The 104,852-nt window shown below is 37.9% G+C and carries 98 protein-coding genes and 4 pseudogenes; 70 read left to right on the top strand and 32 right to left on the bottom strand.

What is annotated here, in order from left to right; translation table 11 throughout:
• Window positions 1–78: 78 nt before the first annotated feature.
• Both HX005_RS04145 and HX005_RS04140 read left to right on the top strand, forming a co-directional pair.
• A pseudogene (locus tag HX005_RS04145) lies at window positions 79–702 on the top strand (hypothetical protein); the annotation flags it as partial.
• 76 nt (window positions 703–778) lie between these two features.
• Window positions 779–1,174, top strand: coding sequence for a hypothetical protein (locus tag HX005_RS04140; RefSeq protein WP_286376385.1), 396 nt, complete (start codon window positions 779–781; stop codon window positions 1,172–1,174).
• A gap of 61 nt (window positions 1,175–1,235) precedes the next feature.
• On the opposite strand, the gene HX005_RS04135 is transcribed toward HX005_RS04140, so the two are convergent.
• From HX005_RS04135 to HX005_RS04125, 3 genes are all read right to left on the bottom strand, one after another.
• Window positions 1,236–4,841: an AAA family ATPase gene (locus tag HX005_RS04135; protein ID WP_286376384.1), complete on the bottom strand. Its 3,606-nt coding sequence runs from the start codon at window positions 4,839–4,841 to the stop codon at window positions 1,236–1,238.
• A gap of 9 nt (window positions 4,842–4,850) precedes the next feature.
• The gene (locus HX005_RS04130) at window positions 4,851–6,104 is read right to left on the bottom strand and encodes an exonuclease SbcCD subunit D (protein ID WP_286376383.1); all 1,254 of its coding nucleotides are present in this window, start codon (window positions 6,102–6,104) and stop codon (window positions 4,851–4,853) included.
• A 110-nt stretch (window positions 6,105–6,214) separates the two neighbouring features.
• Window positions 6,215–6,472 carry a hypothetical protein gene (locus tag HX005_RS04125; RefSeq protein ID WP_286376382.1) on the bottom strand — a complete coding sequence of 86 codons (258 nt, stop codon included), beginning with the start codon at window positions 6,470–6,472 and terminating at the stop codon, window positions 6,215–6,217.
• A gap of 135 nt (window positions 6,473–6,607) precedes the next feature.
• On the opposite strand from HX005_RS04125, the gene HX005_RS04120 reads away from it, so the two are divergent.
• On the top strand, window positions 6,608–7,240 hold the full coding sequence (locus HX005_RS04120) for a hypothetical protein (RefSeq protein WP_286376381.1): 633 nt from the start codon (window positions 6,608–6,610) through the stop codon (window positions 7,238–7,240).
• Window positions 7,241–7,384: a hypothetical protein gene (locus tag HX005_RS04115; RefSeq protein ID WP_286376380.1), complete on the top strand. Its 144-nt coding sequence runs from the start codon at window positions 7,241–7,243 to the stop codon at window positions 7,382–7,384.
• 6 nt (window positions 7,385–7,390) lie between these two features.
• Here HX005_RS04115 and HX005_RS04110 read toward each other — a convergent pair whose 3' ends face one another.
• From HX005_RS04110 to HX005_RS04070, 9 genes are all read right to left on the bottom strand, one after another.
• Window positions 7,391–7,960, bottom strand: a complete 570-nt coding sequence (locus HX005_RS04110; protein ID WP_286376379.1) for a hypothetical protein — start codon at window positions 7,958–7,960, stop codon at window positions 7,391–7,393.
• A 139-nt stretch (window positions 7,961–8,099) separates the two neighbouring features.
• Window positions 8,100–8,855, bottom strand: a complete 756-nt coding sequence (gene ntrR, locus HX005_RS04105; RefSeq protein WP_286376378.1) for an ADPR responsive transcriptional repressor NtrR — start codon at window positions 8,853–8,855, stop codon at window positions 8,100–8,102.
• Window positions 8,856–9,069: 214 nt separating this feature from the next.
• Window positions 9,070–10,566 (bottom strand): nicotinate phosphoribosyltransferase, encoded by a 1,497-nt coding sequence (locus HX005_RS04100; RefSeq protein ID WP_286376377.1) that lies wholly within the window; start codon window positions 10,564–10,566, stop codon window positions 9,070–9,072.
• Between the two features lie 2 nt (window positions 10,567–10,568).
• Window positions 10,569–11,474, bottom strand: coding sequence for a phosphoribosyltransferase family protein (locus tag HX005_RS04095; RefSeq protein WP_286376376.1), 906 nt, complete (start codon window positions 11,472–11,474; stop codon window positions 10,569–10,571).
• 535 nt (window positions 11,475–12,009) lie between these two features.
• On the bottom strand, window positions 12,010–12,807 hold the full coding sequence (locus HX005_RS04090; RefSeq protein ID WP_286376375.1) for a tetratricopeptide repeat protein: 798 nt from the start codon (window positions 12,805–12,807) through the stop codon (window positions 12,010–12,012).
• Between the two features lie 304 nt (window positions 12,808–13,111).
• Window positions 13,112–16,027 carry a DUF2135 domain-containing protein gene (locus HX005_RS04085; protein WP_286376374.1) on the bottom strand — a complete coding sequence of 972 codons (2,916 nt, stop codon included), beginning with the start codon at window positions 16,025–16,027 and terminating at the stop codon, window positions 13,112–13,114.
• Between the two features lie 224 nt (window positions 16,028–16,251).
• On the bottom strand, window positions 16,252–16,950 hold the full coding sequence (locus HX005_RS04080; RefSeq protein WP_286376373.1) for a DsbC family protein: 699 nt from the start codon (window positions 16,948–16,950) through the stop codon (window positions 16,252–16,254).
• 99 nt (window positions 16,951–17,049) lie between these two features.
• On the bottom strand, window positions 17,050–17,379 hold the full coding sequence (locus HX005_RS04075; RefSeq protein ID WP_286376372.1) for a low molecular weight protein tyrosine phosphatase family protein: 330 nt from the start codon (window positions 17,377–17,379) through the stop codon (window positions 17,050–17,052).
• Window positions 17,376–17,651 (bottom strand): hypothetical protein, encoded by a 276-nt coding sequence (locus HX005_RS04070; RefSeq protein WP_286376371.1) that lies wholly within the window; start codon window positions 17,649–17,651, stop codon window positions 17,376–17,378. The genes HX005_RS04075 and HX005_RS04070 overlap by 4 nt, the downstream gene beginning before the upstream one ends.
• A gap of 189 nt (window positions 17,652–17,840) precedes the next feature.
• On the opposite strand from HX005_RS04070, the gene HX005_RS04065 reads away from it, so the two are divergent.
• Both HX005_RS04065 and HX005_RS04060 read left to right on the top strand, forming a co-directional pair.
• Window positions 17,841–18,086, top strand: a complete 246-nt coding sequence (locus HX005_RS04065) for a hypothetical protein (RefSeq protein ID WP_174493227.1) — start codon at window positions 17,841–17,843, stop codon at window positions 18,084–18,086.
• A 259-nt stretch (window positions 18,087–18,345) separates the two neighbouring features.
• Window positions 18,346–19,521: a PQQ-dependent sugar dehydrogenase gene (locus tag HX005_RS04060; RefSeq protein ID WP_286376370.1), complete on the top strand. Its 1,176-nt coding sequence runs from the start codon at window positions 18,346–18,348 to the stop codon at window positions 19,519–19,521.
• Window positions 19,522–19,558: 37 nt separating this feature from the next.
• Here HX005_RS04060 and HX005_RS04055 read toward each other — a convergent pair whose 3' ends face one another.
• Both HX005_RS04055 and ygfZ read right to left on the bottom strand, forming a co-directional pair.
• Entirely contained in the window at window positions 19,559–20,551 is a 993-nt protein-coding gene (locus HX005_RS04055) for a hypothetical protein (RefSeq protein WP_286376369.1), read from the bottom strand.
• A gap of 79 nt (window positions 20,552–20,630) precedes the next feature.
• A complete protein-coding gene (gene ygfZ, locus HX005_RS04050; protein ID WP_286376368.1) occupies window positions 20,631–21,353 on the bottom strand; it encodes a CAF17-like 4Fe-4S cluster assembly/insertion protein YgfZ in 723 nt (240 codons plus the stop codon).
• Between the two features lie 237 nt (window positions 21,354–21,590).
• Between ygfZ and acnD the strand changes: the two genes are divergently transcribed.
• The 11 genes from acnD (at window position 21,591) to HX005_RS03995 (ending at window position 35,403) form a co-directional block, all read left to right on the top strand.
• Window positions 21,591–24,209 carry a Fe/S-dependent 2-methylisocitrate dehydratase AcnD gene (acnD, locus tag HX005_RS04045; RefSeq protein WP_286376367.1) on the top strand — a complete coding sequence of 873 codons (2,619 nt, stop codon included), beginning with the start codon at window positions 21,591–21,593 and terminating at the stop codon, window positions 24,207–24,209.
• A gap of 339 nt (window positions 24,210–24,548) precedes the next feature.
• Window positions 24,549–25,055, top strand: coding sequence for a DarT1-associated NADAR antitoxin family protein (locus HX005_RS04040; protein ID WP_286376366.1), 507 nt, complete (start codon window positions 24,549–24,551; stop codon window positions 25,053–25,055).
• 31 nt (window positions 25,056–25,086) lie between these two features.
• The gene (locus HX005_RS04035; RefSeq protein WP_286376365.1) at window positions 25,087–25,449 is read left to right on the top strand and encodes a hypothetical protein; all 363 of its coding nucleotides are present in this window, start codon (window positions 25,087–25,089) and stop codon (window positions 25,447–25,449) included.
• A gap of 231 nt (window positions 25,450–25,680) precedes the next feature.
• On the top strand, window positions 25,681–25,824 hold the full coding sequence (locus HX005_RS04030) for a zinc ribbon-containing protein (RefSeq protein ID WP_107008217.1): 144 nt from the start codon (window positions 25,681–25,683) through the stop codon (window positions 25,822–25,824).
• 109 nt (window positions 25,825–25,933) lie between these two features.
• Entirely contained in the window at window positions 25,934–26,515 is a 582-nt protein-coding gene (locus tag HX005_RS04025) for a DUF4126 domain-containing protein (RefSeq protein ID WP_286376364.1), read from the top strand.
• A gap of 173 nt (window positions 26,516–26,688) precedes the next feature.
• Window positions 26,689–27,132: a hypothetical protein gene (locus tag HX005_RS04020; protein WP_286376363.1), complete on the top strand. Its 444-nt coding sequence runs from the start codon at window positions 26,689–26,691 to the stop codon at window positions 27,130–27,132.
• Window positions 27,133–27,720: 588 nt separating this feature from the next.
• Window positions 27,721–29,067 carry an SWIM zinc finger family protein gene (locus HX005_RS04015; RefSeq protein ID WP_286376362.1) on the top strand — a complete coding sequence of 449 codons (1,347 nt, stop codon included), beginning with the start codon at window positions 27,721–27,723 and terminating at the stop codon, window positions 29,065–29,067.
• On the top strand, window positions 29,058–30,647 hold the full coding sequence (locus HX005_RS04010; protein WP_286376361.1) for a hypothetical protein: 1,590 nt from the start codon (window positions 29,058–29,060) through the stop codon (window positions 30,645–30,647). The genes HX005_RS04015 and HX005_RS04010 overlap by 10 nt, the downstream gene beginning before the upstream one ends.
• Before the next feature lie 39 nt (window positions 30,648–30,686).
• A complete protein-coding gene (locus HX005_RS04005; protein WP_107008212.1) occupies window positions 30,687–31,766 on the top strand; it encodes an ATP-binding protein in 1,080 nt (359 codons plus the stop codon).
• Window positions 31,767–31,787: 21 nt separating this feature from the next.
• On the top strand, window positions 31,788–34,262 hold the full coding sequence (locus HX005_RS04000) for a DUF5682 family protein (protein WP_286376360.1): 2,475 nt from the start codon (window positions 31,788–31,790) through the stop codon (window positions 34,260–34,262).
• Window positions 34,249–35,403 (top strand): VWA domain-containing protein, encoded by a 1,155-nt coding sequence (locus HX005_RS03995; RefSeq protein ID WP_107008210.1) that lies wholly within the window; start codon window positions 34,249–34,251, stop codon window positions 35,401–35,403. The genes HX005_RS04000 and HX005_RS03995 overlap by 14 nt, the downstream gene beginning before the upstream one ends.
• Before the next feature lie 53 nt (window positions 35,404–35,456).
• On the opposite strand, the gene HX005_RS03990 is transcribed toward HX005_RS03995, so the two are convergent.
• A complete protein-coding gene (locus tag HX005_RS03990) occupies window positions 35,457–35,942 on the bottom strand; it encodes a COG3650 family protein (protein WP_286376359.1) in 486 nt (161 codons plus the stop codon).
• A gap of 189 nt (window positions 35,943–36,131) precedes the next feature.
• On the opposite strand from HX005_RS03990, the gene HX005_RS03985 reads away from it, so the two are divergent.
• The 11 genes from HX005_RS03985 (at window position 36,132) to HX005_RS03935 (ending at window position 43,199) form a co-directional block, all read left to right on the top strand.
• The gene (locus HX005_RS03985) at window positions 36,132–36,485 is read left to right on the top strand and encodes a hypothetical protein (RefSeq protein WP_286376358.1); all 354 of its coding nucleotides are present in this window, start codon (window positions 36,132–36,134) and stop codon (window positions 36,483–36,485) included.
• Between the two features lie 126 nt (window positions 36,486–36,611).
• Window positions 36,612–37,451, top strand: coding sequence for a GGDEF domain-containing protein (locus tag HX005_RS03980; protein ID WP_107008207.1), 840 nt, complete (start codon window positions 36,612–36,614; stop codon window positions 37,449–37,451).
• A 91-nt stretch (window positions 37,452–37,542) separates the two neighbouring features.
• Window positions 37,543–38,208, top strand: coding sequence for an RluA family pseudouridine synthase (locus tag HX005_RS03975; protein WP_286376357.1), 666 nt, complete (start codon window positions 37,543–37,545; stop codon window positions 38,206–38,208).
• A 63-nt stretch (window positions 38,209–38,271) separates the two neighbouring features.
• On the top strand, window positions 38,272–38,628 hold the full coding sequence (locus tag HX005_RS03970; RefSeq protein WP_286376356.1) for a hypothetical protein: 357 nt from the start codon (window positions 38,272–38,274) through the stop codon (window positions 38,626–38,628).
• Window positions 38,629–38,789: 161 nt separating this feature from the next.
• Window positions 38,790–39,179 carry a ribonuclease E inhibitor RraB gene (locus tag HX005_RS03965; protein ID WP_107008204.1) on the top strand — a complete coding sequence of 130 codons (390 nt, stop codon included), beginning with the start codon at window positions 38,790–38,792 and terminating at the stop codon, window positions 39,177–39,179.
• Window positions 39,180–39,329: 150 nt separating this feature from the next.
• A complete protein-coding gene (locus HX005_RS03960; protein ID WP_286376355.1) occupies window positions 39,330–39,776 on the top strand; it encodes an SRPBCC domain-containing protein in 447 nt (148 codons plus the stop codon).
• A 151-nt stretch (window positions 39,777–39,927) separates the two neighbouring features.
• Entirely contained in the window at window positions 39,928–40,272 is a 345-nt protein-coding gene (locus HX005_RS03955) for a zinc ribbon domain-containing protein YjdM (RefSeq protein WP_107008202.1), read from the top strand.
• Window positions 40,273–40,324: 52 nt separating this feature from the next.
• On the top strand, window positions 40,325–40,918 hold the full coding sequence (locus HX005_RS03950) for a DUF2939 domain-containing protein (protein WP_286376354.1): 594 nt from the start codon (window positions 40,325–40,327) through the stop codon (window positions 40,916–40,918).
• A 149-nt stretch (window positions 40,919–41,067) separates the two neighbouring features.
• Entirely contained in the window at window positions 41,068–41,532 is a 465-nt protein-coding gene (locus HX005_RS03945; RefSeq protein WP_107008200.1) for a nuclear transport factor 2 family protein, read from the top strand.
• 134 nt (window positions 41,533–41,666) lie between these two features.
• The gene (locus tag HX005_RS03940) at window positions 41,667–42,071 is read left to right on the top strand and encodes an NUDIX hydrolase (protein WP_286376353.1); all 405 of its coding nucleotides are present in this window, start codon (window positions 41,667–41,669) and stop codon (window positions 42,069–42,071) included.
• 75 nt (window positions 42,072–42,146) lie between these two features.
• Window positions 42,147–43,199 (top strand): DUF1176 domain-containing protein, encoded by a 1,053-nt coding sequence (locus tag HX005_RS03935; protein WP_286376352.1) that lies wholly within the window; start codon window positions 42,147–42,149, stop codon window positions 43,197–43,199.
• Window positions 43,200–43,213: 14 nt separating this feature from the next.
• Here HX005_RS03935 and HX005_RS03930 read toward each other — a convergent pair whose 3' ends face one another.
• The 3 genes from HX005_RS03930 to HX005_RS03920 form a co-directional block, all read right to left on the bottom strand.
• The gene (locus HX005_RS03930) at window positions 43,214–44,149 is read right to left on the bottom strand and encodes a tRNA dihydrouridine synthase (protein ID WP_286376351.1); all 936 of its coding nucleotides are present in this window, start codon (window positions 44,147–44,149) and stop codon (window positions 43,214–43,216) included.
• 272 nt (window positions 44,150–44,421) lie between these two features.
• Complete coding sequence (locus tag HX005_RS03925) at window positions 44,422–44,601, bottom strand: hypothetical protein (RefSeq protein ID WP_286376350.1); 180 nt, start codon at window positions 44,599–44,601, stop codon at window positions 44,422–44,424.
• Window positions 44,602–44,744: 143 nt separating this feature from the next.
• Window positions 44,745–45,554 carry a cytochrome C assembly family protein gene (locus HX005_RS03920; protein ID WP_107008197.1) on the bottom strand — a complete coding sequence of 270 codons (810 nt, stop codon included), beginning with the start codon at window positions 45,552–45,554 and terminating at the stop codon, window positions 44,745–44,747.
• 144 nt (window positions 45,555–45,698) lie between these two features.
• Between HX005_RS03920 and ffh the strand changes: the two genes are divergently transcribed.
• A complete protein-coding gene (ffh, locus tag HX005_RS03915) occupies window positions 45,699–47,108 on the top strand; it encodes a signal recognition particle protein (RefSeq protein ID WP_107008196.1) in 1,410 nt (469 codons plus the stop codon).
• A gap of 118 nt (window positions 47,109–47,226) precedes the next feature.
• Window positions 47,227–47,787, top strand: a complete 561-nt coding sequence (locus HX005_RS03910; protein ID WP_286376349.1) for an RBBP9/YdeN family alpha/beta hydrolase — start codon at window positions 47,227–47,229, stop codon at window positions 47,785–47,787.
• A 93-nt stretch (window positions 47,788–47,880) separates the two neighbouring features.
• On the opposite strand, the gene HX005_RS03905 is transcribed toward HX005_RS03910, so the two are convergent.
• The 4 genes from HX005_RS03905 to HX005_RS03890 form a co-directional block, all read right to left on the bottom strand.
• Window positions 47,881–48,567: a toxin-antitoxin system YwqK family antitoxin gene (locus tag HX005_RS03905; protein ID WP_286376348.1), complete on the bottom strand. Its 687-nt coding sequence runs from the start codon at window positions 48,565–48,567 to the stop codon at window positions 47,881–47,883.
• A gap of 143 nt (window positions 48,568–48,710) precedes the next feature.
• The gene (locus HX005_RS03900; RefSeq protein ID WP_286376347.1) at window positions 48,711–49,427 is read right to left on the bottom strand and encodes a toxin-antitoxin system YwqK family antitoxin; all 717 of its coding nucleotides are present in this window, start codon (window positions 49,425–49,427) and stop codon (window positions 48,711–48,713) included.
• A gap of 338 nt (window positions 49,428–49,765) precedes the next feature.
• Window positions 49,766–50,506: a type III pantothenate kinase gene (locus HX005_RS03895; protein WP_286376346.1), complete on the bottom strand. Its 741-nt coding sequence runs from the start codon at window positions 50,504–50,506 to the stop codon at window positions 49,766–49,768.
• Complete coding sequence (locus tag HX005_RS03890) at window positions 50,503–51,267, bottom strand: biotin--[acetyl-CoA-carboxylase] ligase (RefSeq protein WP_286376345.1); 765 nt, start codon at window positions 51,265–51,267, stop codon at window positions 50,503–50,505. The genes HX005_RS03895 and HX005_RS03890 overlap by 4 nt, the downstream gene beginning before the upstream one ends.
• A gap of 30 nt (window positions 51,268–51,297) precedes the next feature.
• On the opposite strand from HX005_RS03890, the gene HX005_RS03885 reads away from it, so the two are divergent.
• The 8 genes and pseudogenes from HX005_RS03885 to ftn all read left to right on the top strand — a co-directional run bounded on the left by HX005_RS03885 (window position 51,298) and on the right by ftn (window position 63,457).
• On the top strand, window positions 51,298–52,107 hold the full coding sequence (locus tag HX005_RS03885; protein ID WP_286376344.1) for a sulfite exporter TauE/SafE family protein: 810 nt from the start codon (window positions 51,298–51,300) through the stop codon (window positions 52,105–52,107).
• Between the two features lie 317 nt (window positions 52,108–52,424).
• Window positions 52,425–53,120, top strand: a complete 696-nt coding sequence (locus tag HX005_RS03880) for a GntR family transcriptional regulator (protein WP_286376343.1) — start codon at window positions 52,425–52,427, stop codon at window positions 53,118–53,120.
• Window positions 53,121–53,147: 27 nt separating this feature from the next.
• Window positions 53,148–56,600, top strand: coding sequence for a chromosome segregation protein SMC (smc, locus tag HX005_RS03875; protein ID WP_286376342.1), 3,453 nt, complete (start codon window positions 53,148–53,150; stop codon window positions 56,598–56,600).
• A gap of 1 nt (window position 56,601) precedes the next feature.
• Window positions 56,602–56,818, top strand: a pseudogene (locus tag HX005_RS19675) (cell division protein ZipA C-terminal FtsZ-binding domain-containing protein); the annotation flags it as partial.
• Window positions 56,819–57,036: 218 nt separating this feature from the next.
• Window positions 57,037–57,588, top strand: a pseudogene (locus HX005_RS19670) (cell division protein ZipA C-terminal FtsZ-binding domain-containing protein); the annotation flags it as partial.
• 601 nt (window positions 57,589–58,189) lie between these two features.
• On the top strand, window positions 58,190–60,214 hold the full coding sequence (gene ligA / locus HX005_RS03865) for an NAD-dependent DNA ligase LigA (protein ID WP_286376340.1): 2,025 nt from the start codon (window positions 58,190–58,192) through the stop codon (window positions 60,212–60,214).
• Between the two features lie 220 nt (window positions 60,215–60,434).
• Window positions 60,435–62,624 (top strand): TonB-dependent receptor, encoded by a 2,190-nt coding sequence (locus HX005_RS03860; protein ID WP_286376339.1) that lies wholly within the window; start codon window positions 60,435–60,437, stop codon window positions 62,622–62,624.
• Between the two features lie 368 nt (window positions 62,625–62,992).
• Window positions 62,993–63,457, top strand: coding sequence for a heteropolymeric bacterioferritin subunit Ftn (gene ftn, locus HX005_RS03855; protein WP_286376338.1), 465 nt, complete (start codon window positions 62,993–62,995; stop codon window positions 63,455–63,457).
• A gap of 83 nt (window positions 63,458–63,540) precedes the next feature.
• Here the strand turns inward: ftn and HX005_RS03850 are convergent, their stop codons facing one another.
• Window positions 63,541–64,110 (bottom strand): peroxiredoxin, encoded by a 570-nt coding sequence (locus HX005_RS03850; protein WP_286376394.1) that lies wholly within the window; start codon window positions 64,108–64,110, stop codon window positions 63,541–63,543.
• A 136-nt stretch (window positions 64,111–64,246) separates the two neighbouring features.
• On the opposite strand from HX005_RS03850, the gene HX005_RS03845 reads away from it, so the two are divergent.
• The 8 genes from HX005_RS03845 (at window position 64,247) to HX005_RS03810 (ending at window position 70,634) form a co-directional block, all read left to right on the top strand.
• On the top strand, window positions 64,247–64,567 hold the full coding sequence (locus tag HX005_RS03845; RefSeq protein WP_286376337.1) for a DUF6176 family protein: 321 nt from the start codon (window positions 64,247–64,249) through the stop codon (window positions 64,565–64,567).
• Window positions 64,568–64,861: 294 nt separating this feature from the next.
• The gene (locus tag HX005_RS03840) at window positions 64,862–65,581 is read left to right on the top strand and encodes an alpha/beta hydrolase family protein (RefSeq protein ID WP_286376336.1); all 720 of its coding nucleotides are present in this window, start codon (window positions 64,862–64,864) and stop codon (window positions 65,579–65,581) included.
• Between the two features lie 102 nt (window positions 65,582–65,683).
• Window positions 65,684–67,000: an adenosylmethionine--8-amino-7-oxononanoate transaminase gene (gene bioA / locus HX005_RS03835; RefSeq protein WP_286376335.1), complete on the top strand. Its 1,317-nt coding sequence runs from the start codon at window positions 65,684–65,686 to the stop codon at window positions 66,998–67,000.
• Complete coding sequence (locus HX005_RS03830) at window positions 66,997–68,154, top strand: 8-amino-7-oxononanoate synthase (protein ID WP_286376334.1); 1,158 nt, start codon at window positions 66,997–66,999, stop codon at window positions 68,152–68,154. The genes bioA and HX005_RS03830 overlap by 4 nt, the downstream gene beginning before the upstream one ends.
• Before the next feature lie 10 nt (window positions 68,155–68,164).
• Entirely contained in the window at window positions 68,165–68,959 is a 795-nt protein-coding gene (gene bioC, locus HX005_RS03825; protein WP_286376333.1) for a malonyl-ACP O-methyltransferase BioC, read from the top strand.
• Between the two features lie 46 nt (window positions 68,960–69,005).
• The gene (locus HX005_RS03820) at window positions 69,006–69,494 is read left to right on the top strand and encodes a hypothetical protein (RefSeq protein WP_286376332.1); all 489 of its coding nucleotides are present in this window, start codon (window positions 69,006–69,008) and stop codon (window positions 69,492–69,494) included.
• A gap of 22 nt (window positions 69,495–69,516) precedes the next feature.
• Window positions 69,517–70,155 (top strand): dethiobiotin synthase, encoded by a 639-nt coding sequence (gene bioD / locus HX005_RS03815; protein ID WP_286376331.1) that lies wholly within the window; start codon window positions 69,517–69,519, stop codon window positions 70,153–70,155.
• Between the two features lie 26 nt (window positions 70,156–70,181).
• Window positions 70,182–70,634: a macro domain-containing protein gene (locus HX005_RS03810; RefSeq protein WP_286376330.1), complete on the top strand. Its 453-nt coding sequence runs from the start codon at window positions 70,182–70,184 to the stop codon at window positions 70,632–70,634.
• Window positions 70,635–70,881: 247 nt separating this feature from the next.
• Here HX005_RS03810 and rluB read toward each other — a convergent pair whose 3' ends face one another.
• From rluB to HX005_RS03795, 3 genes are read right to left on the bottom strand one after another with little or no spacing between them, the layout of a single operon-like run.
• The gene (gene rluB, locus HX005_RS03805) at window positions 70,882–71,940 is read right to left on the bottom strand and encodes a 23S rRNA pseudouridine(2605) synthase RluB (protein ID WP_286376329.1); all 1,059 of its coding nucleotides are present in this window, start codon (window positions 71,938–71,940) and stop codon (window positions 70,882–70,884) included.
• Between the two features lie 42 nt (window positions 71,941–71,982).
• On the bottom strand, window positions 71,983–72,573 hold the full coding sequence (scpB, locus tag HX005_RS03800) for an SMC-Scp complex subunit ScpB (protein ID WP_107009498.1): 591 nt from the start codon (window positions 72,571–72,573) through the stop codon (window positions 71,983–71,985).
• Window positions 72,570–73,361 (bottom strand): segregation and condensation protein A, encoded by a 792-nt coding sequence (locus HX005_RS03795; protein WP_286376328.1) that lies wholly within the window; start codon window positions 73,359–73,361, stop codon window positions 72,570–72,572. The genes scpB and HX005_RS03795 overlap by 4 nt, the downstream gene beginning before the upstream one ends.
• Window positions 73,362–73,671: 310 nt before the next feature.
• Here HX005_RS03795 and HX005_RS03790 point away from each other — a divergent pair, with 310 nt between their 5' ends.
• Window positions 73,672–74,388 carry a GNAT family N-acetyltransferase gene (locus HX005_RS03790; RefSeq protein ID WP_286376327.1) on the top strand — a complete coding sequence of 239 codons (717 nt, stop codon included), beginning with the start codon at window positions 73,672–73,674 and terminating at the stop codon, window positions 74,386–74,388.
• A gap of 307 nt (window positions 74,389–74,695) precedes the next feature.
• On the opposite strand, the gene HX005_RS03785 is transcribed toward HX005_RS03790, so the two are convergent.
• Entirely contained in the window at window positions 74,696–75,313 is a 618-nt protein-coding gene (locus tag HX005_RS03785) for an L-threonylcarbamoyladenylate synthase (protein ID WP_286376326.1), read from the bottom strand.
• An 82-nt stretch (window positions 75,314–75,395) separates the two neighbouring features.
• The gene (locus HX005_RS03780; RefSeq protein ID WP_286376325.1) at window positions 75,396–76,058 is read right to left on the bottom strand and encodes an elongation factor P hydroxylase; all 663 of its coding nucleotides are present in this window, start codon (window positions 76,056–76,058) and stop codon (window positions 75,396–75,398) included.
• 97 nt (window positions 76,059–76,155) lie between these two features.
• Between HX005_RS03780 and HX005_RS03775 the strand changes: the two genes are divergently transcribed.
• From HX005_RS03775 to lysM, 6 genes are all read left to right on the top strand, one after another.
• Window positions 76,156–76,719, top strand: coding sequence for a YceD family protein (locus tag HX005_RS03775; protein WP_107009493.1), 564 nt, complete (start codon window positions 76,156–76,158; stop codon window positions 76,717–76,719).
• Between the two features lie 75 nt (window positions 76,720–76,794).
• Window positions 76,795–76,980, top strand: a complete 186-nt coding sequence (gene rpmF / locus HX005_RS03770; protein ID WP_004723964.1) for a 50S ribosomal protein L32 — start codon at window positions 76,795–76,797, stop codon at window positions 76,978–76,980.
• 158 nt (window positions 76,981–77,138) lie between these two features.
• Complete coding sequence (gene fabD / locus HX005_RS03765; RefSeq protein ID WP_107009492.1) at window positions 77,139–78,125, top strand: ACP S-malonyltransferase; 987 nt, start codon at window positions 77,139–77,141, stop codon at window positions 78,123–78,125.
• Complete coding sequence (gene fabG / locus HX005_RS03760) at window positions 78,122–78,856, top strand: 3-oxoacyl-ACP reductase FabG (protein WP_107009491.1); 735 nt, start codon at window positions 78,122–78,124, stop codon at window positions 78,854–78,856. The genes fabD and fabG overlap by 4 nt, the downstream gene beginning before the upstream one ends.
• Window positions 78,857–78,941: 85 nt before the next feature.
• Window positions 78,942–79,178 (top strand): acyl carrier protein, encoded by a 237-nt coding sequence (gene acpP, locus HX005_RS03755; RefSeq protein WP_065994154.1) that lies wholly within the window; start codon window positions 78,942–78,944, stop codon window positions 79,176–79,178.
• 207 nt (window positions 79,179–79,385) lie between these two features.
• Window positions 79,386–79,868, top strand: coding sequence for a peptidoglycan-binding protein LysM (gene lysM / locus HX005_RS03750; protein ID WP_286376324.1), 483 nt, complete (start codon window positions 79,386–79,388; stop codon window positions 79,866–79,868).
• A gap of 93 nt (window positions 79,869–79,961) precedes the next feature.
• Here lysM and HX005_RS03745 read toward each other — a convergent pair whose 3' ends face one another.
• The 3 genes from HX005_RS03745 to HX005_RS03735 all read right to left on the bottom strand — a co-directional run bounded on the left by HX005_RS03745 (window position 79,962) and on the right by HX005_RS03735 (window position 84,516).
• A complete protein-coding gene (locus HX005_RS03745; RefSeq protein WP_286376323.1) occupies window positions 79,962–81,245 on the bottom strand; it encodes a ribonucleotide-diphosphate reductase subunit beta in 1,284 nt (427 codons plus the stop codon).
• Window positions 81,246–81,387: 142 nt separating this feature from the next.
• Complete coding sequence (locus HX005_RS03740) at window positions 81,388–81,519, bottom strand: preprotein translocase subunit YajC (RefSeq protein ID WP_107009488.1); 132 nt, start codon at window positions 81,517–81,519, stop codon at window positions 81,388–81,390.
• A gap of 132 nt (window positions 81,520–81,651) precedes the next feature.
• On the bottom strand, window positions 81,652–84,516 hold the full coding sequence (locus tag HX005_RS03735) for a ribonucleoside-diphosphate reductase subunit alpha (RefSeq protein ID WP_286376322.1): 2,865 nt from the start codon (window positions 84,514–84,516) through the stop codon (window positions 81,652–81,654).
• Between the two features lie 555 nt (window positions 84,517–85,071).
• Here HX005_RS03735 and bfmR point away from each other — a divergent pair.
• Window positions 85,072–85,788, top strand: coding sequence for a response regulator transcription factor BfmR (gene bfmR, locus HX005_RS03730; RefSeq protein WP_035267251.1), 717 nt, complete (start codon window positions 85,072–85,074; stop codon window positions 85,786–85,788).
• Window positions 85,789–85,834: 46 nt separating this feature from the next.
• The gene (gene bfmS, locus HX005_RS03725; protein WP_286376321.1) at window positions 85,835–87,460 is read left to right on the top strand and encodes a sensor histidine kinase BfmS; all 1,626 of its coding nucleotides are present in this window, start codon (window positions 85,835–85,837) and stop codon (window positions 87,458–87,460) included.
• A gap of 65 nt (window positions 87,461–87,525) precedes the next feature.
• On the opposite strand, the gene HX005_RS03720 is transcribed toward bfmS, so the two are convergent.
• The gene (locus HX005_RS03720; protein ID WP_286376320.1) at window positions 87,526–87,882 is read right to left on the bottom strand and encodes a hypothetical protein; all 357 of its coding nucleotides are present in this window, start codon (window positions 87,880–87,882) and stop codon (window positions 87,526–87,528) included.
• A 735-nt stretch (window positions 87,883–88,617) separates the two neighbouring features.
• On the opposite strand from HX005_RS03720, the gene ndhC reads away from it, so the two are divergent.
• From ndhC to HX005_RS03645, 15 genes and pseudogenes are all read left to right on the top strand, one after another.
• A complete protein-coding gene (ndhC, locus tag HX005_RS03715; protein ID WP_107009483.1) occupies window positions 88,618–89,166 on the top strand; it encodes an NADH-quinone oxidoreductase subunit A in 549 nt (182 codons plus the stop codon).
• A 7-nt stretch (window positions 89,167–89,173) separates the two neighbouring features.
• Window positions 89,174–89,851, top strand: coding sequence for a NuoB/complex I 20 kDa subunit family protein (locus tag HX005_RS03710; RefSeq protein WP_004827935.1), 678 nt, complete (start codon window positions 89,174–89,176; stop codon window positions 89,849–89,851).
• Window positions 89,852–89,937: 86 nt separating this feature from the next.
• Window positions 89,938–91,725 carry an NADH-quinone oxidoreductase subunit C/D gene (nuoC, locus tag HX005_RS03705; protein ID WP_286376319.1) on the top strand — a complete coding sequence of 596 codons (1,788 nt, stop codon included), beginning with the start codon at window positions 89,938–89,940 and terminating at the stop codon, window positions 91,723–91,725.
• A gap of 14 nt (window positions 91,726–91,739) precedes the next feature.
• A complete protein-coding gene (gene nuoE / locus HX005_RS03700) occupies window positions 91,740–92,249 on the top strand; it encodes an NADH-quinone oxidoreductase subunit NuoE (protein ID WP_286376318.1) in 510 nt (169 codons plus the stop codon).
• On the top strand, window positions 92,246–93,574 hold the full coding sequence (gene nuoF, locus HX005_RS03695) for an NADH-quinone oxidoreductase subunit NuoF (protein ID WP_107009480.1): 1,329 nt from the start codon (window positions 92,246–92,248) through the stop codon (window positions 93,572–93,574). Before nuoE ends, nuoF begins: the two co-directional genes overlap by 4 nt.
• Window positions 93,575–93,585: 11 nt before the next feature.
• On the top strand, window positions 93,586–96,270 hold the full coding sequence (gene nuoG, locus HX005_RS03690; RefSeq protein WP_286376317.1) for an NADH-quinone oxidoreductase subunit NuoG: 2,685 nt from the start codon (window positions 93,586–93,588) through the stop codon (window positions 96,268–96,270).
• A 3-nt stretch (window positions 96,271–96,273) separates the two neighbouring features.
• Complete coding sequence (gene nuoH / locus HX005_RS03685; protein ID WP_286376316.1) at window positions 96,274–97,287, top strand: NADH-quinone oxidoreductase subunit NuoH; 1,014 nt, start codon at window positions 96,274–96,276, stop codon at window positions 97,285–97,287.
• A gap of 18 nt (window positions 97,288–97,305) precedes the next feature.
• Window positions 97,306–97,848 carry an NADH-quinone oxidoreductase subunit NuoI gene (nuoI, locus tag HX005_RS03680; RefSeq protein ID WP_107009477.1) on the top strand — a complete coding sequence of 181 codons (543 nt, stop codon included), beginning with the start codon at window positions 97,306–97,308 and terminating at the stop codon, window positions 97,846–97,848.
• On the top strand, window positions 97,848–98,366 hold the full coding sequence (nuoJ, locus tag HX005_RS03675; protein ID WP_171405158.1) for an NADH-quinone oxidoreductase subunit J: 519 nt from the start codon (window positions 97,848–97,850) through the stop codon (window positions 98,364–98,366). Before nuoI ends, nuoJ begins: the two co-directional genes overlap by 1 nt.
• A complete protein-coding gene (nuoK, locus tag HX005_RS03670) occupies window positions 98,366–98,674 on the top strand; it encodes an NADH-quinone oxidoreductase subunit NuoK (RefSeq protein ID WP_065993679.1) in 309 nt (102 codons plus the stop codon). Before nuoJ ends, nuoK begins: the two co-directional genes overlap by 1 nt.
• Window positions 98,671–100,563 (top strand): NADH-quinone oxidoreductase subunit L, encoded by a 1,893-nt coding sequence (gene nuoL / locus HX005_RS03665; protein WP_286376315.1) that lies wholly within the window; start codon window positions 98,671–98,673, stop codon window positions 100,561–100,563. Before nuoK ends, nuoL begins: the two co-directional genes overlap by 4 nt.
• A 7-nt stretch (window positions 100,564–100,570) precedes the next feature.
• On the top strand, window positions 100,571–102,175 hold the full coding sequence (gene nuoM / locus HX005_RS03660) for an NADH-quinone oxidoreductase subunit M (protein ID WP_286376393.1): 1,605 nt from the start codon (window positions 100,571–100,573) through the stop codon (window positions 102,173–102,175).
• A 2-nt stretch (window positions 102,176–102,177) separates the two neighbouring features.
• Window positions 102,178–103,674 (top strand): NADH-quinone oxidoreductase subunit NuoN, encoded by a 1,497-nt coding sequence (nuoN, locus tag HX005_RS03655; protein ID WP_107009473.1) that lies wholly within the window; start codon window positions 102,178–102,180, stop codon window positions 103,672–103,674.
• Between the two features lie 121 nt (window positions 103,675–103,795).
• Complete coding sequence (gene upp / locus HX005_RS03650) at window positions 103,796–104,431, top strand: uracil phosphoribosyltransferase (protein WP_107009472.1); 636 nt, start codon at window positions 103,796–103,798, stop codon at window positions 104,429–104,431.
• Between the two features lie 77 nt (window positions 104,432–104,508).
• Window positions 104,509–104,852, top strand: a pseudogene (locus HX005_RS03645) (hypothetical protein); the annotation flags it as partial.

Below are 104,852 nucleotides of genomic sequence, written 5' to 3'. Positions count from 1 at the left end.
AAACAAGGTGGCTTAACTAGAGCGGAATATCACTTATAAATACGCTTTTAGTTGTTCAAACAAGTGGGACCACCTCTTAATGATGTTGCAATGGATGAAAAACTAGGCACAAAATGGGGTGATGATATTAACTCATCTGTTACTGAAGTGGATTATGAACGTAAATCCAGCACGCCAATAGCTGAAACGCAAGTTCAATATGCCGATAAACAATATGAAGGCAAAGCTATTCAGGGAATTTCTGTTGCAGGTGGAAAAGTTAGTTTTACGATCATTGATGATCGTGGAGATCCCATTCCTTTATATCGTGTTGGGCAAAATTATTATTTAGCGGGTAGAGAAGGTCAAAGTTATCAGTTACATTATGAAAATAACACCAGCAAAACCTTTGAAATTGTCACAAGTGTTGATGGGGTAGATGTGATTAATGGTCGTGAGGCTTCACGTTCAAACTCAGGTTATGTTCTACACGCACATGATACTTTAACCATTGAAGGTTTCAGAAAAAGTGCTGATGCTGTTGCTTCTTTTACGTTTAGCAAACCTGAAGAATCTTATGCTGCAAACTCAGATCATGGTTCAATTTATAATGCAGGTGTAATTGGTATGGTTGTGTATGAACTTAAAGCTCCTGAAGATGAGGCTAAAGCTATCAATAAATATGCACCACCACCCAATGCTTTTCCAGCAGATAAAAATTAAATAATCACATTTTTAAGGTGTTTTGTGATGAAATAAAATGCCTTTTAACGATAAATGTAATAAAAAAGAGAGCTTTATGAAAAAAAATATCATGATTATTTTGAGTTTATTAAGTTTAAACTCGACCTATGTATTTGCAAATGCCTATGAGGACTCATTTAAAAATACAATAGCAACTCAGGCTACAGCCAATGATTTTATTAAAAATTATGAAATAACTTTGACAGAGTTGGAGAAAAAAATAGAAAATTGGCAGGCAAAGCCTGATGAAAGTCCTGAAGTTTGGTTTCCAATTTGTGTGGGTTATGAAAATATGGTGACTATTTTAAAAAATAATGAAAAGTATAAACAACAATTCAATGAGAGTAGCTTTGCTGCGGCAATGAATTTTGATGAAACTGTTGAAAACTATAAAACTGAAGTCGAACATGCAACTGACTTATGTCAAAAAGCGAAGAAAGCATTGCACTAAGTGTAAACGTTACATGTTGATTTCATTCAAAAATGAATGGTAGCGTGAAGCTACCATTTTTTTAACTGACCACCTCAATCGTACTCGCACCTGCGCCTAAGGGTTTGACTTGAATCTGCACAGGAATTCGTTCATGCATGTCCTGTATATGTGAAATCAGTACTACTTTACGTCCCTGATTTTGCAGTTGATCGAGTGCATTCATGACCATATGCAGTGATGAAGCATCGAGTGTGCCAAAACCTTCATCAATAAATAGCGATTCTATTTTCATGGAACCTGATGCCATATTGGCAATCGCCAAAGATAAGGCGAGTGCGGTCAGGAAGGATTCACCACCAGAAAGTGACGCCACAGAACGGGTTTCTCCATCCATGTCATGGTCGATAATGGCTAAACTCAGCGAGTTGTCCAAACGTTTTAAGGTATAACGTTGTGACAACATTGCCAGTTGCTGGTTGGCATGTTCAAGTAAAATATCCAAATTATATTGCTGTGCATAATCTCGGAATTTTTTACCTGTGGCATCGCCCATTAAGCCTGAAATTTTGCCCCAACGATGTTCCTCTTGTTGTACTTCTTGGATTTGATCCGCAAATTGTTTTTGCTTCGCTACATTCTGTTGATGCAATTCAAGCTTCAGTTTGAGTTGATCTCGAATATTTAATTGTGATTTTAAATTTTCAGCATTTTCCACAATCAATTGCTGTAGTTGTATCAGCTCATTTTCAGGCTGATGTTTGGCATGTTCAGTCCGTTGTTCTTGCATAGTTTTTAATGCGGAATTGGCTTCATTCAACAAGCGTTCAGCATTTTGCAGTTGTTGACGGATTTGCTGTTCCTGAGCAGGGCTGATCAGTGCCAATTGCGCTAAATCATCCACATTAAAAACTGTATGTTCAGTGAGCCATTTTTGGATTTCTTGGTCACTTTGTTGAATATGATCTTGATTTTGTTGTTGTTGTGCTTTGAGTTGTTCCAATACACTTTTTTCTTGTTCAAATTGTTGACGAAGTTGCTCAAAACTTTGTTTTAACTGCTGATACAGACTTTGATTCTGTTGACGCTGCTGATCATATTGAAGCAGCCATTCATTTGGTTTGACATCGCTTAAGCCTGTCATCTGTTGAATTAGTTGAACCGCAGTTTCAGTGACTTTTTGACCTTGGACTTTAATCTCATTCAGATTTTGTGCTGTACTATCAATCTGTTGTGACACATTTTCAATATTGAGTAATAGCGTTTTGAGTTGTTGATTTTGATGATCAATTTGTTTGCTCTGTTGTTCAAATTGCTCAAGTTTTTGAATACGTTGTGAAAGTGTATGGAAAATCTGTTGCGCTGTTGCGACACTTTGCTGTTGCCAAGCCATTTTTTCTGCATCATTTAAACAGGTAAAAATCGCTTGAACTTGATGCTGTAAATGCTGTGCAGTTTGAATCAAGTGTTCAGTTTGTTGAATGGATTTTTCGAGTTGTTGTTGCTGTTTAATGCTTTGCATCCACTGATTAGACTGTATTTCTATCTGTTGAATATCTGTCTGAAATTGCTCTAAAAGTTTTTTTAATTCTGTAGTAATTTCAGTTTGAGGGCTTCCTAAATCAAAATTAAAAGTAATTTGTGCATTTTGCTTTTGTTTGTTTAATTCTTTCAGAATGCTATTCATAGCTTTATCTGTATTTAGTTGAAGAGCTACTTCTAGCTGTTCTTGTTCAGTTGTTGATTTAACTAAATTTTGTTGGCTCTGTTGCCAATTTTTAAAATATTCTTGTTCTTTGGCTGTCGCTTGCTGTTCTTGTTGCTGCTGTAATTCAAACAGGGCTTTAGACACCGCAGAATTATCAACTTTGTATGGATGTGATGTGCTTCCGCATACTAAACATGGTTCACCTTCTTTTAGTTCAGCACGCAAATGTTCAACATTTTCAGTATGAAGCAAACGTTGCTGTTGCAAAATGTCTTGTAGTTTTAGACGTTCATTTTTGGCAGACTGGAAATTTTGATCTGCGGTGCTATGGTTTTTCTCAAGTTGTATATGATTGATTTTTAAATTCTTGATTTTATTTTCTAATTCAAATGCTTCAGTTCTTAATTCTAAAAATTGCATTAGTTTCTGTTGAATAAGATCAAGCTGATTACGTTGATTAATCTTTGATTCACGTTGTCGTCTTGCTTGTTCTATTTGAGTTTCAAGTTGTTCAATATTGCCAAATTGCTCAATGGATTGTACCAACTGATTTTTTTGTTCAGCCAAACGACTTTCAGCTTGTACAACATTCCCTAATTGATTTTCAATATTTTGATATTGCTGAATAAATTGTCCGAGTTGTTGTATGTGCGCAGTTAAGCCTTTGTCCAAACTTGAAAATAGCTGAGTTTCTGCAAGTTGTTGGTGCAAGATCGTTTGTTGCTGATTAGCATGTTGAATCTGTTGTTCTAGCGTTGTTTGTTGCGTGAGTAGTGGCGCTTTTGCTGTTTCTAACTCGCTGAGTTTTGCATTGATCTTTTTATATTCACCTGCAAAAAACTCACGTTCTTGTACACATTTTCGAACATCGCTTAATGATTCACGATGGGTATTTTCAAAGTTTTGCTGTTCAGTCAATGCACTTTCAGCTTGAGTAAAACGTGATTTTTCAACTTCAAATTGGCTGTGAATAGTATCAAAAAGCTGTTGTTGCTTTTGGATTTGTGGTGCAAGTTGTTGTTCAGTTTTAAGCAATTGTTGCTGCTGAAATACGGTTGGGCGAATGCTTGAAAACATCTCCAAACGATGTAAACGCTCACGTTCAGACGCTAAATCTTGTTGCGCTTTGAGTTGAGTATCAACAAATTGTTGCTTAACTAAAATTTCACTTTCAAGTTGTTGCTTGCGTTCAAACCATTGTTGCTGTGCAGTGAGTTGCGTTTTTTTAGCCTCAATTTTTTTATATTCAGCTTCAACCTGTTGATATTCACTAGACAAATTAGCAACTTCATCATCAGATAAAATTTCAATATGACCAAGTAGATTTTCAAGTTCTTTACGTTGGACTGCAACAGCTTTGGTACGCTCAAACGCCAATTGACCAATTTTGCCAAAGATTGAAGAATTGGTTAAATATTCAAGCAATTCACCACGTTCATTATCACGGGCTTTTAAAAATGCGGTGACTTCTGATTGTGCCAACAGAACAGCACGGGTGAATTGTTCAAAGCTCAGTTGTGTGATTTTGAAAATGCTTGCATCCACGGCTTTGGCTTTATCTGCAACGACAACACCATCGGTTAAACATTTTAAATAGCGTTGCACACTTTGCAATTTTCCATCTGCTTTTTCACGTGAACGTTTCAGTTCCCAACGGGCTAAATAATGCTTTTGATCCTGAGCAACAAAGGTCAGTTCAGCAAAACCATGCGCCGTACCGCGACGTAAAACAGTGAGTGGAGAATTGGTTAAAAGCTCTGAACCATCAACATCTTGCAGTTTGCCATCACTGTCTTTTAAACGTGGAATTTTATTAAACAGCGCAAGGCACATGGCATCTAAAATGGTCGATTTACCTGCACCAGTTTTCCCGACGATTGCCACTAAACCTGCGGAAGCTAATGGTTCAGATTCAAAATCTATAAAATGTTCACCTGCAAGAGATGCCAAATTTTTTATACGTATAGATAAAATTTTCATGACTTATTCTCAGGATTCGTGTTCATTTTCAAGTGATTTTTCAGCTTCTTGTACCAAACTTAGAAAGTCTTTGAGCACGGCATCATCAGTAGCATAACCTTGCTTTTGCCAAATTTGTTCAAAGAGTTTTTTTGGCGTTGGTGGTTCTAAACTGATTTGAGATTGTTCACTGTCCGATTTTTCAGAAGCTAAATATTGTCGTGAAATTCGCACCAAACGATAACGATCTTTCGGCAAAGCATCTTCAAATTGTTGTCTTAAATTCGGTTGTGGTGGCACAGCAGTATGGTACTCAATATCGACATATTCACGGTGGTCAATATTGTCAATTTCACCACTTGGCAGGGCTTTGAGTTTGGCAAAAACTTCTGTTAATTCCCCTTTGATTTTATGCAGTTGCACACTGCGAGGAATAAAAATAGGTTCATATTTAAAACGAGATTCATCTGTTTTTATTGAATCAATCGTGATATCAACTACTTGATGTTTATAGTTTATTTCGCTAAACGAAAGTGGAATCGGAGAACCGCTATAACGGATATTTTCCTGACCGACTTTTTGCGGTTTATGCAAATGCCCAAGCGCGACATAATTAATCACATCATCAAACAGGGCGGTAGAAAGTGCTTCTTCATTGCCAATAATAATTGGGCGTTCTGAGTCTGAGGTTTCGCCACCTTGCATGTGTGCATGTGACATCAAAATCAAGGCTTGATCAGGTGTTTTACGTTTAATCGCTTCTGCGATAATTTGTTGGTGCAAATAGGCAATTGCATTTTCGCTGTTGGTGGTTTGTTCATTGAAGCCTGTAATTTCCGCAGGACGTAAAAAGGGCAGTGCTAAGCACCAAGCGACAATTGTTTTATTTTCATTGTAAATAGGAATAAGTAAACGGTCTAAATCAATTGAACCTTCATTATTTTTATGGATGACACCGACTGTTTGAGCATTGTATTTTTCAAGTAAAGGTTCAACTTGTTCAATACGATAACCTGAGTCATGATTCCCCGCAATCATCAAAGTTTGCATGTGTGGGGCGAGGTCATGTGCATCGGCGAGGAATTGGTAAAGTTGTTTTTGTGCAGCAGATGCAGGGTTGATGACATCGAAAATATCACCTGCGATCAATAAAGCATGTGGTTGTTTTTCTTTGATTTGCCCAAGTAACCATGCCAAAAATTGCTCATGTTCATACTGACGGGAATGGTTATAGAAAAATTGTCCCAAATGCCAGTCGGAAGTATGAAAAAAGCGTACAGTCATGTGAACTCAAGTGTTTGAAATGCTATATATAATTTAGCATGTTTTCATAGTCTGACGGTGCAATTTAACTTTAATAAAAGCATTTTTATCATTTAAACTGAGCAGTCATTCTATGGGCAGATTGCATCAGTTAAGCCATTTTCATATTCAGTATACTGACAGCCTTTCTGATCTGTATAAGTTCGTTTAATTTTATTCATTTGATTTTGGTCGGGGATTTCTTGGCAAACCTCTGTATCATTTCCAGTACAAGGTTTGACTTCAATTATTTCGGAATCTGTAGATAATGTGGATATAGATTGCGTTTGACATCCATTTAAATTGATTAAAATAAATAATGTACAGCAAGAAATAATAAATGATTTCATATTTTAGCCCTTCTTTTAACGTGATTTATTTTATATTTTACGGAGTGGGGTGTTATGTAATATGTTTCTTTTAAGATAAATCAATTTTAAAATTTTAATGTATCAATACTGAAAATAAGAAGATGAGTGATGAAAATGAATAAAGAAAAACTCAATGAATTGCGTTCCAAAATCAGCATTCCGCTTGTGCAAGCAATGAAATTATTGAAACAATATGATGAAAATGTTGAGCAATGTATTCAGGCTTTTCATGATGAAAATATTAAAAAGATTTGTGAGGAAACAGGTTGCGATCTAAGTATGATTTTTGAGTATTATCATGATGTTGCCTATGAATATGATGTGGGAAAAGTCATCGCTAAAGTAGAAGCCTTAATGCACAGACCAATTAAATTAACAATTGAAGAAAATCCATTATATGTAGATAAAGTAGGTTTTTTTATTTGGGCGGAAGATGAGAATTTGAATACAATTGACGATGAAAGAAATAGGACATATTTTATTCCATCTTATGATTTTTCTTATGTAATTGACGTGTTTAAGTCAGTATTTCCTTTATTCAATCCGATTCGTGATGAGTTAGAGCTTGGTTTTGATATCTGTTTTGATAATTATTTTGATCAAGATACCATTCAAATTATAATTTCAAAAATTAAGGGATTACATTTTACAGATCTTAAAATCATGTGTTTTTTAGCAAAAATTGTTCAATGTCTTGAAGATAAGAAGTCTATAGGAGCTTATATCATTATTGAAGGGAATCAATAAATGAAACTTAATCATAAAATAGACATTGATTTAAAAGACTTTGTTTTAAATGGGAAATTCGATTTTGTAGAGCTTGGGCAAACACAAGAATGGTTGGCTCAGAGTTTTGTAGTTGTAAAATTGTCAACTTCGAACTTCATTTAAATCATCTCAAGGCTGAACTTGCTTTAACTCATGATAGAGCTGATCAAGAAATTGTTGTTGCTCTGCATTATCTTTAAAATATCTTTGATAAAGCACACTACAACTCTCTACATCTGTAATATTATTTTTATTAAATGACCAATCTTGTGTATTTCGGATGGTAATCCCAATTCCATCGCCACAACTTTGCCAACGTTTGGAAAAATTATTCTGATTTTTGACATCCATTTTTTGAAAGTCGGGATATACCGTGTACCCCCGCATTTCAGTATTAAAAAATTGATGGATTTGTGTGATCGGAACGCCACCCCAAGTGATGTTCGCATTTTCAGGAAACTCAATATCTGTCAGGTTGGATTCAGGCATGATTTTATTTTGTTGCTGTGTTTTAAATTTTTGATTGCCATAAGTCAATTTTGTGCCAACGGGGATTTGGATATTTTTAATGATCATTGGCGTGGTGGTAATGTAATAGGGATCCTGTGGAATTGAATTTTCTCCGCCAATCCTGAGGTCAATACAGGCAGGCAAGATTAAACAGATCGGAATGAAGTACAGCAATTTATTCTTCTTCATAGCGCATGATGTCCTTTTATGCTGAGTTGTTGCATAGATCGCGCGAGTAATCTTGTATCCTGATTTTACAAATACGCGATCAAATCAAACGATCTAGAGTTTTAGTACAGCACAGCATTGGGCATTTTGCATCTTTTATTTAATTTTCACTCTGATCGACAGGCTGACGTGGATACTCCAAAATGCGTGGAAAATGAAAATCAAAACTGTCCAAAGCATATTTATAAAGTTGAGCAGGGCGTTTGCCTGCAATTTTGGATTGATCCGTTTCTTCGACTGCACCCGCTTCAATCATACGACGTCGAAACGATTTTTTCTCCAAACTTTGCCCTAAAATGATTTCATAAATCTGCTGTAATTCAGTCAGGGTAAAGAGTTCAGGCATTAAACTCGCAGGTAGCGCAGTATAACGAGCTTTACTGCTTAGACGTTCCACCGCCATGTCCAAAAGTTGTAAATGATCAAAAGCCAAACCCAATTTTTTGGCATCGGCAATAGAAAACCACTCACTGTATTCAGTCTGTTCAGTGGCAATACGTTGAAACGCTTTGAAGTCAATCAGCGCAAAATACAAAGAAGTGACTGCCCAACCTCGTGGGTCACGTGTGGCATTGCCAACAGTCCCGACTTGTTCCAAATGTGGTGACTTGAGTCCTGTTTTTTCTACCAATTTACGATGAGCAGAAGCCATCAAGTCAGTATCTTTAGATAAATCGACAAAACCGCCGGGGAGTGCCCATTGATCTTTTTGAGGAAAATTAGAACGTTTGATCAGTAACACTTGCAGTTGCCCTGCATCAACAGAAAAAATTGCCATATCCACCGTGAACAAAGGTGCATCAAAGTCTTTTTTATTGTAGTTGGATAAAAATTCCTGTTCAGATGTAAACGTCACGGTATGGCTCGCTTTATTTTAAACGTGGATGAGTATTCGGATTATTACAGGGTAGGGAGTATTCGCCAAGTGTTTTCAAATTTGTTCGATTACAATCGATGATTTGTGGTGATGGAATTTTGATCAATAGCTATTAATTGCAGTATTACAATGGTTGATCCTTGAAACCTAAAGCTAGATTTCAAGGATCATTTTCCAATGATGATTTCACAATTTACAATTCATTCGCCAATCGCTCCCTAATCTCATCCAAACGATACTCTCGGATCAACTGACCATTTTCAAACACCGTTTTTAATTCGCCTTGTTGCTCTTGTTTGGCAGATTGCTGATCGAATAACGCAAAACCATTTGCCGATTTTTCAACACGCAGTAAACCTTTTGCCGATTTTTTAATCCCTGAGTCAGTAATAGGGTCTTTAAACAACTCCCGAGCAACGCCATTGACCTGTCCCCAAGTGGCTTTGACCGCAAAACCAAAAGTGTCACGAGTCATGTAATTATAAGTATAACTACCGATCCCAAACACCAAATTATTGGATGCAAAACCTTTGGCTTCAAGTTGCTTAAGAATGTTGGCTGCTCTCTCCAAAGTAATCGAGTCACCATAAATCAACCCCACACGTTCATTTAAAACTTTATAGCCCTTATCCGTTGTTGTGCCACCAAAGATTTCCCATAAACATTCCACAGCACCTTTATAGGCAGGACTGCCAACTTCAGCATCAGCGTCACCACAAATAATTTTCACAGGATCGCCCGAATCAGGACGGAACACCAATTTCGCCAAACCCATTGCATTTGGCTGACGCGCTAAAATTTCAGCTTTGAGTTCAACGGTAAATTCTGTGATGACTCGCCAAAAGTCCCAAGTATCCGACACAATGCTAACCACGCCTGAAGGATATAGTTCAGTGATTAATCGGCGGAAAGTATCAATTTCATTGTCCTCACTGCCCATACACATCACGCTGTGTTCGGTTGCAGGAACAGAAACCCCGACAACACCATCAGCATTGTAATATTCTTCAGCATAATCAATCGCAGATACGGCATCCGTACCAATAAAGCTCGTCAGGTGACCCACGCCATTTTGCGTAGCATCATAAATACCACTCATACCACGACTACTAAAATCATGTCCTTGAACAGGCACAAAATCGAGTGGTGCACCTGTTTTATTGGCATAGTCTGTCAGTAAGCGTTTGTATTCAAAAGCAATGCTTGCAGTGGTACAACTTTTCCAAAGCTCTGCACTTAACACTGTTTCCAAATAATTGGTCAGCCAAAAAAATTCAGGTAAAGTATTGATAATGGTCAACACAGGTACACGCATATTGACACGACTGCCTTCATCTAAGGCTTTGATGCGAATAGGTAAATAACCTAAATCGTGTAAAGCTTCAATGTGGTCAACAGGAATTGCACCATCCCCCAAAGCATTGTCCATACGGCGTTTATAGGCGTTAACCACTTTATTTTTATCTTGCTGAAAAAAGCCTTCATTCCATGTTTCGATCAAAAAGTGTTTGATAAAACCCTGTAAACCAAAAAATACGATTTTGTTATCAAAATCAGGCAACATTTTTGCCAATTTCGCTGAACGTGGCGTAAAGTTGGCATAAACATATTCAGTGCCCACAGGGTATTGGCGTCTGTGATCTGCTTTATAAAAGTCGATGGCATTCAGTGGATTTATTTTTAAGCTCATTGTTATTCTCCAAAATTTAAGCATGCATTTGCACTAAAGTTGATGACGGTCAGATTGTCATGCTCAGTCTGAGCAAAACTGTCAGTAGTAAAAATCTGATCGACCAATCCTGTAAAAACCTCAAAACCTTTACTGAAAATGCCGTGGGTGACATACAGCACCACCTGTTCACAATTCAGTTTTTTCAGTTCTTCGGCAATGCCTTTAAAGGTTGCGCCACCATCACAGATGTCATCAGTAATGACCGCAACTTTGCCACGCAAATCGGTTGCATTGACATGTGAATTCATGATTTTTCCCGTTTCAGGATTACGCTTTTTATCGCAATAAATCACCTCAATCGGTTGTTGTCTTAAAGCGTTAATCGCTTTGGCAATGTTTTTGCTGCGTTGTCTTGCACCTGCATCAGGGCAAATCAATACTGCATTTTCAGCTTTTAAAATCTCTGTTAATTCATTGCTTTGTAAAATAATGTCGCTCGGTTGCACATTTTTAATCTCTAAAAAATGCGTATTTTCATGTAATAATTTTTCAGTCACACAGCTATGCGCATCCCAGATGGTGATGGACTGACGTTGCTGAGGAAACTGTTCAGCATTGATATTCAAAAGTTTGCTCATGATGTCTAGGGAAAATGCCTGACCTGTTGCACAGACCCGATCCTGACGGGCATAAGGAAAATAAGGAATTTCCAATGCAATACTTAAACCTTGATTCAGCAAGACATTTTCCAGCAATAGATAATCCATCACATCCTGACTGTTGTTGATTTTTGCCTGTACCTGAACAAGCCCTGTCAGTTGGGTTAAATCCGCTGCGGCAATTTGAATATGGCGTTCACCACCTGCAAATTGCAGGTTTTGTACTTCAATAATATTGTTATTTGCATCTTTGAGTTGGATAGACATGGTGTATATCTCTTTATGGTGGCTAATTGCCAATACAAATATAGTGTCATAAAGACAATATATAAATCAAGATGAGTTTACAAAAAATAACGATGTGTTCTAAGAGAAAGTAAGGGGTAACTATCAGTTTGATGAAAGGAGGTGTTCTAAATTGTATGTTGATTATGATGATACTGAAATATATGAAAAAATATTTAAGTACAGCCTTATTTATATGACAAAGTTTGTACTCCTTTGCGTAGGCTGTGCCTTACTTTTTAAGGATGAGGAATATATTCCGCAAGGTAACAAAAATCCTTTGTTGGACATGAGAAGCTAAGCTTCGCAAGATATCCACCCTTGTCCAACGGCGACATCCATGTCGCCCTGCGATAGCACCACCACGTTAATTTTTAATTTTGCATAAGATCTACTACAAATTGATGTGAAACTGCTCAGCATACTTTTTGAAACACCGCCGATGAAAAAGCTAATTTTTTATAAAAATAAAAAAGTGGCAGCATATGCCACCACTTCGACGAGATTAAAAAATCGCTTATTTTTTTGCAGCAGGTTTTTTAGCTTGTTCTGCCATCATTTTATTAATAGATTCGATTGATTCTTTGGCATTTGGGATATTTTGTTTCGCCAAAGCTTCATAAATTCTTTTTGCCTCAGGTAGGTTTTGTTCAATAATTTCGCCTTTAACCATCATATTTGCAAGTGCTAATAATGCAGGGAGATAGCCTTTTTGTGCTAAACCTTGAATGGATTTTACCCCTTGTTGTACCAGTTCAATGCGTTTTGATTTAAAACCTTGTGTCATGTCATATAAAGCTTTGGCATGAATGGCTTGTAAATTACCGCTTTTAATCAGTGGATCAAGTTTTTGTAATGCTAATTTATCAGATGCAGCTTTATCTTCTGAAAATAGCAATACAGCATATTCTACAGTCGCATCAGCAAAACCTTGTTGCGATGATTTTTCTAAATATTGGCGCGCTTTGGCTAAGTCCTGTTTAACCCCTAACTCACCTGTTTGATACGCTTTAGCAAGTGCATAACTTGCAACAGAATAGCCTTTATCTGAAGATTGTTGATAATACGAAATGGCTTTTTTATCGTCTTTGGTTGTGCCTTTTCCTGCTTGTGTCAGAAATGCTAAATTATATAAAGCTTGAGCATCACCTGCTTTTGAAAGACTTTCGAGTTCTTTATAAGCAGCATTAAAGTCTTTTTTCTCAATCAGTTGTTCAACTTTTGCAAATTTAGGGTCGATAGGCGCTTGCTGTGGAGCTGCAAAAACAGTTGCACATGAGAAGCTGAGTAATGTAGAGAGTAGGATTTTTTTCATTAACACAAAACCTTTTTTAATCTATTTCTTCCTGAAAGAAATTTTTTAGTTTTCAACGTGCTTTCATCATAAGTGGTATAAAAATATAAAGTAAATAGTTCTAGGTCGTGTTTTCTTTAAATTTTGTGTTGTAATGTGAGTATATATATCATTTTGATGACAAAATGAGCAAAAGTGTTATGCCTGTTTGTTATTTTTAACATGTTGTTTACATGTGGTTTTTATTTAACACTAAAAAATAATATTAAAAAAACCATCCAAAATTAAGTCACTTTGGATGGATGAAAAGCTTCATAATTTCTTCTTAATTGACCTTAAATTTACCAATCAATACCGCTTCATCATTGTCGGTTTCTAAACGATCTTTGGTCATTTTGACTCGTAAAATATGCTCACTTTGTTGTGGTGTACCCCAATGGCGAATTAAGCGCACAAATGCAGTTGTTGGTCCTGTGACAATTTGTTGATGATCTCCATAATAATGCGCCTTGATGGTATATTCACCTTTCATTGGTTGTTTTAGCCAAAACACTTCAGGACCGTAACCGCCTGTAAAATCATCGGAAATTTTACCACCTTGCGCACTAAGTGGATTTGAATAAAACGTTTTTTCATTATTTGGATCAATTACCCAAAGATCCATATCTGAGTTATCACTGTCCCATGTTAAAACAACCCGAATGCCTACGGGTAAATTGCGAATCAGTTGAGGATCAATATCTTTAATCGCAGGGCTTTGCGGTGCTTTGAGAATGAGGTTATTCAGCTCATCTGTAGCAATAAGATGAATCCCACCAAAACGTCCATCCCAAGGGTGGCTAACTACATGATAGAGTGTGCGAATCGCATCATCATATTGTTTATTTTCAGCATAAGCTAAAGCCAAATCACGCCAAGACTGCGGTTCTTCTTCTGCCATTTTTAGGACTTTTTGGTAAATGGCAATCGCATCATTATATTGTTTGAACAACATCAATTGTTGTCCTAATAAACGCAATACATGACGATTTTCTAAATTTAATTCTGCCAAATTAGAAACGACTTGAATCGCTTCTTGGTTGAGTCCTTTTTGCTGTAATAGATCTGCTACAGTTAAATAAAATGAAGGATTATTTAAGTGATTTGCACGTTCATCTAGATAAATTTGATAAGCGTTTTGTTTGGATGCTTTTTCTAAACGAGCCACATAAGGTGCATCGTCTTTCCACGGTTGAATTTCAATTGTAATATTATTTTGTATGACTCTTTTCTCTTCCACTTTTTGGCTTTGTTGAGCTTGGTGCTGCTCTAAAGCATCTGCCGCCGCAATTGCTCTTGATTCTGTTGTTACAGTTACAGGTTCGGGTGCGGGTGGTGCAGGCTGTGGAGGTGAGTCAACGAACGGTTCAACAGGAGCGACTTCAACCACAGGCGCATTATTCTGACTTTCAGCTCGCCTAAAGAGTGGTTTTTTTAACTTTGTCTTAGGAAAATCAGTTTCCCACCATTCTTGATGTTCTTGGTAGGCTTGAATGCTTTCTGTCAGGGCATGTTGTTGCTTTTGTTGTAAACTCTCTTTTTTTTGCTGAATTGCTTGATCAAACTCAGCTTTTAGACTCGTTGGTGGTTGAATATCATATTGAATATAATCGCTTATATTTTCGAGTACAATCAATGAGGTATTCGGTGTCACAATATTAAATTGTTGACCTAAAGCTTGAATTTTTTGTTCATTTAATGTGGGTTGAGTTAAAAGTTCAGCAATTTTTTCTTTTGCCCAAAGTGCCGCAATTTGTTGGCTTGATGACGCATTTTTAAATGCTAAGCGAGTTTCTTGAACTTGACGACCATTTTGTAATTTGAGTTGCAGTTGAGCTTGCTCTCCAATGAGAGGAGTGTAGCGACCAAATACACGAACAATGCCATTTTCAGGGAAATAAGATGGAATGTGTAGATCACTTACACCATTTCCTTGTACTTCAAGTAAACGACTACGGTCATGGATCAAATTGTATTGTGCTTGTTTAAACTCTTCAGGTGTACTCCAATGAAGATATTGCCCATGATTTTTTTCAGCAAGTTGGCGAAGTGTTTGATGGTTGAGAAGATTAGCATTGGCTTGAATGCTATATAAGCGTTGCTGAGCTTTGAGTTGAGGGGCTGTTTGAGTGCCATAATTTTCTAAAGCATCACTGAACAACAAATATTCTTGAATTGTATTGTTATTTTTCCAATCTGAAAGATTGGTTGCACCATCATATACGATGTTTTGTAAATATTTTTTAAGCTCATGCCAGTCGCCATTTTGAACTTTAAAACGAATAGGCGTTGAAGCTCGCTGACGTAATAAAGTTAACTCAATATCTGCATTTTGTACGTGTTGAAAGTAGCTTTCTAATAAAGCAAGTTCACTTTGTAAATCACGTTGTTGAGCAGATAAAGAAGCATCCCACAAGATACCAATATGCTGTGGAAGTTGACGTTTTTGAGTAAATTCAACCACTGGAATTTCTGCATAAAAATAATCAGCATTATTTAAATGTTGTGTGAAAATTTGTGCATTTTTAGGGGCAGGTATACTGACATCAATATATTTGAATTGATTGAATTTTGGATTTTTTAATTCAGCAAGATAGGTGTTGTCTGCTTTGGGTTTAAAATTCAGCTGCTGACTTTGAGGTGCAGCTTCAAGTCCTTTGCCTAAAATCGTCAACTCATAATGACTGACTGTATTGGCAAATTGTAAAGGGAGGCGATACAGTTTTCCTTGCGCATTTTGGCTCAGTGTTTCTTGATAACGAATACGTACTGTGCGTGTGCCTTGTGCAGGAATTGGATAGACACGAAGTTTAAAATTATTTCCTTGCGTTTGTTCAAGTAGAGCAGGGTCTATATTACGGCGTTCAATTGCTTCAAACACTTGCTGACCTTTGGCTTTAGGAACAGGGACTGCATCACGCATTTCACCATTGATGTCCAAAGCCAGAGCTGTAATTTGCTGTCCTTCTTGTAAAGGAAACTCTAAAGTTCCTTCAAGTTGGCGTTGGTTTGGATTATATAACTGCATTTCTAAAGTGGTTTCAGCTAAACCATTGATGATCTCAACTTGGGTTTTTACACTTTTAAGTTGAATCGCAACATCATCTTTCGCTGTTTCAATACGAATAGGAGCAGTAATAATTTCTACAGGTGTATTTATTGTTGGTGACTGTGTAAGGATGTCTTGACTATATGTCGACATGGAAATAGGCATAAGGCTGAGGATACAGCAGCAAAGTAATTTTTTTTTCATCATGGTAAATTCTTAAAAATATGGTGTTTATAAAATATGTTTACAACAAAGTTGAAAGAAATGATTTAAGTGAAGCTTAAGAATAGTGTGTTTTGCTTTTAAAATACAACAGGACAAATCATTCTTCTTAAATATAGGATGCCGATCTTATTAAGTTCAGCATCCCTTTTTATTTATTTTAAAATTTTTTCTAATTCTTCTGCGCTACGTACACCTGAAATCCGTGTTCCATCTTTTAGGAAAAATGTCGGTGTACCTTCAACTTCAAGCGTTTTGCCTAAAGCTGCAATTTTTGTGACAGGAGAGGCACAGTTTTTACTTGCTACAGGTTGCTTTTTATCAATCGTATAGTCTAACCAAGCTTGATAAGGCTGTTTTGAGCACCAAATTTTATTTGAAATTTCAACTGCATTAGGGTGTAATGTTGCAATTGGATATAAGAAAAGATAGATGGTTACATTGTCAATTTTTTTCAGCTCTTGTTCTAATTTATGACAATATGGGCAGTCAGGGTCACTAAACAAATAAATGACACGCTCGCCTTTACCTTTCACTTGTTTAATAGCTTGATCTAGCGGCAGTTTGCTGACATCGATTTTACTTAAAACTTGCATACTTTCTTCAGTTAGATTTTTTTGTTCTTTTAAATCAATGAGATTTCCAACAAAAAAGTATTTAGCTTCATCTGTTGTATAAACAATGCGCCCACCCATATAAACTTCATAAACATCTTTAACAGGCGAGTTTTTCACAGATTTAACAGGAATATCTGGAAAATTTTGCTTAAGATTTTTTTCTACAGTTTGAATATCAGCATGACTCATTGTCATGGTAAATAAGCTAAGACTAAGCGCAGTAAACCACGTTTTCATGATCAATCTCGAAAAAATATTGGCTTGATATTGGCGTAATTATTTAAAAAAATATAGCCTATTCCTGTAATTATTTTAGTGTTCCAATATTATTAAAATTTATGCAAAATCATCTAAATAAGGTGGAATGACATCCTGTAAAAGTTCGATCAGTGCTTCATCCATATAGTGATAATCATCAGGGATCTCAAGCACGATGACTTTCTTATGTTGTAACTGTTTGGGAAACTTTTCTTTGATATTTTGCTTATGCTTTTGTTCCATGACAAAAATCAGTTCTGCCCATTCAATGTCTTTACTCGAAATTGTATGTTTGGCATGACGACTTGTACCCGCAGAACGAGTGTGAATGCCATAGCCCACAGAAAAGACTCGCTCAGCTGTCGGACTACGCCATTGGTTGCGACTACAAATAAAAAGAATATTCAATTGATAGAATTCCAGTATTCATATTGAGCATTGAGCCGTCTTTGTTGATTGGAAATTCGTGGATATTCAAAGCCTAATTGCATCGCTCTTTTTTGCTTAATTGGGCGTTGATAAAGAAGTTTGAAATTCTTTTCAGGTTTCCAAAATGTTGAACTATGCCTGCAATCACGCCCACGATATAAAAATTTGTTTTTACGTCGCCATGCTCGGTTACGTTTTAGGTTGTGTGACGGTGCTTTGGTTTGCTCTAAAACTAAATAGTGAGTGTCCATTATTTTAAAACTCATGAGTTGATCGGGGTTCAGCAGCCGCGATAACACATGATGTGGCGATTTTATCGGCATCCTTTGCTTTAGACAAGATTGAAATAGATGAATGACCGCTTTTGTTGCATTTTCAAATAGGTTTTTGCTGTAGATTTTGGTTAAATTCCACTATTCAATTGAACTGTAGAGTAGAGCATGTTTATTAAAACCATTAAGCGTAATTATTTAAAAGTGCTTGAAGATGAAAGTATTGCAGATGCAGATAAAATTGATGCTTTATTGATGAAATTGGGCAGTGAATATCTGATCAGTAAAGAAGATCGGGTTTATATTTTTCAAAAAGGCGATTTGACGGCAAAATTTGACGCAAAACATGCCCGTGCCTATCATTTTAAAGACTATGTTTGTAAAGATATGAATAAGCTGTTTCATGGTTTTTAAGACATGAATATTTACTTTAACTGAGTTAAATCATTGAGTTGAGCGGTAAAGTAAGCTTTGCGGCTCACTGATTTTAAGTTGGGATATGACACACTGATGTAGACACATGCTATGAAATTGTAAACCTGATGATTAAATTAATTTAAAACCATATAAAACAATAGCATATTGTGTTTTTTCCTTTTAAAAAGAATCTTGTGATCTATTGTTTATTCGGTTTATATTATAAAAATTCATATTGAATCAGATGAATGCAATAATGATAAAAACACGGTCAATATTACTCATCAGCTTAATGTGTTCAACAAGCATTTTCGCTGAACAACCCAAATTGGTTCCACATCCAATTCACCTGAAAAATGGTCAGCAATTTTCCTTAAATTTACCTGCAAATTACGAGATTATTCCTGCTGCGGAAGGCTTAAAACGAGTACGTTTTTTTGCCAAAGCACCCGATGGCAGAATGTTTGTCACGGATATGCATGATTTGACTGATAATAACAAAGGCGTGATTTATATCTTGGATGAATGGAATGCTGAAACAGGCAAGTTTGGCAAAATCACGCCTTATCTGATTGGTTTAAAAAATCCAAATTCAGTTCAGTTTTATACAGATGCAAATGGGCAAGATTGGATCTATATTGCAGAAACCCATCAACTTACCCGTCGAAAATTTACGCAAGGTGAAACAAAACCTTCGGCTAAGGCTGAAGTTCTGGCGACTTTTCCTGATTATGGCTTAAGTTATAAGTATGGTGGTTGGCACCTGACACGAACGATTGCGGTTGGTGGCAATGGGAAAATTTATGTTTCGGTGGGTTCAAGTTGCAATGCCTGTGTAGAGAAAGAAAAAGTTCGGGCAACAGTTTTGGAAATGAATCCTGATGGCTCGGAACAACGGATTTATGCCAAAGGCTTACGTAATGCTGTGGGTTTGAAATGGATTGGCAACTTTTTATTTGCCACCAATCAAGGCTCAGATCATTTGGGTAAAAATAAACCTGATGAAACGTTTTATGCGCTGAAACGTGATGTCGATTATGGTTGGCCGTCTTGTTATTCATCGAGTGGAAAAGTGTTTGCAGATCTAAAGTTTAAGCGTGCCTCAGGCTGTAAAAATGTACCATCGCCTTATGCTTATTTTCCTGCGCATTCTTCTGCGCTTGGCTTTGATTATTTTGATGATCTAAGCACGGACGACACAATTAAAAATGCTTTTTTAGTGGCATTACACGGTTCAACCGATGAGTCGATTGGGCATGGTTATAAAATTGCGATGATGCGTAAAGGGCAAAAACTTGAAACCTTTATGGATGGTTTTTTAGTGGGTAAAAAAGTGAATGGACGACCTGCGGATATTTATAAAATTGATGCAAATTCATTTTATTTTTCGGATGATCGGGGTGGGGTGGTTTATTACGTAAGACAGAAGTAGATATTTCAGCTATTCCTGCAAACTTTTTATACTAAAATTATGGATGAACTTTGTTTTGGTCATCAGTAAGGCATGGAAACTGATCTACTTCAACACCTTCAAGCACACACAAATGAGTTTCCAAGTAATTAATACCATTAATTGTGACTAACTTAGGATGTGAACTTGGAAGGGCTGCTTCAATTAAATCAATTTTATCATCCATACCGACAAGGTAACCTAGCTGATCACCATGAGGAATCCCATTTTTGTATGGCTCAATCATTGATAAATAATTATTTTTATATGTGGTTTTGCGTGTATGGTTTTTATCTATTATTTCAACAAAAGCACTTTTCAAATTTTTAATTTGTCCCCCAGTTAAATAAAAATCAGTTTCTTCTGAAAATAATGCAGTATTTCCAATATCATCTTTGTAATTCATTTGTAAGGTGATTATTGGATTGCTAAATTCTTTCTTTTCTTCGTTTTGAGATGATTCGATTTTTAATTGAGTAATAAGCTTTGTGAAAGATTTTGCAGCTCCTATTAATGCTCCATCCTTTATGTTTCCACTACTCAGTGTGATGTTGTGGATCTTAGAGATAACTCTAGTTTGATTAGGGCTATTTTTTAAATATTGGTCAAGTAGGCTGTCATATTCTATTCGAAGTTTTACTTCGCCCATAATTTTTCCATTTACACATTCAACTTTCATAGGAATGATTCGAACATTACTGTTTGTTATTGTTGTTTCATCTTGTGAGGTATTATCTGATTTTTTTTGAGTATTTAGTTCATTTTCTATTACTAATGGTTTTCTCAACAATAGATTGGCAAGTTTGTATTGTTCATTTCTAGATATTCGGCATGACCATTCCTGCTCTGTTTTTAATGGTGAAAAAAAATCTTCTTTATATAAATCATTACGATCGCTAAGATATAAATTTAGAAATTTTTGTTGAATCGGATCAGATAATTCAGGGTAGTCAAAGGCAAAAGTTACTGATGAAATGATAGATACCATAATAGTTATACCAATTCTTTTCATGAATTATCCTTGTTATTTTATTTAAAATTATTAAATGAATAAAAGCCACAAATAATTTTATTTGTGGCTTTTCAGAAGTTTACTGCGGTCTCGCCACATCACCACTTAAACTTTCAGGCAAGTCTAAAACAGTCACTTCAAGCTCTTCCAAAGCCTCAGGACGAGCTACCACAAGCGCAATAAAACCATTTTCAAAAGCTGTGCTATTGACCACTTGAACGCCTTTATTCAGTTGCTCAGCTTGTGCAGGAACAGCACCCGAACCCTGAATCACATGCAACCATGCTTTTGGTTTTGCCTTAAACCAAAGACGGGCAATCACTTCCTGACCCAAGTAGCACCCCTTGTCATAATTGACACCACCACGTTGATGTAAACGTAATTCCTGAGGTTGAAAAACACCTTCAATGGCTTGATTAATAAAAGCCTGACCTGTTTGAATCGCAGCAATTTCCCACGCAGCAACATCTGTTTCAACGTCAGAAAAGTCAGTTGTTGTGCCATTTACTGTTGGAAAAACTGTCCCCGTTGCTTCAAGTTTCATCTTGGAAAATGCGCCATATTTTTTAATATGTTTGGCAAATTCTTCAGCCTGATCTTGAGTCGTTACGATTTCAAACTCTTCAGGATTACGTTTTTTCAGCCATAAACCAAAGTGAATACGACCTTTCAAATCACAAATTGCGGTGTACTGCGACACACTTTCAGCCAAAGCTTCAGCATTGACCGTGACCTGACCTTGCAGGAATTTAAGGGCATCAACACCAATCAAGGTGAAAGAGGAGAACGCTAAATTGCTCATGAATGACTCGCTCATCTTAAATCTAATACTAAAGAATTATCTTTATTTTCCGCTATTTTTATAAAAAATGCACATTTAAGAAAAATAATTCAAGCAAGTTGTTACTAAATGTTTCTAAAACCCCTGTTTTTATACCTAAGTTTATGAAATATAAACGATTTGGGAAATGGGTTTTCGGCAGTGTACTATGCCAATCATTAGAACGCAGTAAATAATGATGCAAGAGGCACAAATTAAATGAATAACAACTACCGCAAACCCCTGCAAGGGACCCAGCTCGAATACTTCGATGTGCGTCAAGCCGTAGAAGACATCCAGCCAGGCGCATATGCAAAACTTCCATACACCTCAAAAGTGTTGGCTGAACAGCTTGTTCGTCGTTGTGACCCAACCATTCTCGAACAGTCTTTAAAAGAACTGATCAACCGTAAACAAGACCACGATTTCCCTTGGTACCCTGCACGTGTCGTGTGTCATGACATTTTGGGACAAACTGCATTGGTTGACCTTGCAGGTCTGCGTGATGCGATTGCAGAACAGGGCGGTGACCCATCTAAAGTCAATCCTGTTGTGCCTACACAGCTCATCGTAGACCACTCACTTGCTGTGGAATTTGGTGGTTTCGACCCTGACGCATTTGAGAAAAACCGTGCGATTGAAGACCGTCGTAACGAAGACCGTTTCCACTTCATCGAATGGACAAAAACAGCCTTTGAAAATGTCGATGTCATCCCTGCGGGTAATGGCATCATGCACCAAATCAACTTGGAGAAAATGTCTCCAGTGATTCAAAACCGTGATGGTTTGGCATTCCCTGATACTTGTGTAGGTACAGATTCACATACCCCACATACCGATGCGCTTGGCGTGATCTCGATTGGTGTTGGTGGTTTAGAAGCTGAAAACGTGATGTTAGGTCGCGCATCTTGGATGCGTCTCCCAGACATTATCGGTGTTGAGTTTGTTGGGCAGCGTCAATCGGGCATTACCGCAACAGATATCGTTTTAGCATTGACTGAATTTTTACGTAAAGAACGTGTGGTTGGTGCCTATTTAGAATTCTTTGGTGAAGGTGCAGACAGCATGTCAGTGGGTGATCGTGCGACGATTTCGAACATGACCCCTGAATATGGCGCGACTGCGGCTATGTTCTATATTGACCAGAATACCATTGATTATTTAACGCTGACAGGTCGTGAAGCAGAGCAAGTTCAACTTGTAGAAACCTACGCAAAAGAAATCGGTCTTTGGGCATCTGACATGACACAAGCGGAATATCCTCGTGTGCTTCGCTTCGATCTTTCAACTGTAACCCGTAATATTGCAGGTCCATCAAACCCACATGCCCGTGTATCAACGGCTGATTTGAAAGCCAAAGGTATTGCAGGCAATTTAGATGCTGCAAAAGCTCAGGAAGCGGAAGGTTTAATGCCAGATGGTGCAATCATCATCGCAGCGATTACCTCTTGTACAAATACTTCTAACCCACGTAATACTGTGGCTGCAGGCTTGTTGGCGCGTAAGGCAAATGAACTTGGCTTAGTACGTAAACCTTGGGTGAAATCATCATTTGCACCAGGTTCTAAAGCAGCAGCGTTGTACCTTGAAGAAGCAGGCGTGTTGGGTGATTTAGAAAAATTAGGTTTTGGCATCGTGGCGTATGCATGTACGACCTGTAACGGGATGTCAGGTGCGCTGGACCCTGTGATTCAACAAGAAATTATTGACCGTGATTTGTACGCAACCGCGGTGCTTTCGGGTAACCGTAACTTCGATGGTCGTATCCATCCTTATGCAAAACAAGCGTTCTTGGCTTCGCCTCCTTTGGTAGTGGCGTATGCGATTGCAGGGACGATTCGTTTTGACATCGAAACAGATTCTTTAGGCAATGACAAAGACGGTAATCCTATTTACTTAAAAGACATTTGGCCATCTGATGCTGAAATTGATGCATTGGTTAAAGTTGCTGTTAAGCCTGAACAATTTAAGAAAATTTATATTCCAATGTTTGATTTGGGTGTGAATGAAAAAGCGTCTAGCCCACTTTATGATTGGCGTCCACAAAGTACCTATATTCGCCGTCCGCCGTATTGGGAAGGCGCACTTGCTGCACCTCGTACTTTGGCAAATATGCGTCCACTTGCGATCTTGGGCGATAACATCACGACGGATCATTTGTCTCCATCGAATGCAATCGTACTCGACAGTGCTTCAGGTGAATACTTGAAGAAAATGGGCGTGCCTGAAGAAGACTTTAACTCTTATGCAACGCACCGTGGCGATCACTTGACCACGCAACGTGCAACTTTTGCCAACCCGAAATTATTCAATGAAATGGTGGTTCGTTCTGACGGTACCATTAAGCAGGGTTCTAAAGCACGTGTCGAGCCTGAAGGCGAAGTGATGCGTATGTGGGAAGCGATTGAAACTTATATGAATCGTAAGCAACCATTGATCATCATTGCAGGTAAAGACTATGGTCAAGGTTCAAGCCGTGACTGGGCTGCGAAAGGTGTACGTCTTGCAGGTGTGGAAGTGATTGTGGCGGAAGGTTTTGAGCGTATTCACCGTACCAACTTGGTGGGTATGGGCGTGTTACCGCTTGAGTTTAAAGCAGGAACTGACCGTAAGACTTTGAAGTTGGATGGTACTGAGTTGTATAGTGTGATTGGTAATATTGCACCGCGTTCTGACCTGACTTTGGTGGTTGAGCGTTCGACTGCTGATGGTAAGAATGAAATTATTAAAGTGCCTGTAACTTGTCGTTTGGATACGGAAGAAGAAGTGCATGTGTATGAAGCGGGTGGTGTACTACAACGCTTTGCACAGGATTTCTTGGAAGGGAATGTAGCTTGATGATTTAAGCTGAAAGTATTTGATTTATTTGTATAAAGACCCTACATTTATGTGGGGTTTTTTTATTGGATTGATGGTTTTTTAACAAAGATAGTCTGAAAGATAGTTACACTCTAAAATATTCTAATAAGAAATTTGTATCTCATCAAAACAGACAGGGTGTTTTTGATGATTGAATAACTGTAAAAATACGTAATTATAAAGGAGTCATATAAATGCCAAAACGTCCTGTATTTATTCCTAATACTGTTGGTTCTACTCTTGTAGAAACTAAAATGGTGGATTTTCAGTATCACTCAAATTTTAGAAATTTCTAGCAAGTCAGAATTAGCGTTAGGAGTGGCACTTAGCGCTTTTAATTTAATGATGTTGGATAAAAAGACGAATCAAAAATTTAGTGTTGAGTGCGCATTTCAAAGCAGTAAGATTTTTGAAAATGGCGGACCATTTCTAGATCTTTTAAACGTGACTTCACGAGAAGCCAAAAAGGATGAGAGATTAAAAACATCAGGGCAGTTAAAAAAATTTAATTTTTATGGCATGGATTGGACTTTAGAGCCTTTAACAGCATTTTATGATTGGTTATACATTAATGCTTTGAATTTCAATTCTGAATATCATGAGGAATTATTGAAATATGAGGCATTTACAGACATCGAATTTAATCCTGAAAAGTCAATAAACTGTCAGGCTTATTCAATTGCAATGTTTGTATCTTTATCTAAAAGAAACTTATTAGGTAAAATCCGAGATCCTAAAGAATTTTTAAAATTCTACAGTGATTTTCAAATAAGTAATGCTTATATGAATACACGAAATAGTTCAGGTACAGGCTCACTTTTTTAATAAATAAACATAGGATTTAAGCTGTAAACCCATGCCCAAAAAATCCCCCGAACAAAAAGCCGAAGAAGAACGCCGCTATATTGCGGCAAGTAGCGCTTCCAATACAGCAGAACTCGAACCATTTTTAACTGATCCGAATCAAGCAATTCGTGTAACAGCCGCCATGAACCCCGATGCAGATGCAGACATTCTTGACCGCTTTGCCAATGATAAATTTTGGGGCGTACGCATAGAAGTGGTGGGACATCCCAATGTTAGCGAAGCCACATTACGCAGATTACTCGAATCTAAAGTCAGCAAACGAGGCGTTGTCCATCATGCAGCACACAAAAAACTGCTCGAACGAGGCGTTGAGTTTGGTGAAGACGGTATGCCATACGAAATTAATCAGTAGAGTAAATAAAAGCTGATGAATAGAAAATCCGATTTGTTTTTGGAAATTTAAAAGAAGAATATATAAATTTGTGTGATGAAAGTTTTTAAATGGAATAAAAATGATAAAAAATACCAATATAAGCATTTCTTGCAAAAATGACATCATCATTTAGCAAAATAGACAGTAGACAAAGCGAAAAAAAAGAGGCTATACTTTGTTCACCATTTCTAATACCTATGGAGAACAAAAATGGTTATGGCTGGTCAAAAACCTGGAACAGGCTTCTATTTTTGTGTCAACTGCGGACACCGCACCTACTTAGAAATTGGTACAGATCGTCTACCACCGTGTACCAAATGCCTTGGCAATCAATTCAACAACAAGAATGCCTAAGCAGCACAAACAAAACAGTTACTCTCTGTTTTAGAAAAAGCCCTATCACCCCATAGGGCTTTTTTGTTACCGTATAAAAAAATATAAACACAATAAGGTAGGGCACAACATGGAAACCATCCTGAGCTTATGTATCGGTATTGGACTCAGTGCCGCTTGTGGTTTTCGTGTATTTGTACCGCTATTGGTCATGAGTATTGCCTCACTCATGGGATGGTTTGAACCCATGAAGGGTTTTGAATGGTTGGCAATGCCATCAGTCTGTATTGGTTTAACTGTTGCAACCCTCTGTGAAATCGGGGCGTACTATATCCCTTGGGTAGATAATATATTAGATACGATAGCAACGCCTGCGGCACTCATTGCAGGAACATTAACCACTATGGCAGTCAGTACAGGGGAAATGTCGCAATTTACCAGTTGGGCAGCCGCAATTATTGTCGGTGGAGGAACTGCGAGCGCAGTACAATTAAGTACAGTCGCTGTTCGTGGTATTTCTACAGCAACTACAGGTGGAGTCGCTAATCCAATTATTTCAACAGGAGAGTGGCTAGGCGCTATTGTCGTTTCGATACTGTCTTTAATTGCACCTATTTTGGTGGTATTGCTGGTCATTATGTTGATGTTTGTTGTGATTCGATGGATTCGTAAAAAAAGACAGGAAAAGTTGAATAAAACTGCACCATACTAAAATTTTTAAATAAAATAATAAAAAGCCATTTTGTATTTATTTTTGATTGTTTTTAAATAAAAACTAATAAATATTTCGCTTAAATGTGATGTGTTTCACGATTTTTTGTCTGAAATTCAAGGGATTAGCGCTAGATTCTGTTAAAATAATGCCACTTATCAGGAAAAAGAAAAATGAAAACATTTGATTTAGTGATCCACTCCCCTAAAAACCTACAAGAAGGTGGAGATGAGATTTTAGAAAAATTAGCTGCAATTAATGCATTGATTAAATTTGACAGTATTCATTGGCAACAACAAAGAGTGCGTCAGCTGCAATTTAATGGTGATAATGCGAGCTTTACATTGACTGACCTTGAAACACATTACAGTCTTAGATTTACTTTAAATGCTTTTTCTGCATCTAAGCATTTAGAGTTTAAAATGGAAAGTGATATTCCTGTGATTATACCGCAAAAGGATGTTTTTGGTTTAATTACCCGTAAAACCAAAGATTATATTGGTTTTAAGAGAATTGATTTTTCAACTACACGCCAATATCTCTTATTCTTTTTAAATGGTGAAAATGAAACTTTAGCGCAGCATTATAAAAACAGTAGAATTAAAGCTCCAAGATAAATATAAAACGAAGTGATGATGTAGAGAAAATTTCTCCTAAATGCTCTTTTTATGCGGTAAAAAATACGATATTTTTGTCGAAATGGAAAAAAATATGTTTTAAATGCGTTTTTGTGAAAAATATTTTTAAAATTACTCGAAATCAACCAATCTTAGGAAATTAATCCCGTAAGGCTTTGGCTATTATAAGTCTCAAGGGTGTGATGGGATCGAAAAGAGTAGCTTGCTGCCAGTTGCGTACAACGTGAGTGTAGTACAAATCCAAAAGATCTCGATTCGGCTTAGGACGCTATAGACCAAAAGTTTATAGGCAATAGGGTTAGAACTTACAAAGTTTTAATAGTTGAAGTAAACCATACGATGTTTTCCCAAATACCCACAAAATTTTCTAGTGATAAAAATAATAAATAAAAATGTTAAAAGTTTCATGAAATATCTCTTTTATCTAAAATTCTCTTAAACCATACTTCACAATTTAGCGACAAATTTTGTCGTTTAGCTGCTTTTTCCCGTTGAATTATTAAAATGAAAAATATACATTTATTGAGGAAATTAAATTTAAAATGAAAAATAACGCAAGGAATTTTTATGTTGCTGACCATTCAGCTTGATCAAATACAACAGATCATTCCTGATACAAATTCAGAAAAAGCTGCTAAAAAATTGGCTAAAGTCAATGATTGGAATAATAAAGGTGCTTCTACAGATCAATGGATCTGGGCAGAAATTAAAGGGAGTGCGATTTATCAAAGTGCCATTTTTTTACCACAACTAAAATGTGAATGTAGTTGTCCAAGTTTTAAACGTCCTTGTAAGCATGCACTTGCTTTACTGATGGTGTATCAAGAGCATCCTGCCGAGTTTCAAATTCAGGAAGATGAAACACAATTTCCTGAACGTGTTACAAAATGGCGTGACAAACTCACGCAAAGTACCGAGAAAAAAGCTGAAAAAGCCAATAAACCTGTTGATGAAGCAGCACGTGCTAAGCGTCAAGAATCACGTGATAAAAAAATTGATCAAGCCATTGATGCTTTGCAACTGTGGCTGAAAGATGTGGTCAATTTAGGCTTAGGTGAAGTGCGTTCACAAAATGGACGACAATTTTTTCATGAAATTACCAGTCGTTTGGTAGATGGTCAGGCTGCGGGAATCAATATTTGGATTGATGAATTTTCAAGTGCGTTATATCAGCCGAATTGGCAACAACACAGTGCTTTTTGGCTTGCGCGTTTGTATCTGATTGCTGAGCTATGGCAAAAAAGAGCACAACTTTCTCTAGATTTACAGCAAGAATTACGTCAGTTGATGGGCATTAACCTTGCGAGTGATTTTTGGTCAAGCCAAAGTACAGAAGAACTACAGTTGAGTGTACTTGCTTCTCGTACACAAGCATTACAACAGTCTAAAGGGAATTTTCGTCGTCAATGGTTATGGGACGAGAAAACATGTATAGATTATTTAATTTTAGATTTTGATATTGCACCGCATACACGTTATGGCTTAACCCTACCAAGTCAGCATCATTTTAAACTCAAAGCACAGCGTTATCCTGGGGTAGAACAACAACGTTTAAAACTTGCAGAGCAAGTCACACTCAACGATATTGACGCTATTAAAATTGAAAATGAACCGCCGCAAGGTTTTGTGTGTTTTGAAGATGCTTTAGCCAAACATGCAGAAAAACTTAGTCATAATCCGATGCATCTGACCAGTTTTTGGTGGATGAATCCTGTGCGTTTAAGTCAAAAAGATGAGCGTTATTATCTGATTGATTCGACACATCATATGATGCCGATTTCACTCAGTACTGATCAATTTACTGCGTTATGGATGATGGTGAGTAATCAACCTTTTTATGCAGGTTTAGAGTGGAATGGTTTAGAACTGCAACTCATCAGTATTTGGCAAGGAGCGCATTACCAATGTCTATAAGCTCACCTTTAGAACAATTTACCAAGCAACTTGAACTTAAACTCACCCTTGGGCAGCATTATCAACAAGCGATTCATGTACCTGCACCCATTTCTGAGTTTGTCAGTGATGAACAGGATTTATTGGGTTTAAATTTGCAATGGACACTTTTTCAAGTGTCTGCACAACAAGCTTATCCTTGTTCAGAACAACAACTTGCTCGCTTAGCCGATGATGAAACGCCATTTACACCCAGTAAACGGGGTATGAATAGCCTAATTAAAAGTATTGTTCAGCTTAATCAATATAATTTTCAATATGATAAGTCTGCTTGGATGAATTATCTATTGCATCTCATTCGTTTGCAGAAGCAGGCGATTGCGCCACATTTGGTTTTAGATGTACTTAATGTTGCCAATAATGATTTGCTATTAGCGGCAACATTGCCTGAACGAAGCTATAAATTGCAAGATTTGCGTCAGGATAATCGCTTAAAAGTGGCTAAAATTTTACATCAGACATTGATTTTACAACAACCCATTGATGAAGAAGATGCAAAATTTGCCAGTTTAAGTAAAGGTCCTGCTGAGCGTTTACTTCAAAACCTTGCACTTGAACATGCTGATTTTATTCATCAAAATTTTGAAGCTTTATGGAAACGTATTGATAAAGAACAGCGTAAAGACTGGATTGAAAATACACCATTTTCATTCTTTGCCCCGCATATTGCATATTTAACTGCATTGCATCAAAAGAAACCTGAACAAGCTTTAGGGCAAGGTTTACACTATTTATTTTTGCATGATTCTGAACATACTTATACGCAAAAAATGCTGCAATTACTGGAAAATGTCATTGAATTTGATGCTAAAAATCGTTGTATGATCGTGCGAATGAGCATTGAATTGGATGAACAATTACAACAACTCAATATCATTGATTACACTGCAAATGGCAATGAACGTAAGGTCATTAATGAGCTGAATATTGAAGAAAATTTAATAAAATTCTCACAATCAAGTAAAGCTGAAGACTATTTATATTTTATTTTAAAAGCGATGCCTTTGTCTTATTGGCAACAGATTTTCCCAACATGGGAGAGTTTACTGAAGCTGAAATATAAAAATCAGCGAAATCACATTTTAGATGCATTTTGTTTCCGCTGTTTTCATGAGCAACGTGCCGATTTAGCACAATGGCTCTATGAAAATTATCAAGAAGAACTTGAAAGCATCCGTTTTGCTTCCAATATGCAATATCTGTATCCGCTACTGAGCATTGAAAAACGTGATCATTTGATGTTGCAGCATTTACGCCAAGCCCGTAAACGTCATGAACCTGATTTTTTATTGGATGTTTGGAAACGCTTACCATTGTCTGCGTCAGAGATTGGTATTTTATCCAAAGAACTAACTGAGCGTTTATTGGCAGAAATCTATCTACAAGAAGAGCAGGAATATGCCTATTTATTGCATCCATTGTATGAATGGCTTGTGGTCTATGGCTATCCAACTGAAATTAGCCCATTAAAAGATTTAGATTCTAGTCGTTTTGATATTTTAAATAGCATTGCCAAACAAAAAATGGCATTGCTTCCGTAACAAAAAATCATTTTAATTTTCGATAAAAAGGACACTGACATGAGTCAAGTTTTACGTGCCAAAGCAGAACAACAATATGCCCATGAGTTGGCAGCTTTAAAAGAACACGATAAAAAACAACGCCCTGCACAATGGGAGTTATCACCAAATGCTGTAGTTGATTATTTAATGGGAACGACTCTGCCTGATGGTACTGAAATTTCAGCAAAATATATTGGTAATCGTCGTTTGATGGAAATTGCGGTGGCGACATTAGCCACAGACCGCGCACTTTTATTATTGGGTGTACCAGGAACAGCAAAATCTTGGGTATCTGAGCATTTAGCTGCGGCAATTAGTGGTAACAGTACTTTGCTCATTCAAGGGACAGCAGGCACCAGTGAAGATACTTTGCGTTATAGCTGGAACTATGCGCAACTACTTGCTAAAGGTCCAACTGAAGAAGCTTTAGTACAAAGTCCTATGCTACGTGCGATGCGTACAGGAAAAATTGCCCGTATTGAAGAGTTGACCCGTATTCCTGCTGATGTGCAGGATACTTTGATTACATTGTTATCTGAAAAAAATCTACCTGTACCTGAGTTAGGCATTGAATATCAAGCGGTACAAGGTTTTAGTGTGATTGCGACTGCCAACAACCGTGATAAAGGCGTCAATGAGCTTTCATCTGCACTTAAGCGTCGTTTTAATACCGTGATTTTACCACCACCTGCCACTATTGCAGAAGAAATTGAAATTGTGCAACAACGTGTTGCCTCGCTTGGTCGTAGCCTATCTTTACCTGAAATTCAACCACTCGATCAACACATTAAAACCCTTGTGACCATTTTCCGTGAATTACGTGAAGGTAAAACCGTCGATGGTAAACAAAAACTGAAAAGTACCACAGGGACATTATCAACCGCCGAAGCGATTTCAGTGATGAGCCATAGTTGGGCAATGTCAGGGCATTTTGGTGATGGCAGTTTAAATGCCCATGATCTAGTTGCAGGTTTACAAGGTGCGATTGTCAAAGACCCTGTGCAAGATGTGGTGCCTTGGAAAGAATATGTCGAAACTGTCATTAAACAACGTGAAGGTTGGAATGAAATTTACCAAGCTTGCCGAGATTTAGAATAATTACAGTCAAAGGATTTGCCCATGCATTATATTTTAGGGGTACGTCATCATGGTCCTGGCTCTGCTCGAAGTGTTTTAAATGCACTAGAGCAGTTGCAACCTGACTGTATTCTCATTGAAGGACCACCTGATGCGAATGATCGTATTGCACAGCTCAGCCATGCTGAAATTGAGCCACCGATTGCATTACTCATCAACACACCTGTACAAAAAGATGAACGACCACGTGCGGTATTTTATCCTTTTGCAGAATTTTCACCTGAATGGCAAGCATTACAATTTGCTTTAAAACATCAAATCCATACTGAATTTATGGATTTGGCATGTCAGTATCGTTTTGCACTGGAAAAACAGGCTGAGGAGGCACGACAAGCGCTTGAAGCTGAACAACAGACAGATTCAGAAGAAGAAAAATCTGAAGAATCTGTAGATGAGCATGTTGATGAAACGCTTGCTGATGCTGCTTCTGATGAATCAGCTTCTGAGAATGAAAGCACTGATGAAGATGCGTTTGAAATCTCAGATGAAGAACGCAAATTTCTGCAATATCGTCATGATCCCATCGCACTTTTAGCCCATCAAGCAGGTTATCAGGACAGCGAACGTTTTTGGGAACACTTGGTTGAACAGCAACCCCATGCGGGTGATATGTTTCAGTCGATCAATGAAGCAATGGCTGAAATTCGCGATTATTTAAACAGTTTAAATCCGAATACTGAACTTGATGATGATCAGTTGATAGAACAATACCGCGAAGCGTCTATGCGAAAAATCATTCGCCAAGCACAGAAGCAGGGCTTTGAACGTATCGTGGTGATTTGTGGTGCATGGCATGCACCTGTTTTAGTGGATTTAAAAACAAGCTTAAAAGATGACAATCAACTGTTAAAAGGTTTGCCAAAAACTAAAATTGAATCGGCATGGATTGCATGGACACATGGACGTTTACATCGTCACAGTGGTTATGGCGCAGGTATTCAAGCGGTGGGTTGGTATGCACATTTATGGAAGCATTATCAGCAAGCCCTTGAAGGTAAAGTCGATGCTGAAAAAATTAGTATTGATTGGCTCAGTCAGTTTGCTAATGCTTTGCGTGAGGCGGGACATGATGCCTCAAGTGCGCAAATTATTGATGCAACGCAACTGATTCAGTCTCTATTACAATTGCGTGAGCGTCGTATTCCTGATCTTGATGATTTAACAGAAGCGATTCGCAGTGTGCTGCATCATGGTTATGATTTGCCTGAGCCGATCATGAATCAGATGCTATTGGCAGAAAAACTGGGGCATTTACCTGAAGACTATTCAGAATTGCCAATACAACAAGACTTTTTAAAACAATGTAAGTCGTTGCGTTTAAAGCTTGAAGCAGTACATCGTGGGGTTGAACTGGACTTACGTCAGCCTTTTGATTTAAGTAAAAGTCAGTTTTTTCATCGGGTAAATTTGCTTGGTTTGGCATGGGCAGAATTACAAAATTACTCATCAGGTCGAGGAAATTATAAAGAAAACTGGCAATTGTCATGGCAACCTGAAAGCAGTTTATATCTCAATGAAATGTCACTTTGGGGCTATACCATTGCTGATGCAGCCGCAAGTTATATTCAAGATAAAATTGAGCATAGTGATGATCTATCAACCGTTGCTAAATATATTGAGCAAATATTGCTGGCAGGTTTAGACCGTAGTTTGCCTGTGGCTTTACAGCGTTTACAGTCCCTTTCGACTTTGCATCAAGATCCTGATGTATTGCTTGCGACTTTAACACCTTTGGTCACAGCTTTGCGTTATGGCAGCGTCCGTCAATTTTCTGAGCATGAATTATTTCAAATTATTCAACAGCTCAGCATACGTTTAATGTTGTCATTACCACAGTATTGTCAGTCCATTAATGATGATATGGCAAAACAAACCGCACAGCAGTTAAATAGCCTTTATTTGTTGTTGCAGCGTTTAGACAATGCAACGCTCAATCAGTATTGGCAAGACTTAATACTCAAACTATTGCAACAAACCTATATGAATGGTTATTTGCATGGCTCTGTTACCAAGTTAGCAAAACAGCAGCAATTGCTTGATTTAGATGAAATAGAACATTATTTATCACAAGCTTTATCGGTTGGGCAAACCGTTGATTATAGTGCAGGTTGGTTCGAAGGCTTTATCAGTGATCAAGCGTTATTATTGTTACATGAAGATAATTTATGGAACTTGGTGAATGCATGGTTAGGCGATTTACCCGAAGAACAATTTATCAATATTCTGCCTATTTTACGTCGTTCAACCAGTGATTTTAGTCCAAGTGAATCTGCGAAAATTGCAGAAAAAGCAGCATCAGGGGTGACAGTACATATTGCGCAATTGCCTCATCAATTTAATCTTGAGCGTGGTTATAACACTTTATTGAGTTTAAGAAATTTACTTCATCCTCAACCTGTATGTGTAGATGGCGCTGAAAAAGCTGATTTAAAAGAGGGTTCTGATGTCACAAACTAATCAAAATACCCAAGAACAAGAACGACGTTGGCGCTTAATTTTAGGTCAACGTCCTGAGCAGTCATCACCTGAGTATTGGTCGAGTGATGATGAAAATATGTTCCAGTGTTTAGATGTGTTATATAACACGCAACAGCAACAACGTGGTGGTTTAGGGCGTTCTAGTCCACGTATTGCCAAATGGCTGGGCGATATTCGTCAGTATTTCCCAAGTTCTGTGGTGCAAATCATTCAAAAAGATGCGCTTGAACGTTTGAACTTGCAACAAATGTTGCTAGAGCCTGAATTGTTAGAAAATATCGAAGTTGATATTCATTTGGTTTCGACTTTGATTGGCTTAAATCACTTGATGCCTGATCAAACCAAAGAAACTGCCCGTATTGTGGTACGTAAATTGGTTGAGGAAATTGAGCGACGTTTAAAACAAAGTTTAGAGCAAGCCATTCAAGGTTCAGTCAACCGTTCAGCCCATACGCGCCGTCCAAAACGTATTCAAGATATTAATTGGCACCGCACCATTCAAGCCAACTTAAAACATTGGCAAGAAGAATACAAAACCATTATTCCTGAGCAATTGCATGGACATCCACGTCAGCGCAGTTCCTTAAAAGATATTGTACTGTGTGTTGATCAGAGCGGTTCGATGGCGCCTTCGGTGGTGTATTCGAGTATTTTTGCTGCGGTGATGGCAAGTATTCGGGCTGTGACCACACAAATGGTGGTGTTTGATACGCAAATTGTTGATTTAACACCATTGCTTGAAGACCCAGTTGATGTACTGTTTGGTACGCAACTGGGTGGCGGTACAGATATTGCCAAAGCGATTAAATATTGTCGAACAAAGATCACTCGTCCTGAAGAAACAATTTTTGTGTTGGTCACAGATTTATGTGAAGGTGGCAGTGAGCAACAGCTCTTTAAACAAGTGGCTGAGATGCTCAATAGTGGTGTCCAAATCGTAACTTTATTGGCACTGTCAGATGAGGGAGCACCTTATTATGACCGTGAAAATGCACAAAAATTTGCGGCATTGGGCATTCCCACTTTTGCGTGTACTCCCGATCAATTTCCTGAATTAATGGCAAAAGCCATTGAAAAGCAGGATATTAATGCTTGGTATGCAACACAACAACAAAAATAGGTAAATCAAGGCAGTAGCCACTGCCTTGATTTAAGAAATAAGAGGATGCCGCATTATTTGCTTGCAATTAAAAGCTGCATCTTTTCAGATTGTTGTGTGGTTAAAACAGGCAGTAAAGATGGATTATTTGGATAAGCCACTCCATTAAAAGCTAATTGCACTGCACCCTGATTGCGAGATTGTACAACTAAGTTTTTCCAACCATGACTTTGTTGTTGACTGACATAAATAGGTGGACTTGTAACGGTGGTTTTATTTATTAATTTAAATTGCTGATTAGGTAAACCTTGATAAATCAATAAGGTACATCCACCAGAGCCGCACCAGTCTAAACCTTGTAGTAATACTACAGCATCAGGTTGACCATCTTGATTTAAATCATGAAAAGCTGATAAATATTGGGTTTGGTCTTGAGTGTATTGATATACGCTTTGTTGTAAGGCGTGTTGTGTGGAAGGATTAGTCTGTTTAGGCATTTGTTCTATTACTGTAGTACATCCTGCAAAGCATAAAATACATCCTAAATGTAGAAATTTCATATTTATTTAACCGTTTGAATCCCAATACTGAGTCATTATATTGTACAAAGATTTATCATCATGAGTGATTTTATGCACTCATAACATAGTAACAGTGACAGTTTAAAAATAGAGTTGAGCTATTGGTGAAGATGAAAGTTAAATTTAAAATATTGATTTTTATAATATAAAGAAACGATGAAGAAGATGATGAAAACTTATCAATTTTTAATTTTATTTATTCTATCTTTTTGCTTAAACGCTTGTGGTGATTTTACTCATTTTCAACAACATGCTGATGAGCAATTTGGAGACCAACATTTTAAAACAGCAATTGCTTTAATTGAATTACACAAAGTACGATTTGGTGAATATCCAGCGTCTTTGGACGACCTAAAGTATACAGGGGATTGGGATTTACTCGCTTTAAATTCGGTCAGTTATCACAAAGTAGACAATGGTTATCACTTAGATATTCTTAAAGGTTGGGTGGGACAGCCAAAACTTAATTATCCCCAAGAATTTTGGCAAGGTATTGGCTTAAAACAGAGTAATGCAAAGTAAAAAATAAAGATTAAGGATTGATAAATCGCACCATAATTTTTTGTAGATAAGACTATAATTAAAATCTCAGAAAAAGCTGATAAACTTTAAGTTTATGTATTTAATGTGAATATTGAGAGTCTAAAGATGAAAAAACTTGAGAAAATTCTTTCAATAAATACTTTGGCTCGACGTGTGATCATTCTCTTGATGATTTTAATCTGGGGATGGATTGATATTGCAACAGGCTATGAATATTCCTTTGCTGTATTTTATTTAATTCCTGTGTCGATTGCAGCATGGTTCGATAATAAAAGAGTGACGATTTTTACCATTATTGCAGCAGGAATTACATGGTTATATGCAGACTTTGTCTCAGGTCATCATTATTCAAATATTATTATTCCTTATTGGAATGCTGTAGTACGTTTAGGATTTTTTAGTGTTGTTGCATTTTTAGTGATGAAAGTTCGTGAAAACTTGGCAGCAATGACCTTAATGGCAATGAAAGATAGCTTAACCTTACTCAATAATGCGCGAGCTTTTGGTTTGCAATATCATGAATTAAGATTATATAAAAATAAATCAGGGTACAAAATAGCGATTGCTTTGATTGATTTAGATGGTTTTAAAGCAGTCAATGACCAATATGGGCATAGTAAAGGCGACGATATTTTAGTTGAATTTGCAGAAATTTTAAAATCTGTTGCGAGACCTGACGATGTGGTTGCTCGTTTAGGTGGTGATGAATTTGTCATGATTTTAAAAGACATTCATCAAAAAAGTGCGGAAATTTTTGAACAAAAACTACGAACAGCATTTTTAACCAGTACATTAAAACAGCGCTATGGTGTAGATTTTAGTATGGGAATTCGTATTTTCGAGCAATTGCCTGAAAATTTAGATGTCGCAACGCATCAAGCAGACCAATTAATGTACCAATCTAAAGCACAAGGTAAGTCTCAAACTGTTATTTGTATGGCATAAAATTAAGTATTTAAAAGAGTATGTTAATTTTTTGCTGGTGATTTAGATCTGTAAAACTTAAAATCTGCGCAGTTTTTTTGATTTTCTTGATATGCCTTTAGACCAAACATTTGTATATATGCCTCCCCAAGAGCCACTTTCAATTATTTATGAAGATGCAGACTTGGTCGTGATTGATAAACCCGCAGAGTTATTGTCTGTTCCGGGGCGCTTACCTGAACATCATGATAGTGCTTATTTCCGTGTATTAGAACGTTATCCTCATGCCAAAATTACCCATCGTTTAGATATGGCGACTTCGGGTATTTTAATGTTTGCTAAACATAGAGATGCAGAAGTTGCGATCAGTAAAATGTTTCAGGCACGTACTGTTAAGAAAAATTATATTGCTTTGGTACAGGGGAAATTAGAAGGTGAGGGCAGTGTAGATGTTCCTCTTATTACAGACTGGGAAAATCGTCCTCGTCAAATGGTGCATTTTGAGCTAGGTAAATCTGCCAAAACATTGTATCAAGCTTTAAATTATGATGAGCAGCAAGATATTACTCGGGTTTTACTCACACCGATTACAGGGCGTTCACATCAATTAAGAGTACATATGATGTATATTGGACACCCGATTACAGGAGATAAAATTTATCATCCTGATCCTGAAAAAAGCCCTTTAAAGCGTATGGCTTTGCATGCGAGTTATTTAGAGTTTATACAACCTTTAAATGGTGAAAAAGTTATCATTCAGGGAGATGTACCTTTTTAAGATTCATTTGAATTTTCATTATTTTTATAAATATCACCCTGTATAACATTGGAAAATAATAAAATGATACAACCTGCAATCGCTCAAATAATTTTAATTATATTGTTAGTTTTATCATGGGGTGGAATCATTTTTTGGTTGGTTTATATCACCATTAAAGGTTTGTCACCCTATGAGGTTACAAAGGAAAATCGAAGATTTATACTGTTTATCTTTCTAATGATGAGTGCAATTCTCATGATTTATGATTTTACTCCCGCAGATGCTACAGATTTAGAAAAAATTAATCGGTATTTAGAACAGGCAAAACAAGAGCATAACCAAGATTTATTATTGACTATTCAACAAATCAAAATGCAACCACAAATCAGCATTAAAGATCGGAAATATATAGAAAAGTTAATTGAAAAAGGTATTTAATCTAAAATATAAATGATAGGGTAAAAGAGACTGCGTGTAGGAAACAATTTCTTTAAATTTATTTGATCATTTCATATTCAGTAAAGATTTAATCGCCAAATTGCAATAAAACTCAGTTAATCTACGAGAACAAAAATGGCAAAGATAATAAGGAAGCCCCAATGACACGCGATTTTGAACAATTCCCTGATGATGATAACGGCAATTTATTGTGGCAAATGCAAGAAGATGGTGATGATTTAAACGAAATACATGAAATTGAATTTTCACTATATTTTAAAACACAAGAATTAGCAGAAAAGTGTGCTATTCATCTATTGCTTGAAGAACAAAAAATTTCAATGTATTTAGATGAAGAGATTGAACCTAATGAGTGGGTGATCACTGTTTTTGTAAACCTATTACCTGATTATTCAGATATTGTTGATCTAGAAGAATGGTTTAGTAAAATCGCTGAACAATTTTCGGGTGAATATGATGGTTGGGGTTGTAGTACTTATATCTTTGATGATGAAGAATATGAGGAAATTGAACTGGGTGAAATGAAATAATTTTCACATGATTTAAATAAAAAAGCATATCTTCTACGATATGCTTTTTTTATAGGAATTTTTAAGTTTCCATACACGAAAGAAATACACAAGACTTTGTTAGCAGCAGTACACTGAAAGCAGAAAAACAACAAGGAAGGAAAGTCGAGTATGGGAAATGTGATTCAGCTTCATCGAGTATTTAGTGCGCCGCCAGAACGTGTATACCAAGCTTTTTTAGACCCTGATGCCCTCGTAAAATGGATGGCACCCCATGGTTTTACCGCTAAAATTCACTATCTTCATGCTGTAGAAGGTGGAGATTATAAAATTTCATTTACAAATTTTTCGACAGGATCACAGCATACTTTTAGTGGTATTTATCATGAATTAGTACCCAATGAACGCATTCGTTATAGCGATCAATTTGATGATTTACATTTACAAGGTCAAATTGAAATGCAGATTGAACTTAAATCTACAATGGTTGGGACTGAACTATTTATCACTCAATCAGGGATTCCTGAATTAATTCCTGTGGCTGCTTGCTACTTAGGATGGCAAGAATCTTTACAACTGTTATCTTTATTGGTCAATCCAAACATTCCAGATCATTAGTACCCAGAATAGCAACTTGTAATGGTTGACTTAAAAATTGCATCATGATGGTGGATTTATAAAGCCTTAAAATAAATATGGGATTGGTCTATAAATAGCGATAGATATAGGCTATAGTATATGCCATTTTTTCCTTTATTTTGAGGTTGTTATGTCATTACCAAATTGCCCAAAATGTCAGTCTGAATATACTTATGAAGATGCCGATTTACTCATTTGCCCTGAATGTGCACATGAATGGAAAGAAGGTGAGCAACCTGCTCAAGACCAAAGCGACATCATCAAAGATGCTTTTGGTACAGTTTTAACTGATGGTGATGCTGTTACTGTAATTAAAGATCTAAAAATTAAAGGTTCTTCATCTGTCGTAAAAGTCGGTACTAAAGTTAAAAATATTCGATTATTAACGAATGCAAGTGATGGTCATGATATTGATTGTAAAATTGATGGCATAGGTGCAATGAAATTAAAATCTGAATTTGTGAAAAAGGCATAAATATAAGATGATAAGCCAATAGTTTTTTAATTGATTTATCAAGGAATGGGCAATGAAAAAAAGTTTAGTGATGACCATTTTTTTCATTGTCCTCTTGCTGATCGGTTGGTTAGTGTCACCTTATTGGATGTTATATCAAATCAATCAAGCCATTGAGAATAATCAAGCAGAGAAAATTTCAAAATATATTGATTATGCACGTGTACAGGCAAGTTTAGAGCCTCAGATTCAGAAAAAAATGAATCAAAGTATTGGCTTAGAAAACAATCATACATGGATTGGACAATGGGGAGAGCATTTGACTGAGCAAATTTCTCATCAAGTGGTGCAAAAAATATTAACCCCAGAGGCTGTTGCTTTACTTTTTCAGGGTAAACAATTAAAAGAAAAATTTGATTTTTCTCAATTTACAACAAAAAAATTAATTTCTCAGACGTTTTTGCCACAAGAACATCTAGTAGCGCAGGTACTAGAAATAGAGCCAGTATCCTTACCGAAAGTTTTAAAAAAGAATGATATCGATGCACGTTATATTTCTATAAATACATTTCAAGTGATCGTTCCAACATTCGCAGCTAAAAATACTCAATTTATTTTTCAACGTCATTATGTAGATTGGAAATTGACTGAAATCCACTTAAATTAGTTTTTAAATTGTTTATATTTTCTACAATTTTATTTTAATATTTTTTTTAATTGTATGTTTTTTATTGTAAAAAATCATTTTTCAGTTGTTATTTTTGAATAAAAATGTCAAATTAATCACAAATATTATAAGCAATTGAGAATAAGTATATGCTTGTCGATATAGAAGGTGATGCAACCATTGCACATGAAGTCTTAGAACAAATTAAAAAGTGGGATAAGGCATTGATGAATCAAAGCATTGATGAAATGACTCAACATTATGCAGAAAATGTTAGTCTTTTTGATGTCAGTTCGCAGTTAAGTGGGCTTGAACAATATAAACGTGAATGGGAAAAAGTTAGCCCATATTTCACTGCAAATATGAAAATTACTCGACGTGATATTAAAATTCATGTTTTAGCAGATTCGGCATTTTTATATTGTTATTCCAAGTTGGAAAATACACAATTAAAAGAGATATTTAAAATGCCTTGGTGTCGAACAACATTATGTTTGCAGAAAAAAAATGATACATGGGTGTTACTGCATCAACATATTTCGGTACCTGTAAATATGCTCACTGGCAAAGCCATTGATTTAGAAATCAAATCTAAGCTGAAGTTAGTGGTATAACCGCTTTGATAAATCCTGTTGTGTGGAAATCTAGCTATAGCATCAGGTACAAAAAAGAAACGTGTTTTATGAAATGCAAGCATTTCTCATGAGATAAACTCTGAATTATCTTTGAGTAGGGAAAAGGATTTTCCATGAGTTTTCATGATTTTTATCGTATGAGTTCGCATGCTGTAATTTGTAATACTCAAAATGAAGTTCTTTTATTAAAAGCCACTTATGCTGATTGTGCATGGGGTTTACCAGGCGGCGCTTTAGATCTAGGAGAAACGATTCATGCGGCTTTAATTCGTGAGTGTCGTGAGGAAATTGGTTGTGACATTCAAATCGATTATTTGTCAGGTGTTTATTTTCATTCTGTAGTGAAGTCCCATGCTTTTATTTTTAAATGTACTTTAGCAAAAGATGCTGAGATCAAGTTAAGCGAAGAGCATTCAATGTATCAATGGTTTAAGATTGATGAGCTGTCTGCTGTACAAAAAATAAGAATAGTGGACTGTTTAAATTTTCAAGGTACAGTACAAAGTAGAGTATTTTAAACAACAATAATTCAATAGGTTTTTCATCAACTTGCTTTAAAATAACAAGGATTTAAATACAATTAGAGCATTGAGATGAATTTTAATTTACAACAAAAAATAGCTTTAAGCTTTTTGTGTTTGTTCATACAAAATAGTAGTTTTGCGGCGATTCAAGGGCTTAGTTTTGAACATAAAGATTGGATGTTAGCCTGTGATAATACAGGAACTTGTCGTGCAGCAGGTTATCAAAATGGTGATAGTAATGACCCTATAAGTGTATTATTAACCCGAAAAGCAGGTGAAAATACGCCCATACTTGCAGAAGTACAGTTTGGTGAATTAGAAGAAAATCAAAAAACTAGTGACAAGTATGAACTCAAAATAGATGGAAAATCTTATGGTTGGGTGAAAAATAATACTGAGTCAAATCTACTCAATGCCAACCAACTCAAAGCTTTGCTCACAACAGCACAGCGTGAAGCTGTGGTAACTTTTGAATCAGGTCAACAGCGTTATACTTTGTCAGGGCAAGGAATGAGTGCTGTATTGTTAAAAATGGATGAGTTTCAAAAACGTATAGGAACTTCCTCGGCACTGATTAAAAAAGGTACTCAAGTCAATCGCAATGTTTTGGCAGCAGCAGCGAAGCCGATTGTTGTAGCTCAAGATTTAATAAAAGCGAAAGAAATAAAGCTTTTACCAAAAAGTGAAAAAGTACAAAAAATCATAACTTTGTTAAAAAAGACCACAAATGCTGATGATTGTCCTATTTTATTTGATCAATCTGAATACTCAGACACAGACCGTTTGGTGATTACGCCTCTCACAAAAGACCTAAATGCTGTGTCCAATGCTTGTTGGAAAGGGGCTTATAACTTTGGTTGGGGCGTTTGGGTCATGAATAAAGACTTGAGTGCAGTAAAACAATTTGTCAGTTATTCCATTAGTGATGAAGTCGATAGCCAGTTATTTGAAAACCATAAAGGGCGAGGTATTGGCGATTGTTGGTCGCAAGCAACATGGACGTGGAATGGACAGCGTTATATCCAAACTTTGGATGCAACAACAGGACTATGTAAAGGTTTTGCTGGTGGTGCTTGGCAATTACCCACTGTTGTTGCAGAAGTGAAAGGTTTAAAGCAATAAGCTATGAGTTGAAGTTAACATTTTGAAAGGTTGAGTTTTTCAAGTACTTCATCAATTTTTTTCAAACGTTTAACTTCACTCCATAAGGCTTGAGCTTCAGGATAGTGTTTAGACATCATGCCTAGCCATTGTTTATAACGTCCGACCATATTCACTTCTTTTTTATAGTCACCATTTAGAAAACGAATTTGTAAACTCAGTAATTCATTCCATGTGATCAATGGTTCATCAATATTTTTTCGAATACATTGGGTTAGGTCAGGTGTCGTAACAGCACCGCGACCAATCATTAAATCTTCACAGCCCGATTCAAGTTGGCATTGTTTTGCATCAGCATTTGTCCAAATTTCACCATTGGCAATGACATTGATGTTGAGTGATTCACGGATCGGCTGAAGAAGATCCCAAAAAGCAGGCGGTGTATAGCCATCAGCTTTGGTACGCGCATGTACCGTTACCCATGCTGCGCCTGCGTCTTCAATGGCATGCGCATTTTCCATGGTAAAATTTCGATCCATATAACCCAAACGCATTTTTGCTGATACAGGAATATGCATAGGTACAGCATCACGTACAGCCTTAACCAACTCATGTACTACTTCAGGCTCATCTAAGAGTACTGAACCACCTCGATGACGATTTACAGTTTTTGCAGGACAGCCAAAGTTAAGGTCAATTGCAGGTGCGCCAAGTTCAGCAGCACGAACCGCATTGGCTGCAAGCATGTCTGGATTATTTCCTAAAAACTGCACATGTACAGGTGTTCCTGCTGCTGTTTTACCGTCATTGTTTAATTCAGGGCAATAGCTGTGATAAATATGATCGGGTAATACCGAATCGGTGACACGAATAAACTCAGTGACGCACCAGTCAAAGCTGCCAACTGATGTTAAAACATCACGCATAATTGGATCGGTTAAGCCTTCCATTGGTGCAAGCACAAGTTTCACTGAATTACCTAAATGCGAAATCTAAACAGGAGCGTTATACTTTTTTTTACATAAGTTGTCTAGCAGAGGTCATGATAAAGAGCGTGATGTTAACGCTGAGTTTAAAAAGAGCATTCAAAAGTATGCTTTAAGTCAGAAGAATTTTGAGTGTCCGTTTTAATTGAGAATACACATTTAGATAATAAAAATCACGATCAAGTTTAAATAAAGTGATTTCATCATGTTCATTTATGTATTTGCTATAAATAAACAAAATATTCTCTCATTTCGTACTATTTTTTCTTCTCAGTGACACAAGAAAATGTGCAATAACGATCATTGTCATAGGTTGACACAATTCCATCATAATTAGGATCTGCATCTTTGATGAGAAAAACTTGATCACATTGACGACATTGATCCTCAGTTATTGTATTTGAGTCGTCATATTCAAGATGCGTTATAATATTCATAATCAAGCCTTTTTTGATAAATTTTAAATACATATTTTTTTTAGGAGATTAAATAAGTTACATATTTAAAACAAGTCAAAAAACTTAATTTGACGAATTATTTTTAAGTTGAGGAGAAAGTTAGACATGTTTTCTCCTGAACTTTAACGATTTAGCACCATTTCCAAAATAAATTTTGAACCAATAAAGCCGATTGCCAATAAGAAAAAGCCAATAATGGTAAAGCGAATGGCTTTTTGACCACGCCAACCAAATTTGTAATGTCCAATCAACAACGCACCATAAACGAACCAAGAAATAATACTAAACGCAGTTTTATGTGCTAAATGCTGTGCAAAAAAGTTATCAACGGTAAAGAAGCCAAAACCTAGAGCAATGGTCAATAAACTAAACCCAGCCACTAACATATCAAATAGAAGTGATTCCATCACTTGTAAAGGAGGCAATAAACTGACCCAGACGCGTTTTTTTTGTTTTTTCTTGAGCTCTCTATTTTGTAACCAAATTAAAATGGCTTGAATTGTTGCCATCAATAAGACTGCATAGGCAGATAAAGATAAAATAATATGAATATCAAGCCCTAAAGAATGCACCTCCATAAATTGGCGAGGTAAGCTAAAAGCAAAACCTAAAATTAAGCCTAAAGCAGCAACAGGGATTCCTAATAAATTTAGAGCAATAACAGGACGATAGGTGCTAAATAATACACTTAGTAATAGCATTAAGCCTGAGGTAAAGGACATTAAATTGAAGACGTCATAATTTATGCCTAACGGAGTTAACATACTAGAAGAGACGACTAGAGTATGTAAAACTAAGCCTAAACCCAACACGACACCAATAAACCAATGATTTGGTGCACGTTTAGACATTAGATGCATAAATAAATACCAAAATGATGTGGTATAGGCAATTAATGCTAAAATAGTGTAAACCAAGGGGAGGCTAATCATGTCAAACCTTTTTCGGGATGATAAATATTCATGTTATAAGATATAAATTCGATATGAACTCAAGTATCCTATCGCATCTTATGCAGAAATTTTCTATTTTAAGAAAGATTTTTTTGCTACTAGCTATTTTAAGCGGATTTTGCAATGTTTGATACCTTAACAGAACGACTCACGCAGAGTTTAAGAAATGTTACTGGCTCAGGGCAGCTAACCGAAGACAACATTAAAGACACGTTGCGTGAAGTGCGTATGGCACTTCTAGAAGCGGACGTTGCCTTACCTGTAACTCGTGAGTTTATCGCGAAAGTTAAGGAAGAAGCATTGGGTCAAGAAGTCATGACTCAGCTTTCTCCAGGTCAAGCTTTCGTGAAGATCGTCTATGACGAATTGACCAAAATGATGGGCGCAGCGAATGAGACTTTGGACCTAGCTGCAAAGCCACCTGTTGTTGTACTTCTAGCTGGTTTGCAAGGTGCGGGTAAAACCACAACCGCAGCGAAACTTGCACGTTTTTTAAAAGAACGTCAAAAGAAAAAAGTCGCAATGGTTTCTGCTGACGTTTATCGTCCAGCGGCAATTAAACAGTTACAAACTGTTGCGGCTGAAGTTGGTGTTGACTTTATTGAGTCAGATGCTTCTGAAGACCCAATTAAAATTGCGCAACGTGCAATTGGTCAAGCCAAAATTAATTTCAATGATGTGTTAATTGTCGATACCGCAGGTCGTTTGCATATTGATGATGACATGATGGATGAAATCAAAGCATTACATGCTGCGATTAACCCAACTGAAACATTATTTGTTGTTGATGCAATGACGGGTCAGGATGCTGCCAATACAGCAAAAGCATTTAATGATGCCTTACCGTTAACAGGTGTAATTCTGACCAAGACTGATGGTGATGCACGTGGTGGTGCAGCACTTTCTGTTCGTGCAATCACAGGTAAGCCAATCAAATTCTTAGGTATGGGTGAAAAACTTGATGCCTTAGAGCCATTCCATCCTGAGCGTGTTGCACAACGTATCTTAGGTATGGGTGATGTACTTTCTCTTGTCGAAGAAGTTGAACGTAAGATCGACAAAGAAAAAGCTGAAAAAATGGCGAAAAAATTGCAAAAAGGCGGAAGCTTCAATTTTGAAGATATGCTGATGCAATTTGAACAAATGAATAAGATGGGCGGGATGATGGGCTTCTTAGATAAGTTGCCTGGCATGAGCAATTCAGGCATTCAAGATGCAATCGCGCAAGCGAATCCTGAAAAGCAAGTCAAAAAGATGGAAGCGATTATCCAGTCGATGACCATCAAAGAACGTCGTAACCCAGACTTGATGAACCCTAGCCGTAAAAAACGTATCGCAGCAGGTTGTGGTATGGATGTTGTTGAAGTTAATAAACTGATTAAACAGCATGCACAGATGGCAAAAATGATGAAAAAATTTGCAAATCCATCTGGTATGGCAAAAATGATGCGTTCATTGGGTGGTTTACAAAAACAATTCGGTGGCGGCGGTGGAATGGGACCATTATTTGGTAATAATGAGCCAAAAAAATAAGTTTTTCACCCAATAAAGGAGTACTAAAGTACTCCTTTTTTATAAAAAAATTACATTAGAAAACGGATACTTCAGTTATCCTTGCTACTTAAAAATGATTGATAAGAAGAATGATGATATGAATACAGTTTTTATTGTCCATGGCTATCGTGCAGCACCACAAAATCATTGGTTTCCTTGGCTTGCACAAAAAATTCAATCCGTTGGCGCTGCATGTGAAATTGTCCATTTAGAAGACTCTAGTGCTCCACAATATGAAGTTTGGAAAGAGTGTTTACATATGCAAATTTCACCTTTAGATGAAAATAGCATTGTTGTTGCACATAGTTTGGGCTGTCTCAGTAGTTTAGATTTTCTATCAGAAGTACTCAAAGGCAAAAAACTGAAGGCTATTTTTTTAATAGCACCTTTTAAAGCGTCATTACCTGCATTACCTGAGTTAAATGGTTTTATTCAGCAAGCAAAAATTGATGAGCATGTGATTCGTACTGCGATTCAAAAACGTTTTATTTTTTTATCAAATAATGATCCTTACGTTACCGCACCTGAGAGTATCCGCTTAGGATTTGCAATACATGCTCAGATGGTTGAAATAAAATCAGCAGGGCACTTTATGCAGGATGATGGTTTTGTTGAATTTTCTGAATTATGGGAAAAATTAAATCACTTATTGGTTTGAAGTTAAGTGGGTTTAACGTGAAGTCACTTATTTTGATCTGATGGATTTGGGAAAGAGAATAATAAATAGACTCTTTCCCAATTTTGAGCTTATTTATTCTTCATCAGTTTTTTTGTAGATATCTTCAACAATATCATTGATTTGTGTATTGTCTGTGACAGCTTGCCCTTGACGATCCCATGCTTTAGCATCATAAATAGATTGTTCATCTTTATAGACCACAGAACCTTCTACCGCAGGTTTGCCATTTTCATACCAAAATTTAATTTTATATGAATTGACTTCTGGGTCTGCTATTTCATATTCAAAAGCTTGCTGCCCATTGTGATAAAAGGTTTTCGATAACCCTACTTCTACACCTTCTTTATAATTTGAAACTGATGAAACTTGACCATTTTCAAAGTAAGTTGTGATTGGACCATCAGTAAAAATAATATCAAAACTGCGTAAAGCTAAAGGTTCTTTGATCCAAAATGGAGAAGTTTGTTGTTTATTATTTTTCTGATAAAAATCTTGTACTAAAAAACGTCCATCTTTATCACGACCTAATAATTTACGATAAAAGCCATCTTCTGTTGGGGTTGCTGAATAACCAGAATCGTATTCTTCACCCTCAGATGCATCTTTATCAAAATAGGCAATAATTGCTTCAGATGTGCTGAGTTGTTGTTTGTACTCAGTAGGAATAGTGTTTTGATTAATCGTTTGTAGATTACTACATCCAGTAAAAGCAAGTCCTAAGATACTTACTAAAAAAATTTGTTTAAATTTATACATCATAAAGTTCACTTATTATCAATATGCTTTAACAGATCTAAGATACAGTTCAGAATGATCTGCATTGTTATTTTGACCTATCATGATTGATTTTCAATATAAATTTGTAAATATCAATCTGTATTTTTACTTATGCTTCATAGACATTAAAAATATGAATTCAATTTCTTTAAAATACTATCAATTTTTTCATTATCAGTCACCAAATGACCATTTTTATCCCAAACTTTGCTGTCAAAAATACAGTGATTATCTGATGGATTGATTTTTAAGTCAGCAGCGAGCTTGCCATTTTCATACCAAATTTTTTGTAAAATAAGTTCATCATTAATGACATCTTCTGCAAATGCAATTTGTCCATTTTGATAGTAATACTCATTTTTTCCTACTTTTTTAAAGTCTTTATAATGATGTTTTAGATGTATATTGCCATTTTCATAATAGGCGACCATTATTCCATCGGAAGATATACCATCAAAACTTTTTAATGCTGAGACTTCTTTGATCCAATAAGGATCAGTTTGTTTTTTATGGCTATTTTGAAAGAAATCTTGTACCAAGTAACGTCCATTTTGATCACGATCTAAAAGTTTCCGATAGTAACCATTTTTTACAGGAACTTCAGAATAGCCTTCGCCAGCAGTGTGTAGTTGAGTGCTCTGTGCAAAATCTGACGATTCGGCAGCTTCGGGTGCAAAATAGGCAATAATAGATTGTTCATTTTGCTGATGGTTGCCATGCTTGTTCACTTCAAGAGTCTTTCTTTCAAGTGGTTTTTGCTGAGCTGTATTTGATGGGTGAGTACACCCGATCAGTATAAAACTGACTAAGCTAGCACTGAACAATGGTTTTCGCTGATACATGTAGATATCCTTGTTTTTTGCATTGGATTTTCTATTTAATTGATATTTTTTTACTTTTTTTCATGTTATACCATTTGATTAAAGTTAGATAATATAAATTATGTGTTTGCACAGACACAACATACTTTGAAAGGTTTAAATTGCTTTGCGTAGTCAATGCCTCACTTTTCAAGGATAAAAAGTGACAAAAATCCTTTGTTGAGCACAAGCTAAGTCCCTTTACCTGTGCTCAACGGCGACATCCATGTCGCCTCACGATAACATCGCCACGTTTAAATCAATTTATGCAGAAAAGCAAAAGCGACTAAGTTATATAACGTTAATTTAACAGATTGGTATTAATTTTGATTTTTAAGGTAAATTTCTAAACCTTTGAGCAGTAAGTCTGCTTCGATATGGGGGGTGTATTTTCCTAAAAATTGAGCAAATAATTGAGCATCGCCACCTGTTAAAATTAATTTTCGTGGAGATTGTTGAAGTACATGTTCAATTGTGCTGAGTAAGCCTAAAAAGATGCCATGATGTACTGCATCAATCGTATTTCGTCCGGGGCTTAGCTCTTCAAAAGCTGCATCTGGGATTTTAATACCTTTTGTATTTTGAATGAGTGAGTCACGTTGTAAATATAAATTTGGAACAATATAGCCGCCTAAATGTTGCTGACCTTGGGTGAGATCAATGGTTAAAGCAGTACCACAACTAATCACACACAAGTCTTCATCTTGATTTGCCACAGCGAGCACTTGCAGCCAACGGTCTATTCCAAGTTGTTTCGGGTCATCATAACCACACTTTAGCCCAGCATATTCAGCATGAACTTGAGCAAAGTAAATAGGTACATCTAGAAGTTTTAAAATTTTTTCAATGCGTTGATTATTTTTTTTATCTTGAACAGAAGAGATTCCAACTCGCGTAATGGCTAAATTTTTAAAGTGTTGAATGAGACCTAAAAGCAAGTCAGCAGGAGATTGTAGATGTAATTCGGCAGCATGTTCTACAATATGATTGTCTTCCGTAACCCAATACTTTAAACGTGTATTTCCAATATCTAGCCAAAGTTTTTTATCGTGAATATTCATAGCTCACCTTGATTTGCTAGACGTAAACGTCCTTGATAGACATTGATTAAACCTTGTGCTGTTTGTAAATTAACAGATCCATCATCACTGATGCCTTTGAAAGTACCTTCTATATCGCCTTTGATTTGTTCAAAATGAACTTTTTGATCCATAAATGCAGCATAATGATTGAAGCGAGCGGCAAGGTTATAGCAGCCATGATCAAACCATTGACCTGCTTGTTGAATGGCAAGGTAAAGTTCGCTGATCATTTGAATGCGATTAGGATATTGCACACCTAATTGCATAACCGAGGTTACTTGTTGGTCAATTTGTTCGGCGGGAAGGGGTAAAAGGTTAATACCTACGCCAACAATAGCTTCATTGGGTGAAAGTGGTTCAACTAAAATCCCGCCCCATTTCCCTTGTGAACTGTATAAATCATTTGGCCATTTAATTTGTAAATGACTTAAATCTCTTAAACTTGGCATTTGTAGAATATTTAAGGCAATTTCTAAAGCCAAACGACCATCAATTGTTGTTTGAGTTTGCAGCAATGTGCTTAAATAAATATTCCCAATCGGAGAAACCCACTCGCGTTGACGCTGTCCTCGACCTTGAGTTTGTATTTCACTACACACCAATACTGTTTTAATTCCTTTTAATGCGATATTTCGTACATCATCATTGGTTGATGTAGTGCTATGTTTTAACAGCAAAATTTCAGGGAGTTGCTGTGCTTTGCTCAGTAGTTCGCGCAGATGACGTGTTTCTAAGTCCATGTTGAATATGAATAGAATGGAAAAATATTTATGGAGTTAATCATATATTTAGGGATTGGCGCAATCGCTGGTTTTGCCGCAGGACTATTTGGTGTGGGCGGCGGTTTAATTATTGTCCCTATTCTTTATGTCGTTTTTACCCAAATGGGCTATGACCCTACAGTGATTATGCACCTTGCTTTGGGGACGTCATTGGCAACCATTATGGTGACTTCAATCAGTTCATTAATGGCACATCATAAAAATGGTGCTGTACTTTGGTCTGTCGTGAAAAATCTTGCACCTGGTTTAGTCTTAGGCTCATTTTTAGGTGCAGGAGTTGCAGGTTTACTATCAGGTGCAAATTTACAACTGATTATTGGGCTATTTGCCATTTGGGTGGCTTATAAAATGTTTAAAGGGGCAAATGTCAAAGTAGACGAAACCAAGCAATTACCTTCAACTACCATGCAGCTTTTAGCAGGCGGTGGTATTGGTGTTGCTTCAGCAATTTTTGGCATTGGTGGGGGAAGTTTGACTGTACCTTATCTCAATAAAAATGGTGTAGTCATGCAAAAAGCTGTCGGGACTTCAGCAGCATGTGGCTTGCCGATCGCAATTGCTGGTGCGTTGGGTTTTATGTTCTTTGGAGCTAAAGCACAAATCAATGTGCCAAATACCCTTGGTTTTGTGCATGTCTATGCTTTTATTGGCATTAGTATTATGAGTTTTATTACAGCAAAATTAGGCGCGAAAGTTGCACATGCACTGTCTCCTGCGATGTTGAAAAAGTGTTTTGCTGCTTTACTTACAACTATTGGTTTATATTTTATATCTCAAGGTATTTCTGCTTTCTTCTAAATTGTATGTGTAATCTTAGTTTTATAAGTTTAAGCCTACTTATTTCCCTATAAAATGTGGAAATAGGTAGGTTTTTTATGAATAATTTTTAAAAATAATCAATAGTGTAGATAAAGTTAGTCATATTTTTAGCTCTATTTTTGGGCTAAATTCAAGTTTAAAATAAATTTGCTTCTATTCGTCTAATTCTCAGTGCAATTGACTCAAAATTCGCTAAAATTGTCCGACAATGACATAGAAATATCAGGGTTGAATCGTTTTAATAAAAATTCAATTGATGATATTGATCACAATAAAACAAATAAGACAGGATTTTTATGCATTTGGAAGAAGTTGAAAGCCTTTCAGAGCAAATCGCCAAACATATTAGTGAACAAATTATTAGTGGCGAGTTGGTAGAAGGGGAACGTATACAAGAACTACGGATCGCTAAAGAGCTTGATGTGAGTCGAGGCTCGGTGCGAGAAGCACTTTTGCTTCTCGAAAGGACTCATCTTATTGAAATTTATCCACGACGTGGTGCAATTGTCTCTGAAATGTCACCACAACAAGTTCGCGCTTTATTTGATACAAGTTGTTTGTTTCTTGGTCAAATTGTGCAGCGTATGAGTGAAACATGGCGTAACCACGAAGCAGAAGCTTTGCAACGTTTAATGCTTGAATTAAATGAACATGTAAAACAAAGTAATACTGAAAAATTTTATGACAGTATTTTCCAATATTTGGCTGAACAGCAGGATATGGTTGGCAATCCTTATTTAATGAAATTTTATAAAGAATTATTGCCTTCTTTACGTAGAAGCTATTTTTTAACCTTAAATACCTCACGAAGAGAGCTACAAGAGGGCTTAGAACTCATAAAACTCGTGATTGATGCAATTTTAATCCGAAAATCACAACAAGCTACTTTATTTATGGAAGATTTTTGTCGACACTTGCGTAATCTCGTGTTGGAGTCACTAACACGTATGAAACAAATTGAACTCGCTTGGGCGCGGAGATCGCGTCGTTAAGTGATGTTGGCAAGTAACTAGGACATTATGCGTTTAAGCAGCTTAAAACTCTCTGGCTTCAAGTCTTTTGCAGATAGTGCAACTCTACAATTTAAAGCAAATCGTACAGCAGTGGTTGGTCCCAATGGTTGTGGGAAATCAAATGTCATTGATGCCATTCGTTGGGTGATGGGTGAGTCAAGTGCACGTCAACTTCGTGGTGGCAGCATGCAAGATGTCATTTTTACAGGAACAACGAAACGTAAACCTGTGGGGATGGCAAGTGTTGAGCTACGTTTTGAAAATACTTATGGAAAGTTAGGAGGCGCATATAATGCGTATTCTGAACTTGCTGTACGTCGTCAGGTGAACCGCGATGGGAAGTCTGAATATTTCTTAAATGGTACCAAATGTCGCCGTCGTGATATTACTGATATTTTCCTAGGTACAGGATTAGGACCACGTTCATATGCCATTATTGAACAGGGCATGATTAATCGTTTGGTCGATGCTAAACCTGAAGAAATGCGTGTTTTTATTGAAGAAGCAGCAGGTGTATCGCGTTATCAAGCACGCCGTAAAGAAACATTGCAACATTTAGAACATACCTCACAAAACTTAGAACGTTTAGAGGATATTTCTAGTGAATTACAAGCACAGTTAAAAACATTGAAACGCCAATCTGAGTCGGCAGTTCAATACAAAACCTTAGAAACAGAAATACGAACATTAAAAATTGAAATTTTGTCTTTTCAATGCGAACAAAGTTCACGCTTACAAGAACAATATTCCATAGAAATGAACGAAGTTGGAGAAAGTTTTAAATTAGTTCGCTCAGATTTGACCACTTTAGAACATGATTTAGCGGCGACGAATGATTTATTTCAACGCCTTATTCAGCAGTCTTCACCTTTGCAACAAGAATGGCAAGCAGCAGAGAAAAAGCGTGCTGAGTTGCACATGAAGTTAGAGCAAAAAAATAATATTTTACAGCAAAATACAGAAATGTTGGAGCAGCTAGAACAGCAAAAATCCCAAACAAAAGAGCGTATTCAACTCTTTGAATTACAGTTAGAAACACTCTTTGAGCAAGTTGAAGAACAGACAGAAACGCTGCAAAATTTAAATGCAGAAACACAGCAAAGTCAGCAGAATTATACTGACTTAAAAGCACAGCAGATTGAAGCACAACAACACTTTGAGCAGATCAAAGCACAAGTTGAAAAACAACAGCAACAAAAAGCACAGATGCAGGTGCAAATTGAGAGTTTAAATAAAAATATCACTCGATTGGAGCAGCAGAAACAAAGCTTTAAACAGCAAACTGAGCAAGTTCAGAAGCAATTTGAACAGCAAGACCTCATACAGCTTGAACATGAAAAAGTACAGAAGCAACAGCAAATTATTGAATTAGAAGAACTTATTCAGCAGCAAACAGCGGCTTTAGAGCAACAACAAGAACAATATAATCAGCATAAAACAGCATATGCAACATTAAAATCTGAGATTCAGGTTTTACAGTCGGAGCAAAAAAACTTAAATCAATTATTGGTTAAAAGTTCAAAGCAACATGACAATAATGCGACGTCCTTGATGCAAAATTTAAAGCTTAATGCACAAGGAAAAACGCATGCAAATCTGATCGAAAAATTCTTGGCAAAATGGTTATCGGCTCAGTTTATTGACCCACAACATTCTTTTCAGGAAAATTTAGCACGTCAGTTAAAAGCAACGACCCATCTAGAAAAAATACAGCTTGAAAATTTGATATGTTTAGCAGATTGGATTGAATTTCCACAGTCTTCAATATGGCAGCAGGTCGCAATTGCTGAAAATTTACCTCAAGCCTTAACTTTACAACCTCAGTTGAAAGTTGGACAAAGCATACTAACATTGGATGCTTATCATGTCGGGCAAGACTGGGTGATTGGTTTATTGTTTGACGAATCAAGCCAAGCTGCACAAGGTGCGCTCAGTCATCGCTTACGTTTGGAGGAGATTGAACAAAGCTTAGTGGAGTTGGATGTTCAATATACAGAAGTTGAAGGTTTAATTTCTGAGTCACAACAGCAGTTGAATGAATGCAAAGCACAATTACAAACAAATCAAGAGCAGCTTGGTGTTCAACAAAAGCAGCGACAACATTTAGATGTGCAAATTGCAAAACAACAAAGTGTTGTACAGGCATTTGAAGTGCAGAAAGTACAACTTAGTCAACAATTACAACAGTTTGATGAGCAGCTTGAAGAAGATGCTATGCAAAAAGATGATTTAGATATTGATTTACATGCATTGATTTTAAAACTTGAACATAATTTACCTACGTATAAAACTGCACAATTTAAACTTGATGAATTGAATGAAAAGCTTGAAACGCAGCAGCAATCTTCTCAACATAAACAACATAACTTCGAAGCAACCCGTCGTTTCTTAGAGCAAAATAAGCAGAAAATTGAACTGTTAGAAAAGGATATGAACTTTTCAAAAGTACAATATCAGCAAGTTATGTTACAAATAGAACAATCGAAAAAGCAGATTGATCCAATTCAACTTGAGTTGCCAAGTTTGCAAACTGAATGTACAGCGCAAGCAAAACATACAGATCAGCTTCAGAAAACATGGCAAGAATGGCAAACTGAGTTGAATAATGTACAAACTAAACAACAAAGTTTGACAGAAACTCGCCATTTACATCAACAAAATGATGAAAAATTGCGTACTCAGTTGGAAGAGAAGCGTTTAGCATGGCAAGTCGCGAAGTCAGATTTTCAACATTATTCTGAACAATTAAATGCCTTAAATGCCAAAGTGAAACAGGGCTTAACGCTAGATCTGGCTGTACATCAGCAAAACTTAGAAAAAGCGCAACGCCAGTTTGATAAGTTAGGGGCGGTAAATTTAGCAGCGTCAGAAGAATATTTAGAAGTATTTGAGCGTCATGAAGCATTGACACATCAAATGCAAGATTTAGAAAATACAGTAGATCAACTTAAAAATGCGATGAAGAGCATTGATCTAGAAACTAAAAAGTTATTTATGGGCACTTTTGATCGAGTGAATGCAGAACTTAAACATCTTTTTCCAAAGGTGTTTAATGGTGGTGAAGCCAGTTTAAGTCTTGAAGATGACTGGCAATCGGGTGTTAAATTAATGGCACGTCCACCAGGTAAACGTAACAGTTCACTGGCATTATTGTCAGGTGGTGAAAAAGCACTTACTGCTTTAGCATTGGTATTTTCTATTTTTAGATTAAATCCAGCGCCATTTTGCGTACTTGATGAAGTAGATGCACCATTAGATGATGCGAATGTAGGAAGATTTTGTAATTTGGTAAAAGAGCTTTCTGAACAAGTACAATTCATTTACATTACGCATAATAAAGTTGCAATGACGATGGCAACCGATTTGCTGGGTGTGACGATGCCCGAACCGGGAACATCAAAACTCGTCACTGTGAATTTGGAAGAGGCAAAAGAATACGGTTTAGCCGCGGAGTCGTAGTATGGAAATCACCACAATCGTTGGGATTGTTGTTGCAGTCATTATTATTCTTATTGGTTTAAGAATGGTATTACGCAAATCAGATGATGCAGCACCTTCTTTAGAGTCAGAATTACATATTAATTCTGAAAGTAATCAGCCTGTTATACCACGTCATGTTCGTGATCAACTCCAAGCCGATCCGCCAAAAGAAGCAGCACGCGTAGAACCAGACTTAAATACTTTAAACGCAACTTCGGTTGCAGAAGAAGCAAAATCTGAGAAAGTTGCTGTACCTGTAGAAACAGTCAGTGAAAAAACAACGGTCACAACTGAACAAGTTAAAGCTGAAGTGACAGAAGTGAAAGCATCTGAGCCTGAGCAGTCATCAGAAGTGATTAGCACATTGAAAACGGATGAAACTCAATCAGCTGAAGTTAAAACATCAATTGCAACAGAAGAGTTTAGTTTAAATCCAAATATTGAAACTGCTGAAATCAAAGAATTCGATGAAGAAAGTAGTATTTTAGATGTGCATTTACATGAGCAGCAGCGTTTTGATGATGAAAGTACATTAGCAAATGCAGAAAGTATTATTGCTTTAAATGTTTATCCAAACCCACGTAAAGCACTTTCAGGAGATAAAACCCTGAAAGTTTTATTGAAATATGGCTTACGTTTTGGCGAACTTTCATGTTTTCATCGTTATGATAATATTGATGAACCAAGCCCATTAATGTTTTCTGTGTTGCGAATTACGGATGAAGGTCCAGCAGGTTTTGATTTAGAAACCTTATCGGCAGAGCAAGTGAAAGGTTTAGCATTTTTCTTGGCTTTACCGCATAGTAATGTGCAAAAAGGTTTCGATACCATGGCAAGCATTGCGGGTTTGATTGCACGTGAAGTCGATGGCACAGTGTATGATGAGAACAACTTGGAATTTACGCCACAGCTAAAAGAACATTGGCGTCATAAAGCCATTGATTATCGCTCTGAACAAGAGGCATAAAGCAAATTATTGGTTTGTAAATAACTTAAACCTCATCGATTGATGAGGTTTTTTTATATCAATAACTGATGTTACGCAGTAACTCTAAAATTAAACTTTGGAGCTAGAAAAATGTGGATACACGGAAACGTCATCCGCAACGTGTTTGAGGCAGGACTACTTTGGGTAGGAATGTTTCTGCGATGTATTTATCAATTTGCGGTGGTTGACGAGTTTTGCGGATGACAATGGTTTTGCCTACTTTTGCCGAAACAAAAGTAGGTCGAGCCTGAGCAAGTCAAAGTATACTTTGACGAAGTGCAAGACGCAGTGGCTGATCCTAAATTTAAACTTTAGATGTAAGACCCCGTCATGTAAATTTAACTTTTGCTTTTTTTCAGCTATTTAATTTAAATCCAATGCGTAACATCAGTCAATAATTCTTTAAATATCGACAATGACGGAGTTGAAATAATACAGCGCTCGACTTCGGTGATTTTAGCGACAATTTTTGTCGTGCAGTTGTGGCATTTGCTTATATCCAGAAACAAAATTCATTTATAATTGGCATCAAACTTATTTAGGGCGGACTTTTCGCCTTTTGTTATATGGTGAAAACAATATGGATAACATAGCCGTAATTTCTCAGATGCGCCAACTTATTAATTTGCTTGCTCAACACAATCATGCTTATTATGTGATGGATCAGCCTAGTATTACTGATAGTGAATATGATCAACTTTTTCATCAATTGAAAGCTTTAGAAGAACAATATCCTGATTGTATACAGGCAGATACCCCCACCAATAAAGTGGGTGGACAGGCACTCTCCAAATTTGAAAATATGACACATACTGTGCCCATGTTATCGCTGGGTAATGTATTTAATGAAGAAGAACTTTTTGCATTTGCACGTCGTGCAGAAGAGCGCCTACCTAATCAGCAAATTCAATATGATGTTGAATTAAAATTTGATGGTTTAGCAATTTCACTTTGGTACGAAAATGGCATTTTGATACGTGGTGTGACGCGTGGTGATGGTGAAACAGGTGAGGTAATTACTGAAAATATAAAAACCATTCGTAATCTACCTAAAATCTTGTCTAGTGATACCAGTGCTATTCCTGAACTATTAGAAGTTCGTGGCGAAGTATTGATGCCCAAAGCAGGTTTTGAAAAACTAAATGCTGAAAATGAAGCTAAGGGTGAAAAAACCTTTGCAAATCCACGAAATGCAGCAGCAGGAAGTTTACGTCAGTTAGATCCAAATATAGCGGCTGCACGTCCATTAGCATTTTATGCGTATGGAATTGCACAGTGTGAACCCATGCATCACTTAAATACCATGTCAGAGAGTTTAACTTGGTTAAATCAGCTTGGTTTTGCGGTGGGTGAGCGGCATTTTGTTTGTGATAGTATTCAAGATGTACAGGCTGCATACGAAAAAATTAATCAAGAACGTCCAAATCTTTCAGTTGAAATTGATGGAATGGTGATTAAAGTAAATGATTTAAAACAACAAAAACAATTGGGATTTTTAAGTCGAGAACCACGTTGGGCAACAGCGTATAAATTTCCTGCTGTGGCTGCATTAACCACAGTCGATCATATTGATTGGCAAGTTGGACGTACTGGCGCATTAACTCCTGTAGCACGTTTAAATCCTGTGGCAGTTGGTGGTGTGACTATTTCTAATGTCACTTTGCATAATATTGGTGAAATTCATCGTTTAGATGTACGTATTGGCGATACAGTCAGTGTTTATCGTAGTGGCGATGTCATTCCTAAAGTTGAAAAAGTTTGGTTGGATTTTCGCCCTGATACCGCAATACCCGTCGTTTTACCTGAGTGCTGTCCTGTTTGTGCTTCGCCTGTTGTGATGCCTGAAGGTGAAGCATTGGCACGTTGCTCAGGTGGTTTATATTGTGCAGCACAACGTATTGAGGCGATTCGTCATTTTGTTTCTCGTAAAGCCATGGATATTGAAGGTTTAGGCGATCGTTGGGCAGAATCATTATTACATCTGGATTTACTCAAAGATGTGTCAGACATTTACCATCTACATGAGCATCGTGAGAAATTACTAACGATTGAGAAAATGGGTGAGAAGTCAGTACAGAACCTGATTGATTCTATTGAAAATAGTAAAAAAACGACCTTTGCAAACTTTATCTTTGCTTTAGGTATTCGAGGAGTAGGTGAAAATACTTCTCGCATGTTATCAAATACTTTCCAAACTTTAGAAGCATTGCGTGCGGCTGATGTTGAGGCTTTGAAAAAAACGCCTGATGTGGGAGAGATTACGGCTGAATGGATCGCTGATTTTTTCCAAGCTGAACACAATTTAGAGGTTGTTAATCGTTTAATTGAGGCTGGTATCCATTGGGATGCACCGATTGCACCGAGTCGTCAGCCATTAAATGGTGAAAGTTGGGTCATCACAGGAACACTGAGCCAAATGGGGCGTGAAGAAGCAACACAAATATTGCAGGCTTTAGGCGCACGTGTCAGTGGCAGTATTTCAAGTAAAACCAAGTGCTTAGTTGCAGGTGAAAAAGCAGGTTCTAAGCTTGAAAAAGCGGAAAAAGCAGGCGTTAAAGTGATGACAGAAGCTGAGTTTTTAGAGTTTATACAACAGTATCAATAAGTTTTAAGTGTTATAGAGGAGAGTTTTGGCTCTCCTTTTTTTATGTCTTTTATATGTGATGACTTTTGATCATCAGTAATATCTTGATAAATTAAGATGATGTTAAATGATATTTATTATCGTTATTGTAAATAAAAACTTAAATCAACATTAAATATTACAATAAATAACACAAGTGATTATGAATATAATAATCATTATCATTTTGTTTAAAAGTATTGTGGCTATGTTTTCAAAAAAAGTATTAGTAAGTTCAATCGGACTTGCGATGATTACGAGCACTTTAAGCTCAATGGTTTGGGCTGATGAAGATATCGAAGTGTTGGAAGCCGTCACTTTACAAGCGCAAAAACAGAAAACAAATGAAACTTTTGCTCAGGGTCAGCTTAAACAAAAGAGTAATTTAGGTATTTTGGGTGAGAAAAAAATAGTCGATACACCTTTTAGCGTGACATCCTACAACACAAGTTTGATCCAACAACAGCAAGCCGCAACAGTTGCTGAAGTCCTTAAAAATGATCCAAGTATTCGTATTACAACCAATCAAGGACACTTAAACGAAAATTTTAAAATTCGTGGTTTTGATGTGAATCATGAAGATATGGCATATAACGGTTTATTTGGAGTAGCACCTTATGGGCGTATTCCAACAGAGTTTTTAGAGTCCGTCACTGTACTCAAAGGTCCGAATGCTTTGGTTACTGGTGTGGCACCTACAGGCAGTGTTGGTGGTGTCGTCATTGCAAATTCTAAACGAGCGAACCAAGACTTGACCCAAGTTTCAGCATCTTTGGAGGATGGCGGATATTATCAGTCAGGTTTTGATATTTCTCGCCGCTTTGGTGAAAATAAAGAGTTCGGATTACGTACAAATGCGGTATATGGTCAAGGTGAACATATTATTGACGGTATGGATGACCGTCATATTTCAGGTGCAATTGCGGCAGATTACACCACTGATAAAGTCAAAATAAATTTTGACTCATATGCGATTCGAGATAATCGTACAGGTGGTTCACCTGCGATGATTGCAATGGGTGTTAAAGATTCAAAAGGTAAGGGTGTGACTCAATTAATGTCAGCACCTCAAGGTGATTTAAATTATTTTCCTCATTTACAAGGAGGAACTGTCAGTAATTTTGTAGGGTTATCAGGAGAATATAACTTTAGCCCTGATTTCAAAACATTTGCAGGTATTGGCTATATTGAAAAACAATATGCAGGGCATCTATTTGGTACACGTATGATTGTAACTGATCTAGACGGTTCAGCTAGCTCACAATATTATCGTGTTGCCTCAAAAGAGCATAATACGGCAGCAAATACAGGTTTCGAGGCAAAATTTGATACAGGTGCAATCAAGCATACTTTGGCTTTAAGAGCAGATTATTTGACACGAAAATACAGTCAGCATACTGGTCAAGGAGCAACTCCTGTTACATTTGAGACTAATATTTATGCACCAAGCGATCAAGGTCATATGCCTGAAGCACGACCAAACACTGCGCCATTGGGTGACAATGAATATGTAAGTTATACCCTAACAGATCAAATCTCTATGTTTGAAGATAAATTACAATTGATTTTGGGTGCGCGTTATCAAGATATTGATACTAAAAATTTACAAAAAAATACGTCTTATAGTGATGACAAAGTTTCACCAAGTTTGGGTATTGTGGTGAAACCATTTGGTGAAAATTTATCACTCTATGCAAGTTATGTTGAAGGCTTATCTGAGGGATCAACGGTTAATAACGAGGCTGATGCCAATAATAATGTCACTTTTGCACCTTTCCAAACCAAACAATATGAGATGGGAGCAAAGTATCAACAAGGTACTTGGTTAAATACGCTATCCATTTACCAAATTGAAAAACCAAGTACATTAACGACAGCTTATCAAGATGCAACAAATAAAACGCTTACTCAAATTACAACAGATGGCGCCGAAACACGTTCAAGAGGTGTAGAGTGGGCTTTTTCGGGTGAGTTGCGACATGGTTTAAACTTAATGGGTAATGTGGCGTATAGCGATGTTGAATTGACCAAAGCGAGTTTAAGTAAGGGTGTTTCTGTGGAAGGAAATACTGTTTTTGGCGTACCTGAGTGGACAGCTTCTTTAGGTTTGGACTACGCAATTCCATTGGTTGATGGTCTCAATGTGACAGCACGTGCAAACTATGTGGGCAAACAATATATGAATAATGCCAATACCTTAGAGTTACCAGACTTTACGATTGTTGATTTGGGAGCACGTTATAAAACAAAACTAGGTGGTGTACAAACGACCTTTTTAGCCAATGTAGACAATGTTGCAAACAAAAAGTATTGGGAAGGCATGTTTAATGAAAATTATGCTTTAGTTGGTGGAGCACGTACTTATAAGTTAGGCGTAACATTCGATTTTTAAAGGCTAAATGAGCCTATTGACTAGAAGAGCAATAGGCTTTTTTGGGAGTCTAAATGGGTTGTGATCTGGCGGGTGAATGATTCTGTGTCAATGATCAATGTGGTGAGTTCCTTTTATATTTCTTGAAATAAGAAGCATTAGTAATCGTTACAAATCTTAAAATTTCATTTTATAGAGCAAAAAAAACGTTATTGCAGAGGTAAATCTATGCAAGCGCTTATTTTTTATCTGAAAAATTAATTAAACGAACTGTAAATGCGTATGTTTCTCATTTTAATTTTATAAAAATCATAAACTTACACATTTTATTTTTTGCATTGTACTCAAAACTTGTCCATAATGTCCTAAAAGGGTATGGAGTAATTGAAATGCGTGGCAATCCAGAAGTTATAGGCTATCTAAATATGTTGATCGGTGGTGAACTGGCTGCTCGTGATCAATATTTAATTCATTCTCGTATGTACGAAGATTGGGGCTTAAGTAAGATTTTCGAACGTATCGATCATGAAAGCCAAGAAGAAGGTGCACATGCCGATGCTTTGATTCGTCGTGTATTGTTCCTTGAAGGCACACCAAACATGGATCGTGATGAGATCGAAGTCGGAACTGATGTTGTAACCTGTTTAAAAGCAGACCTTGCACTTGAATATCATGTGCGTGAAAAATTAGCGCAAGGCGTGAAGCTTTGTGAAGAAAAGGGCGATTATGTCACTCGTGATATGCTTCGTCAGCAAATGTCAGACACTGAAGAAGATCATACCTATTGGCTTGAAAAGCAAATGCGTTTGATCGAATTAATTGGTTTACCTAACTATATTCAGTCACAAATGTAAGATTGTTTCGTTTATTCTTTCTCCATAAGGAGAAGGTCTGGATGAAGTAGAGGAAAAGCCTTTGGATGAAAATTCAAAGGCTTTTATTTTTGAGCAAATTTTTGAATATCTGCCAAAACTTGTCCTGCATGAGTTTGCGTATTCACACTACTATAGTGGTAGGTCACAATTCCCTGAGGGTCAATCAGGAATGTTTCTCTTTTTGCTATTTTAACAATTCCAAGATTACGCACAATACCGAATTGTTCAGCAAGTTGGTGATTTTCATCAGCTAAAATTGGAAAATTCAGTCCAAGTTTTTCAGAGAATTTTTGATGTGATTGCACATCATCCAGACTTACGCCTAAAACCACGGCATTATTTTTAATAAATTGTGGATATAAAGACTTAAATTCATTGGCTTCCTGGGTACAACCAGGTGAATTATCTTTAGGATAAAAATAGAGTACCACCCATTTGCCTTTATATTGGCTCAGTTGATGCCATTTTGAGTTTTGATCTTGTAGCTTAAATGCAGGTGCAGGTTTTCCAACCCATTGTTTTTGATCTGAATCAGCTTTTGAGAAAATTGAATTTTCAGCATGACTCTGACTGAGTATGCCCAAAGTAGAAATGGAAAGTAGACTGATACTGAGGAGTTTAACGAATTTCATCATAGGTGATTTCCAATCTTTAGGCTGTCTTGATCTTAACAAACTTTATGATGGCTACCTAAACTAAAATGTTTGTATTTAGTGCAAAGCATTTTATGATCTATTTTTATTTTTAAATAAATACAATGAGAAACGTATGGATGTTGGTGCAGTGCTGATTAGATTAAAACCCAATTCAATGTCAAATGTTTCAGCATGGCAAGCGGAGTTAAATGCCCGAAAAGATGAAGCCATTGAAACTTTAAAAGCGGAAAGTGTATTTGTAGAGTCTTGGTTTCATGTGGAATTGGAAGGGCAGGATTATTTGATTGCTTATATGCGTGCCGAAGATATTGCCAAAGCACAGCAAATCGGACGAGAAAGCAGTTTTCCAATTGATGCGATGCATAAGGCTTTTAAACAAAACTGGGAAAAGGGTTATAAAGCAAACTTGTTGGTCGATTTGGAAAATCATTAAGACATTGATCAACAATAAAAGTTAGTCGTTATATCAATGTCCTGTATGCCACACTTTATTGTGAAAAGTGGTTTGTGTAGGAATGTGTTACTTTGAAGGCTCAAAGTACCAAAATCCTTTGTTTGGCATGAGAAGCGAAGCTTCGTAAGACGTCCTGCCTTGCGGAGCGGTGCTCCTCATGCCAAACGGCGACATTCATGTCGCCTAGCGCGATAGCTTTTTCTTTATTTAAAAAAAATTTTGGTACAGATTATAAAGCCCTATAATTATGCAAAATTGCTTCGTGAGCTTACATTGAACAAACATATTTTACTCATCACAGGCTGGGGCGGTGGAACGAAACTGCTCAACTCACTTCAACAGGCTTTGCAAAGTAGAGGGCATCAGGTTGAACTGATGAATATTTTCAATGCTTTAGATCAGCATGTTTTGCAACAGCATGTCGAAAAAGCCAAAGATTTTGATGTGATTATGGGCTGGTCATTGGGTGGGCAACTGGCTACTTTATTGGTCGATCAGATTGATCAACAATATTATGAACAAAAAGTGCTGATCACTTTAGCTTCTAATCCTTGCTTTGTAGAAAATGAACAATGGCACACGGCTATGCCAAAAACGACATTTCAAATCTTTAAACAGTCTTTTGAAAACAATGCAATTGCGACTTTGAAAAAATTTGGTTTTATGGTCTGTCAGGGTGTGGAAAGTACCAAAGCAGATTTCATCATGTTGCAAAGTTTGCTTCAAGCACAAAAAATAGAATTGCTTGAAGCGGGTTTAAAACTTTTGGAACAATTAAATCTTGTCAGCATCCTGAAAAATTACACAGGAAAGCAATATCATTTACTGGCAAAGCAAGATTACTTAGTTAGTTACAAAGTCTGTGAAAATCTACAAAAATTAGATGCGAAGTTTTTACAAGCAGAGCTGATCAGTGGCTCTCACGGCTGTCCTGTATTTCATTATGAAGATATAACTGACAAAATCTGCCAATATTTACAAAAAATAGAATAATTTGCAGGGTGACTGGTGAAAATCGCAATTTCATTTTAATCCGCACAGGTTTAAGATCTGTAAATTAGATTTTTTGCTGTACCGAATGGAATGGAGTTTAGGATGACCGATGTATTGGCTAATTCATTGAGTGAATTAACAGATCAACAGTTTGATCTACAACATCTTTGGCATCCTTATACATCCATGACAAACCCATTGCCGACCTTTAAAGTCAAAAAGGCACAAGGTGTGATCATTGAATTGGAAGATGGACGTCAGTTGATTGATGGTATGTCGTCTTGGTGGTGCGCCATTCACGGTTATAACCATCCTGAACTGAATCAGGCGGTGACGGATCAACTGCAAAATATGTCGCACATTATGTTCGGTGGTTTTACCCATGATCCTGCGATTCAACTTGGGAAATTACTGTTAAAAATTACCCCACCAAGCCTGAATAAAATTTTCTATGCAGACTCGGGTTCGGTTGCAGTCGAAGTCGCTTTAAAAATGGCGGTGCAGTATTGGACGTCATTGGGCAAAAATAATAAGACCAACTTTGTCACACCACGTTCTGGCTATCACGGTGATACATGGAATGCCATGTCCGTGTGTGATCCTGTCACAGGCATGCATCAGATTTTTGGTTCAAGTTTACCCAATCGACTCTTTGTACCTGCGCCTCAAGTTGGTTTTTATGATGAATGGAATCAAGCAGATATTGCTGAACTAGAAATAACTTTGGCTGAACAGCGTGACACGATTGCCGCTTTGATTCTTGAGCCGATTGTTCAGGGTGCAGGTGGTATGCGTTTTTACCATCCTGAATATTTACGTCAAGCTAAGTTACTCTGTGAAAAATACAATGTTCTACTGATTTTTGATGAAATTGCCACAGGTTTTGGACGTACAGGCAAGCTTTTTGCATGGGAATGGGCTGGTATTGAACCTGATATTATGTGCATCGGCAAAGGACTGACAGGCGGTTATATGACCTTATCGGCAACACTTACCACCCAAAAAATTGCTGAAACCATCAGTCAGGGTGAGGCAGGCGTGTTTATGCATGGTCCAACTTTTATGGCAAATCCATTGGCATGTGCGGTTGCAGCCAAAAGTACTGAATTGCTGATTTCACAGGATTGGCAAGCCAATATTCAGCGCATTCAACAGCAACTCAGTACACATTTACAGCCACTTGCACGACTTGAATATGTTCATGATGTCCGTATTTTAGGGGCAATTGGTGTGGTTGAACTAACTTTTAATGTTGATATGAAAACCCTGCAACAGGAATTTGTACGCCGTGGCATCTGGATTCGCCCATTTGGTAAACTGGTCTATGTGATGCCACCTTATGTTATTTCCGAACATGAATTAAAAACATTGTTAGAACAATTGGTCGAAGTGGTGCAAAACATGGAGCCATCAGCATGAGTCTGCTCGATCATTTTGCAAATCATCTTGATGATTTAAAGCAACAAGGCAATCTACGACAGTTCACATCAAATATTCAGCAAGATCGTTACATTACTATTCACGATAAAAAGATGTTGAATTTAGCTTCCAATGATTATCTGGGTTTAGCATCCAACATTCAGCTACGTGAACAGTTTTTTGATGAAACCCCAAATACAGCGCGTTGGATGAGTTCGTCATCTTCACGTTTGTTGACGGGAAATTTCCCTGAATATGAACAGCTCGAAGCGAGCTTAAGTCAGGCATTTCATGGTCGCTCTGCGCTGTTATTTAACAGTGGTTATCACATGAATATTGGAATTTTACCTGCGCTTGCAGACAGTAAAACTTTGATTCTTGCTGATAAACTTATTCATGCAAGTATGATTGATGGCATCCGTTTATCGACTGCGAAATATGTGCGTTATCGCCATAATGATTTGGCACATTTGACTCAGCTTTTACAGAAATATCATGCAGATGAGGCTTTCGAGCGCATCATTATCGTCACTGAATCCATTTTTAGTATGGATGGGGATGAAACCGATCTTGCCGAATTGGTGCGGATTAAAAAGCAATTTTCCAAAGTCATGCTCTATGTCGATGAAGCGCATGCCATTGGTGTACGTGGTGAGCAAGGCTTGGGTTGTGCTGAACAATATGGCGTGGTGGATGAGATTGACTTTTTAGTTGGCACGTTTGGCAAGGCGATCGCGTCGATTGGCGGTTATTTGATTTGTCATCAAGTCATTCGGGATTATCTGATCAATTCAATGCGTCCACTGATTTTTAGTACCGCACAACCACCGATTTGTATGGCATGGACAGATTTTATTTTCAAAAAAGTTTTAAATTTAAAAGCTGAACGTCAACATCTAAAACAAATCACCCGAAACTTACAGCAAGCCGTTCAAGCCAAAGGTTTTGATTGTCCTTCAACCTCGCATATTGTGCCTGTGATTATTGGCGAGTCCACAAAAACTGTAGAGAAAGCCAAAGCCTTACAAGATGCAGGCTTTTATATCATGCCTGTACGTCCACCGACGGTGCCACAAAATAGTTCTCGCTTACGTATTTCATTGACCGCACACATTCAGCAGACTGAGCTTCATCAGTTGATAGATTTATTGTAAATAGCATGTGATGAATAACGTGAATCATTCAAAAATAGATAAATCACAAGTAGCTTTGCGTTTTTCACAGGCAGGGCAAAGTTATGTCGAACATGCAATTGTACAAAAACAGATTGCACAACATTTATTTGATTTAACTCAACAATATTGCCCTGAACTATTTAAAAATGCTGTAGAAAATGTTTTAGAAATCGGTTGTGGCTCAGGCAATCTCAGCCATTTACTACTTAAAAATATGCAGATTGATCATTTAACTCTGAATGATCTGTATCCTGAAATTCAGCAACATTTTCAAGCCTATTCTAAAATCAGTTATCTCATTGGTGATATTGAACAGCTTGAATTTCCACAGCATTTAGACTTAATTACCTCAAGTTCAGCTTTGCAATGGGTACAGAATTTAGATGATATTTTCTTAAAAGTCTGTCAAAGTTTAAATCCGCAAGCCTGTTTGGCATTTTCGAGCTTTGGTGAAAAAAATCTACAGGAAATAAAAGCCTTAACAGGGCAAGGTTTGGATTATTTATCGATTGAAAATATTCAGCATTTACTTGAAAAAAATGGTTTTGAAATCCTACATATTTCCGAGAAAATTTCTCATTTAAACTTTGAACACCCCAAACAGGTTTTACAGCATTTAAAAGCGACAGGGGTTACGGCAACAGCTTCAAATTTTCGTTGGACGAAACAATCACTTTTAGATTTTTATCAAGCTTATCAACAGTTTTCATGGAGTGATGAATCAGATCAAACGCAGTATCCATTGACTTATCATCCGATTTATTGCATCGCACGGAGAGCGTAAAGCTAACTATGATAATGTCTATTAAGTAGTTCTAAGAGAAGAATATATGGCTGACCGTAAATTATCGCCTGATGATATGATGAAAGTGGGTATATATGAACTATTGGGAAGTGTTGGGTTTTATGTATTTGATAATTATCAATGGGCTACAACTTTTTTGTTTACGGGAATTGTACTTTTTTTAATTGGTTATTGGCAATTAAATCGTGATGATGAAATTTCAGGCTTTCAATCTTTTGTTATAGTTTCAACAATTTGTTTATCTATATATGCTTCGGGTGAAGTGGCTAATTATATGAATAAGCAATCATCAATTCAAAAACTATGTGGTTCTGTTGAAAATATAAAAATTGTGAAAGGTCGAGGAGTAAGCACCTTTGATTTAGTTGCAAAAGATCGTCAGCAAACTTTTGCATACAATGAACATAAAGCAATTATAAGTTCCTATCCCAATTTATGTATTGATTATTCTTTCGATCAAAGATGGTCAGAGTATACTCATATTGTTGAAATTTATCCCCAACCTCATCAGTAGATTAGTTATTAGGAATGTAAAAATGAGTAATGTGTATTTCGTCAGTGGGATCGACACAGGTATTGGCAAAACTTACGCGACGGGCTATTTGGCGAAATTGTGGAATGAACAAGGCAAAAAAACCATCACGCAAAAACTGATTCAAACGGGCAATGTAGACATTTCCGAAGATATTGAACAGCATCGTCAGATTATGGGCATGGGCTGGTTTCCTGAAGATGAAAGCAAACTGACTATGCCTGAAATTTTTACTTATCCTGCATCGCCTCATCTCGCAACGAAAATTGATGGTCGTGAGATTGATTTTCAGAAAATTGAAAATGCCATAGTACAACTTGCAGAGAAATATGAAATTGTCTTGCTTGAAGGTGCAGGTGGTTTGATGGTGCCATTGACCACTGATTTACTGACGATTGATTATGTTGCTGAGAAAAAACTGCCTGTAATTTTGGTGACTTCAGGGCGTTTGGGTAGTATTAATCATACGATTTTAAGTCTGGAAGCATTGAAAAGTCGTGGTCTGAAACTGTATGCATTGGCATATAATTTAAAAGATCAATCGCAAGATGAACTGATTTCCAAAGATACTGCTGAATATTTAAAAGGATATTTGGCGAAACATTTTCCACATAGTCAATGGATCGATATTCCTGTAATTTAACAGTACATGATTTTACGGAAATAGAGATGAAACAGCAGTTTGGTGATTTGCTTGTACTCGCAGAACAGGGGCAGTTTGATGTGATTGTGCATGGCTGCAATTGTTTTTGTACCATGGGTGCAGGCATTGCCAAAGCCATTAAAGAAAAATTTCCTGAAGCTTATCAGGCTGATTTACAGACCGTTTCAGGAGATCGTGGCAAACTTGGCACTTATAGTCAGGCAAAGATTCAGCGTGAAGGGGTTGAGTTTGTAATCATCAATGCTTATACGCAGTTCAATTGGCGTGGGCGTGGGATCAAAGCAGACTATGCTGCGATTGAACAGGTTTTTAAGTCGATTAAGTCTGAGTTTTCAGGCTTGCGCATCGCTTATCCGCTGATCGGTGCAGGACTTGCAGGTGGGGATTGGGCGGTGATTTCTAAAATCATTGATCATGAGCTACATGGCGAAGCACATACTTTAGTTAGGTTGATTTAAGATCTTACATGAATGATTGATGTAATGAACCATTGAAATAAGATGACGATATGCTCAGTGGGATATTTATATTCTCTTGGTGTCATACTACGGACATAAAGCGAATAATTACTCATGTATATAGAGAGGCTGAGTCAAATTGGAGCAAAGTAGATGTAAACTTTGTTTTTATATCTTGTCATCAATAGATATGAGCCATAAAAAAACCACTATAGAAATAGTGGTTTAATATTTAAAAATCAAAACATTATTGAGGTTTGTTAAAACCTTTTTTTAAACCAAACGGTTTACGTTGTGAAAATTTATTTTCATCACGGTTTTGATTGTTAAAAGAATTGCCAGTACGTTCACGATTACCTTCGAAGCGTGGAGTTTGGCGCTCTGAACGGAAATCATTGCGATCACGGCTATTCGGACGATCTTGACGATAATGATCTTGTTGATCATGCTGATCATCAGTATCACGACGTTGTTGACGTAAATAACCACCGCGACGAGCAGCCATTGGTTTATCTTGCAGGCGTTCATTACGGCGTTTTGCCATACCAAACAAGCCAGTGCCTTGACGTGGTTTAAGTTCAACGACTTTTGCTAAGTTGTCGATATCATTTTTATCAAGTTCAACCCAACGACCTGTACGAAGTTCACGTGGTAAAATGACGGTACCATAACGAGTACGTAACAAGCGGCTAACTTTTAAACCTTGTGATTCAAAAATACGACGTACCTCACGATTACGTCCTTCTTTTACAACCACTTGATACCAACGGTTGATCCCTTCACCACCAATTTCAGTGAAAGATTCAAATTTTGCTGGACCATCATCTAAAACAACACCATTGAGCATGTTTTTACGTAATTCAGGAGTCACTTCGCCCATCACACGTACTGCATATTCACGTTCAATTTCGTTAGAAGGGTGCATTAAGCGGTTTGCAAGTTCACCATCATTAGTAAATAACAATAGACCTGTTGAGTTAATATCAAGACGTCCAACCATGACCCAACGATCATTGGAGATAGGCGGTAAATGATCAAAAACGGTCGGACGTGATTCAGGATCGCTACGTGAACAAATTTCGCCTTCTGGTTTATAGTAAATTAACACACGACGACGAATTTCATCTTCAATTTGAAACTGAACTTTACGACCATCAATGCGAAGCTCATCGGTTGGTTCAATACGTTCACCCACTTGAGCAACTTGACCGTTGACACTCACACGACCAGCAGCAATGACTTCTTCCATATAACGGCGAGAGCCTAATCCTACTCGTGCGAGTACCTTTTGCAACTTTTCACTCATGACAGCATAACCTTAGAAATAATTGATCAACAGTGTACCTATTTAAGACTTAGACGCTTGCGCATCTAATGCCATAAAAGCTTCCTTGGCATCCTGTAGGGGAGGCAATTGATCTAAAGACACTAGACCAAAAGCATTTAAAAATTGAGGCGTTGTAACTAACAACGCAGGTCTTCCTGGGAGCATTCTAAAACCAGACTCTTTAATCCAGTTCCATTCAAATAATGTTCGGAGTATCTGACTATTATTTGTCACTCCACGAATTTGCTCGATATCAGCTCGGGTCACGGGTTGATGGTAAGCAATCACTGAAATGGTTTCTAACAATGACGGGGATAATTTGGTTGGACGTTCAGGCCAAACTTGTGCAATGGTATTTCGATATTTTGCACGAACCTGAAAACGATATCCTTGAGCGACTTCGATCAATTCAATCGAACGACCATGTTGTAATACAGACAATTGCTGCAAATAGTTGTGCAATTGTTGTTTAGAATATTGATTTTGAAAAGCTTCTTTTAGGCGAGCAACGGAAACGGGTACATCACTTGCAAAAATAATGGCTTCAATTTGCATCAAAACTTCGTGATGAAGTTCATCTACATTAAACACATTATTATGGTCGATGGTCATGTCGTTGCTCCTTGAATTGCAAGCGGAGCATCGTGCCCACTAGAAATGATCAAAATCTTCTGTTGACGGGTCAACTCCAAGATTGCCATAAAAGTGACAACTCTGCCCATTCGACCTTGGTTTGATTTTAGTAAACTTTCAAAATTTAACACTTGTCCTGATTTTGCCATTTGTTCAATGTAAGCGATGCGCTCTTCAAGTAATACAGGTTCGTGTTCAATTTTATGAATGATGGGTTCTGGGCGATTAAAAATACAATACAGGGCATCACGTAGCATTTCTGCTTCATAGCCTTCATAAACACTTGCTGTTTGCCCGATTGAAACTTGTGCGGGGAAAATATCTCTTTCTAAAATCGGCATTTGCCCCAAACGTTCAGCCGCTTGTTTAATTCTTAAATACGTTTCTAAACGATCAATTAGAGCTTGTTTAGGGTCTTGTTCTAAATTGATTGCCTTAGGTTTAGGAAGTAAGAGGCGAGATTTTAAATCAGCCAATAATGCAGCCATCACCATATAATCGGCTGTTAGCTCAATATTCAGTGATTTCATGCTGTCCATATAAGCTAAATATTGGGTTGCGATTGGTGCAATATCAAGCTGGAGTAAATCAAAACCATTTTTTTGAATCAGATAAATCAAAAAGTCGAGTGGTCCTTCGAAATGATCAAGCAAAATTTCGAATGCAGCAGGAGGGATGTATAAATCCTCAGGAATTGAATCTTGCCACTCATCGAGTATTCGAATGGGTGGAAGCGATTCCATTGAATTATGGACTATTTGAGTCATTACCGTTTTTAGCCACGCGAATTTTCAAAGGCATGTTAAGGCGATTCGGGAGTTCACTTTTCAGCGTTTAGGGAGATGAAGTGATATTCGAATAGCACTGAATATAAAGAGTGCTTATTCTAATGGAAAAATCATAATGAATAAATTACTTGGCGTGATAAAAACAAAAAAAACCTGAAAATAAATAGGGAATATTTTTTATGGTGATAATGGTGCGATTTTTTGATCAATAATTATATTTAAATAGACTAGAGAAAATTATAAAAAACAGGCATATTAATTCAGAGCCTTTACATGTTAATAAATCAAAATGCTGAATTATCAAAAACACCAAGTTAATGAATTTGGACAAAAAATTGGTAAAACTCTAGCGCTAGAAACGCCAAAACAATTTCAAGAAAATATTTTAATAGGAAACAATGTACGCTTACTTCCTATTCAAAATGATGTTTTACAAACGCCCGCTTTTTCAGCGCTTTGGAAAGCGATGGAAAGTGAGCCAGATCACGCTTGTTGGACTTATTTGCCATATTCGACATTTAACTTCCAAGTTCAGTTAGAACAAGCATTGAAAAAAAATTTTGGTTTTACAGGAGCAAAACATTTTTTGATTGAAGTTGAAAGCAAGATTTTAGGTTGGATTGCACTGATGAATGAGCGTTCTGAGCATGCAGTGATCGAGATCGGGAATGTGTATTTTTCTCATCAAATGAAACGTAGTGTTGCTGCAACTGAAACGATTTACTTATTATTAAAAGCGTGTTTTGAGCAAGGTTTTAGGCGTGTTGAATGGAAATGTGATGACTTAAATGAACCCTCAAGACAGGCAGCATTACGTTTTGGCTTTCAATTTGAGGGTATTTTTCGTCAAGATCGTATTTCTAAAGGTAATAATCGTAATACGGCATGGTATTCGATTCTTGATGAAGAATGGCAAACGATACAAGTTGCTTATGAAAATTGGCTTAATCCTGAAAATTTTGATGCAAAAGGTCAGCAAAAAAAGCGTTTGCAAACCAGAGAATAATGATCAAGCGATTTAGATTTGAAGCATTTTAAATTTCAAAGCAAATGAAAGTGAGCATAAATGTAGATCATCTTACTCAATGAGATAAGTTGAAAGCGCAGGGGCTTCCATTTGAGCAACTTTTAAAAAAACAAGTTTTTGATTTGAGTATCATATTTTTTATCCCAAATAACCTTAGCATTTGATTAAAAATACCAAGGCTGTTCAGGATAAATCATTACATCTTCAAGGGTGTTTTGCATATTGGCTAAGATTAAAACGGCTCAGATTAAAACAAAACCATAGACGTATTATTTCTTAAAACAGCTTATTCAAAAGCACTGACATCACCCACACCACGACGGATGATTTCAGGATTTGCCCCTGATAAATCTACAATGCTTGTCGTTGTTAATGTACCTAAGCCGCTATCAATAAAAACATCGACTCTTTTTTCTAACTGTTGCTCAATTTCAAAAGGGTCATCCAAAGGTTGGTCTTGATTCGGTAAAATCAAAGTGCTGGTTAAAAGTGGTTCACCTAACTCTTTTAATAACATCTGACAGACAGTATTACTTGGCACACGTAAACCAATCGTTTTTTTCTTAGGATGCATTAAACGTCGAGGTACTTCACTGGTTGCAGGTAAAATATAAGTCGTTACCGCTGGTGTATTGGCTTTAAGTAAGCGATACATGGCATTGTCGACTTTGGCATAAGTGGCAATATCGGATAAATCTGCACAGATAATGGCATACTGATGCTTTGGACCTAAGCCTCGAATTTGTGCAATACGCTCCATGGCATTTTTATTTCCAATTTGACAGCCAATTGCATAAGCTGCGTCGGTTGGATAAATGACAACATCGCCTGCACGAATACGTTCGACGGCTTGACTAATGAGGCGTGGTTGAGGATTGTCAGGATGTACTCTTAAATGCAACATATTGTTCTCTCCTGAATATTTTTCATTCATTATCACTTGCTTGAATAGGCGCTTGCAAGGTCACTATGTTGATTTGTGTAAATTAATCAAGCATTTCACGTTGAAACTCATGACTTTGTAATGTTTTGCCACTTCGAGTACAAGTGCAAATACATGCGATGAAATGTTTTGCATCTCTAGGAAGTTGAGCTTCACCTGAAAAATAACGTTGTACTTGATTAAAAACGTCATTTTTAAATGATGTGCCATCGCCGCCTTCACCTGTAAGATTATCAAGTGATACACGAAATTTTCGCCCAAAAGCTTTGGCGAATAACCATTCAATGGCTTGAGGCTTTACTTCGACTTGCTCAAAAAGTGCTTGCTGTTCGGCTGTACGCCCATCAGGTGCATACCAATAACCTAAATCAGGCAATAAACGACGCTGCTCACCTGCAATACTCCAATGGCTGATTTCATGTAAGGCGCTATTAAAATAACCATGAGCAAATTGAATGCGTGCTGCTTCACTTTTTGTTGCTGGAAAATATTCTGGTTCAAAATCTCCACGAACAAGTGTCACATTTAGGTGGGAAAACCAAAGATTAAAGTGTAAGATAAGCCAATCGACCTGTTGAACTTCAGTTTGTAAATCACACCATTGTAAACGTTGCACAAGGCTTGGTTTTTCAGAAGAAATTGAAGTTAAATCAGTGTTTAACTGTAATGAAGTGGTGACTTCAGGTTGCGGCTGCAACTGATGCATGACTTAAATTACCCAAATGATCTGTCTAAATAAGTACAAAATTGTATCTTAATCTTTGACAGAGTACCGATGAATTTGTAGAATTGCCGCCTTAATTATGTCAGCAAAAACCTTTCCGGCACAGATTGAGCCGTTTAAATGGGCTGAACAGGGCTTTGCATGGTCAGGTACACTGCCATTGTCTCGCTTTGTTCGTATCGCTCGTGAAGCTGTTGGGTCAATTGATAATCAATTGATCATTATAGACTGTACACTATCAATGGATGCGTATCATCGTATCGTATGGTTAGATGGTCATGTTGAAACGAAAGCGCCAATGGAATGCCAACGTTGTTTGGATGCCGTTGAAATCGAACTCGTTTCAGACTTCCATATAGCTTTAATCGATGATGAGTCACTGATAGAGCGCTTGGATGAGGATGCTGATTACATCGTCTTAGGCGAAAGTGAAGCAACAACGCGGGGAGATTACGCAACTAATACCCCTGCAACTGCTGATTTACTTTCTCTAATAGAAGATGAATTGATAACGTTGATACCAATGTCTCCTAAGCATGATGCTTGTGAGCATAAACATCAGCCAGTTGATCAGGACATTGTTGAAGAAAAACGGGATAATCCGTTTGATGTTTTAGCAAGTTTAAAGGGTAAACTTAACTAAATTTTGTGTTATAATGTTGAGTTAAGACAACCGAATTGTTCTGATCCATTTTTTCGATCTTTGTAAGGAGCCATCATGGCCGTTCAGCAAAACCGTAAAAGTCGCTCTCGCCGTGACATGCGCCGTTCACATGACGCTTTAACCGAGAATGCATTAACTGTAGACCAAACTACTGGTGAAACTCACCGTCGTCACCACGTGACTAAAGATGGTTTCTACCGTGGTCGTCAATTATTCGCTAAAGCAGCTGATGCTGAATAATTGTTGATGCATTAAGCGAAAGCTTGGTGAAAAAATGGGAGCATTATGCTCCCTTTTTTTGTCTTGTTTTTTTGTTGTATTTGGCAATTAAAATTATTTAAATTAAATGTTAAATTGCCGCATCGGAAACGAGCTGAAAATGAAGAAAGGACTTTTATATGTCTGCTAAACGACTGGAGCAAGCTGCTCAAGCAACAAAGACTGCTTTTTTGTTTCCTGGGCAAGGTTCACAAAAAGTAGGTATGCTCGCTGAATTGGCAGAGCAGTTTGGTGTAGTAAAAGAAACATTTACAGAAGCTTCAGAAGCTGTTGGTTTTGATTTATGGAATATCGCCCAAAGTGGTGAAGGTCTTAACCAAACGGAAAATACTCAGCCTGTCTTGCTTACAGCAAGTGTTGCAATGTGGCGTGTATGGTTAGATTTAGGTGGGGTTGCACCTAAATATCTAGCAGGTCATTCATTGGGTGAATACAGCGCTTTGGTTGCAGGAAATGCAATTTCATTAGCAGATGCAGCGAAATTAGTTCATTTACGTGGTCAGCTAATGCAATCGGCTGTACCACAAGGTGAAGGCGCGATGGCAGCTATTTTAGGGCTAGAAGATGCTCAAGTGGTTGCACTGTGTCAAGCTGCTTCTCAAACAGGACAAGGGTCTGTTGAAGCTGCAAATTATAATGCAAATGGTCAAGTGGTCATTGCAGGTGCAGCAGCACTGGTGCAAGAAGTCATGGCGCAAGCAAAAGAGCAATCAGGTAAAGCAATAGCACTTCCTGTATCTGTTCCATCACATTGTTCATTAATGAAACCTGCGGCTGAACAGTTTGCACAAGCTTTGGAACAAACTGCCATTGAGCTACCAAGTATTCCTGTAATACAAAATGTCAACGCAGCAATTGCTCGTGATGTAACAGCTTTACGTCAAGCATTAACTGCGCAACTGTATGAATCAGTCCAGTGGACAAAAACAATGCAATACCTACAAGATCAAGGTATTCAGTATGTAGCAGAATGTGGTCCTGGTAATGTTCTTGCAAATCTTGCAAAACGCTTACCAAACATTGAAAAAGCATTCCCAATTGACACACAAAGTCGCATGGAAGATGCACTGAATGCCATTTTAGTGGCAGAAGGAAAAATTGCATGACACAAGAACGCAAAGTCGCATTAGTGACAGGTGCAAGTCGAGGAATAGGCGCAGCCATTGCTCAACAACTTATTTTAGACGGTTATTTTGTGGTTGGTACTGCAACTTCTGAAACTGGTGCAGATAAAATTTCTGCAACTTTTGCAGAAAATGGTGCAGGTGCCGTTTTAGATGTACGTGATGGTGATGCGATTGATGCCTTAGTATCTGATATTGAACAAAAATATGGTTCAGTTATGGTGCTGGTAAATAATGCTGGTATTACGAAAGACAACTTATTATTACGTATGTCAGAGGCAGACTGGGATGATATTTTAAATATTCATCTAAAAGCTGTGTTCCGTTTATCTAAACGTGTATTAAAGGGTATGACTAAAGCGCGTTTTGGTCGCATTATTAATATCAGCTCTGTGGTTGCGCATTTTGCAAATCCTGGTCAAGCAAACTATTCTGCTGCTAAAGCAGGAATTGAGGCATTCAGCCGTAGCTTGGCAAAAGAAATGGGCAGTCGCCAAATCACGGTCAATAGTATTGCACCTGGCTTTATTGCAACAGAAATGACTGAACAGTTAAGTGAAGATATTCGCAAAAAAATGAGCGATCAAGTAGCTTTAAATCGTTTTGGTGAGCCACAAGATATTGCAAATGCTGTGAGCTTTTTAGCTTCAGATAAAGCAAGTTACATCACTGGTACAGTATTACACGTAAATGGTGGTTTATACATGGCTTAATGTCATGTATTAACTTTGAAAAAATTCAATATTCAATTAAACTATCGGCAATTAAAAGCCGCCACAAGCAATGAGGAGAATTCCTGTGAGCGATATCGAACAACGCATTAAACAAGCTGTTGCAGAACAATTAGGTATGAAAGCTGAAGAGATCAAAAATGAGGCATCTTTTATGGATGACTTAGGTGCTGACTCTTTAGACCTTGTTGAACTTGTAATGTCTTTTGAAAATGACTTCGACATCACTATTCCTGATGAAGATTCTAACGAAATCACAACTGTTCAATCAGCAATTGACTATGTAACTAAAAAACTTGGTTAATCGTTGAATGCATAGTGATTGATCACTATGGATTGGAGCCACCTTTTAGGTGGCTTTTTATTTATAAATCAAAAACATTGGTTACATACCGTTACGTTTCTGTTACCAATGACAACCAATTTCAGTATATTTTTTAGCTATAAAAATAGAGTACAAATTTTTATAAATCATTTATTAGATAATCGTTAAAAACTATGGAGAATCACAATGGGTCTTTTTGATTTTGTAAAAGGTATTGGTAAGAAAAATACAGCTCCTGCAGAGCCACAAGCAGCGCCAACAACACCAGCAGCACCTGTGGAGCCATCAGCACAAGAAATTGCGAATAAGTTATTAGGTCATATTAAAGCATTAGGTTTGCCTGTAACGGGTCTGTCAGTGAGCTATAATGGCGCATCAGATTTGGCAACAGTAAAAGGTCAAGTGCAGACTCAAGCAGATAAAGAAAAAATTATTTTAGCTGTTGGAAACATTGACCATGTTGCACAAGTGGATGATCAACTGACTGTAGTAACGCCAGAGCCTGAGAGTAAGTTTTATACAGTTAAATCTGGTGATAACTTATCTAAAATTTCGAAAGAATTTTATGGTGATGCAAATCAATACAACAAAATTTTTGAGGCAAATCGTCCATTGTTGAAAAATGCAGATGATATTTTCCCAGGACAAGTATTACGTATTCCTGCATAATTTTGAGTAAAAATCACTATTTCTACTTAAAGAAGAATAAACAAAAAGAACCTCATTTGAGGTTCTTTTTTGATATTTACAAGGTGTTAGACTTTACCAGCTTAATGCACCGCCAGTCTGATAATCAGTCACACGTGTCTCGAAGAAATTCTTCTCTTTACGTAAGTCCATCATTTCAGACATCCATTGGAATGGGTTATTCACACCAACAAATTGTTCAGGTAAACCAAGTTGACTTAAGCGACGGTTACAGATGAATTTTAGATATTCCTCCATCATCGCAGCATTCATACCTAATACGCCGCGTGGCATGGTGTCACGTGCATATTCAATTTCCAGCATTGTACCTTCAAGAATCATTTGAACCACTTCTTCTTGGAACTCTGCTGTCCATAAGTTTGGATTTTCAATCTTGATTTGGTTAATCATGTCGATACCAAAGTTCAAGTGCATAGATTCATCACGTAAAATGTATTGGAATTGCTCAGCAACACCATTCATTTTGTTACGACGACCCATAGACAAGATTTGACTGAAACCACAGTAGAAGAAGATCCCTTCAAGTACGCAGTAGAATGCGATCAAGTTACGCAGTAAGATTTGATCGTTTTCAGGTGTACCTGTTTGAAATGTAGGATCGCTAAGAGATTGAGTGTATTTCAAGCCCCAAGCTGCTTTACGTGCAACAGAAGGAATCTCGCGGTACATGTTGAAGACTTCACCTTCATCCATGCCTAAAGATTCGATACAGTACTGGTATGCATGTGTATGGATTGCTTCTTCAAAAGACTGACGCAAGATGTATTGACGGCACTCAGGGTTGGTAATGTGGCGGTAAATTGCCAATACCAAATTGTTTGCAACCAATGAATCTGCGGTAGAAAAAAAACCTAAAGAACGCATGACAATAGTACGCTCATCTTCAGTCAAGCCATTTTCAGACTTCCAAAGTGCAATGTCTTGCGTCATGTTGACTTCTTGTGGCATCCAATGGTTTGCACAACCATCAAGATATTTTTGCCAAGCCCACTCGTATTTGAATGGTACAAGTTGGTTCAAGTCAGCACGACAGTTGATCATGGCTTTGTCGTCAACTTGTACACGTTGTGCGCCCATTTCAAGCTCTTGTAAGCCTGGTGCAACATCTAAATTTTCTAGAGCGTTAGATGCTTTTGCCAATGGATCGGCTGAATTTGTTGTTCCTGCTGAATAGGTTCGAGCGGGTTGTGTAGCTGCCAAATTCGACGATGCGTGCTGTGCATCAGATACCACTTGCGAATCAGTCGCTTTCTTCGGTTCGACGGGCGCAGGCTGGTGAGCTTGTGCAGCTTGTTTCGGTTCATCATCTTCGAAATCGTCCCAACTTAGGATAGACATGTTTGTTCTCTCTTCGTTGCTTTATATCTGTTATGGACATCTCACAAGCGAAGATGTCACTACTATACGCTCATTATGTGTAAGCAAAATTAAGTTTCGCTGATGAATGTATTCAAATTGTTCATTTGAATGCAGGTCAACACTACTTATTTTGCTTACGCTTTTGTTGTCTGCGGATTGCAAAGAATGCATAAACAGCAGGGATATAAAAAATTAAAAAGGCTAAGATCAGTGCAATTGCGCCTAACTCATAGTCATGACTTAAATGGAACATTTCTTAGCCTCTTTATTTTAAAATCCTCCCCCAACCCCTCCTTTAATAAAGGAGGGGAGATCGAGAGTTTTATTGGCTTCTCGAAAGTCCCCCTTTTTCAAAGGGGGATTCAGGGGGATTTTTAATTAATAATTACTGACAAGCTTCACAATCTGGATTGTCGATTGAACATGCTTGTGGTACTGGAGCTGCGTTTGCAAAACCTTCTTCTTCAATAGCTTCAGGTTTTTTAGCTTCTACAACAGGAGCAGGAGCTGCAACGGTTGTTGGTTTAACGGCATTTAATGCACCAGTGTTAATAGTCGATTTCTCTGCAGAAGTCGCACCTAATGCACGGAGGTAGTACGTCGTTTTAAGACCACGTAACCATGCCATTTTGTACGTCATATCGAGTTTCTTACCATTTGCACCAGCGATGTAAAGGTTAAGAGACTGCGCTTGATCGATCCATTTTTGACGGCGTGATGCAGCATCAACAATCCAACGTGTTTCAACTTCGAATGCAGTGGCAAAGATTGCTTTTAATTCCTCTGGAATACGTGCAATTTTTTGTACTGAACCTTCGAAATGTTTCAGATCATTGACCATCACAGAATCCCAAAGACCACGATCTTTTAACGCACGTACTAGGTACGGGTTAATTACTGTGAATTCACCAGAAAGGTTAGATTTCACATAAAGATTTTGGAAAGTAGGCTCGATAGACTGAGAAACACCACAGATGTTTGAAATCGTTGCAGTCGGTGCAATCGCCATCACGTTTGAGTTACGCATACCGTCTTTTTGAACTTTGGCACGTAAAGTGTCCCAGTCCAAACGTTGAGTGCGGTCAACTTCAAACATACCTTCAGGGCGTGTTTGAGCAACAAGGTTCAGTGAGTCGATTGGCAAGATGCCTTGATCCCATAATGAACCTTTAAATGTTTCGTAAGTACCACGTTCAACAGCCAAGTTACTTGATGTTTCAATCGCGTAATAGCTGATCACTTCCATAGATTCATCAGCAAACTCTACAGCTGCTTCTGAACCATATGCAAGATTCATTTCATAAAGCGCATCTTGGAAGCCCATGATACCCATACCGACTGGGCGGTGTTTCATGTTTGAATTTTGCGCTTGTGGGACAGCATAGTAGTTAATGTCGATCACGTTATCGAGCATACGTACCGCAGTTTTAATCGTGCGTGCTAATTTTTCACGGTCGAGTTTGCCACCTTGAACGTGTTGTACAAGGTTGATCGAACCTAAGTTACATACCGCGATTTCATCTTTATTGGTATTTAAAGTGATCTCAGTACATAAGTTAGAAGAGTGTACTACGCCAACGTGTTGTTGTGGAGAACGTAAGTTACATACGTCTTTGAATGTGATCCACGGATGACCTGTTTCAAACAACATTGACAACATTTTGCGCCATAAGTCTTTCGCACGGATTTTCTTATGAAGCATGTTTTGTTCTTTGGCAATGCCTTCGTAGTACGCATAACGTTCAGCGAATTCTGCACCAGTCAAATCATGAAGATCAGGCGTTTCTGATGGTGTGAATAAAGTCCATTCAGCATCTTGAAATACACGTTGCATGAACAAATCTGGAACCCAGTTCGCTGTGTTCATGTCATGGGTACGACGACGGTCATCACCTGTGTTTTTACGAAGTTCTAGGAATTCTTCAATATCCAAGTGCCAAGTTTCAAGGTATGCACACACTGCACCTTTACGTTTACCACCTTGGTTTACGGCAACCGCAGTATCGTTGGCAACTTTAAGGAATGGGACTACACCTTGAGATTTACCATTTGTGCCTTTGATGTATGAGTTCAAGGCACGAACTGGAGTCCAGTCATTACCTAAACCACCTGCCCATTTAGAAAGTAGGGCATTATCACGCATTGCACCATAGATGTCATAAAGGTCATCTTGGATCGTGGTTAAGTAGCAGCTTGATAACTGTGGACGTAATGTACCAGAGTTAAATAATGTCGGAGTTGAAGCCATGTAGTCGAAGCTAGACAATAAGTCATAGAACTCGATTGCACGATCTTCTTTATTTGCTTCGTTTAGCGCAAGACCCATCGACACACGCATAAAGAACAATTGCGGAAGTTCAAAGCGTACTTCATTAGAATGGATAAAATAACGGTCAAATAAAGTTTGCAGACCTAAATATGTAAACTGGTTTGAACGTTCAGGTTTGATGGCAGCAGCTAACTTTGCAAGATCAAAATTTAATAGATCTGTAGATAAAAGCTCAAGTTCAATCCCTTTCTTCAAATAAGTTTCAAGCGCATCACCTTCATGGGTATCTGCTGCTAAACCTAAAAATTTAAGACCTGTTGCAACTAAGTTGTTACGCAATAAACGTGCAGTCACATACGTATAATTTGGTTCTTGTTCAATACGTGTACGTGTTGCCATCATCATTGTCGTTGAGATGTCGGACTCTTTTACACCGTTATATAGGTTTTTAACTGTTTCATCGACAATGGCTTGAACATTAATACCTTCTAAGCCTTCACTTGCTGTTTCAATCGTGGCATGCAGGTTGCTCAAATCTAGAGGCTGAAGCTGACCATTCGCATCTGTGATTTGTAAAGTTGGATGATGATGAGCATTGGTTTGTTTACGTGCTTCTGAACGTTGCTCACGATAAATTACATATGAACGAGCAACTTTTTGCTCACCTGTACGCATAAGTGCCAATTCAACTTGGTCTTGAATTTCTTCAATGTGAATGGTACCGCCAGAAGGTAAACGACGATTAAAAGTATTTAATACCATTTCCGTTAATTGTGTAATGCGGTCATGAATACGGCTTGAATCGGCACTTTGTTGACCCTCAACAGCCAAGAAAGCTTTGCCAATTGCTACAGAAATTTTTTCTGCATCAAACGGGGCAACATCACCAGTGCGTTTAATCACTTGAAGTTGACCAGGGGTAGTAATGGCGTTCATTGTCAGCGTAGCTCCATTGTCATCATTGTTATGTTTATGGACCATTTGAATCAGATAAAATACGATCAATATTTATCTTGATATTTGAGGACTAAACACAATACTTAGTGGTTTAATTTAAATTAGGGCACAAGATACGGTAAAATTTAGGGGAGATCAATATTGACATTTCGATAATTTTTTTTTCTCAAAGCAGTAAAAAAAAATGCAAAATTTTTGACGGCTTGAGGTATTTTTATATATGTCTTATTAGACAAGGGTATAGCATAGCAAACTCTGAGCAAGGTGCTTATAGATAACCTTGTGGATAACTAAAAACAGTCAGTTTAATGAGACAGAATGTGAACAATGAAATTTTTTGTATAAAAAATATTCTTAAGAATAAGGAAAATGGCAATGAATAATAAAAAATAAGTATTTATTAAGGAAAACTATCTACAATTCAATAGTTAATAAAAATATAACAAATTGATACGCTCATGTATCAGTTTGGTGAATAGGGTCTTGTTTACAATGTAAACGTGTGTATATTGCAAAACATAGTGTGTTGAATCTGCGAGATTTGTATGCAGGGATTAGGTTAAATAAAGGGGCATATGTATGAGCCAAGAAGAAAAGTTACCAAAAATTTTAATTGTTGAAGATGACGAGCGTTTAGCGCGTTTAACTCAAGAATATTTAATTCGAAATGGACTAGAAGTTGGGGTAGAACCAGACGGCAATCGTGCAATTCGTCGTATCATTGCTGAACAACCAGATATGGTTGTATTGGATGTGATGCTACCAGGTGCAGATGGATTAACCGTTTGTCGAGAAGTTCGTCCACATTATCATCAACCAATTTTGATGCTTACAGCACGTACTGAAGATATGGATCAGGTGCTAGGCTTAGAAATGGGTGCAGATGACTATGTTGCTAAGCCTGTTCAACCACGTGTTTTACTGGCGCGTATTCGTGCGTTATTACGTCGCACGGACAAAACACCAGAAGATGAAGTAGCGCAACGCATCGAATTTGATGATCTTGTGATCGACAATGGTGGACGTTCTGTGACTTTAAATGGTGAATTGGTTGATTTTACCAGTGCGGAATATGACCTATTGTGGTTGCTCGCTTCAAATGCTGGACGAATTTTGTCACGTGAAGATATTTTTGAACGTCTGCGTGGGATTGAGTATGATGGTCAAGATCGCTCAATTGATGTGCGTATTTCACGTATTCGTCCAAAAATTGGTGATGATCCTGAAAATCCAAAGCGTATTAAAACAGTGCGTAGTAAAGGTTACTTATTTGTTAAAGAAACAAATGGAATGTAACCCTATTTTCTGTTTAAGAACATAGTCCTACCATAAGGTTGTTTTCGTGTCCAAACACAGTATATTCCTGCGTATTTATGCAGGATTGGTTATTCTTGTTGTCTTAGTTGCATTATTTGGTTATTTGTTAGTGCAAATTATCAACTATCAACGTGCACAAGAGTATCGTGAGTCACTCACAGATGGGATTTCTTATGTCATCAGTGAAGGTGTGGCACGTCAACAAACGGAACAGCAAAAAGCAGATTGGATTTCGGACGCTTCTGATTTATTAGAACTACCGATTCACTATGTAGATGCGAGTAAAGTTGAGCTATCAAGAACAGAAACAAAACGGATAGAAAATCAAAAAGCTGTGGTTCGTTATGATGCGGAGCACAGCATTGCTTATCTTGTTTTGGGTATTCGTGATGATCCCAAACATTATTTGTATATTAAAGTCGGTGTTCCAAATGACCGACAAATGCGCGCTTTACCTGTCTTTATTATGGATTATTTGGTTTATTATCCAGGACAAGAGCAAGAATATCTTAAAAAAATCCAAGAACATTTTTCCTATCCGATTGGAATTGAAAATGTATCTTCATTAAATTTAGATCCTGAGCAATTAGGGCGTTTACGTTCTGACCAAACAGTAACTTTGTGGCGCGATGGTGCAACAGAGCGCGGTACAACCATTTCTATAGTATCGCCATTGCCTAATTCTGTAAGTGATGTCTTGGTGATTGGTCCTGTACCTATGTTTAATTGGATGCCAGTTAAACTTGCAGCAGGAATTACTTTGCTCAGCATGTTCTTATTATGTTTGGGGGTTTATGGCTTAATTGTCCCTATGCAACGTAAGTTAAAGTTGGTTAATGATGCTTTAGATGTCATGAAGACTGGTGATATGTCACATCGTGTTCCAGTAGAAGGGCATGATGAATTGGCAAGTTTAGCAACCAGTTATAATAGTATGTCTGATCATATTCAGCGTTTAATTGAAGCACAGCGTGAACTGATGCGCGCAGTTTCACATGAATTAAGAACACCTGTTGCTCGCATCCGTTTTGGTATGGAAATGTTGGCAGATGAAGACGACTATGACTATCGCTTACAACAAGTAGAAATGATTGATAAAGATATTGAGGCGTTAAACACCTTAATTGATGAAATCATGACATATGCAAAATTGGAACAAGGCACACCCTCTTTAGATTTCGAAAAAATAATTTTGGTTGATTTACTTGATCAGGTTGCCGTAGAAACCGAAGCATTAAAAACTCAAAAAGAAATATATTTGAGTCCTTTATCTCATGATGTAGTGGTTGAAGCTGAGCGTCGATATTTACATCGTGTTGTACAAAACTTAGTGGGTAATGCAATTCGCTACTGTGATGATCGTGTCAATATTAGTGGTGGAGTTGACCTTGTTACTAACATGGCATATATCTGTGTTGAGGATGATGGTCCAGGAATACCAGAAGAAGATCGTAAACGAATATTTGAAGCATTTGCACGTTTAGATGATAGCCGTACTCGTGCATCTGGTGGTTATGGCTTAGGTTTATCTATTGTCAGTCGTATTGCGTTTTGGTTTGGTGGAACGATTGAGGTAGATCAAAGCCCAGAATTAGGTGGAGCACGTTTTAAAATGTCATGGCCTGCTCAAGTAAAACGTAAAACAAAATAAGTAAAATGATAAAAAGCATCAATATTGATGCTTTTTATTTATCGTATTTTTGATCATGATACAATTTATTGGTGTAGTGTTGCATCAGGAGCAATAATCGCTTTGCCTTCACGTAGAGAATTTAAAGCATCTGTATTAAAATCAATAAGTAAGCTATTTTGTTCTGCATCAATATGATATTTACTGATAATTTTCTGATCCCCATTTAACGTATCAATAGTATATTCATCAGCAATGTTTAAGATTCCATCAAGATTGGTCGTGGTTGAAGCAAGATCTTGGCGAAATAGCTCATAAATATCACGTAAATCGAAAATGGCATTATTCGCATCAGGATGTTTTGTGACATATCCCTCAATATGACGAATCAATAATTGAGCAAAAAGAAAATAATTTGGTTTGTGGGTAAAGTTTATGCTCATGGGTTGTACTCCTTATTATTATTTTCTAGCATACACAGAACAACTTAATGAATTGTATAAAGTTTATTAAAGGTTGTTATCAAATTGAAATTGGTAAAATAATTTACTTTTCATCAAAGAAAAAAGATTTTTGTAGAAAAATAATACATAAGGTAGGTGAGAAGTAGGCAAAAGCTTTAAATGGAAATTTAAGCGTTGAGTAGTTAGAGTTGTAATAATTTTTCTTGATAATTTTGGTCTTTATTTGTGTTTTTATTTTTATTAAATGACATTAATTATCATATTTAGATAATATTTCATAAAATTTATTGTTGTGAAAATAAACTTTTTGAAGAATGTAACAAAATATTAAATTTATTTTTTATCCTGAAATATTTTATAAAATGAGCATAAATTTATGAAATAAGACCTATTATTTGTTATTTTTAAATAAAAATCTAATTTTAAGTAAATGATTTAATATGAAAAAACAAAGATTTTATTGTTTTATTCGAAAAAAATTATTATTTTTCGGTTTTTAATCACTTTATGCGATTTGTAACACTCAGATTGCTTTAAATATATGTCAATAGCTAAAAAAGATTAAAAAATCATCCGAAAGACTTAGAGGGATGAACTAGCAACTGATGACAGCAATCGGGTACAATTACGCAGATTTATTTTGTGTTTGGTGTATTTACAAGGCCAATACATACATTCTTTGTTAATAATAGGCCTGCCAGGAGTTATCCCCGCATGAGTGCCATTACTCCATACGATTGGGCAATCATCGCCTTCGTGATCGGCGTTACATTTCTATGTGTCTTTATGCTTACTGTTCCTTTGCTCCTTGGGGGTAAATCATGGGGACGTGCAAAGCAAGAGCAATTTGAATCAGGTGTGGTAGGTGCTGGTGGTGCACGTATCCGCTTATCTGCAAAATTCTATTTGGTTGCAATTTTCTTTGTCGTGTTCGACTTAGAAGCACTTTATCTATATGCATGGGCAACTTCTGTTCGTGAAGTAGGTTGGGTTGGTTTTGCAGCCGCTGCTGTATTTATTTTAGTTTTGCTTGTTGGTTTGGTTTATGAACTTTCAACAGGTGCGTTGAACTGGGCGCCTTCAGATCGTCGTAAAGCAGCAGGTATCAAACCTAAAGTAGGTTCACCAAATATGGATCTTGCAGAAATTACCCGCTTCAATTCTATTGAGGAGTTGGTGATGGACCCTACAGGAACAATTCCAGCTCAATCATCAGGTCGTGTGAAAGATAAAACACCGACTATGTCACTGAACAAGGAGTAACTCGGGAATGAAATATACCTTAACCCGTGCGAATCCAGAAGCTGAGCAATATCCACTTCAAGATCGTCAAATTGTGACTGATCCACTTGAAGAAGAAGTGAATAAAAATGTATTCATGACTCGTTTAGAGGATGTATTGCATACAGCTGTGAACTGGGGTCGTAAAAACTCATTATGGCCTTTTAACTTTGGTACATCTTGCTGTTACGTTGAATATGCAACAACTTTAACAGGTGTGCATGATTTGTCACGTTTCGGTGCTGAGGTTATTCGTGCTTCACCTCGTCAGGCAGACTTGATGATCGTTGCAGGAACTTGCTTTGTGAAAATGGCGCCTGTTATTCAGCGCTTATATGAGCAAATGCTTGAGCCGAAATGGGTCATTTCAATGGGTGCTTGTGCTAACTCTGGTGGTATGTACGACATTTATTCAGTTGTACAGGGTGTGGATAAAATCATTCCTGTTGACGTTTATGTCCCTGGTTGTCCTCCACGTCCAGAAGCATTAATCCAAGCATTAATGTTGTTACAAGACCAAATTCAATTAGAGCGTCGTCCGCTTTCTGCGGTGATTGGTGATGATCTTCAGCCTGTATATAAGCCAAAGATGATGCCAGAACGTGATCGTAAGAATGCTGAACGTATTGCAGTGAAAAACTTACGCTCTATGGATGAAATTGAGTAATTTTTTCTGATGAATATTTGACATGCCTGAAGGGCATGGTCGTCAGGAAATTTCACAGAATTTGTATTAAATAGGAAGCCAAGCCAATGGCTGAAACTGAAATTGCTATGCCAGAGTCAACACCTGTTGATTCACGCCCAGCATTTGCGATTGTAGAAGATCTCAAAACCAAATTTGGTGAGAACTTTTACGTGCAACCGACGTTCGAAGATTTTCCAACGGTTTGGGTTGAGCGCGCACGTGTACAAGAAGTTTTAATGTACTTGCGTACAGTATCACGTCCTTATGTGATGCTGTTTGACTTGTCTGCAGTAGATGAGCGTTTACGTACCCATCGTGATGGTTTACCTGCTTCTGACTTCACTGTGTTTTATCACTTGCTTTCTTTAGAGCGTAATAGTGATATTCGTATCAAAGTTGCGTTGAATGAGAATGATATTAACATTCCAACAGCAACCAATATTTGGCCAAATGCCAACTGGTACGAGCGTGAAGCTTACGATATGTTCGGGATCAACTTCGAAGGGCATCCGATGCTTCGTCGTATTTTGTTACCAACCTATTGGGAAGGTCATCCGTTACGTAAAGAATATTCTGCACGTGCAACGGAATACACACCGTATATGCAAGACAAAGCAAAACAAGATTTCGAACAAGAACATCTTCGCTTTGTACCAGAAGATTGGGGGTTAACGCGCGGTAACGCAGACGAAGACTTCATGTTCCTAAACTTAGGTCCTAACCATCCATCTGCTCACGGTGCGTTCCGTGTGATTTTGCAGTTGGACGGTGAAGAAGTCAAAGACTGTGTGCCTGATATCGGTTATCACCACCGTGGTGTGGAAAAGATGGCTGAGCGTCAGACCTGGCATTCATTCATTCCATATACCGACCGTGTTGACTACTTAGGTGGTTGTGCGCAAAACATGCCTTATGTGATGGGTGTGGAGCAAATGGCAGGAATTACTGTTCCTGATCGTGCGCAGTGTATCCGTGTCATGATGTCTGAACTGTTCCGTATCAATAACCACTTGTTATTTATCGGTACTGCGATTCAGGATGCGGGTGGTATGACGCCAGTATTCTATATGTTTGCTGACCGTCAAAAAATCTATGATGCGATTGAAGCAATCACAGGTTTCCGTATGCACCCAGCATGGTTCCGTATCGGTGGTACAGCGCATGATCTTCCAAACAACTGGCAAAAACTGATTCGTGAAATTCTCGAATGGATGCCAAAACGTTTGAAGGAATATCATACTGCGGCATTGAAAAACTCTGTGTTTATCGGTCGTACCCGTAATGTTGCTCAATATGATGCAAAATCTGCATTGGCTTGGGGTGTAACAGGTACAGGTCTACGTGCAACAGGGATCGACTTTGACGTTCGTAAATATCGTCCATACAGTGGCTACGAAAACTATGATTTCGAAGTGCCATTAGAGTATGAAGGCGATGCTTATGCGCGTGTAATGGTTCACTATCGTGAAATCGAAGAATCATTAAAAATCGTGAAGCAATGTCTAGACAATATGCCATCTGGTCCATATAAAGCGGATCACCCATTGGCAGTTCCACCACCAAAAGATAAGACTTTACAAGATATTGAAACTTTGATTACGCACTTCTTGAGCGTGTCATGGGGTCCTGTAATGCCAGCAGGCGAAGCGTCTGTGATGGCAGAAGTGGTGAAAGGTGCGTCTAACTACTATCTGACTTCTGATAAGTCAACCATGAGTTATCGTACCCGTATTCGTACACCAACCTTCACGCATTTACAGCAAATACCTTCCGTGATTAACGGCAGTCTTGTATCTGACTTGATCATTTATTTAGCGACGATTGATGTCGTTATGGCTGACGTGGATCGCTAAGGGGTAAACGCATTATGATGATTTTGACTGATAAAAAGCCACGTGTGAATGTTGAAGGGATTTTGACTGCGGAAGAAATCCACGAAATTCAACATCACATTGAACATTATCCATACCCACGTGCAGCGTGTTTAGATGCGTTAAAACACGTACAACGCCGTAATGGTTGGGTTGATGATGCGCAAATGAATGCGATTGCTCAAATGTTGAGTATGAGCCTTGCTGACCTTGAAGGTGTAGCAACATTCTATAACCGTATTTACCGTCAACCTGTGGGTCGTCACGTAATTTTGTTATGTGATTCGATTGCATGTTTCTTGATGGGTGCGGAAACTTTGGCAGAAGCATTTCAACGTGAATTAGGCATTCAATATGGTCAAACGACTGCTGATGGTCGTTTTACTTTATTGCCAATTTGCTGTTTAGGAAATTGCGACAAAGGTCCTACCTTGATGATTGATGAAGATACTCACGGCTTAGTTGAAGTGGCATCAATTAAACAGTTATTGGAGAAGTATGTATGAATACTGAACCAAAACCAATTTATGGCGACGGTAACCCTGAAACTCACCCATTAACATGGCGTTTGAGTAAACAGGAATTTGTTCGTAGTGCAGATGATTACGAAGCGCTTGAAGGTTATGCAGGCTTTAAAAAAGCATTGGGCATGAAACCTGCGGAAGTGCTTGATGTGATCAAAGCGGCGACTGTAAAAGGTCGTGGTGGTGCAGGTTTCCCAGCAGGGATTAAATGGTCATTGATGGCACCAAATGATGGTGGTCCTCGTTACCTGATCTGTAATGCCGATGAAATGGAACCTGGAACATTCAAAGACCGTTTGTTGATGGAAGATCTTCCACATCAATTGATCGAAGGGATGCTCATTGCAGGTTATACGCTTGAAGCAACTCAAGGCTATATCTTCATTCGTGGTGAATATATCGAAGCGGCGCAATACTTAAATGAAGCTTTAGAACAAATTCGTGCTAAAGGTTATTTGGGTGACAACATCCTAGATTCAGGATGGAGCTTTGATTTACACGTGCATACCGGTGCGGGTCGTTATATCTGTGGTGAAGAAACTGCATTGATTAACTCGCTTGAAGGTCGCCGTGCCAACCCACGTACCAAACCGCCATTCCCGCAGGTTGCAGGGGCTTGGGGTCGTCCTACGATTGTCAACAACGTAGAGACTTACAACAACTTGCCAGCCATTATGTTGCGTGGTCCTGAGTGGTATATCGGCTTATCTGCAGGTAAATCCAAAGACCCAGGCACCAAAATTTATGGTGCTTCAGGTAAAGTGAAATTCCCTGGTTTATGGGAACTTCCATTTGGTACCACTGCGCGTGAAGTGATTGAGGATCATGCCGGTGGTATGCGTGATGGTTTAACCCTGAAAGCATGGTTACCTGGGGGCGCATCAACAGACTTCCTTGCTGCTGAACATATTGACTTGCCAATGGATGCAGAAAGCATCATGAAAGCAGGCTCACGTTTAGGAACTTGCTTGTTGATGGTGGTGGATGAAACTCAGTGTATGGTTTCAGCTACACGTAACCTCGAAGAATTCTTTGCACGTGAATCATGTGGTTTCTGTACCCCTTGTCGTGATGGCTTGCCGTGGGCAGTTAAAGCGCTTAAAGCTCTGGAAGATGGTACCGGTAAACAAGAGGATATCGATCACTTACAGGAATTGACTCGTAAGTTGTGGATCGGTAAGACCTTCTGTGCCCACGCACCAGGTGCGATGGAGCCACTCATGGGTGCACTCAAACATTTCCGTGGTGAATTTGAAGCAAAAGTCGTGAATGCGGCTGCTCAAACTCGCAACGTAGAACAAGCTTAAGGAATTCGACTATGGCTACAATTCATGTCGATGGAAAATCGTACGAAGTCAATGGTTCGGAAAACTTGCTGCAAGCATGTTTGAGCCTTGGCATCGACATCCCATATTTTTGTTGGCATCCATCCTTAGGTTCTGTTGGTTCTTGCCGTCAGTGTGCTGTGACTCAATATGCGAATCCCGAAGATACTCGTGGTCGCTTGGTCATGTCATGTATGACGCCTGCGTCTGACAATACCTATATTTCGATTGAAGACAAAGAAGCAAAAGATTTCCGCGAATCTATCGTGGAATTCTTGATGACCAATCACCCGCATGACTGTCCAGTCTGTGAAGAGGGTGGTCACTGTCATCTTCAAGATATGACAGTGATGACACAGCATGATCGTCGTCGCTATCGTTTTACTAAACGTACGCATTATAACCAAGAGTTGGGTTCATTTATTTCACATGAAATGAACCGTTGTATCGCATGTTACCGTTGTGTTCGTTACTACAATGACTATGCGGGCGGTACAGACTTTGGTGTATATGCCAACGCATCACGTGTTTACTTTGGTCGTCCAGAATCAGGTACTTTAGAATCAGAATTCTCAGGTAACTTGACAGAAGTGTGTCCAACAGGTGTATTCACCGACAAAACACATTCTGCACGTTATAACCGTAAATGGGACATGCAATATGCACCAAGCGTATGCCAAGGCTGTTCTTCAGGTTGTAATATTTCACCAGGTGAACGTTATGGTGAAATCCGCCGTGTCGAAAACCGTTTCAATGGTGAAGTAAACCAATACTTCCTTTGCGATAAAGGTCGTTTCGGTACAGGTTATGTCAACCGTGAAGATCGTCCACGTCAACCGCAGTTCCGTAATGGCGCTGATGTGCAAACTGTTTCTGTCGATACAGCTTTGGATTCTGTGATTGCCAATGTTCAAGGTAAAAAAGTCCTGGGTATTGGTTCGCCACGTGCATCACTTGAATCAAACTTCGCATTACGTGAGTTGGTTGGTCAAGAAAACTATTCAACAGGTTTGTCTCAAAAAGAGCAAAACTTGGTTGAGTTAGCAGCATCGATCATGCAAACCGAAGGTGTTTATAACCCAGGTATGCGTGAAATTGAAAGCTATGATGCTGTATTGATCCTCGGTGAAGACTTAACCCAAACTGCACCACGTATGGCATTGTCTGTTCGTCAAGCGGCGAAAAACAAAGCCAAAGAAATGGCGGCAGAGCGTCGTACGCAAGAATGGTTAGCAGAACCTGTTAAACGTATTGGTCAAGATGCAAAATCTCCGATTTATATCTTAGCTGCGACGCAAACTCGTCTTGCTGATGTTGCGACAGGTGAAGTTGTTGCTTCTCCGAACGACATTGCGCGTTTAGGTTTTGCAATTGCTGCGGGTGTGAAAGGTGAAGCGATTCTTGGTTTGGATGACGATGCGAAAGCATTTGCACAAACCATTGCTGATACTTTAAAAGCTGCGAAAAAACCACTCATCATCTCTGGTACAAGCTTACAAGACGCTGCGATCATGGAAGCTGCTGCACAAGTTGCACAGAATCTTGGTTCAACAGCAGGCTTAACATTGACTGTTCCTGAAGTGAACTCAATGGGCTTGGCATTGTTTGGTGGTTTAAGTTTAGAACAAGCGTTTGCGCAAGATTATGACTCAGTCATCATCATGGAAAATGACTTATTCCGTCGTTTACCTGCTGCACAAGTTCAAGCTGCATTAAACAAAGCACAAAGCGTAATTGTATTGGATCATTCAGAAACTGAAACTGTAAAAGCTGCGGATGTTGTTTTATCTGCTGCAAGTTTCGCTGAAGGTGATGGTACCGTGGTTTCACAAGAAGGACGTGCACAACGTTTCTATCAAGTGTATGACCCGAGCTATTACAAACCTGAATATGCAATTAAAGAATCATGGCGTTGGTTACATGCCATTGAAACGGGTGTGAAAGGTAAAGCGATTTCTTGGACATTGCTCGACGACGTGATTGAAAGCGTTGTAAACAATGTACCTGCACTGCAAGCCATTCAAGATGTTGCGCCTGATGCAGGTTACCGTATTCATGGTTTGAAAATTGCGCGTGAACCACGTCGTTACTCAGGTCGTACTGCGATGCGTGCGCCACTCAATGTGCATGAGCCAAAACAACCTGTAGATCAAGATTCAGCATTAACGTTCTCTATGGAAGGTTATGTCGGTAATCAGACACCTGCAGCATTGGTTCCATTTGCATGGGCACCAGGTTGGAACTCTCCACAGTCTTGGAACAAATACCAGGATGAAGTGGGTGGTCACTTAAAAGGTGGTGATTCTGGCGTACGTTTATTTGATCGTTTACCTAAACGTCCTACACGTAGCTATGTTGCACCAACAGCAGTTGTGGCAAACCCAGACAGCTTCCGTTTAGTGCCAATGCATCATATTTTTGCGTCAGGTGAATTCACTGTGAAAACAGCTGCAATGGAATCGCGTATTCCTGAAGCAATGTTTGCTGTGGGTGAGCAAGATGCAGCACGCTTGAATGTGCAAGATGGTCAGAAACTGACTGTGAAAGCAGGTGAAACAACCATTAGTCTGCCAGTTCAAGTGATTGAATATTTACCTACAGGTTATATCGGATATCCAGTTGGACAAGCGCCGACCGTTTCTCTTGCAGAGCCTGTATCTGTGGCGGTAGGAGTGTAATTCATGAACGAAACTTTACGCGCCCTCCCGACATGGGCACAAGATTGGCCAATCGCTTATAGCGTGATCCAAGCGATTGTGATCTTGTTGGTCGTTGTGTTGCTTGCTGCTTTGATGTCTTTTATTGAGCGTCGTTTACTGGGCTTATGGCAAGACCGTTATGGTCCAAACCGTGTAGGTCCAGGCGGGATGTTCCAGATCGTTGCGGACATGCTCAAAATCATGTTCAAAGAAGACTGGACACCAAAATTTGTAGACAAATTAACATTCCGTTTAGCACCAGCAGTTGCAATGGCAACTGCGGTACTTTCGTTCATGGTTATTCCTGTTTCACCTTATTTAGGTGTTGCAGACATGAGCATTAGCTTATTGTTCTTTATGGCAATGGCAGGTATCGCAGTGTATGCCGTGTTATTTGGTGGTTGGTCTTCTAACAACAAATACGCATTACTTGGTGGTTTACGTTCTGCTGCTCAAACGATTTCTTATGAAGTTTTCTTAGGGATTTCGTTAATGGGTGTAGTTGCGATTGCAGGTTCATTCAACTTGCGTGACATTGTAGAAGCACAACGTGATGTCTGGTTTGTGATTCCTCAGTTCATTGGTTTCATGATCTTCGTGGTTGCAGGTGTTGCGGTGACGCATCGTCATCCATTTGACCAACCAGAAGCTGAACAAGAATTGGCTGAAGGTTACCATGTCGAGTACGGTGGTATGAAATGGGGGATGTTCTTCGTTGCTGAATACGTCAACATCATCTTAATTTCTGCATTGATCGTGACTTTATTCTTTGGTGGTTGGTTAGCACCGTTTAACTTAAACATTCCATTCATCCCAGATGCGTTCTGGTTCATTGCAAAAACAGCATTCTTTGTGATGATGTTTGTCTTGGCTCGTGGTTCTTTAATGCGTCCACGTTATGACCAAGTGATGAACTTTGGTTGGAAGGTGTGTTTACCGCTTGCAGTGGTCAACCTTTTGGTGACTGGCGCTGTGATTTTGATGAATCAAGCCTAGGACAGCAGGGAGTACAAAATGTATAAAATTCTAGCTGGCGTAGGATCAATCGTTCGTTCATTGTGGATGGTGTTTAGCCATGCGACTCGTCCACGTGATACGATTTTGTATCCAGAAGTACCAGCCGAACAAATCGTACCTCCACGCTACCGTGGTCGTATCGTATTAACACGTGACCCAGATGGCGAAGAGCGTTGTGTTGCGTGTAATTTATGTGCGGTTGCATGTCCTGTTGGCTGTATCTCATTACAGAAAGCGGAGAAAGAAGACGGACGTTGGTATCCTGAATTTTTCCGTATCAACTTCTCACGTTGCATTTTCTGCGGTATGTGTGAAGAAGCTTGTCCAACCACAGCAATCCAACTTACACCTGATTTCGAGTTAGGTGAATATGTACGTCAAGATCTAGTCTATGAGAAAGAAAACTTACTCATTTCTGGACCTGGTAAATACCCTGACTACAACTTCTATCGTGTAACAGGTATGAGCATTGACGGTAAAGAGAAAGGTCAAGCGCAACGTGAAAGCGCACCTGTTGATGTACGGAGCTTATTACCATGATGTGGCCATTTTATTTAATGGCTCTCGTGGCCATTGTTTCTACGGTTCGTGTTGTGACTAACACAAATCCAGTACATGCTTTACTGAGTCTGATTGTCTCTTTACTTGCAGTTTCTGGTATTTTCTTAACGATTGGAGCGCCATTTGCTGCTGCATTAGAGATAATTGTCTATGCAGGTGCGATCATGGTGTTGTTCGTATTCGTGGTGATGATGCTCAATCTTGGTCAACATACTGTTGAGCAAGAGCGTAAATGGTTATCTTCAGGTGCGTGGGCTTATCCTGCACTTATGAGTTTCTTGGTCGGTTTATGTTTGGTTTGGATGCTTTCTTCTGACTATACACAATCTACTTTAGTTTTAGGTACACAAGTTGTGGGTCCTAAAGCGATTGGTCAAGCACTCTTTACACATTACTTATTATTGGTTGAAGTAGCCGCAATGTTATTGCTTGCAGCATTGGTTGCAGCATTCCACTTAGGTAAACGTGAACCAAGTGCAGAAGAGGGGCAAGAATAATGGGCAATATCCCTTTAGAGCATGGTTTGATTGTTGCGTCTATTCTTTTTGCACTGGGCTTTTACGGTGTAATGGTACGTCGCAACTTACTATTTATGTTAATGAGCCTTGAAATCATGATGAATGCAGCTGCGCTTGCATTTGTCGTGGCAGGAAGTGCTTGGGTACAACCTGATGGTCAAATTATGTTTATCTTAATTTTGACCCTTGCTGCGGCAGAGGCGTGTATCGGTCTTGCGATCGTCCTTCAGTTCTATCATCGCTTCCATCACTTGGATGTAGATGCTGCTAGTGAGATGCGCGGATGAGCTATTTATATTTAACAATTTTATTTCCGCTCATTGGTTTTATCCTTTTAGCGGCAGGGCGTAATAAACTCCCTGAAAATGTGGCTGCGATTATTGGTGCGGGTTCTGTTGGTTTATCAGCATTATTTGCATTGATCAGCGGTATGGCATTTATCAACAGCGGTGAGCCTGTCTATGTTCAAAACTTATGGACATGGTTCAATGTTGGTGGTTTTGCTCCTGGTGTTACTTTAAGTTTAGATGGCTTGTCATTATTAATGATGGGCATGATCACAGGTGTAGGTTTCCTTATTCACATTTTCGCGACATGGTACATGCGCGGTGAAGAAGACTTTGCACGTTTCTTCTCTTATTTCAACCTATTCGTAGCAAGCATGCTTGTGTTGGTATTGGGTGATAACTTAGCGTTATTATTCTTAGGTTGGGAAGGTGTTGGTCTGTGTTCTTACCTACTTATTGGTTATTACTACCAAAACCCTGCAAATGGTTTTGCTGCAATCAAAGCATTCACAGTAACACGTGTAGGTGATGTATTCTTACTCATCGCAATGTTCTTGCTTTTCCAACAGTTTGGTACTTTACATATTGGTACCATCGTTGCGAATGCTTCTCAAGTTTTAGCACTTGACCATAATCTTGCGCTTTGGACTTCATTGATGTTGTTCTTAGGTGCTGCGGGTAAATCTGCACAAATTCCATTACAAACATGGTTAGCAGATGCAATGGCTGGTCCTACACCAGTATCTGCATTGATCCACGCTGCAACAATGGTAACAGCAGGTGTTTATCTGTGCTGCCGTATGTTCACTGTGTTTGAAATGACCCCTGAAATTATGCAATTCATTGCGATTACAGGTGCAGTAACATTATTGGTTGCTGGTTTTGCGGCATTGGTTCAAACCGACATCAAACGTATTCTTGCTTACTCAACAATGAGTCAGCTCGGTTATATGTTTATGGCTGTAGGTGCTGAAGCTTATCAAGCAGGTCTATTCCATATGCTTTCTCACGCATTCTTCAAGGCATTATTATTCTTGTCTTCTGGTGCAGTGATCTTGGCTTATCATCACGAACAAAACATTTTCAAAATGGGTGGTTTGTTCTACAAAAACAAATTCTTATTTGCTTGTTTCGCCATCGGTGGTGGTGCGCTTGCAGCGATTCCATTCGTGACGATCGGCTTCTTCTCTAAAGATGCAATCTTGGGTGCAGTTTGGGTTCAAGGTCAATCAATTGCGACATTTGGTTGGTTGTATTGGGTTGGTGTTGCTGGTGCATTCTTAACGTCTATTTATACATTCCGCTTAATTTGGGTTGTATTCTTCGGCAAAGAAAATACACCTTATCACGAGATCAAAGGTGCGACTTATTGGTTACCTTTAGGGATCTTGGCGGTACTTTCTACAGGTTTGGCTTATTTCTTAAAAGCACCAGTAGAAAAAGCGTTAACAGCAGCTCAAATTCCTGTATTCAATGTACCAACTGAAGCGTTGATGCATGGTATGCATTCTGCTGAATATACAGCAGTGGGTATTGCACTTGCTGGTTTAGTCGTGGGTGTAGTCTTGTTTGCATTTGCATATCAAGCGGTAAAAGGCTTTGCTGCAACTTCATTTGGTGCAGGTTTAGCGAATATTTGTCGTAATGCTTTTGGATTCGATTCGTTATATAACCTTGTATTTGTTCAACCTTACTTACTTATTGCAAAAATCTTAGGTCGTGACCCAATTGATGGTTTATGGCTGGTATTACCTGCGATTGTAAAAGGTGGTAACAAGTTTACAAGTACCCGTCAAACAGGTTCATTACGTGAATATGCATCAAGTATGTCACTCGGTGTAGTGGTATTGCTGATGATCTTGATCGTGATTCAGGTAGTGGGGAAATAAGATGGAAATCACAAACAATTGGATTTTACCCGCATTAATTCTTGTACCTTTTATTGCAGGTTTTATTTGCTGGTTAGTCGATAAGCTCGATGACCATTTGCCTCGTTACATTGCATTAGTTGGTATGCTCATTACTTTGGGCTTAACAGGTGTGCTTTGGAGTCAAGGTGGCTTCACATATGAGTTGGGACAGCAAGTTCCAGCTTGGGCAGCACAATTTCAAGTTGAATGGATTAAATCTTTAGGGATTAATATCCATTTGGCAATAGATGGTCTTTCACTTCTTATGGTGGGCTTAACTGCATTACTTGGTGTACTTGCAGTAGGTTGTTCATGGGGTGAAATTCAAAAGAACGTTGGTTTCTTCCACTTAAACCTTTTATGGTCTTTAGGTGGAGTAATCGGTGTATTCCTTGCAATTGATTTATTCTTGTTCTTCTTCTTCTGGGAGATGATGCTTGTACCAATCTATTTCTTGATTGCACTTTGGGGTCATAAAGGCGCAGATGGTAAATCACGTGTTTATGCTGCAACTAAGTTCTTCATCTATACACAAGTTGCAGGTCTAATCATGCTTGTTGGTATTCTAGGTCTTGTGATCTATGGATACATGATGTCAGGTACGATTGGCTTTGACTACTACTACTTAATGGCTGTTGCACGTACTTTAGATGCTCAAGCGCCTCATATTGCTTATGCGTTAATGATTTGTATGTTCATCGGCTTTGCAGTAAAACTGCCAGTTTTCCCATTACATGGTTGGTTACCAGATGCCCATGCACAAGCACCTACAGCAGGTTCTGTAGACTTAGCAGGTATCTTAATTAAAACTGCGGCATATGGTTTACTTCGTTTTGTTATTCCATTCTTCCCAGCAGCATCTGCACAATTTGCAGATATTGCCATCATCTTTGGTTTAATTGGTGTGTTCTACGGCGCCATCTGTGCTTTCCAACAAACAGATATGAAACGCTTACTTGCGTACACATCTATTTCGCACATGGGCTTCGTGTTGCTTGCGCTTTATGCAGGTAATATCCTGACCTTCCAAGGTCTTATGATCATGATGTTGGCTCATGGTTTATCTTCTGCTGCATTGTTCATTATGTGTGGTCAAGTGTATGAGCGTTTACATACACGTGATTTACGTTTGATGGGTGGTATTCGTGGTCAATTCCAATATTTACCATTCTTCTTAATGTTCTTTATTGCAGCTTTAGTGGGTATTCCTGGTCTAGGTAACTTTATTGGTGAATTCCTGATTTTGATGGGTTCATTTGGTAAATTCCCAACATTTACGATTATTGCTGCGATTAGTTTAGTGTTTGCAGGTTTATATGGTTTGATTCTGATCCATAAAGCTTTGTTTGGTACACCAAACGAAGAGCAGAAAAAACACTATGCTACACCGTTAAAAGATTTGAATGTACGTGAAATTGGTCTTTTGCTCATTTGTGCGCTTGGTTTGGTTTGGTTAGGTATCTACCCACAAACTTTCTTGGATGTTTCAAATTCAAGTATGGCATGGATTGCAAATAGCTATATTCCTGTTCAAGAAGTCGTTGAAGCAGCTCAACAAGCTGTTTCTCAAACAAATGTGGAGATCCAATAGTCATGAACTTCACAATGTCATTTTCGGATCTCATGCCTTTGGCACCTGTCATGATCGTCGCATTAACTGCGGTCGTGGTGATGATCTTAACTGCGATCAAACGTAATCATAATTTGATTGCAACAGCATCTGTTGTTGGTTTAAACCTTGCAGCACTTGATATTTTGATTATGATGTTTGGTGGTGATTTTGCACCATCAAATGTGATGGGCATGTTTATGGTTGATCCATTTACATTGTTCTATCAATTACTTGCTATTGTTGCTGCTTTGGCATGTTGTACTTTAGCGCATGCTTATATTGAAACTTATAAAGACAATCGTGAAGAACTTTATATTTTAATGTTGATCTCTGTTGCAGGGGCAATGTTAATGGTAGCAAGTTCACACTTTGCATCGTTCTTTATTAGCTTAGAATTAATGTCAATTCCAGTATACGGTTTATTGGCATATACACATCAACGTGCAAAATCGTTGGAAGCAGGGATTAAGTATTTAGTTCTTTCTGCAACCGCTTCTGCGATGTTGTTGATGGGTATGGCATATGTTTATGCATATACAGGTTCATTATCATTCTATGATGCTGTTCCTGCATTATTCCAAGCAATTCAACAGCCAATGGTTGTGTTAGGTTTAGGTCTGATTATTTTTGCAATCGGTTTTAAACTTTCACTTGCACCATTCCACAAATGGACACCTGATGTTTATCAAGGTGCGCCAGCGCCAATCGCAACATTCTTGGCAACTGTGGCTAAAGTTGCAACAATTGGTTTATTGGTACGTTATATTTTGACTTCTGGTGCAATCTTAGTCCCATCAATTGTAACGATCATTACCATTCTTGCTGTACTTTCAATTTTGGTCGGTAACTTCCTTGCTGTGCGTCAAGTCAACTTAAAACGTATTTTAGGTTACTCTTCAATTGCACATTTTGGTTATTTATTGATTGCATTGGTAAGTACATCATATGCAAGTTTAGGCAGTGTTACTGTTTATATTGCGACCTATACATTAACAACAATTGGTGCATTTGGTGCCGTGGCATTAATGTCAAGTCCATATAACAATGTGGATGAAGCTGAATCACTTGCTGATTATCGTGGTTTGTTCTGGCGTCGTCCTGTATTAACTGCAACATTAACTGTGATGATGTTGTCACTTGCAGGTATTCCATTAACAGCTGGCTTTATTGGTAAGTTCTTGGTTGTAATGTCTGCTGTAACAGCACAACATTGGTTCTTGGCTGCTATGATTATTGTAGGTAGTGGTATTGGTTTATACTATTATTTACGTGTGATGGTTGTGATGTATATGACACCACCTGAAACTCCTCGTATTGATGCCGCTGATCATTGGGGGCAAAAAGTGGGTGGTTTGATGGTACTTGGTGCGGCTGCTTTAGTTTTAATTATTGGTGTCTATCCAGATCCATTAATTGACTTGGCACTTAAATCTGAGATTTTGTCACCAATTCATATGATGATGAGCCAACAGCAATAATTCATAAAAACGATTAGCAGTAACAAAAAAAGCCCTCAAACACTGAGGGCTTTTCTTATATCTTATATAAAAAACATTTATAATAGTGGAAATTTATTGTTCTCTTTTTAGGTGTTCTCCCGTGCCCATTCAAGAAATTCGCCATCCACTTATTCGCCATAAATTGGGTTTGTTACGTCGTGCAGATATAAGTACGAAGAATTTTCGTGAACTTGCGCAAGAAGTTACTATGTTGCTTACTTATGAAGCGACAAAAGACCTGCCTGTATGTGACCATGAAATTGATGGCTGGAATGGTAAAGTTGTTGTAGATCGTATCGTTGGTAAAAAAATTACAGTTGTCCCTATTTTACGTGCTGGTATTGGGATGTTGGATGGATTTTTAAACTTGATTCCAAGTGCTAAAGTTTCTGTGCTCGGCTTAGAACGTGACGAAGAAACACTAGAAGCACGTACATATTATAAAAAACTTGTTCCTGATGTACAAAACCGTTTAGCAATGATCATTGACCCAATGCTTGCGACAGGTTCATCTTTGGTTGCGGCTATTGATGTATTGAAAGCGAGTGGTTGTAAAGATATTCGCGTCATGGTTTTAGTTGCTGCACCTGAAGGCATTCAACGTGTGGAAACTGCACATCCAGATGTAACCATATTTACTGCTTCAATAGATGAAGGTTTAAATGAAAATGGTTATATTGTTCCGGGTCTTGGCGATGCTGGAGATAAAATCTTTGGTAGTGTGCAAAAAGATTAAAATTTAGTAGTATTAAAAGGAAGCTCTCGGGCTTCCTTTTTTATTTTAAATTATTATAAAAACTAGAGAATTCATATATGTTCTATAAGGGGATCGTGGTTCAATATGATGCTGTAGATCAGTCAGGCTGTATTGAATTAGTCAAAGACCAACGTATTGTTTATTTTCATGTATCTGATTTTCCAAACGCAGAGATACAGCCACAATTAAATGAACGGATTAAATGCTTGGTTGTTGAGAGTGAAGACAGCTTAAAAGCAAATTGTATTGTTCGTTTAGATATTAAAAATTCAGTACAAAAAGTAGATCCATATACTGAATTATTGGCTGAAATGAATAAAGCTCAATCTAAGCGATTGAGCCGAAAATCTGTTTTGACAAGATTGCGATTGCTAAATGATACGGAAATAAGACATCCTTC

Origin of the sequence: Acinetobacter sp. R933-2, assembly GCF_030325485.1 — a bacterium.
Classification (GTDB): Bacteria; Pseudomonadota; Gammaproteobacteria; order Pseudomonadales; family Moraxellaceae; genus Acinetobacter; species Acinetobacter sichuanensis.
This window is presented reverse-complemented; position numbering and strand designations above follow the sequence as displayed.

Coding starts and splice junctions, on each gene's coding strand:
- HX005_RS04140 (WP_286376385.1), top strand. CDS start 779: ATGAAAAAAAATATCATGATTATTTTGAGTTTATTAAGTTTAAACTCG.
- HX005_RS04135 (WP_286376384.1), bottom strand. CDS start 4,841: ATGAAAATTTTATCTATACGTATAAAAAATTTGGCATCTCTTGCAGGT.
- HX005_RS04130 (WP_286376383.1), bottom strand. CDS start 6,104: ATGACTGTACGCTTTTTTCATACTTCCGACTGGCATTTGGGACAATTT.
- HX005_RS04125 (WP_286376382.1), bottom strand. CDS start 6,472: ATGAAATCATTTATTATTTCTTGCTGTACATTATTTATTTTAATCAAT.
- HX005_RS04120 (WP_286376381.1), top strand. CDS start 6,608: ATGAATAAAGAAAAACTCAATGAATTGCGTTCCAAAATCAGCATTCCG.
- HX005_RS04115 (WP_286376380.1), top strand. CDS start 7,241: ATGAAACTTAATCATAAAATAGACATTGATTTAAAAGACTTTGTTTTA.
- HX005_RS04110 (WP_286376379.1), bottom strand. CDS start 7,960: ATGAAGAAGAATAAATTGCTGTACTTCATTCCGATCTGTTTAATCTTG.
- HX005_RS04100 (WP_286376377.1), bottom strand. CDS start 10,566: ATGAGCTTAAAAATAAATCCACTGAATGCCATCGACTTTTATAAAGCA.
- HX005_RS04095 (WP_286376376.1), bottom strand. CDS start 11,474: ATGTCTATCCAACTCAAAGATGCAAATAACAATATTATTGAAGTACAA.
- HX005_RS04090 (WP_286376375.1), bottom strand. CDS start 12,807: ATGAAAAAAATCCTACTCTCTACATTACTCAGCTTCTCATGTGCAACT.
- HX005_RS04085 (WP_286376374.1), bottom strand. CDS start 16,027: ATGTCGACATATAGTCAAGACATCCTTACACAGTCACCAACAATAAAT.
- HX005_RS04080 (WP_286376373.1), bottom strand. CDS start 16,950: ATGAAAACGTGGTTTACTGCGCTTAGTCTTAGCTTATTTACCATGACA.
- HX005_RS04070 (WP_286376371.1), bottom strand. CDS start 17,651: ATGGACACTCACTATTTAGTTTTAGAGCAAACCAAAGCACCGTCACAC.
- HX005_RS04065 (WP_174493227.1), top strand. CDS start 17,841: ATGTTTATTAAAACCATTAAGCGTAATTATTTAAAAGTGCTTGAAGAT.
- HX005_RS04060 (WP_286376370.1), top strand. CDS start 18,346: ATGATAAAAACACGGTCAATATTACTCATCAGCTTAATGTGTTCAACA.
- HX005_RS04055 (WP_286376369.1), bottom strand. CDS start 20,551: ATGAAAAGAATTGGTATAACTATTATGGTATCTATCATTTCATCAGTA.
- ygfZ (WP_286376368.1), bottom strand. CDS start 21,353: ATGAGCAATTTAGCGTTCTCCTCTTTCACCTTGATTGGTGTTGATGCC.
- acnD (WP_286376367.1), top strand. CDS start 21,591: ATGAATAACAACTACCGCAAACCCCTGCAAGGGACCCAGCTCGAATAC.
- HX005_RS04035 (WP_286376365.1), top strand. CDS start 25,087: ATGCCCAAAAAATCCCCCGAACAAAAAGCCGAAGAAGAACGCCGCTAT.
- HX005_RS04030 (WP_107008217.1), top strand. CDS start 25,681: ATGGTTATGGCTGGTCAAAAACCTGGAACAGGCTTCTATTTTTGTGTC.
- HX005_RS04025 (WP_286376364.1), top strand. CDS start 25,934: ATGGAAACCATCCTGAGCTTATGTATCGGTATTGGACTCAGTGCCGCT.
- HX005_RS04020 (WP_286376363.1), top strand. CDS start 26,689: ATGAAAACATTTGATTTAGTGATCCACTCCCCTAAAAACCTACAAGAA.
- HX005_RS04015 (WP_286376362.1), top strand. CDS start 27,721: ATGTTGCTGACCATTCAGCTTGATCAAATACAACAGATCATTCCTGAT.
- HX005_RS04010 (WP_286376361.1), top strand. CDS start 29,058: ATGTCTATAAGCTCACCTTTAGAACAATTTACCAAGCAACTTGAACTT.
- HX005_RS04005 (WP_107008212.1), top strand. CDS start 30,687: ATGAGTCAAGTTTTACGTGCCAAAGCAGAACAACAATATGCCCATGAG.
- HX005_RS04000 (WP_286376360.1), top strand. CDS start 31,788: ATGCATTATATTTTAGGGGTACGTCATCATGGTCCTGGCTCTGCTCGA.
- HX005_RS03995 (WP_107008210.1), top strand. CDS start 34,249: ATGTCACAAACTAATCAAAATACCCAAGAACAAGAACGACGTTGGCGC.
- HX005_RS03990 (WP_286376359.1), bottom strand. CDS start 35,942: ATGAAATTTCTACATTTAGGATGTATTTTATGCTTTGCAGGATGTACT.
- HX005_RS03985 (WP_286376358.1), top strand. CDS start 36,132: ATGAAAACTTATCAATTTTTAATTTTATTTATTCTATCTTTTTGCTTA.
- HX005_RS03980 (WP_107008207.1), top strand. CDS start 36,612: ATGAAAAAACTTGAGAAAATTCTTTCAATAAATACTTTGGCTCGACGT.
- HX005_RS03975 (WP_286376357.1), top strand. CDS start 37,543: ATGCCTTTAGACCAAACATTTGTATATATGCCTCCCCAAGAGCCACTT.
- HX005_RS03970 (WP_286376356.1), top strand. CDS start 38,272: ATGATACAACCTGCAATCGCTCAAATAATTTTAATTATATTGTTAGTT.
- HX005_RS03965 (WP_107008204.1), top strand. CDS start 38,790: ATGACACGCGATTTTGAACAATTCCCTGATGATGATAACGGCAATTTA.
- HX005_RS03960 (WP_286376355.1), top strand. CDS start 39,330: ATGGGAAATGTGATTCAGCTTCATCGAGTATTTAGTGCGCCGCCAGAA.
- HX005_RS03955 (WP_107008202.1), top strand. CDS start 39,928: ATGTCATTACCAAATTGCCCAAAATGTCAGTCTGAATATACTTATGAA.
- HX005_RS03950 (WP_286376354.1), top strand. CDS start 40,325: ATGAAAAAAAGTTTAGTGATGACCATTTTTTTCATTGTCCTCTTGCTG.
- HX005_RS03945 (WP_107008200.1), top strand. CDS start 41,068: ATGCTTGTCGATATAGAAGGTGATGCAACCATTGCACATGAAGTCTTA.
- HX005_RS03940 (WP_286376353.1), top strand. CDS start 41,667: ATGAGTTTTCATGATTTTTATCGTATGAGTTCGCATGCTGTAATTTGT.
- HX005_RS03935 (WP_286376352.1), top strand. CDS start 42,147: ATGAATTTTAATTTACAACAAAAAATAGCTTTAAGCTTTTTGTGTTTG.
- HX005_RS03925 (WP_286376350.1), bottom strand. CDS start 44,601: ATGAATATTATAACGCATCTTGAATATGACGACTCAAATACAATAACT.
- HX005_RS03920 (WP_107008197.1), bottom strand. CDS start 45,554: ATGATTAGCCTCCCCTTGGTTTACACTATTTTAGCATTAATTGCCTAT.
- ffh (WP_107008196.1), top strand. CDS start 45,699: ATGTTTGATACCTTAACAGAACGACTCACGCAGAGTTTAAGAAATGTT.
- HX005_RS03910 (WP_286376349.1), top strand. CDS start 47,227: ATGAATACAGTTTTTATTGTCCATGGCTATCGTGCAGCACCACAAAAT.
- HX005_RS03905 (WP_286376348.1), bottom strand. CDS start 48,567: ATGATGTATAAATTTAAACAAATTTTTTTAGTAAGTATCTTAGGACTT.
- HX005_RS03900 (WP_286376347.1), bottom strand. CDS start 49,427: ATGTATCAGCGAAAACCATTGTTCAGTGCTAGCTTAGTCAGTTTTATA.
- HX005_RS03895 (WP_286376346.1), bottom strand. CDS start 50,506: ATGAATATTCACGATAAAAAACTTTGGCTAGATATTGGAAATACACGT.
- HX005_RS03890 (WP_286376345.1), bottom strand. CDS start 51,267: ATGGACTTAGAAACACGTCATCTGCGCGAACTACTGAGCAAAGCACAG.
- HX005_RS03885 (WP_286376344.1), top strand. CDS start 51,298: ATGGAGTTAATCATATATTTAGGGATTGGCGCAATCGCTGGTTTTGCC.
- HX005_RS03880 (WP_286376343.1), top strand. CDS start 52,425: ATGCATTTGGAAGAAGTTGAAAGCCTTTCAGAGCAAATCGCCAAACAT.
- smc (WP_286376342.1), top strand. CDS start 53,148: ATGCGTTTAAGCAGCTTAAAACTCTCTGGCTTCAAGTCTTTTGCAGAT.
- ligA (WP_286376340.1), top strand. CDS start 58,190: ATGGATAACATAGCCGTAATTTCTCAGATGCGCCAACTTATTAATTTG.
- ftn (WP_286376338.1), top strand. CDS start 62,993: ATGCGTGGCAATCCAGAAGTTATAGGCTATCTAAATATGTTGATCGGT.
- HX005_RS03850 (WP_286376394.1), bottom strand. CDS start 64,110: ATGAAATTCGTTAAACTCCTCAGTATCAGTCTACTTTCCATTTCTACT.
- HX005_RS03845 (WP_286376337.1), top strand. CDS start 64,247: ATGGATGTTGGTGCAGTGCTGATTAGATTAAAACCCAATTCAATGTCA.
- bioA (WP_286376335.1), top strand. CDS start 65,684: ATGACCGATGTATTGGCTAATTCATTGAGTGAATTAACAGATCAACAG.
- HX005_RS03830 (WP_286376334.1), top strand. CDS start 66,997: ATGAGTCTGCTCGATCATTTTGCAAATCATCTTGATGATTTAAAGCAA.
- bioC (WP_286376333.1), top strand. CDS start 68,165: ATGAATAACGTGAATCATTCAAAAATAGATAAATCACAAGTAGCTTTG.
- HX005_RS03820 (WP_286376332.1), top strand. CDS start 69,006: ATGGCTGACCGTAAATTATCGCCTGATGATATGATGAAAGTGGGTATA.
- bioD (WP_286376331.1), top strand. CDS start 69,517: ATGAGTAATGTGTATTTCGTCAGTGGGATCGACACAGGTATTGGCAAA.
- HX005_RS03810 (WP_286376330.1), top strand. CDS start 70,182: ATGAAACAGCAGTTTGGTGATTTGCTTGTACTCGCAGAACAGGGGCAG.
- rluB (WP_286376329.1), bottom strand. CDS start 71,940: ATGAGTGAAAAGTTGCAAAAGGTACTCGCACGAGTAGGATTAGGCTCT.
- scpB (WP_107009498.1), bottom strand. CDS start 72,573: ATGACCATCGACCATAATAATGTGTTTAATGTAGATGAACTTCATCAC.
- HX005_RS03795 (WP_286376328.1), bottom strand. CDS start 73,361: ATGACTCAAATAGTCCATAATTCAATGGAATCGCTTCCACCCATTCGA.
- HX005_RS03790 (WP_286376327.1), top strand. CDS start 73,672: ATGCTGAATTATCAAAAACACCAAGTTAATGAATTTGGACAAAAAATT.
- HX005_RS03785 (WP_286376326.1), bottom strand. CDS start 75,313: ATGTTGCATTTAAGAGTACATCCTGACAATCCTCAACCACGCCTCATT.
- HX005_RS03780 (WP_286376325.1), bottom strand. CDS start 76,058: ATGCATCAGTTGCAGCCGCAACCTGAAGTCACCACTTCATTACAGTTA.
- HX005_RS03775 (WP_107009493.1), top strand. CDS start 76,156: ATGTCAGCAAAAACCTTTCCGGCACAGATTGAGCCGTTTAAATGGGCT.
- rpmF (WP_004723964.1), top strand. CDS start 76,795: ATGGCCGTTCAGCAAAACCGTAAAAGTCGCTCTCGCCGTGACATGCGC.
- fabD (WP_107009492.1), top strand. CDS start 77,139: ATGTCTGCTAAACGACTGGAGCAAGCTGCTCAAGCAACAAAGACTGCT.
- fabG (WP_107009491.1), top strand. CDS start 78,122: ATGACACAAGAACGCAAAGTCGCATTAGTGACAGGTGCAAGTCGAGGA.
- lysM (WP_286376324.1), top strand. CDS start 79,386: ATGGGTCTTTTTGATTTTGTAAAAGGTATTGGTAAGAAAAATACAGCT.
- HX005_RS03745 (WP_286376323.1), bottom strand. CDS start 81,245: ATGTCTATCCTAAGTTGGGACGATTTCGAAGATGATGAACCGAAACAA.
- HX005_RS03740 (WP_107009488.1), bottom strand. CDS start 81,519: ATGTTCCATTTAAGTCATGACTATGAGTTAGGCGCAATTGCACTGATC.
- HX005_RS03735 (WP_286376322.1), bottom strand. CDS start 84,516: ATGGTCCATAAACATAACAATGATGACAATGGAGCTACGCTGACAATG.
- bfmR (WP_035267251.1), top strand. CDS start 85,072: ATGAGCCAAGAAGAAAAGTTACCAAAAATTTTAATTGTTGAAGATGAC.
- HX005_RS03720 (WP_286376320.1), bottom strand. CDS start 87,882: ATGAGCATAAACTTTACCCACAAACCAAATTATTTTCTTTTTGCTCAA.
- ndhC (WP_107009483.1), top strand. CDS start 88,618: ATGAGTGCCATTACTCCATACGATTGGGCAATCATCGCCTTCGTGATC.
- HX005_RS03710 (WP_004827935.1), top strand. CDS start 89,174: ATGAAATATACCTTAACCCGTGCGAATCCAGAAGCTGAGCAATATCCA.
- nuoC (WP_286376319.1), top strand. CDS start 89,938: ATGGCTGAAACTGAAATTGCTATGCCAGAGTCAACACCTGTTGATTCA.
- nuoE (WP_286376318.1), top strand. CDS start 91,740: ATGATGATTTTGACTGATAAAAAGCCACGTGTGAATGTTGAAGGGATT.
- nuoF (WP_107009480.1), top strand. CDS start 92,246: ATGAATACTGAACCAAAACCAATTTATGGCGACGGTAACCCTGAAACT.
- nuoG (WP_286376317.1), top strand. CDS start 93,586: ATGGCTACAATTCATGTCGATGGAAAATCGTACGAAGTCAATGGTTCG.
- nuoH (WP_286376316.1), top strand. CDS start 96,274: ATGAACGAAACTTTACGCGCCCTCCCGACATGGGCACAAGATTGGCCA.
- nuoI (WP_107009477.1), top strand. CDS start 97,306: ATGTATAAAATTCTAGCTGGCGTAGGATCAATCGTTCGTTCATTGTGG.
- nuoJ (WP_171405158.1), top strand. CDS start 97,848: ATGTGGCCATTTTATTTAATGGCTCTCGTGGCCATTGTTTCTACGGTT.
- nuoK (WP_065993679.1), top strand. CDS start 98,366: ATGGGCAATATCCCTTTAGAGCATGGTTTGATTGTTGCGTCTATTCTT.
- nuoL (WP_286376315.1), top strand. CDS start 98,671: ATGAGCTATTTATATTTAACAATTTTATTTCCGCTCATTGGTTTTATC.
- nuoN (WP_107009473.1), top strand. CDS start 102,178: ATGAACTTCACAATGTCATTTTCGGATCTCATGCCTTTGGCACCTGTC.